We start from the raw sequence: 112,349 nt of genomic DNA, 5'->3' as shown, positions 1-112,349 counted from the left end.
CAAAGAACCCCAAAGACCCCCACCCCACCCAACAGAAGACCCCCGCGAAACGCACGAATCGCGGGGGTCCCCAAGAACGAACAACTACTGCTCCTCCGGAGCCTCAAACCCCTTCACATCGTTCCGGTCGTCCGAGCTGGGCACGTCCCCGGGCAGCTGCAGCGTCTTCGTGAGCGGACCGGGCGTCCAGTTGCCCCAGTGGGTCTCCGTGTGGACGTCCATGGCGGTTTGGGCTGGGACGGCGTCCTGGTCGTACGGGTCGACCGCGTAGATCGAGCCCCAGTCCCGGTGGATGTTGTTCTTCATGTAGGTCGGCAGCTCGCGCATGCTCGTGGCGACGTTGAGCCAGCCGAACGGGCCGCCGGCGTCGGGGGAGGACCAGCCCTGGCCGATGTCGCGGACCTCGGCGCCTGCGGCGACCCGGAACTTCGGGATCTCGGCGACGCCGTGGTGCACGCCCGGCAGTTGCAGGCACGGGTGCACCAGGGCCGCCGTCCACTCGACGAACGTGGGCTGGTCACCGACGAAGTCGGTCATGTTGACCAGCTGCGGGGCGCGCGGGGCGCTGACCGCGACCCACCCGTTCGGGCCGAGGGCGTTGTCGACGGCGACGACGCGCATCTTGGTGGCGCCTTCGGACTTGCCGCCGAGCGTGTAGCGGAAGTCCCGCCAGCCGGGGCTGCCTTCCGGCTGCACCACGTACTTGCGCTCGGTGATCAGGAAGCCGTTCGGGGTGTCGTGCCCGAACTCCAGCGCCACCGAGTTCGCCCCGAGCTCGGCGCCCGCCAGCGACAGCACGACCGGGACCTCGCCCTTCTGCGCGCGCTCGGGCAGGTCGTACCACTGGGTGCGCAGCTCCCCGGTGCCCACGGCGGCCGAGTCGTAGCTGCCCCAGACCGGGGCGTTGTCGTTGCCGAACTGGTGCGGGGGCTTCCAGTTCGGTTCCTGCGGGTCGGTGCCGTCGCCCGGCGGCAGGCCGGGGCGGTTGAAGCCCTGCAGCTTGGCCTTCATGTACTGCTGGGCGTCCTCCTTGTCCTGGAGGCGCTTGGGCGGGACCCCGATGTCCTTGTCCTCGGACGGGGCCGCCACCGACGGCTGGTCGGAGGAGACCCGCAGCATCCCGGACTGGGGGTTGGTCTCGACGTAGATGTAGTCGGAGAGGCCGCAGCTGCTGCCCACGATCTGCTTGATGTTGTCCGCGCCGAGGCTGTAGCTGCCCCACTGCTTCTGGATCACCTTGCCGAAGTTCGCGAGCTCGAACAGCACCAGCAGCGCGCAGATGATCGACAGCGGGGCCGTGCCCATCCGCAGCGCCCGGCTGCGGCCCTCCTCGCGGTTGAACCGCTCGTCGACGACCTTCGGGTTGTGCTCATCGATGCGCAGGTGCTCGATGAACGCCACGACCAGGGCGATGAACGCGATGATCAGCAGCACCGTGCTCAGGTGCTTGCCCTTGAGCTGCGGCGGCATGTTGTACCAGGGCACGCCCCAGCCCGAGACGTACCACCAGGCGTTCGGGCCGGTCGCCGCGAACGCGAGGATCACCATCAGGCCGGCGAAGAACGCCGCCCGGTTCCGCTTCGACCGCAGCACCGTGCTGCTCGTCGCCAGCGCCGTCAGCGCGGCCAGCGCGCCGCCGACGGCGGCGAAGATGCCGAAGTGGTGCGACCACTTGGTGGGGGTCAGCACGAGCACGCCGAACGACATGGCGCTGATCGCCAGCAGGCGGCGGCTCGGGCCCAGCGCCGCACCCCGGATCCGGCCGCGGCGCAGCAGCACCACCGCGCACGTCGCCAGGCACAGGATCACCAGCAGCACCGGGAAGCGCCGCGTCATCGACCCGTCCGGGGTGGGGCTGAACAGCAGGTTGTAGCGGCTCAGCTCCTCGTACCAGCTCTGGCTGGGGCCGACGTCGGTGCGCAGCTCGGTCGCGTCCATCACCGACTGCCAGGTCTGGTCGGCGAACACCAGCGCCAGGATCACGAACCCGGAGGAGGCGATCGGTGCCAGCACCGGCAGCCAGCCGAACTCCATCGCGCGCTTGCGGACCAGCCGGAACAGCGGCTTCAGCGCCGCCACGAACGGCAGCACCGACACCATGCCGTGCGGGTTCGCGCCCACCGACAGCGCCGCCACGACCAGGCCCAGCGCCGCGGGCATCAGCCGGTCGGTGGCCACCGCGCGCTCCACCGCGCACAGCGCCAGCAGCGAGAACAGCACCACGACCGGCTCGGGCCGCAGACCGTTGTCGTAGGGCAGCCAGAACGCCAGGAACACGGCGGCGGCGGCCCAGCCGGCGGCGTTGGAGCGCCGCACCTGCTGGCCGAGTCGCGGCAGCACCTCGCGGGAGATCAGCAGCCAGCTGACGATGCCCATCAGCAGGGCGGGCAACCGCACCCACGGCGTCGCCGTGGAGATCTGCACCCACACCGAGTACAGCTCGTAGAACCAGCCGAACGGCGCCTCCGGGGCACCGAACCAGCGGTAGTAGTTGCTGACGTAGCCGAAGCTCTCGCGCGCCCGCGCGATGTTGAGGATGTAGCCGTCGTCCGAGGTCATCGCCCCGATGACCCACCACACCAGCAGCGATCCGATGACCGCGACGTCGCGGAACGTCGGCTTCCACCAGCCGACCGCCAGCCACTTCGGGGGACGGCGGCCCGCGCGCACGTCCAGGCGCCGCAGGCACACCACCGAGCCGATGAACGTCAGCACCGCCAGCGCCATCGCCGCCAGCTTCAGCGGCGTCGCCTGGCTCTCGTAGCGGGTGTCGACCCGGGCCTCGAACGACAGGCCGTTCACGTCGTCGCGCTGGTCGTCGATGCTGGAGTAGATGCCGGTCAGCTGCGGGCGCTGGTCACCGCGCATGTTCGCGATGGACTGGTCGCCGACGCTCGCGGTGCTGCCGTTGCCGTCGGAGTGCAGCGAGATCGAGCAGTCGCCCGCGGGCATCGGGGCCGTGCCCACCTGCTGGCCCTTGGTCAGCAGCGTCAGCTGGCCGTTGTCGACCTGCAGCGTCAGGCCGGTCAGCTTGCCGTAGTCCGACGACGGCGGGTTGGTGCTCAGCAGCACGGCCGGGCCGGTGGTGCGCGCGTCCAGGCTGCGCGCCGAGGCGCACGGCACCTCGGCGTTGAGCCACAGAGGCGAGTAGGCCACCAGCGGGGCCGACACCGACTTCGTCCCCTCCGACGTCGGCCATTTCAGGGTCGTGACGTCGTAGTTGACGGGGAGGAACGGAATCGCCAGCGCGAGGACCGTGCCCAGCAGGCCCAGAACGGAGGCGAAGAGCTTCAACCGCTTGGCCGACGGTCGAGCGCGGTCGGTCCCGTTGTCTGCCGAAGGGTCGTCCGTTCGGCGGCTGTCATCCTGGCCACTGAGCACGAAGGGAGAATAGTAGTTGCTGGTCCGAGCGCTTTCGCGGCATTCCGGCGGTGTGCGAATCGACACCAGGGGTAACGCCGTGAGCTGCGAACTCAGTTCGATCTCAGGCGCGTCTCAGCGTCCCGTGATCTTCCGGTTATCGAGTCCGGTGTGAAGTCCGCGTAAAAAGCGAGCGGCCGTCGTGCGCGACGACGACCGCTCGGTGCGCTGATCGGATCAGCGGCGGAAGAACCGCTCCTTGCGTCCCTGGATCACCAGCCGCAGCCACTCGCGGAACGCCTTCGGGTCCTTGCGCTGCACCACGAAGTACAGGCCGAACCGCACCACCTCGAGGGCGCCGATCTTGCGCATCCCCGGCTGCGAGAGCAGGTAACCGCGGTTGCGGTAGGTGTAGTAGCGCTTGTTGTCGTCCGACGGGTCCTGGGCGTGGAACCGGCCGCCCAGCATCGGCTTGAACTCCGCCGACCCGTCCGGGTGCAGGAACTTCGTGCGGAACGTGGTGCCGAACGGCAGGCCCGAGCGCACCAGGCGGCGGTGGATCTCCACCTCGTCGCCGCGGAAGAACAGCCGGTAGTCCGGAACGCCCACCACGTCCAGCGTGCTCGCCCGGAACAGCGCGCCGTTGAACAGCGAGGCGATGCCCGGCAGGAACTCCTCCGGCAGCTCGCTGACCTTGCGCTTCCAGGTCAGGCCGCGACGCAGCGGGAACGCCAGCGTGTCCGGGGTGTCGATGTTGACCACCACCGGCGACACCGCGGCCAAGCGGCGCTTCTCGGCGACCTCCAGCAGCGTCGACAGCGCGTGCTCGTCGGCCGGGCGGCCGTCGTCATCGCCCAGCCACACCCACTCCGCGCCCAGCGACAGCGCCGTCAGCATGCCCAGCGCGAAACCACCGGCACCGCCGAGGTTGCGCTGCGAGGCGATGTAGGTGGAGGGCACCGGGCAGTCGTCGACCACGTCCGAGGCCGACTGGTCCGGGCCGTTGTCGACCACGACCAGGTGGTCCGGCAGCCGCGTCTGGCTCGCGATGACCTTCAGGGACTCGGCCAGCAGCTCGCGACGGTGCCTGGTGACGATGACCGCGACTACGGATCCGGCCGGCAGCTGCTGCGCGGAGTCGGTGCTCATGAGCCTTCTTTGCTCCCGATCGTGGCCCGGGATTCGCCGATCCGGGCCAGGGTTTCCTCACTCAGGTTGTTGAAGGGGTCGTACCCCTTGTAGTGCGTCAAGACCTCGCGCAGCGAGCCCTCTTCGCGAATACCGCCCTTGTCCATCCAGATCGCGGTGCTGCACAGCTCGACGAGGAATTCGTCGGAGTGCGAGGCGAAGACAAGCATGCCGGATCGCTTGACGAGATCGTTGAGGCGGTCCCGCGCCTTCTCCAGGAACTCCGCGTCGACCGCGCCGATGCCCTCGTCCAGGATCAGGATCTCGGGGTCGATCGAGGTCACCACGCCCAGCGCGAGCCGGACCCGCATGCCGGTGGAGTAGGTGCGCAGCGGCATCGCCAGGTAGTCGCCCAGCTCGGTGAACTCGGCGATGTCGTCGATCCGCTTCTCCATCTCCTTGCGGGACATGCCCAGGAAGAGGCCGCGGATGATGATGTTCTCGTAGCCGGAGATCTCCGGGTCCATGCCCACGCCGAGGTCGAAGACCGGCGCGACCTTGCCGACCACGCGGGCGCTGCCCCGGGTCGGCTCGTAGATGCCCGACAGCAGCCGCAGCAGCGTGGACTTGCCCGCGCCGTTGTGGCCGACCAGCGCGACCCGGTCCCCTTCGCGCAGCGACATGTTGATGTCGTGCAGCGCCTCGATCACCGGCACCCGGCTGTCGGTGCCGATCTTGCCGCCGGCGCGGCCGAGCACGGCCTTCTTCAGCGAGCGGGACTTCGCGTCGAAGATCGGGAAGTCGACCGCCGCGTTCCATACGTCGATGCTGACCATGGTGTATTCGGCCTCACTCAGACCCAGTAGGAGACACGGGCACGGTAGTTGCGCAGCACGATCAGCGCCAAGGCCCAGCCGACGACGGTGATCGCGCCGCACACCAGCCAGTGGTGCCAGGCGATGGGGCTGCCGAGCATGGGCTGCCGGATGATCTCCAGGAAGTGCATGAACGGGTTGATCTCGGCGAGCTTCGCGCGCTCGGCGATCGCCGGGTTCGGGTTCGACTTGAACTGGTCGTAGTTCCACACGATCGGGGTCATGAAGAACATCAGCTGCACGATGCTCTGGGTCACCGGCGGGATGTCGCGGAACCGGGTGGAGATGGTGCCGACCACCAGGATCACCCAGGCGCCGTTGACCGCGATGAGCGCGAACGCCGGGATCGCCAGCAGCACCGTCCAGCTCAGCGGGTGCGGGAAGACGAACAGCAGCACGAAGTAGACGACGAGGTTGTGCGCGAAGAACAGCACCTGCCGCCACAGCAGCCGCAGCACGTGGATGCTCACGGGCGCGGGGAGCTGCTTGATCAGGCCCTCGTTGGAGATGAAGACCTCGGAGCCGTCGTTGACGCAGTTGCCGATGAAGCCCCACACGATGAAGCCCACGGCCAGGTAGGGCAGGTGCTCGGCCAGCGGCTGCCCGAACAGCTGCGAGTACAGCAGACCGAGTGCGGTGACCGTGACGGCCATGCTGATGGTGATCCACAGCGGGCCGATGACGGAGCGCCGATAGCGCTGCTTGATGTCCTGCCAGCCCAGATGCGCCCACAGCTGTCGCTGGCCGAGGGCGTCACGGATGTCCTTGAACGCTTTTCGCCAGGACCGCGGCGAGATCTCAGACGGCGCCGGAGGTCGGTCTAGCGTGCTCGTAGCATGCACGAGCGAAAGAGTACCGACCACGGCTGCGCACACTCGGCCTGGGCATCACTCGAAGGGGTAGCGCCCGCTTGACGTCGGGCGCTACCTACCGTTACCCCGTGAGCGGTTAGAGGTACTGCCCAGTGCCCTTCAGCGGACCCATGTCCGCTTCGCCGGATCCCGCGGGCAGGCCGCGCCGCATCTGCTCCAGCTGGGCCCGCGCGGCCATCTGCTGGGCGAACAGGGCCGTCTGCAGGCCGTGGAACAGGCCCTCCAGCCAGCCCACCAGCTGGGCCTGGGCGATCCGCAGCTCGGCGTCCGACGGCGTGCTCTCCTGCGCGAACGGCAGCGACAGCCGCTCCAGCTCCTCGATGAGCTCCGGCGCCAGACCCTGCTCCAGCTCCCGGATCGAGGACTGGTGGATCTCCTTGAGCCTGCTGCGGCTGGCCTCGTCCAGCGGGGCCTGGCGGACCTCCTCCAGCAGCTGCTTGATCATCGTGCCGATGCGCATCACCTTGGCCGGCTGCTCGACCATGCCGTTGATGTCCTCGCCCTGCTCCGGGGCCTCGTCGCCCGCCTCGGCGGCGGCGTCGGACGAGGCGGCGCCGACGGGGTTGCCGTCCTCGCCGACCACGAACACCTGCGGGCGCTGTTGTTCGTTCATGCCTCCCATGCTTCCAGTCTGCCGCGCCCGCGCGCGGCCGGTCGCCCCGACTCGCCCGCAGCGCTGGGGAAACGGATCACGAGTGATGCGGTAATGGACACCCGGAGGCGGAAACGCGGCCCGCGCTTGCGTAATGTCTTCGACCATGGCGTTCGACGTCGCGGCGGTTCGCGGACTCTTCCCCGCGCTCGGCGACGGGTGGGTGCACCTGGACGCCCCGGCGGGCATGCAGGTTCCCGAGCAGGTGGCCACGGCGGCGTCGACGGCGCTGCGGGCCCCGGTGTCCGGGCCTGGCGGGAACTTCCCCGCGTCGCAGCGCGCCGAGGCGATCGTGGAGGCCGCCCGTCGTGCGATCGCGGATCTCGTAGGTGCCAAGCCGTCCGGGGTGGTGCTCGGGCCGAACTCGGCCGTGCTCCTCGGGCGGCTCGCCGACGCGCTCGGCGACGGCTGGATGATCGGCGACGACGTCGTGGTGTCCCGCCTCGACTCGCCCGCCAACGTCGACCCGTGGCAGCGCGCCGCCCAGCGCTCCGGCTCCACCGTGCGCTGGGCGGAGATCGACATCGAGACCTGCGAGCTGCCGACCTGGCAGTACGGTGAGCTGGTCACCCCGCGCACCAAGGTCGTGGCGGTCACCGCCGCCTCCGGCGCGGTCGGCACCCGGCCGGACCTGCGCCCGGTCGCCGAAGCCGCCGAGGAGCACGACGCGCTGCTGGTCGTCGACGCCTCCGCGGCGGCCCCGTTCGTGCCGCTGGACATCACCGAGCTCGGCGCCGACGTCGTCGCCGTCAACGCCTCCGCGTGGGGCGGTCCGCAGGTGGGCGCGCTGGCGTTCCGCGACCCGGCGATGCTCGACCACCTGCCGTCGGTGGCGCTGGACCACAGCGCCCGCGGCCCGGAGCGGCTGGAGATGGGCCCGCACGCGCTGCCGCTGCTGGCGGGCCTGGTCGCCTCGGTGGACTACCTCGCCGGGCTCGACGACGCCGCCGTCGGCCCCCGCCGCGAGCGGCTGCTGACCTCGCTGCGCGCGGTGAAGTCCTACCAGGCCGGGCTGCTGAGCTCCCTCACCAGCGGGCTGCGCAGGATCGACGACGTGGTGCTCATCGGCGACTCGATGCGGCGCATCCCGGCGGTGGCCTTCACCGTCAACGGAGTGAAGGCCGAGGACGCGGTCGCGCACCTCGCCGACCAGGGCATCTGCGCCTTCGCCGACCCCGGCAGCCACGGCGTGTTCGCGGCCCTGGGCGCGGCCGAGGTGGGCGGGGCCGTGCGCGTGGGCCTGGCCCACTACACCAGCACCGCGGAGATCGACCTGCTCCTCCAGGCGGTCTCGACCCTCACCTGAGCGGGCGGGAATGCCGCGCGGGGCCGGACCCGCGCGCGACATCCGCGTCCTCAGCGCACCAGGAGGATCTTGCCCCGGACGTCGCCTGCTTCGAGGGTGGCGTGGGCGCGGGAGGCCTCGGCCATCGGGACGCGGGCGTGCACCGGCATCCGGACCTTCCCCGCTTCGACCAGCGGCCAGAGGCGCTCGCGCACGTCGGCGACGATCCGGGCCTTGCCGTTCGGGCCCTCGACGGGACGGCCGCGCAGCCCGAGCATCGACATCCGCAGCCGCTTCATCAGCATCTTGCCCATGTTCAGCTCGGCCTTGGCGCCGCCCTGCATGCCGATCACCGCCAGGAACCCGTCGGGCGCCAGCGCCGAGAGGTTGCGGTCCAAGTAGGACGCTCCCATGTTGTCCAGGATGACGTTCGCGCCGCCGAGCTCCTTGACGACCTCGACGAAGTCCTCGTCGCGGTAGGAGATCACCGGGTCCGCGCCCAGCTCCGCGCACAGCGCCCGGCTCTCCGCCGATCCCGCGGTCGCCGCGACCCGCGCGCCCAGCGCCTTGGCGACCTGGATGGCGCAGGTGCCGATGCCGCCCGCGCCGCCGTGCACCAGGAACAGGTGCCCCTCGCGGAGACCGGCCTCCATCACCACGTTCGACCAGACCGTGCAGGCGACCTCGGGGATGCCCGCCGCCTCCACCAGGTCCACGCCGTCGGGCTTGGGCAGCACCTGCGCGGCCGGGACCGCGACCCGCTCGGCGTAGCCGCCGCCCGCGAGCAGCGCGCACACCTCGTCGCCGACGTTCCAGCCGGTGACGCCGTCACCGATCTCGGCGATGGTGCCGGAACACTCCAGTCCGGGGATGTCGCTTGCGCCCTTCGGCGGCGGGTAGTTGCCTTGGCGCTGAGCGAGATCGGCGCGGTTGACGGCACCGGCGGCGATGTCGATGACGACCTCGCCGGGGCCGGGTTCGGGGTCCGGGTGCTCCGTCCACACCAGAACGTCGGGGCCGCCCGGCTCGCTGATTGAAATCCCATGCATGCCCGTGACGGTAGTCAGCCTCGGGCGGAGCGAAAACCGAGAACCCGGGACCGGGCGGGAAAAACGGGAAACATTCCCACTTCTGAACTCGTTCGGGTTTCGCTTGACTGGGAGCCTCATTCACCCATTCCACTCAAAACGGGGGAGCAGGATGAGTTCGCGAACCATCACACCCAGACGCACCGCGGCGGCGCTGGCCGCCACCTGCGCGGCCGCGCTGGTCGCCATCGCCCCGGCCTCGGCCGCCCCCGCGGGACTCGGTGACCGGGTCACCGGCGACGCGGTGAACCGACACCTGGTCGCGTTGCAGCGCATCGCCGACCTCAACGACGGCAACCGCGCCTCCGGGCTGCCCGGCTACGAGGCGAGCGTCGACTACGTGGCGGGCAAGCTGCGCGGCGCGGGTTTCGACGTGACCACGCCGGAGTTCACCTACGACGCCTTCTACCTGGACTCCTTCAGCCTCGCGGTCGCCGGTCAGCCCACCGAGGGCGACGCGCTGGAGTACTCCCCGGCCACCCCGCAGGGCGGCATCACCGCGCCGCTGTCGGTCGCCGCCGTCGACGACACGCCGGGCTGCGAGGCCACCGACTTCGGTCCCGACGTGGCGGGCTCGGTCGCGCTGATCCAGCGCGGCTCCTGCACCTTCGCCGAGAAGCAGCAGGTCGCGGCCGACGCGGGCGCCGTGGGTGTGATCATCTACAACAACGTCGAGGGCCCGCTCAACGGCACGCTCGGCGACCCCGCCGATGCGCGCATCCCCAGCGCCGGCACGTCCATGCAGGTCGGGCAGGCCCTGGCCGGGCAGGCGGGCGCCGAGGTGAAGCTGGACGTCCAGTCGCGGCTGGAGACCGTCACCACCCGCAACGTCGTCGCCCAGACCCGCACCGGCCGCCCGGACAACGTCGTGATGGCCGGCGCGCACCTCGACAGCGTGCCGGAGGGACCGGGCATCAACGACAACGGCAGCGGCAGCGCCGGGCTGCTGGAGACCGCGCTGCGCATGGGCGGCAGCCCGCAGTCGGAGAACGCGGTCCGCTTCGCCTGGTGGGGCGCGGAGGAGTCCGGCCTGGTCGGCTCCACGAAGTACGTGCAGAGCCTGACCTTCGAGCAGCAGCTCGACATCGCCCTGTACCTGAACTTCGACATGATCGGTTCGCCGAACGCCGCCTACCTCGCCTACGACGGCGACGACTCCGACGGCGTCGGCTCGGGACCGGGACCGCAGGGCTCGGGGCAGATCGAGCAGGACCTGACCGCGGCGATGGCCGCGCAGGGCGTGGAGCTGGAGGGCACCGACTTCGACGGGCGCTCCGACTACGGCGAGTTCATCGCCAACGGCATCCCGGCGGGCGGCCTGTTCACCGGCGCCGAGGAGGTCAAGACCGAGGCCCAGGCGGCCAAGTGGGGCGGCACCGCGGGCGTCGCGTTCGACCCGAACTACCACCAGCCCGGCGATCACCTCGGCAACATCGACCACGTCGCGCTGGAGCGCAACGCCAAGGGCCTGGCCAACGTGATCGAGGCGTACTCGCACAGCACCGAGGCCGTCAACGGGATGCAGACCCGCGAGCAGCGGGCGGCGCTGCGCCAGTCCCAGCTGAGCACGTTCGCCGAGCACGCTCGGGGAACGGCCGTTCCGCACGGCCACAACGCGATCTGACGGGGGCAGGTGCGAAGCGGGGTGCGGATCCGTCCGCGCCCCGCTTCCGCTGTTCCGCGCGGGCGGAGGAGCCTCGCCGCGTCCTGATGTCGGCGAGACCGCACCCGGCGGGGGTGCTCAGGCGCCGACGGTCTCCGCGTCGGCGCGCTCGCCCGCCAGCAGCGCCACCCGGTAGTGGGCCAGCGACTTGTTGAGGCGGTCGCGGGCCAGCTTCGCCTGTTCGTCGTCGACCCCGATCCCGAGGTGCGCGCACACGGCGGCGCCGGTGGGCTTCGGCCGGGCCTTCACGTCCTGTGTCTCATCCACGGACACCATGCTCGCAGCCCCGGGCCGACATCGTTCCCCGAGGCCGCCGTCCAGCCGGTGAACCCACCGCGACCAGCGGGTTCACGCCTGGACGACGACGCCCATGGCTTCGAGGAACCGGAGCGCCAGCGGCTTGGCCGGGACGATCCGGTGGGCCTCGAAGCGCGCCACGTCGGACTCGGCGACGCCGGCCGACGCGGCGAGCCTCGCGTGGTCCCAGCCCAGCTCCTGGCGCGTGAGGAGCACCAGCCGGACCAGGTCTTCGGTGTCGTGGGGGTGTTCTTGCTCGGTTCCACTCACGCGCCGACCCTAACCACCCAAGATCACCGGTCCGTCACCCTGACGTCAGGCTCACAGATCGAGCGCCGGCGCGAGCTCGCGCAAGGCGGGCAGCGGGTCGTCGGCGGGACCGTCCCCGAGAACCTGGATGACCACGTGATCGGCACCGGCGTCGAAGTGCCGCCGCACGTGCGCGGCGATCGACTCGGCGTCGCCGATGGCCACCAGGTGCTCGGCGAGCTTGTCCGAACCGCCGATGACGAGGTCGGACTCGTCGAAGCCCTGCCGCAGCCAGGAGTTCCGGTAGTTCGGCAGCTGCGAGTACATGTGCAGGTGCTGGTGGGCCCGCCGCAGCCCGACCTCCCGGTCGGTGGTCAGCGCGACGGCCTGCTCGCTGACGACCCACTTGTCCGGGCCGAGCAGCTCGCGGGTGCTCGCGGTCTGCTCCGGGGTGATCAGGTAGGGGTGCGCGCCGTCGGCGACGGTGCCCGACAGCTCGATCATCTTGGGGCCGAGGGCGGCCAGCAGCCGGGTGGGCCGCGGCGCCCCGGGCTCGATCTCGGCGGGCAGCTCGTCCATCCGCCGCAGGTAGTCGCGCATGGTCGCCAGCGGCTTGCGGTAGGTCCCCGCGTTCCCCTCGACCAGGGGGCCGTGGCTGACGCCGAGCCCGAGCACGAACCGGCCGGGGTGCAGCGCGCTGAGCGTGCGCCCGCCGGACTCGGCGGCCGTCGCGTCACGCGCGTGGATGTTGGCGATGCCGGTGCCGACCACGAGCCGCTCGGTGGCGCCCAGCAGCGCCGAGGCCTGCGTCAGCGAGTCCTTGCCGAACGCTTCTCCGTAGAACAGCGACCCGTACCGGAGCGATTCCAACTCCTTCGCCCGGGCCTGCACGTCTTGGATCGGCCAGGCGTCGCTGGTCCACCACACACCTACACGGGACTGGAAATCGATCTGAGCCATGTCCCGACGCTATACCCGCGAGACGCGCTTCGCGGGTTGCTGAGAAGGGGCTGAAATCTTCGGCGTTCGGGGTCCGCGCGCGACGCGTGGGCGCGAGACTGGGGCGCATGTTCAAGAAGCTTTTGGCGGCGGTCGGCGTGGGCGGCGCCGACGTGGAGACCGAGCTGCACACCCCGGGCGTCCAGCCGGGAGGTCAAGTGCAGGGCGTCGTCCGGCTGCGCGGCGGCGAGGTCCCGCAGCGGCTGGACGGCGTGTCGGTCGAGTTCGTGACCCGCGTGGAGCGCGAGACCGACGACGGCGAGACCGAGTCCAAGCGCGCGTTCGGGCAGCAGCGGGTCGGCGAGGGCGTCGAGCTGCAGCCCGGTCAGGTCGTGGAGCTGCCGTTCCAGGCGGTCGTGCCGCTGGAAACGCCGATCACCTTCTACGCCGGCCGCCACCTGCCGGGCGGCGAGGTCGCGGTCCGCACCCGCCTGGAGATCAGCGGCGCCGTGGACGCCACCGACACCGATCCGATCGGCGTGGGCGCGCTCCCGGCCCAGCACGTACTGCTGGAGGCGGTCGAGCGGCTCGGCTTCCACCTGCACCGCGTCGACTGCGAGGCCGGGCACCTGCGCGGAACCCGCCAGACGCTGCCGTTCTACCAGGAGATCGAGTTCCACGGCTCCCCGAACTACCCGCGCCTCAAGCAGCTGGAGGTCACCTTCATCGCGGGCCACGACGGCCTCGACGCGGTCATCGAGGGCGACAAGAAGGCGGGCCTGCTCACCAGCGGCCGCGACCTCACCAACGTCCTCAACATCGACTACGCCGCCATCGACCAGGTCGACTGGCAGGCGGAACTCCACAACCACCTCACCCGAATGAACACCGGCTGGCTCTGACCCGGCCCCACGGGACGTCCGACGGTGGCGCAGTTTTCATGAAAACCGCCCCCAAACCAACTCCCCCACAAGGACAAACCCGAGGTCACCCCTGAGGAGAGGGGACAGTTCTCATGAAAACTGTCCCCTCCCCACGAACAAGACGTGACCCCCGGAAGCGGAGACGTCCCCCTGGCAGGTGCGTCGGCAGAGTCGGACTCGAACGTCACCAGGGGACAGTTTTAGCCATAACTATCCGGACATTTCGGGGTCGGAGGGCGACAGTTATGACTAAGGATACGTTTCAAAAGGAACGTGACCAAGGCGACCCAATCTTTAGTAGAGGTGACCCGCTACGGGTACGTTTCGATAGGCCGTGGCAATTTCTTCTGAAATTGGCAGACCCCACAACGCGAGAAAACCCCAAGACGAAGCCAATTTCTGGAGAAATTGCCACTCCGCACGCAAGCAGCTCGACCCCGCGAAGCGCTCCCGAGGAACCCCGTGGGGGTGGTGACAGTTTTCATGAAAACTGTCCAACCCCACTGGGGCCCTCTGTGGGGAGAACTTCCAACCCTCGAGGCGTCTGAGCTGGGGTTTTGGGGTTCCGTCGTGTGGGTGGAGTGACAGTTTTCATGAAAACTGTCCCGACCTCCACGGGGTCGTCTTGGGAGCGCTCCGCGGGGTACTTCGGGTGCGTACGGAGGGGCAATTTCGTCCGAAATTGGCTTCGTTTCGTGGTTTCCTCGCGTTGTGCGGTCTGCCAATTTCAAACGAAATTTCCCCTGCCTTTCGAAACGTATCCGTAGTGGGGCGCGTCTACCAAAGCTTGGGTCGCCTCGGTCGCGTTCGTTTCGAAACGTACCCGTAGTGGGTCGCCTCTACTGAAGCTTGGGTCGTCTTGGTCGCGTTCCTCTTGAAACGTCTGTGCCGGTACTGGTGCCCAGTCATGAAACTGCGATCACGCAGTGACCGTGCGGATCTAACCCCCGAGCCGCTCGCGGACTCTCCGGCGGAGGAGCTCGTACTCCGCGTCCGTGCGGGTCTTGCCCGTGGGGCGGGGGACCTGGGCGCCTTCGCCGACGAGTTCGTCGGGGGCGAACTGCTCGCGGGTCAGGTCCACTTCCAGGCCGTCGCCGAAGCGGTTCCACCAGTGGTAGTCGACGTGCTCGCCGTCGCGGTGGACGGGCCCGCACATGAGTTCCCCGCCGAAGAAGTCGTGCAGCACGAGCGCCGTGGTGCCGCACTGGCCGCGAGCGGGGTTGCCGGGATGCCAGTCCGGAACGTCCTCCGGCGCGCAGGTGTCCGCACCCCACGAATCCCGAATCGCCCGTTCCACGTCGAGCAGTGACCAGAAGATCATGCCCGGCACCTTGCCAAGCCCCACCGACATCCCGGTCAGGCCGTCACCGAGGAGGCCGGTGCGTCCTCCAGCGGGAGGTCTCGGGTGTGGCGCAGCGGTGAGGTGAGCAGCCAGGCGGAGGACAGCAGGACGCCGATGGCCGCGATCCACAGGGTCGTGCGCATCCCGAGGTGGGTGCCGCTGATGCCGCCGAGCAGGGCGCCGAACGGGGCGGTGGCGCGGAGCATGAACCGCATCGTGGCGTTCATCCGGCCCAGCAGGTGGTCGGGGCACAGCATCTGGCGGAAGCTGACCTCCACGACGTTCAGCGAGATGAGGCAGAACCCGCTGATCACGCCGCCGATCGCGTACCACGCGACCTGCACGCCGGGTCCGGTCAGCGGCACCAGCAGCATCCCGGCACCGAGCCCGACGATCGCCACGAGCATCAACCGCGCCTGCCCGATCCGACGCGCCAGGGCGTTCGTGGTCAGCGCCGCCGCCACCGCCCCGAGCGGGCCGATGCTGGCGAGCAGTCCCACTTCCCCGGGCGACAGGCCGATTTCCAGCGACAGGAACGCGATCGCGATCGCGATGCTCATCGACTGGAAGAACACGACGCACGCCCCGCTGCACGCGACCGCCCGCAGGATCGGATGCCCGAAGACGAACCGCAGCCCCTCCCGGATCTCGGGCACCAGCCGGGTCCGGCTTCGCTCCCGTGGAGGTTCGGAGGTCTTGATCGAGCGCAGCCACCCGGCCGACCACAGGAAGCTCAGCGCGTTCACGACGATCGCCACCGGCGCGGTCAGGAACTGCACCAGGAACCCGCCGGCGGCAGGCCCGGTCACCTCGGCGACCGACATGTTCGCCTGCAGCTTCGCGTTGCCCTCCACCAGCTGGGACCGGTCGATCAGGCGCGGCAGGTAGGACTGGTGCGCGACGTCGAAGAACACGGTCAGCACCCCGGCCACCGCCACGACCAGGTACAGCTGCCACAACGTGAGCACCCCGAACCAGGCCGCCACCGGTAGCGACCCGAGCGCCACCGCCCGCCCCACGTCGGCGACGAGCAGCACGGGCCGGTTCCGCCACCCGTCGCACCAGGCCCCGACGGGCAACCCGACGACCAGGAACGCGGCCGTCTCCAGCACGGCCAGCAGCGACACCTGGAACGGCGAAGCCCCGAGCTCGCTGATCGCCAGCAGCGGCAACACCACGAACCCGACCCGAGACCCGATCTGACTGAGCCCATCAGCAACCCAAAGCCGCCGAAAGTCAGCACCCAGCAGGGGCTTCCGGGGCGCGAGGTCGTCGGTTCGCTTCGACAAGCCGGTCACGGGCGCTACTGCTCGGTGACGAAGGTGCCGCGTCCGTGCACCACGGTGATCGTGCCGGACTCGACCAGGGAGCTCAGCGCGCGCCGAACGGTCCCGCGCGCGACTCCGTAGAGCTCGGAGAGCTCGGCCTCGCTGGGCAGCCGGGAACCCCGCGGCAGCGCGCCCGACTCGATGTCGGCGGTGACGTCGTCGGCGACCTGCTGCCAGATGGTCTTCGCCGCGCCGTGGTCGATACGGCCGGACCGGTCTTCCCAGGACATGACACCCAGCCTGAGTACCCATGACCTGTAAGGATGAACCTCTACGTCTGTGAATGTACGTAGACGTACATAGTCGTCTATATCTGTAAGAGTGATTCGAGGCCGACTGATGGGGGTGAGACGTGGAGCTGAAATCGCGGTTCAGCTCTCGCCCTGCTGGGCTCGCAGCTGTTTGAGCACGTCTTCCCAGGTCCACCTGTGGTGGCCGCTGGGAAGGGTCAGGGACGGATTCAGCTTCCCTTCGCGGACATAGCGCGCGAGCGTGCTCGGGTTGATCCCGAGGCGCTTCGCCACTTGTCCCGAGGTCAGCAACTCGTCTGCCACGAATCCGACCGTATGTGCCCCTTCGAGTGAACACACGGCTTCTGCATCGATCGACGTGATCAAGAGCTACAATCGCGTTCAACTCGTTCACCACGATTGTCCGATTTATGAGAGTGGGGGAGATGGAGCTGGAGGTCGTGATCGTCGACGACCGGGAGTGGTTCGCCTGTCCGGTGGGCGGTCCTCACTGCGGCCGGAGCCTCGTCGACAGCGGCCGAATGGGCCTGGACGCCCTGGACTGGCACGTCCGCATCACCCACAACCTCGTCCTCCCCATCGACCAGGTCTCGGCCGGCCCCAAGCCCGCGACCCCGAAACCCGTTCCGACGCAGGAGAAGAAGGCGAGCTAGGCCCCTACCGACCGCAGGAGAAACGACGCACTGAGACGAGAACTGAGACCGAGGTGCAAACCGGCCCGGTGGGGAAGTTCCCTACCGGGCCGTGTTTGTGCTGGTCAGCGAAGCGGAAGCGGCGGGATTCGAACCCGCGGTCGGTCTCCCGACGCTCGCTTTCAAGGCGAGTGCATTCGGCCGCTCTGCCACGCTTCCACGCCGCAGCGTAGCCAACCGCGGATGATCGGCATACAGCCGGTCCGGGGTTCAGTCGAGGCTGCGGAGGTGGTCGGTGAGGCGGGTGAAGACGGCGGTGAGGGTCTTCTTCTCGTCGTCGTCGAGCAGGTCGATGATGTGCTCGCGGACGCCCTTGACGTGGGACGGGGCGGCTTCGCGGAGCTTGGCGAGGCCGTCCTCGGTGAGGACCGCGAGGACGCCTCGGCCGTCCTCCGGGCATTCCTGGCGGCGGACCAGACCTTCCTTCTCCAGCCTGCGGATCTGGTGCGACATGCGGCTCTTGGAGTGGGCGATGCCGTTGGCCAGCTCGCTCATCCGCATCTGCATGTCCGGGGCCTCCGACAGCGAGATCATGATCTCGTAGTCGGCGATCGACAGGCCGTGGGTGAGCTGCAGCTCTCTGTTGAGCCGGTGCTCCAGCAGCGCGCTGCCCACGATGTAGGCGCGCCAGGCCGTCATCTCGGTGTCGCCCAGCCACGGGGTCAGCTGCTCGGTCGCCTCGCTCACCCGTACAGGTTACCGAGGTCGGAAGCCCGGCGGGCCGAGTAGGAAACCTCCCGCCAAAAATGCGTTGCCACCCCTCCGCTCGGCGCGACTAGCATCGAGTGCCGAGCCAGGGGGGCGATGTGACGGTCGCGGTCGAGGTCCACGAGCTGGTCAAGCGGTATCCCAAGAGCCGGTCCAACGCGGTCGACGGGCTGTCCTTCCAGGTGCGCGCCGGCGAGGTCTTCGGGCTGCTCGGGCCCAACGGCGCGGGCAAGACCACCACCGTGGGCATCCTCACCACCCGCGTCGAGCCGACCGGCGGGAAGGCGGTGGTCGCCGGGGTGGACGTGGCCGCCGACCCGGTCGCCGCGCGCCGCAAGGTCGCCGTCGTGCCGCAGCGGGTCAACCTGGACCGGTCGCTGAACTCGCGGCAGAACCTCATCTGGCACGCCACCTACCACGGTGTCGCCCGCGCCGAGCGGCGTCGGCTCGCCGACGAGCTGCTGGAGCGGATGGGCCTCACCGACAAGGCCAAGGCGCGCGTCGACGACCTCTCCGGCGGTCAGGCGCAGCGGTTGATGATCGCCCGCGCGCTCATCCACAAGCCCGAGGTGCTGTTCCTCGACGAGCCCTCCACCGGGCTCGACCCGCAGGCGCGGCTGTTCGTGCACGACCGCATCGACGACCTCCGCTCTGAGGGCGTCACGGTGGTGCTGACCACCCACGACATGGACGAGGCCGAGAAGCTCTCGGACCGCGTCGGCGTCGTCGACCACGGCAGGCTGCTCACCCTGGACACCCCGGACGCGCTCATCCGCTCGCTGCCCGGCAGCGGCACCGTCGACGCCACGCTGCGCGCCGACGGCTACGAGCCGGACAAGATCTCCGGGCTGCTGTCCGAGATCCGCGGCGTCGAGCAGGTCGAGCGGATCAGCCCCGACGGCGCCGACGAGCTGCGGCTGCGGCTCTACGTCGCCTCCGAACCCGCCGGGCTGCTCGGGCCGATCGCCCAGGCCCTGCACGAGCAGCGGATCCCGGTCAACGACCTGTCGCTGGGCTCGGCGACGCTGGAGGACGTCTTCATCGACCTGACCGGCCGGGAGTTGCGATGATCTCGATCCGCGCGTTCCTCGCCGTCCTCGGCCGCGACGTGTTCGTCACCGGCCGCGAGCTGCCGAGCTTCCTGGCTCAGGTGCTGGTGCAGCCGGTGGCGCTGCTGTTCATCTTCGGCAAGGTCCTCGGCGAGCTCGGCTACACCCAGCCCGGCTACGCGCAGGTGCTGCTGCCGGGGATGATCGCGCTCAACGCGTTCCTGGTGTCGCTGCAGAACACCTCGTTCCCGCTGGTCCTGGACTTCTCCTACTCGCGGGAGATCGAGGACCGGCTGCTGGCGCCGTTGCCGATCAGCTGGGTGGCGGTGGAGAAGATGCTGTTCGGCGCGCTGCGCGGGCTGTTCGCGGCGGTGCTGATGGTGCCGCTGGGCGTGTGGATGCTCGGCCGCATCGACTGGGATCTCGGCGGCCTGCCGTTCGCGCTGCTGTGCATGGTGCTCGGGTCGGCGTCGGGTGCCGCGGTCGGCATGACGGTGGGGGCGGCGGTGCCGCCGCGGCGGATCAACATCATGTTCGCGGTGATCCTGGCGCCGCTGATGTTCACCGGCGCCACCCAGTTCCCGTGGGCGCAGCTGGATCACCTGCGCTGGTTCCAGGTGCTGTGCGCGATCAACCCGCTGACCTACGTCAGCGAGGGGATGCGGGGAGCGCTGCTGCCGGGCATCCCGCACATGGCGCCGTGGGTGTGCGTGCTGGCGCTGCTGGTCGCGATGCTGCTGTTCGGCACCTTGGGAATCCGGTTCTTCCTGCGCCGCGCACTGGACTAGCTGTCGCTGGAACGAGGGAAAAGATCCACACGATCAGGTGATCAGGTCTCAGTAACGCGGCTCGGCTGACGATGAAGAAGACCTGTTTTCGCTGATCAGAGCCCGAATGGTGGACCGTCACCCGGTCCGGGCCGCTGCGGTGGTGCGTGCACGCCCGGATAGCTTCCCGTCGGCATGTGATCACTCGGATCAGCTGCCCACCTCCGGGCGCCGCAAGGCGTTTCGGCCCGGAGGCCCACGGAGTCGACGGGCCAGGAGCCGATGATGAGCCTACGTCGCACCGCAGGAGGCACTGCACCTGCGGGCAGGTCCCTCGCGGCCGCCCTCGGCCTGGCGTGCCTCGCGCTGACCGGGTGCGCGGCCGCCGAACCCGCCGAACGGCCCGCCTACGCGATGGCCAGGGCCGACCTGGGCATGCAGGCCGACGCCACCACCTTCACCGAATTCCCCACGGCCCCGGCCGATCCCGCGCCCGAGGGGGACACCGAGGGAGTGGTGCTGCGGGTCCAGGCCGACACCGCCGTGCACTCCTCGCCCGGCGGACCTGTGTTCGCCAAGCTCCCCGCCAAGCAGCTCGACAACCCGACGTGGGTGCCGGTCATCGCCGAGCGGGGCAAGTGGGCGCAGGTCCTGCTGCCGTCCCGGCCCAACGGCGCCACCGGCTGGGTGCAGGAGGACCAGCGGATCCAGCGCGCCCGCACGCCCTACGTGGTCGACGTCGACATCGACGCGCGGCGGCTCGAGGTGCTCCGCGACGGCGCACCGATCGGGGAGTGGGTGGTCGGCGTCGGAGCGCCGGACTCGCCGACCCCGCGCGGCCGGACCTTCATCATGGCGGCGATCGAGGAGACGGTCACCAAGTTCAGCCCGATCATCCTGCCGCTGGGCACCCACTCCAACACCTTCAGCACGTACGGAGGCGGGCCGGGCACGGTCGCGCTGCACGGCTGGCCGGAACCCTCGGTGTTCGGCCAGGCCAGCAGCGACGGCTGCGTCCGCGTCCCCGACGACGCGCTGCGCCTGCTGGCAACGCTGCCACTGGGCACGCTCGTCCACCTGCGGTGACCCCGCCGATGGTGGAGTTCCCCCGAGAAACGAGGAAGAGGAAGCGATCTATGCGCAAGACGGCTTACATGGCGGGCGCTCTGGCCATGGGCACCGCGAGCATGGTCATCGGCGGTACCCAGGCCTTCGCCGACAGCACCGACAACGACGGCATCAACATCGGCAACGGCAACAACACGAGCGTGCTGCCGATCCAGCTGTGCGGCAACAACATCGCGATCCTCGGCGCGGTCGTGCCGGTCGCCTCCCCGCAGAACGTGGTGTGCGCGGCCAACGCCCCGATCGAGGACCACCCGAGCGAGCCGCCGGCCGAGGAGCCGCCGACCGAGGTCTCCCCGGGCTACGAGCCGCCGGCTTCCGACTCCGACGAGTCGCTGCCCGAGGCCCCGGCGCCCGTCGCTGTGCAGGGCCACCACGCGGTGACCGGCTGATCTTGACCCGGACGGATGGGCCGTCCACCTGAACGGGTGGATCTCCTGTCGGATCTGTAGCGGTGGGCCCGGCCCGCCACTACATTCCGGTGCTGCGTAGATCGCTACGCGTAAAAGGGTGGCCGTTTCGGCTCAAACGGCCACGACGCAGCGGTGGTGGCTGGCGAAGTACTCCCCCTCTCTTCGCCGGTCACCACCGTTGCTCTTCTCTCAAGCGGCAGAACGGCTCTCGTCAGCCGAAGGACTTCGCGGCGGCCAGGAACGCGTCGTTCTCGTCCGGCTGCCCGATCGTCACCCGAGCCCCCTCACCGGCGAAAGCCCGCACCACGACCCGGTTGTCGAGGCAGTGCTCGTTGAACGCCGCGGTGCGCTCACCCAGCGGCAGCCACACGAAGTTGGCCTGCGTCTCCGGAACCTCGTAGCCCATCGCGACCAGCTCGCGGTGCACCCGGACGCGCTCGGCGACCACGTCCGCGCAGCGGCGGCGGAGTTCGTCCTGGGCCTGCAGCGAGGCGATCGCGGCGGTCTGCGCGAGCGCGTTGACGCTGAACGGGATGGTGACCTTGCGCAGCGCCTCGGCGACCTGCACCGGTCCGATCGCGTAACCGACGCGCACGCCCGCCAGGCCGTAGGCCTTGGAGAAGGTGCGCATCGACACGACGTTGTCGCGGACGCGGGTGATCTCCACCCCGTCCGGGGCGTCGGCGTCGTCGACGAACTCGAAGTAGGCCTCGTCGAGCACCACCAGGACGTCCTCGGGCACGCGGTCCAGGAACGCCTCCAGCTCGGCCTTGCGGACCAGCGTGCCGGTGGGGTTGTTCGGCGTGCACACGAACATCAGCCGGGTGGCCGGGGTGATCGCCGCCAGCATCGCCTCGAGGTCCAGGGCGTGCTCGCCGGTCAGCGGCACCTTGACCTGCCGGGCGCCCACGACCTGCGTGATGATCGGGTAGGCCTCGAAGGAGCGCCACGGGAAGACGACCTCGTCGTCGGCGGTGCAGGTGGCCTGCACCAGCTGCTCGCACAGCGCGACCGAGCCGCAGCCGACCGCGATCCGCTCCGGCGCGACGTCGTAGTGCGCGGCCAGCGCCTCGGTCAGCGCGCCCACGCCCATGTCGGGGTAGCGGTGGACCTGGCTCGCGGCCTCGTTGATCGCCGCCACCGCGCTGGGCAGCGGTCCGGCGGAGACCTCGTTGCTGGCCAGCTTGATCGACCCGGGCACGGTTCGGCCGGCCACGTAGGGCGGCAGCTGCTCCAGGTCGGCACGGGTGCGCACGCTCATCGACTTCTCCTACCTCGATCGGACACCCAGGACGTTAACGCGACCCCACCCGCCGCCACACCACCGCTGTCCCCTTCCCGTCCCGCCCCCGATCCCGGTGCGGTGCCGATCCCGGTGCGGTGCTGGGCGGGAGAGGAGGGCTCGATGACGAGGGGTCCGGGAGGGGGACAGTTTTAGCCATAATTGTCCGGGCAAAACGGACTTTGATCATGGGTGATTATGGCTAAAACTGCCCACTGCCAACGCTCATTGTCATCGTGACGGCCCCATCGGCGTCTCTTCGGTCCCGGGTTGGTCCTTATGGATGATGGTGTTGCCCCCTGTTCACATACCTGTGGTTACCTGCCGGGCATGATCCGAACCCGTACCGAGACGATCGCGCTCACCGACGGAACGGCGCTGCGACTCACCGTCGCCGAGCCCGACAACGTGGTGCGCGGAGGCCTCGTCTTCCTGCACGAGGCGCGCGGCATCACGGAGCGGGTCCGCAAGCTCTGCGGCGCGCTGGCCGAGGAGGGCTGGCTCACCGTCGCCCCGCACCTCTACCACCGCGACGGCACCGACGAGCTCGCCGCGGGCCAGAACGAGCACGAGCAGGTCCAGAGGCTCTCCGGCGACTCGATCCTCGCCGACACCGACGCCGCGTTCCTGTGGCTGTCCGACCAGGGCGTCCCCGCCGACCGGCAGGGGATCATGGGCTTCGACATCGGCGGCTCGGCCGCGCTGGTGGTCGCCGCGAGCCGTTCGCTCGGCGCCGCGGTCAGCGTCGGCGGCACCGGCATCCTCGATCCGCTGTCGGCGAAGCTCCCGCCGCTGGTGGAGGTCGCCGGCGAGCTCGCCTGCCCGTGGCTGGGCCTCTACGGCGACGACGTGGAGACCGGCGAGGTCGACAAGCTCCGCGAGGTCACCGACGCGGCCGAGGTGGTCACCGACGTCGTCCGCTACCCGGGCGCCGGGCACCGCTTCGACGTCGACCCGGACGCCGCCGACGAGGCGTGGCGCCGCGCCCGCAACTGGTTCGACCTGCACCTTCGCTGACCTCCCTCGGTCCGGGGTGAGGTTCGCCCTGGCAGGAACGGCATCCGGTGGGTTAGGAAGTAGCCCATGACGACCGCACCGGAGCTGTTGTGGGAACCGACTCCGGAAGGCGTGGCCGCCAGCCGGATGGCCGCCTTCCGCACGTGGCTGCGCGAGCAGCGCGGGCTCGACCTGCCGGACTACCGCGCCCTGTGGGAGTGGTCGGTGGCCGACCTGCCGGGCTTCTGGTCGGCGATCGCGGAGTTCTTCGACGTCGTCTTCCACGACCGCGCCGAGCAGGTGCTGCCCGAGGAGGTCATGCCGGGCGCACGCTGGTTCCCCGGCGCCACGCTGAACTACGCCGAGCACGCGCTCCGCGACGGCGAGGGCAAGTCCGACGAGGACCTGGCGGTGGTCTTCGTCCGCGAGGACGGGCGCAGCGAGGAGATCGGCTACGGCGAGCTGCGGCACCGCGTCGCCGCCGCCCGCTCCGCGCTGGCCGAGCTGGGCGTGGGCGCCGGTGACCGGGTCGCGGCGCTGGCCCCGAACTGCCCGGAGACGCTGGTGGCGTTCCTGGCCGCCGCGAGCCTGGGCGCCACCTGGTCGTCGTGCTCCCCGGATTTCGGCGCCCGCGCGGTCGCGGACCGCTTCGTGCAGATCGAGCCGAAGGTCCTCATCGCCGTCGACGGCTACTGCTACGGCGGCCGGCGCTTCGACGTCCGCGAGACCGTCGACCAGCTGCGCGCGGAGATGCCGGGCCTGGCCGCCACGGTCCTGATCGACTACCTCGGCGAGGAGCACGGCCTGCCGGGCGCGCTGGACTGGCAGGAGCTGCTGGCCCACCACCGGGGCGCGCCGCTGGAGTTCACGCCGGTGCCGTTCGACCACCCGCTGTGGATCCTCTACTCGTCGGGCACGACGGGTCTGCCGAAGGGCATCGTGCACGGCCACGGCGGCATGGTCCTGGAGCACCTCAAGGCCATCGGCCTGCACTGCGATCTCGGCCCGGGGGACCGGTTCTTCTGGTTCACCACGACCGGCTGGATGATGTGGAACTTCCTGATCGGCGGCCTGCTGACCGGCACCACGCTGGTGCTGTTCGACGGCAGCCCGGGGCACCCGTCGCTGTCGGTGCTGTGGGAGCTGGCCGCCCGGTACCGGGTGAACTACTTCGGGACCTCGGCCCCGTTCATCCAGAGCTGCTTGAAGCAGGAGCTGCGCCCGAAGGACGAGTTCGACCTCTCGGCGCTGCGCGCGGTCGGCTCCACCGGGGCTCCGCTGACCACCGACGGCTTCCGCTGGGTGGCCGACGCGGTCGGTGCGGACGTGCAGATCGCCAGCGTCTCCGGCGGCACGGACCTGTGCACGGCGTTCGTGGGCGCGAGCCCGGACGTCCCGGTGTGGCTGGGCGAGATCTCCTGCCCGCTGCTGGGCGCCGCGGCGGCGTCCTTCGACGAGTTCGGCAAGGAGCTGCACGAGGAGGTCGGCGAGCTGGTGCTGACCAAGCCGATGCCGACGATGCCGGTGTTCTTCTGGAACGACCCGGACGGTTCCCGCCTGCGGGAGGCCTACTTCGACGAGTTCCCGGGCGTCTGGCGGCACGGCGACTGGGTCCGGATGACCGACCGGGGCTCGCTGGTGATCTACGGCCGCAGCGACTCGACCCTCAACCGCGGCGGGGTGCGGATGGGCACGGCCGAGTTCTACCGCGTCGTCGAGGGTTTCGAGCGGATCGCCGATTCCCTGGTGATCGACACCTCCGGCGCGGGCGAGACCGACGGCGAACTCCTGTGCTTCCTGGTCCTGACGGAGGGGACCGCGCTGGAGGACGTGCTCGACGACCTCAAGGCGGCCCTGCGGATCGAGCTCTCGCCGCGCCACGTCCCGAACCGCTTCCTCGTCGTCGACGAGGTCCCGCGGACGCTGAACGGCAAGAAGCTGGAGGTGCCGGTGAAGAAGATCCTCGCCGGAACCCCGCCCGAGCGGGCCGTCAGCCGCGACGCGCTGCAGAACCCGGCATCACTGGAACCGTTCGTGCAGCTCAGCGGCACCGCGAAGGAGTGATCGGCGATTAAGGGGACCCCCCGTTCGAGGCCTCCGGAGAGGTGTGTAAAGTTATCTCCGGTGGCCGCGAAGGACGCCGGGAGGCTTCGCCTAGTCTGGTCTATGGCGCCGCACTGCTAATGCGGTTGGGGGTTACGCCCCCTCCCGGGTTCAAATCCCGGAGCCTCCGCAAGGGCCCTACCCTAGGGTGGGACCCGACAATTGAACAAGCGCCCGTAGCTCAACGGATAGAGCATCTGACTACGGATCAGAAGGTTTGGGGTTCGAATCCCTACGGGCGCACGTCTGGTCGAGACAGCAGAAACCCCCTCTTGCAGGGGGTTTCTTGCTTTTCGCCTCGTCCGGCGAGCGGGTGACCGCACTTCCTGGCTTGCTGTGAGGAGTGACACGATCCCCGCGCCGTAGCGGTGGCGTCGCGTAGGGCTGATCGACATCGCACGTCGCCCGTGCGCAGGTCGGCTTTGCGGGTCCTCAGGCGCGTCTGCTCGCTGTGGTGCTCCAGTCGGGCGGCCGCAGTGAGAGCGCGTGGCGGTTCCTGAACATGACGCGGGCAGACGCGCATGTGTCGTGCTGACGTACGTACCGCTGGGTGTTTCCTGCCGCCCGCTTCCGGTGTGCTCGCCGCTCTCAGAGTGGAAATCAGCTCACTCCGACGCGGGATTACCCCCTGTTTTCGTCTAAGAGCGCCACCAAGCGGTCGCTCAGGACCACTTCGTGCGGCAGTCGCTCAAGCTCGGCGATGCTGATGTCGGCGCCCTGCTCTTGGCAACGTCGCTGGACGAACTTCCAATGGCCGGCTTCCATGTCTTCGCGCGACCATTCGCCGAAGGGCTCATCGGGGCCAACCACAGCCCGCGCGGTTTCCCTAATCACCGTCGGTGACTGACTGGACCAAGTCGCCATGCCGGCCCACCCCCGGTCGTCCAACAGCAGTATCAGTCCGCCGTCGTCGAGCTCCATATCGTGCCGAGCGGACATCGCGATCTGTCCAGGTCCGATGTTCCAATCGTCAATATCAACAAAAGTTATGAAACGGACAGGGCGAGCCATCGATCTCTCCTCCATATTCGTCGATAGGTCTACCCCTTCAGGTCGCCGGCTGCGTTTGACGGATTTCCGGGTCGGGCGTGCACTGGGTGATGGGGTGTGTCTTCCCCCGCTGACGTCCTGAACGACCCGAGCTGCCACCGGAGGGACGAAGAACGATGGTCGACCAGAATCGAAAACCCGCGACGACGACCGATGCGGGCATCCCGGTCACCAGCGATGAGCACTCCTTGACCGTCGGGCCCGACGGTCCGATCCTGCTGCAGGACAACTACCTGATCGAGCAGATGGCGCAGTTCAACCGGGAGCGCATCCCGGAGCGCCAGCCGCACGCCAAGGGCAACGGCGCGTTCGGCAAGTTCGTGGTGACCAACGACGTCAGCGCCTACACGAAGGCGGCCGTGTTCCAGCCCGGTGCCGAGACCGACGTGATGATCCGGTTCTCGACCGTGGCGGGCGAGCGCGGCAGCCCCGACACCTGGCGCGACCCGCGCGGCTTCGCGGTGAAGTTCTACACCAGCGAGGGCAACTACGACATGGTCGGCAACAACACGCCGGTCTTCTTCGTGCGGGACCCGATGAAGTTCCAGCACTTCATCCGCTCCCAGAAGCGGCGCGCCGACACCAACTCGCGCGACAAGAACATGCAGTGGGACTTCTGGACGCTCTCGCCGGAGTCGGCGCACCAGGTGACCTGGCTGATGGGTGATCGGGGCATCCCGAAGACCTGGCGGCACATGAACGGCTACTCCAGCCACACCTACATGTGGGTCAACGCCCAGGGCCAGAAGTTCTGGGTGAAGTACCACTTCAAGACCGACCAGGGCGTCGAGTGCCTGACCCAGGAGGAGGCCGACCACCTGGCCGGCGCGGACGGCGACTACCACCAGCGCGACCTCTACGAGTCGATCGAGCGGGGCGAGTACCCCAGCTGGACGCTGAAGATGCAGATCATGCCGTTCGAGGATGCCGAGACCTACCGGTTCAACCCGTTCGACCTGACCAAGGTGTGGCCGCACGGCGACTACCCGCTCATCGAGGTCGGCAAGCTCACGCTCAACCGCAACCCGACCGATCACCACACCGAGATCGAGCAGGCGGCTTTCGAGCCGAACAACCTGGTTCCCGGCATCGGCCCGAGCCCGGACAAGATGCTGCTGGCCCGGCTGTTCTCCTACGCCGACGCGCACCGGGCGCGGCTGGGCGCGAACTACAAGCAGATCCCGGTCAACTCGGCCGCCATCCCGGTGCACAGCTACAGCAAGGACGGCGTGATGCGGGTCAACAAGGTCTCCGACCCGGTGTACGCGCCGAACTCCTACGGCGGGCCGGAAGCCGACACGGCGCGCTACGGCGAGCCCGCGGGCTGGCACACCAGCGGCGAGATGGTGCACGCCGCCTACACGAAGCGCCGCGATGACGACGACTTCGGGCAGGCGGGCACGATGGTCCGCGAGGTGTTCGACGACGACGCCCGCGCCCGGCTGGTGTCCAACGTGGCCGGTCACCTGCTCGACGGCGTCACCGAACCGGTCCTGCAGCGCGCCTTCGAGTACTGGCGCAACATCGACGAGGACATCGGCAAGCGCATCGAGCGCGCCGTCACCAACGGCGGCAGCTGACCCCAACACCGAGAGCCCCTGACAGGTGACACCCGTCAGGGGCTCTCGGCTGCGATGCGGTGGTGGTCAGCCGTCGTCCTGATCCCCGCCGTCGTCCTGCTCGCCGTCCTGCTGCTGGTCGTCTTGCTGCTGGTCGCCGTCCTGCTGCTCCTGCTGGTCCTCCTGCTGCGGGGGCTGGGCGAAGTCGCACCCGGCGGTCGCGCCGAGCGCGAAGACGGCACCGGCGACGGCCGTGACGATCCGAACACTCGAATTCCGCATAACAGGACGATACGGGCGAGTCGGGAGCTCCGTCATCGACTCGCGCGCATCGGCTCCTCGCGAGCGCCCGGGGGCGGATCCACTGAAGGAGAGCGGCGTCAGCACCGCGCGCGATCCCCGGCGAGCTCGCGAGGAGCCGATCCGCGCAAGGTAGCAGGAATCCGCAGCACCAGGACCGCCGCGATCAGGCACAGCGCTCCGGCAGCGGGCCAGAGCGGCGCGTAGCCGCCCGCGACGTCCCGGACGAGGCCGCCGAGGAAGGCGAGAGCTCCGGCGCCGAGCTGGTGGGCGACGTTGATCCAGCCGAAGACGATCGGGCCGTCGGCGCCGTGGAGCCTTCGGCACAGGGCGATGATCGGCGGGACCGTGGCCACGTCGAGCAGGCCGAACACCACCACGAACGCGACCATCCCCGGCCGCACGACCGGTCCGAACAGCCAGGGCAGCAGGGCCAGCGAGACCCCGCGCAGCGCGAAGCACGCGGTCAGCAGCAGCCGCGGGTCGAGCCGGTCGGTGAGCCATCCGGAGCCGACCGTGCCCAGCACGTTGACCACGCCGACGACCGCCAGCAGCGAGGACGCGATGCCGACCGGCATCCCGTGATCGTGGGCGGCCGGGGTGAAGTGGGTCCACATGATGCCGTTCGTCGACGCCCCGCAGATCGCGAAAGCGCTCGCGAGCAGCCAGAAGGAGCCTCGGCGCAGCGGTAGGGCGCGCACCGCGCGGCTCAATGGGGCGGTCGGTGGTCGCGGGACAGGTCGCGTCGCGCCGTAGGGGAGCAGGCCGACGTCGGCGGGACTGTCCCGGAGCACCGCCCAGGCGAGCGGGGCGACCAGCAGCGCGATCCCCACCAGCGCGCCGGTCGCCGCGCGGCGGTCGAAGTCGGTCAGCAGCGCGAACACCGGCAGCAGCGCGAACTGGCCGAAGACCGTGGCGGCGGTGAGCACGCCCGACACCAGACCGCGCCGGGCCGCGAACCAGCGGTCGGCCACCAGCGCGGCGAACGTGGTCGCCAGCGCCCCGCACCCGGTTCCGACCAGCACGCCCCAACCGAGCACGAACTGCCAGGCAGCGGTCATCCACGTGGTGAGCGCGGCGCCGCACGCGATCAGCAGCAGGGCGGCGGTGACCGTCCGGCGCAGGCCGAAGCGGTCCATCGCGGCGGCGCCGAACGGGGCGGTCAGCCCGTACAGCACGAGGTTCACCGAGGCGGCCGCGCTGATCGTGCCGTGCGACCAGCCGAACTCGTGGTGCAGCGGTGTCACCAGCAGTCCCGCGGTCGTCGCGCAGGCACCGGCGCCGATGATGATCAGGGCGGTCACCGCGGCGACCCACCAGGCTCGATGGAGAGGCATGACCTCACCCTGCGAGCCGGCGACGCTCGGGAACAGTGGCCCGATGGCCAACATGTGCAAGGATCGGGCCATGTCGACTCGGGTGGCGGTGCTGGTCCGCGACGGCGTGATGCCGATGGAGCTCGGGCTGGTGCACCAGCTGTTCGGCAGCGCCCGCTCGCCTTCCGGCGAACCGCTGTACGAGGTCGTGACCTGTGCCGTCGTGCCCGGCGTGATCCGCACCGACGCGGACTTCCCGATCCACGTCGAACGCGGACCCGAGGCGCTGGACGACGCGCGCACGGTGGTGCTGCCGGCCAGCCACGAGCCGGACGAGACCGAGCTGGAAGGCCGCCTGCCCGTCGACCTGGCCGCCGCGCTCGCCCGCATCCCCGGCGACGCGCGGATCGCGTCGATCTGCACGGGTGCCTTCGTGCTGGCCGCCGCCGGGATGCTCGACGGCCGGAGGGCGACCACACACTGGAAGTCCAGCGAGCACTTCCGGAGGTTGTTCCCACAGGTCGACCTGGATCCGGACGTGCTCTACACCGACGACGGGAACGTGCTGACCTCGGCGGGGGAGGCGTCCGGCATCGACCTGTGCCTGCACCTCATCCGCCGCGACCACGGGGCGGCGGTGGCCAACGACGTCGCGCGCACCACCGTCGTCCCGCCGCACCGGGAGGGCGGTCAGGCCCAGTACATCCGCCGGCCGGTGCCGGAACCGCGGGTGTCGACGACGGGGCGGGTTCGGGAGTGGGCGTTGGAGAACTTGGGGCGGCCGCTGGTGTTGCGGGAGCTCGCGGCGCGGGAGGCGTTGAGCGTGCGGACGTTCACCAGGCGATTCCGGGAAGAAGTCGGAATTTCTCCATTGCAGTGGATTGCTCAGCAACGCGTCGAACGCGCCCGGCAACTATTGGAGGAAACAGACCTTCCGGTTGAGACAATTGCGAGCGAATGCGGATTCGGGACGTCCGCATCGCTGCGTCAGCACTTGCAGTGCGAACTCGGCGTTTCGCCGAGCGCCTACCGCGCGACGTTTCGCGGGAGCGCCGGCCGCTGAGGGGCCGGCGTGAGGTGGGAGCGTGGGTGAGGCCCCGCCGGGTTGCCGGCGGGGCCTCGGTCTGCGGTGGTCAGCCCATGATGCCCGCGTTGATCACAGAGGTGTCGGTGTCGTTGTCCTCGACGTTGGTCCACCAGTGGTTGCAGGCGAAGTGGTGGCAGGTCCCGCCGCGGGGCTGCGTCGCCGTCTCTCCGGCGGAGGCCAGGCCGGCCCCGGCGAAGGCGAGGGGGAGGATGAACGCGCCGACAACGATGGGACGAATCAGCGAGCGCATAATTGCTTTCCTTCCAATTCGGCTTACCCGTTGACATTTCTGGATCAGGCTGACCCGAAATCGGGCAATTCAAGGTGTACCTGGCGTGCCCTGAGGTCGCTGATTCGCGGACGGGGGGTTCACCGGAAAGTGTTTGCCTTGCGAACCGTCGTTTGTAGCAACTTAGTTCGCCTAGCGAATCGCTTGCTTTCGCTCGTTGTCACATTGGGTGTTGAAAACGACTTCGAAAGTGTGGTTTGGGGGTGAGATGCCTTCGCGAAAGCCGGTTCACCTCTCGCACCAGGCGTAGAGGTGTCCCCGGACGGTGACGTTCAGGATTTCCCGATCGCGCAGGCGCCCCAGCGCCCGTGCCGCGCGGACCCGCGATCCGCGCGGCACGGCGGCCGGCGTTCAGGACAGCAGCAGCGGCAGCCTGCTGACCCCGGTCATGTTGGGGCTCGGGAGGAACCGCGGGGCGTCGTCGGGATCGGTGCGCAGCCGCGGGAAGCGGTCCAGCAGGAGGTTCAGCGCGATCCGGCCCTCCAGCCGGGCCAGCGGGGCGCCGAGGCAGAAGTGGATGCCGCGGCCGAAGCCGAGCTGCGGGTTCGGGTCCCGGGTGACGTCGAAGACGTTCGGGTCGGCGAACTGCCGGGGATCGCGGTTGGCGGCGGCCACCCACAGCAGCAGCATCTGATCCGCCGGGATCCGGACACCGCCGAGCTCGGTGTCGGTCTCGGTCACCCGCGACACCGCCGCGAACGGGCTCAGGAACCGCAGCGACTCCTCGATCGCGTGCGGCACCAGCGACCGGTCCGCCCGGACCCGCTCGAACTGGTCCGGGTGCGCGTCCAGGCACAGCAGCGCGTTCCCCAGCAGCATCGTGGTCGTGATGTGCCCGGCGACCAGCAGGACCATGCCGAAGTTGGTGATCTCGGCGTCGCTGAGCCGCACCCCGTCCACCTCGGCCTCGACCAGCTTGGTCAGCAGGTCCTCGCGAGGCCGTTGCCGCCGCTCGCGGACGTGCTCGCCGAGGTAGGCGACGAGTTCGCCGACGAGCTCCATCGCCGAGTTGAAGTACTCCTCGTCCTCCGGCGAGCGCTCCTTGAGCGAGACCTTGTTGGTGGAGTTGAACATTCCGTCCACCCACCGCTTGAACCGGTCGCGGTCGCTCGCCGGCACGCCGAGCAGCTCGGCGATGACGATCACCGGCAGCGGGTAGGCCAGGTCGGCGACCAGCTCGGTCCGCTCTCCCATGCCGTCCATCAGCTCGGTGGTGAGCCCGGCGATGCGGGGTTCGAGGTCGGCCACCACCTTCGGCGTGAAGGCGTGGCTGACCAGCTTCCGCAGCTTCTGGTGGTCCGGCGGGTCCATCTGGACCAGGTTGCCCTCGGAGAACCCAGCGGCTTCCGGGACGAGTCGCTGGGTGTGCGAGGAGAACGTGGCCGGGTCGCTGAGCGCGCGCAGGATCTCCGGGTAGCCGTGGACCTCCCACATGCCGGTGCTCTCGTCGTAGCGGACCTCGCGGTCCGGCCGTTCGCCGCGCAACCAGAACTGCGCCGCGTTGATCCCCCAGGTGTCGGCCAGTGCGGTCATGTCGTACCCCCGATCGCGGCCGGGTGTCAGCCGCTGCGTGGTGGTGTGTAGATCCACTCCCGGAACTGCGCGTTGAGCTCGTCGAAGAGGTCGCCGACCTCGCTCGCCACGGTGGCCAGCGAATCGGGGTCGGGTTCGCCCGCGGGCTCGAAGGCGGCGCGGACGGTGTGCTCTAGCGCGTCCGCCTTGGCCTCGTCGGTGAGGGCGGCGAAGTCCGGGTTGATGGTGTCGGTGAGGTGGAAGCCGGTCGCGGTGGCGGTGAGCGCCAGGTACGCGTCCGGCAGGTCGTCGCGCAGCAGGCGGTGCTTGACGATCAGCTCGCGGTAGCGGTCGCGGAAGCGCTGCGCCTCTCCGTTGCGCGCGAACCGCTTGAAGTTGCCGAGGAGTTCGGTGTCCCCGGTGACCAGGGCTTTCATCAGCGGGTCGCGCACGGTGAGCAGGAAGCTGCGGCGGAAGAAGCGGTGCGGCCGCGCCTCGGCGGGGTCGGCGCGCATCGCTTCCGTCAGGTCGTTGAGCAGGCCGATCGATTCGCGCATGATCAGCGCTTCGAACAGCTCCTCCTTGGTGCGCCAGTGCAGGTAGACGGTGCCCTTGCCGACCTCGGCCCGGCGCGCGATGTCGTCGATGGTGACCTTGCGGAAGCCCATCCGGACCACGAGCTCCGCCGCCGCGTCGAGGATGCGGTCGGCTCGGTCGGTGGGCTGGGGCATGGCGCTCCTCCGTGACTTGGTGACCAGAATTGCCGATCCGGTCACGCGGTCACTTCACGGTAGACCCGCCGCACGACACGCACAAGGACTCACTCGAACAAGTTAACAATGAGGCGTTGCGCCGAGCGGGAAGAGGCGAACGGGCTTAGCTTCGCCGAGAGCGGCCGACAAGGCTTTTCACAAAGCCTGGGAAGGAGCACCATGGGCTTCGGAGACTTCAAGGACAAGCTGCAGAACCTCGGCGAAGAGCACGGCGACAAGGTCGAGCAGGGCATGGACAAGGCCGGCGAGATGGCCAAGGAGAAGTTCGGCCACGAGGAGCAGGTCGACCAGGCCGTCGAGAAGGGCAAGGGCTTCTTCGGAGGCGGAGACCAGGAGCAGCCCCCGCCCGGTCAGTGACGCGCACCGGCAACTGCGCTCCGGCCGAAGCTGGCAGCGGGACCGCGAGGAAGTCCCGACCAGTGGTCGCAGCGCACCATAGAAGAGGTCGCCCCCACGCACAGGGCGACCTCTTCTTTTTGCTTTGTCTACTGGCTGTGGTCGTTTTGCTTGGCGGTGCGGGTAGCGGAACCTGAGCGCTTCCGTGGACTCCGTGCGCCGCTCCTTATGTATGCCAATACACGGCGTCACGGCGTACTCGCCACGAAAGCGCTCAGAACCCGCGGCGGTGCCAGTTGCTTAGGTGGTGAAAGAGGAAGCACCTTCGGTGCTTGCCTGGCGTGGGTTGGTGTTTCTCTTAGCCCACTGGGACTTCGGTGGTTGCTTGGTCTTCGTTGATTCCGGTGACCCTGCCGCCCAGTTCTCCGAGGTCGCGGAGGCGGGGGAGGGCTTCGGGGCGGAGGCGGACCGTCGAGGTCGTGGTGCCCTCGCCCGCGGCGACCGCTTCGAGGCGGTTCCGGGCTTCGTGGCCGGAGTCCAGTGTGGACTTGAGGCCTCCGGTGGAGGCCAGCGAGCCGCGGGCCGCGCCCAGGCGTCCCAGGGCGTCGTCGACCGCGTCGAGCAGGGCGGCCTTGTTGCCCTCGGTCATGGCGCGCACCAGCTCCGGGTTGCTGCCCGCCACCCGGGTCGCGTCCCGGAACGAGCCCGCCGCCAGCGACAGCGCCAGCGGGCCGCCGTCCGCGCCGACCGTCGCCAGGATCGCCGCGAACAGGTGCGGCAGGTGCGAGATCCGGGCCACCGAGTCGTCGTGAGCCGCGGCGCCGGTCGGGACCACGTGGGCGCCGCAGTCCAGCGCCAGCTGCGCGGCCTCGCGCCACGCCTCGATCGTGGTGGCCTCCTCGATCGTCACCGCCCACGCGGCACCCCGGAACAGCTCACCCGATCCGGCGGCGAAACCCGAGGCCGAGGTTCCCGCCATCGGGTGACCACCGGCGTAGCGGGCGTTCGGCGCGAGCTTGCGGACCTCGAAGTCGACCGGGTCCTTCACACTCACCACGTCGGTGAGCCACGCGCCCGGGTGGATCTCGGCGATCGTGCGCAGCACCTCGCGGACCGCCGTCAGCGGCACCGCGATCACCACCAGCGCGTCCTCCTGCTTTGCCCGGCGCAGCGCCGCATCGGTTTCGAGCACCTCGAAACCCTCGTCGCGAGCTGCGGCGGCATCCGCTTCCGACGCGGTCGAGCCCCACGCGGGGCGCCCGGCGCCGGACGCGGCCCGCAGCACGGATCCGCCGATGAGTCCCAGTCCGATCACGCACACGGCACGCATCCGTCCATCCTGCCCGACGACGCCGATTCGCACGCACCCGGTTGAGCGCAATCCGTCCCCGGATGGTTATGACCGCCGCAATAGTGCTTTCGGGTGGCCTTCGTACGCTTTACGGTGTCTCCATGACGGTGCAGGAGCCGGTCGCTGGCTTCGCCGTCGCCGTGGTCCGAGAAGACGGGCGGTGGCGGTGCAGCGCGATGGACAACTCGGTGCTGACCGGCCTCGACGCCTGCATCACGGCGTTGCGCGAGCTGCGTTCCACCGGCGCGGTGTTCGGAATGTGCAATGTGGACGACGAGTTCTTCGTGCTGATCAGGCCGGTGCCAGGCGGGGTGGACCTGCTGGTGTCCGACGCCGCCGCGGCGCTGGACTACGACATCGCCGCCGACGTGCTCGACCTGCTGCGCGTCGATCCTCCCGACGAGGACGACGAGGAGGTCTGGCCGGAGGGCAACCTCGCGGTCCTGTCCGACCTGGGACTTCCCGAGGGCGAGCTGCTGGTCATCATCGAGGAGGTCGACCTCTACCCGGACGAGCAGCTGGAGATGATCGCCCAGCGCTGCGGGTTCGGTGACGACTTCGGGGCGCTGTTGGAGAAGATGGTGCGGTGAACACCACCGAGGTCCGCGCCGGCGACGTCGAGCTGGTGCGGGCCGCGTTGCGGGCGGCGGCCGACGCACCGGCCACCGGGGACGTGCCGATCGGCGCCGTCGTCGCCGACGCCGAAGGCCGGGTGCTCGCCGAGGCCCGCAACCGCCGTGAAGCCGACGGCGACCCCACCGCCCACGCCGAGGTCCTGGCCCTGCGCGCCGCCGCGCGGGCGCACGGCGACGGCTGGCGGCTGGAGGGCTGCACCCTCGCGGTCACCGTCGAGCCCTGCACGATGTGCGCGGGCGCGCTCGTGCTGTCCCGGGTGGCGCGGGTCGTGTTCGGGGTGTGGGAGCCGCGCACCGGCGCGGTCGGCTCCCTCTGGGACGTCGTCCGGGACAACCGGCTCAACCACCGCCCGGAGGTGGTCGGCGGCGTCCTCGCCGACGAGTCCGCAGCCCTCCTCGAGTCCTTCTTCACGCCGCATCGTGGGCGGCCTCCGGGGGCGTGAGCGTCACCAGGGGGCAGTTTTTCCTCGAATCACCCATGATCAATGTCCGTTTTGCCCGGACAGTTTTCACTAAAACTGACCCCCTCCCGGAGTCACGCCCGAGGTGACCTGGGGTGACGACTCCGGGAGCGCTCCGGGCGACCCCCCTTCGCAGGGCGGGAGAGGGGTGCCGGTAGCCTTATCGGCGGTAGCGTGTCCGAGCGGCCTAAGGAGCGCGCCTCGAAAGCGCGTGTGGTTAACAGCCACCGTGGGTTCGAATCCCACCGCTACCGCTCGGCAGAGGGCCGGTCCCATCGGGACCGGCCCTTTTGCATGTCCGGGGGCGTTGATCGAAGTGGTGTCGGCGTCTCCGCGCGTCTCCCCGATCCGGTGAAGATCCACCCAAGGCCTGGAAGTACGTCGCGTACTTGACGTACTTTTCGCAGATGGGCAGAGTGGTGGTGGACCGGGTCGAGGGGGAGTGCGCCATGTCTGCTGTTCACTACGACAGCTACACCGATGCGCGGGTGCATCTGAAGGACCTGCTGGACGCTGCCGAGCGAGGGCAGGTGGCCACGGTGCGGCGGGATTCGGCCACGACGGCCGTCGTCGATGTCGAGCGGCTGCGGCATTTCCTGACTTCGCTGGTGCCTTCGCGCGCTCAGGTCGTGCCGGAGGCCGACGGGTGGTCGGTGTTCATCCCCGGCCTGCCGGTCGCGGCGGACGGTGCGACGTTCGACGAGGCGATCGCGGAGATGGTCGATGCTCTCCGCGAATACGCCGAGGACTGGCAGGAGCGCTTGCTCGACGCCCCCAACCATCGCGAGAACTGGGGCCTTGTCCAGCTGATCGCCTTGAGCGATGACGAGCGGCTGACCGAGTGGCTCGTCGGTTCGACGCGATGAGGTGGCCGCAGCCGACTCGTCAGCGCCACGACACCTTCTGCCGGGTCGAGGAGTGGGTGCGCGTCCGCGATGCTCGGGGCAGGTCGGGGACCCACCACGTGACCTACGAACTCGGGCTCGCCGATGGTCGCGTCCTGCGCACGCGGATCTCGCACCCCGTGGACCGGAGCGCTTACGGCAAGAGCATCTGGGGTCACATCCTGCGCGATCAGCTCGAGGTCGAGGAAGGCGTGTTCTGGAAATGCGTGCAAGACCGGATCAAGCCGGATCGAGGGCAGCCAACACCGCCGCGTGAAGCCCTGCCCGCCGAGCTCGTGCACCTCTTGGTTCGCCGTGTCGGGCTCGACGAGCGGGTGGTGGCCGCCATGTCCAAGGACGAGGCGGTCGATCGGGTGCAGAAGTACTGGATCGAGGGCGTTTGAGTCGGTGGAATTCGGTTGAGGGGTTTGGTGGGTGGGCTTAGGTTGCTGGGGTGTCTCTTCGGGAGCGGTTGCGTCAGGAGCTGAAGGAGGCGATGCGGTCTCGGGACCGCGTCGCGTTGGGCGTGCTGCGTTCCGCCCTCGCCGCGGTGGACAACGCCGAGGCCGTGCCGGCCGATGATCACCAGCTGCGCGGGGTCGCCGTCGAAGAGGCCTCGGTCGGTGCCGGGACGACCGAGGTCGCCCGCCGCGAGCTCGGCGAGGCCGAGGTTGCTGAAGTCGTGCGGCGAGAAGCCGACGAGCGCATCGACGCCGCCTCGCGGCTGACCGCGGAGCACACCGCGCGCGCCGACCAGCTCCGCGCCGAGTCCCAAGTTCTGCTCAACCTGCTCGAACGATGAGAGCCCGGAATGAGAAAGAGCCCCGGACCGCGGGGTCCGGGGCTCTTCGCGAGCGGAGGATACGGGATTCGAACCCGTGAGGGCTATTAACCCAACACGATTTCCAATCGTGCGCCTTAGGCCGCTCGGCCAATCCTCCGTGCGGAAGCCTATCAGGGGACTTCAGAGCATCGGATGGGGGGCCGGAGCGCCGGGGCCGGAGATCGCGGCCCCCGGCTTTCCGGGTCCCGGCGGCGTCTGGGTACACTGTCCGTGGACCTCGTGCGGCGTCCATCCTGTGAACTCCCCCAGGGCCGGAAGGCAGCAAGGGTAAGCGGGCTCTGACGGGTGCACGGGGTCCCCTTACTTTCCGGGGGAAGCTCACCCTCGTCCGAGTTGTCAGTCCGACCGCGTAGGGTTCCGACCGTGGCGCTCGCCCTTTACCGCAAGTACCGTCCGGCGACCTTCGCTGAGGTCGCCGGGCAGGAACACGTCACCGAGCCGTTGCGGACCGCGCTGGCCGCCGGGCGGATCAACCACGCCTACCTGTTCTCCGGGCCTCGCGGCTGCGGCAAGACCTCCAGCGCGCGCATCCTGGCCCGGTCGCTGAACTGCGCCCAGGGCCCGACCGCGGACCCGTGCGGCGAGTGCGACTCGTGCGTGGCGCTCGCGCCCGAGGGCGGCGGCAGCGTCGACGTCGTCGAGCTCGACGCGGCCAGCCACGGTGGTGTGGACGACACCCGCGAGCTGCGGGACCGCGCGTTCTTCGCGCCGGCCCAGTCGCGGTACCGGATCTTCATCATCGACGAGGCCCACATGGTCACCACGCAGGGCTTCAACGCCCTGCTGAAGATCGTGGAGGAGCCGCCCGAGCACCTGATCTTCGTCTTCGCCACCACCGAGCCGGACAAGGTGCTCACCACCATCCGGTCCCGGACCCACCACTACCCGTTCCGGCTGATGCCGCCCGGGGTGATGCGCGAGCTGACCGAGCGCATCTGCGCCGACGAGGGCGTGAAGGTCGAGCCCGCGGTGTACCCGCTGGTCATCCGGGCCGGTGGCGGTTCGGCGCGCGACACGCTGAGCGTGCTCGACCAGCTGCTGGCCGGTGCCGGGGACGAGGGCGTGACCTACGAGCGGGCCGTGGCGCTGCTCGGCGTCACCGACGTCGCGCTCATCGACGACATGGTCGACGCGCTCGCCGCGGGCGACGCCGCGTCGGTCTACGGCACGGTCGAGAAGCTGGTGGAGGCCGGGCACGACCCGCGCCGCTTCGGCTCCGACCTGCTGGACCGGCTGCGCGACCTGGTGCTGCTCAGCTCGGTGCCCGACGCGGGCGAGCGCGGGCTCGTCGAGACCCAGGGCGACGAGCTGGCCCGGATGCAGCAGCAGGCCGAGCAGCTGGGCGCGGCGACGCTGTCCCGGTTCGCCGAGATCGTCCACACCGGACTGTCCGAGATGCGCGGCGCCACGGCACCGCGGCTGCTGCTGGAACTGCTGTGCGCGCGGATGCTGCTGCCCGCCGTGTCCGACTCGGAAACCGCGCTGCTGCAACGACTCGAGCGCGTCGAGCGCCGGATGACCATCGCCCCGGGCGAGGCCCCGGCCGCCGAGGCCGGTGCCCCGGCGCCCGCCGCGTCCGAGGGCGACAAGCCGAAGCGGGTCTTCCAGCGGCCGCACGAGCGCGCCGCCGCCGAGGCCGCCGCGCAGGAGACACCCGCGCCCGCACCGGCGGAAACCCCTGCGCCGCAGCGGAAACCGGCCCCGGAGCCGGAGCGCCCGGCCGCTCAGCCCGCGGCACCTCAGCCCCCGGCCGCTCAGCCCGCCCAGCCAGCCCAGCCCGCTCAGCTGCAGCGTCCGCCGGAACCCGAGCCCGCGCCCGCCGCGGCTCCGGCGGCGTCCGCGCCGAGCGGGTTCGACGCCGCCGCCGTGCGCCGGGTGTGGACCGACGTGCTGCAGGGCGTGGCCAAGCGCAACCGGCCGACGCAGGCGCTGCTGCTCAACGCCACCGTGCAGGACCTCAACGACGGCGCCCTGGTGCTGTCGATGCCGACGTCCGGGCTGGTCAAGCAGCTCGCGCAGGAGCGGCGCCTGAACTTCGTCAAGGAGGCGCTGCGCGAGGTCGTCGGCGGCGACTGGGAGATCCAGTGCGTCGAGGCCGGAGCGGCCCCGCCGGCGCGCCCGGCCGCCCCGCCGAAGCAGCCCCCGCAGCCGCCGCAGCGCCGGGAAGCGCCCGCGCAGCCGCAGCAGTCCCGGCCCGAGCGGCCGCAGCCCGCCGAGCGCCCCGAGCAGCCGGAGGCCAAGCCGTCCGGCAACGGTCAGCAGCGCAACGCCGGTGGTGCGCGCGGTGGTTCGGTGCCGCGCCCGCCGGAGCCCGACGACATCCCGCCCCCGCCGGAACCGCCGGACGAGGAGCCCCCGCCGCCGGACGACGTCCCGCCGCCCCCGGAACCCGAGCGCAAGCCCGAGCCGGAGCCGCAGGACGAGGAGGACGCGGAGTCGATGATGGCCGAGTCCTCGCCGATGGAGCCGGGCGCGCGCATCGGCCCCGACCCGGATGCCAGGGCCGTGGAGATGTTCGAGCGCGTGATGGGCGCCCGCCGGATCGAGGGCTGAGCTCAGCTCAGCGTTCGGCGCAGGAAGTCCAGCGCTCTCGGGTAGGCGTCGAGCCGGTTGGCGCGCTTGGCCAGGCCGTGCCCCTCGTCGGGGTAGACGTGCAGCTCGCACGGAACGCCGTTGGCGCGCACGGCTTCCGCGATCTGCTCGGCCTCGCTCAGCGGCACCCGGGGATCGTTGGCGCCGTGCAGCACGAACAGCGGCGCGGCGATGGCGGAGGCGTGGTCGAGCGGGGACGCGGCGCGCAGGAAGTCGGCGTCGGCGGTGAGGCTGCCGTACTCGCGCTCGCGGTGCGCGCGCCGGTAGGGCGCGGTGTTCTCCAGGAACGTCACCAGCGAGGAGATGCCCACGATGTCCACGCCGGCGGCCCACAGCTCGGGCTGGAACGCGAGCCCCGCCAGCACCATGTAGCCGCCGTAGGACCCGCCCCACAGGGCCGCGCGAGCGGGGTCGAGACCGATCGAGGGAAGCCATCTGTGCAGGTCGGCGAGGTCGTCGACGGCTTCGAGCCGCCGGCGGGCGTCGTCGGCGGAGTACCAGCTCTTGCCGTAGCCGGTGGAGCCGCGGACGTTGGGCACCAGCACGGTGTGGCCGCGGGCGACCATCGCCTGCACCAGCGGGTGGAACGCGCGCACCGACTGGCTCTCGGGCCCGCCGTGGATGAGCAGCACCGCGGAGCCGTCGGGTTCGGCGGGGACGTAGCGGAAGCACGGGATCCGCAGCCCGTCGCGCGCCGGGACCCGGTGCACGTGGGGTTCGGCGAGGCGTTCGCCCGCCAGCTGCGCCGCCGAGAAGGTGAGCGGCTTGCAGGTCCCGGTGGCCGTGTCGACGAGCAGCACGTCACCGGGGGTGGTGGGGGAGCTGAACGACAGGGCGGCGAAGCGGGAGTCCGGTGACCAGACGGGTTCGGGCTGCGGGTAGCCGCACCAGCCCTCGGTCGGCAGCGGCAGGTCCATCAGGTGCTCGCCGGTCCCGGCGTCGTGCAGCGCGAGCCGGTGCGCGCCGTCGTCGGCGGTGCTGACCAGCAGCGTGCGGCCGTTGGGGGAGAGCCTGCCGCTGAGGTCGTGGGTGTCGGAGGTGACCAGCCAGCGGCGTTCGCCGGTGCGCGGGTCCAGGCGCGCGATGCCGGTGCGGTCGCGGTCGGCGTCGGTGGTCACGATCAGCCCGTCGGGGTGCCAGCCGGGGTGCAGGTGCCGGGCGGCGAGGTCGCGGCCGGTGAGCTCGCGCCGCCGGTCGGCGCCGGTCTCGGGCATGGTGTCGGCGAGGATCACCTGGTCCGACAGGGGTTTCGCGGCGGGCACGGTGATCGCGGCGAACCGCGAGTCGGGGGAGACCGAGACCTCGGAGACCATGCCGCCGCCGTCGTGGACCACGTGCTCCTCGCCGGTGACGACGCTGCGGATGATCACGTCGAAGTCGACGCCGTTGCGGCGGTTGGTGGCGTAGACGATGCGGCCGGGCAGGACGTCGAGCAGCCGGTGCACGTGCCGGGGGTCGCGGACCAGCGGTTCCAGTTCGGACAGCGGGGCGGGCCTGCTGCGGCGGTCGTCGAGCCGCAGCAGCGAGAGCTGGCTGCGCTCGTTGCCGTCGCTGTCGTGCTGGACCACCACGGCCCGCTCGCCGGGCAGGTAGCGGCCGGTCACGGCGCCGGGCAGCGCGGTGAGCTCGGTGCGCCGGTCCTCGGCGAGCTCCACGAGCTGCACGGATCCGGACTCGTCGCAGCCGGCGAGCACCCGCCCGTCGTCGGTCACGTCGAACGCGCGCCAGGTGGTCAGTTCCAGCAGCCGCGAGATCTCCAGCGTCACGTGAGCACCTTTTCACGTCCGGTCACGACGACCAAGACACCCGAGCCCCGCCCGGTGGAACCGCCGGGCGAGGTGAGTTCAGAGTGAACGGCCTCGAACCTCTACGCTGGAGTTGTGCCCCTTCCCGGGGGTGTTTGCCCGGCCTACGGAGGAGTCAACGGTGCAGCCAGGTGGCCAGCCGAACATGCAGCAGATCATGGAACAGGCGCAGAAGATGCAGGAGCAGCTGATGTCTGCGCAGCAGGAGCTCGCCGATGCGGAGGTCACCGGGAGCGCGAGCGGTGGGCTGGTGACCGCGACGGTCAGCGGGTCCGGTGAGCTCAAGGGACTGGTGATCGACCCGAAGGCGGTCGACCCGGAGGACACCGAGACGCTGGCGGACCTGGTCGTGGCGGCGGTGCGCGACGCGAACCGGGCCGCGCAGGAGCTGCAGGCGCAGAAGATGGGCCCGCTGACGGGTGGCCTGGGCGGCGGCCTGGGCGACCTGGGCCTGCCGGGCATGTGATCCGGGGCGAGTCGACGTGTACGAGGGTCCGGTACAGGATTTGATCGATGAGCTGGGACGCCTTCCCGGCATCGGTCCGAAGAGCGCGCAGCGCATCGCCTTCCACCTGCTGGCCGCGGAGCCGGCGGACGTGACCCGGCTGCAGGAGGTCCTGCAGCAGGTCAAGGAGGGCGTGGTGTTCTGCGACGTCTGCGGCAACGTCTCCGAGGAGCCGACCTGCCGCATCTGCCGGGACGCCCGGCGGGACAAGACGCTGGTGTGCGTGGTGGAGGAGCCCAAGGACGTGCTCGCGGTGGAGCGCACCCGCGAGTTCAAGGGCCGCTACCACGTGCTGGGCGGTGCGCTGGATCCGCTGTCGGGCGTGGGGCCGGACCAGTTGCGGGTCCGGGAGCTGCTGGCGCGGATCGGGACGGACGAGATCACCGAGGTGATCATCGCGACGGACCCGAACACCGAGGGCGAGGCGACCGCGACGTATCTGGTTCGGATGCTGCGGGACTTCCCGGGGCTGAACGTCACGCGACTCGCTTCCGGACTTCCGATGGGTGGCGACCTGGAGTTCGCGGATGAATTGACGCTCGGCCGGGCGCTGTCCGGTCGTCGTTCGATGTAGTAGTCGCGAGTCCCGGAAACGCGAACAATTCAATACTCGAAAGGGCGGCGCCTTTCCTCTCGGTTTCTCGGGAGGTCAGGCGCCGTCCTGCGTCGCGAGGAAACAAGTCGCCAGAGCCTTGACTGGGCGGATGACTTCCACTATTCGCCCGCGTTTAGCGCAGATCTCGCAGTTCTGGCAAGCGCTTTCCTTTGTCCGGTTGCTGCCCGTTTGGTGAGGATCGCCTAAGTAGCGAGATCGTAACCTCGAATGTTCCATTCCCCTCCTTTCGAGGGTTACTCTCACGGAACTCTGCTGCCTATGGACACAAACGGGTGGGTAAATCCAATGAGTAGAGCTCCATCGACGCGACGCGGCGGAACCCGCGGTTTACGTCGGATCCTCGCGGTCGGCATCGCGTTGACCGCGGCGGCCTCCCTGGCGGGCTGCGCGCAATCCGAGCGCGGCGCCGGCGGTGGCGAAGGCGGCACCCTCACCTTCGGTGCGGCCGGGGCCCCGGACCTGTTCGACCCCTTCTACGCCTCCGACGGGGAGACCTTCCGCGTCACCCGGCAGATGATGGAGGGCCTGGTCAACTTCAAGCCGGGCTCGGTGGAGGTCGAACCGGCGCTGGCCGAGAGCTGGGAGCACTCCCCGGACGGCAAGACCTGGACGTTCAAGCTGCGCAGCGGCGTGAAGTTCCACGACGGCACGGACTTCAACTCCGACGCGGTCTGCAAGAACTTCCAGCGCTGGTACACCCAGACCGGGGCCGGGCAGAACAACGCCCTGTCCTACTACTGGATCGAGAACTTCGGCGGCTTCGCCGACGGCAAGGCCCCCTCGCTGTTCCAGAACTGCGAGAACCCGGACCCGACGACCGCGGTCGTGCACCTGACCCGCGCGACGTCGAAGTTCCCGGACCTGCTGGGGCTGCCGTCGTTCAGCATGCAGTCGCCGACGGCGATGGAGCAGTACAAGGCCAACGACGTCAAGGCGCAGGGCGACAGCTTCGTCTACCCCGAGTACGCCAAGGCCCACCCGACCGGCACCGGCCCGTTCAAGTTCGACTCCTACGACCAGTCCAACGGCACCATCAAGATGGTCCGCAACGACCAGTACTGGGGCGACAAGGCCAAGGTCCAGGAGCTGATCTTCCGGATCATCCCGGACGAGACGGTCCGCAAGCAGGAGCTGGAGTCCGGCTCCATCGACGCCTACGACTTCCCGAACGCCGCCGACCTCAAGGCGCTGCGCGACGCGGGAAACAACGTCGAGGTCCGCGACCCGTTCAACATCATGTACCTGGGCATCACCCAGAAGAACAACCCGGCGCTGCAGAACCTCAAGGTGCGGCAGGCGCTGGCGTACGCGGTGGACCGGGAGACGCTGGTCAAGGCGAACATGCCGGAAGGCGCCTCGGTCGCGACCCAGTTCTACCCGGACAACGTCGACGGCTACGCGCCCGACGTGCAGCAGTACCCGCACGACCCGGCCAAGGCCAAGCAGCTGCTGGCCGAGGCGGGCGCGTCGAACCTGACGCTGAACTTCTACTGGCCGACCGAGGTCACCCGGCCCTACATGCCGGACCCGCAGGGCATCTACAACGCCCTCGCCGAGGACCTGCGCGAAGCCGGCATCACCGTCAACCCGGTGAGCAAGCCGTGGAACGGCGGCTACATCGACGACATCGACAACGCCAAGGCCGACATCTTCCTGCTCGGCTGGACCGGTGACTACAACACGCCGGACAACTTCATCGGCACCTTCTTCGGCACCCCCACCAACCGCTTCTACACGGCGGCGTCGCCGTGGGGCGAGCAGCTGGCGGAGCAGCTGCGGGCGGCCGACTCGGAGCCGGACGAGGCCAAGCGCACCGCGATGTACCAGGACATCAACCGCAAGCTGCTGTCCGAGTACCTGCCCGCGGTGCCGCTGTCGCACTCGCCGCCGGCGATCGTGACCAGCCCGCGCGTGCAGGGCCTGGTGCCCTCGCCGCTGACCGCCGAGGAGTTCGCCTCGGTGAGCGTCTCGGATCAGTGATCCCACCGGCGTCGCGCGCGAGACCCGAGCGGTCTCGCGCGCGACGCCGCGGGTCGCTGACTTGAACACGGGGGTTTTCGCGTGCTCCGCTTCACCATTCGACGGCTGGCGCAGCTGGTGCTGGTCGTCTTCGTCCTGTCGATGCTGCTGTTCGCCTGGCTGCGGATGCTGCCGGGCGGGCCGGTGTCGGCCCTGCTGGGCGACCGCGCCACACCGGCCGCGCGGGCGCAGCTCGAGAAGGACCTCGGGCTGGACCAGCCGATCTTCGTGCAGTACTTCAAGTTCCTGGGCCGCGCCGTCACCGGCGATTTCGGCACGTCGACCGGGGTGCAGCGCGGTGACTCCGCGCTGGAGGTGTTCCTGACCCGCTTCCCGGCGACGCTGGAGCTGTCCGTCCTGGCGCTGATCCTGGCGGTCGCCGTCGGCATCCCGCTGGGCTACCTGGCGGCCCGCAAGCGCGGCGGCTGGCTGGACAACCTGAGCATCACCTGGTCGCTGGTGGGCGTCGCGGTGCCGGTGTTCTTCCTGGCGTTCCTGCTGAAGTTCGTCTTCGCCATCGAGCTCGGCGCGCTGCCCGCGTCCGGGCGGCAGGACTCGGCGATCAACGCCACCCGGGTCACCGGCTTCTACATCCTCGACGGGCTGCTGACCCGCGAGTGGGACGCCTCCTGGAACGCGTTCGTGCACCTCATCCTGCCCGCGATCGCGCTGTCGACGATCCCATTCGCGGTGATCTTCCGGATCACCCGGGCCGCGGTGCTCGACGTGATGGACGAGGACTACGTGCGCACCGCGCGCGCGAAGGGCCTGGGGCAGATGGTGATCCGGCGCAGGCACATCCTGCACAACGCGATGCTGCCGGTGGTCACCACGATCGGTCTGCAGACGGGCGCGCTGCTGGCGGGCGCGGTGCTGACCGAGCGGGTGTTCAACATCGCGGGCATCGGCCAGGCCGTCGCGCTCGGCTTCGAGCGCAAGGACTTCCCGGTGCTGCAGGTGGTGATCCTGGCGTCGGCGATGGTCTACGTGCTGGTCAACCTGGTCGTCGACCTCTCGTACGCGTTGATCGACCCCCGACTGCGGACACGGTGAGGGACGATGGTGCTCAACACGCAGCGCAAGGACAAGCTCGACGCGCTGGCGGACACGGCCTCCGACGCCGGGGTCAGCCTCGCCGCGTCGGCGTGGCGGCGACTGCGCCGCAACCCGGTGTTCATCGTCGGCGGGATCGTCATCGTGGCGTTCGTGCTGTTGGCCCTGCTGGCGCCGGTGCTCGCCCCGCACGACCCGGCGCAGCGCCTGCTGGAATCCCAGGTCTCCCGGGCCGAGAACGCGATTCCGCCCGCGCAGCCCGGTTTTCCGCTCGGCGGTGACCAGTACGGCCGGGACCTGCTGTCGCGGTTGCTGCTCGGATCGCAGCAGACGCTGCTGGTGGCGGTGCTGGCCACGGTCATCGGGCTCGGCGGCGGGCTGGTGCTCGGCCTGCTCGCGGGCGCCTTCGGCGGCTGGGTGGACGCGGTGGTCATGCGCATCGCCGACGTGATGCTGTCGGTGCCGTCGCTGCTGCTGGCGGTGTCGATCGGCGCGCTGTTCGCCGAGCAGACCCAGTTCACCGTGATCCTGGCGGTGGCGATCGTGCAGATCCCCATCTTCGGGCGGTTGTTGCGCGGCACGATGCTGGCCCAGCGGGCCAGCGACCACGTGCTGGCGGCGCGGGCGCTCGGGGTGAAGGAGAGCGCGATCGTGTTCCGGCACATGCTGCCGAACGCGCTGGGCCCGGTGATCGTGCAGGCCACGCTGGTGCTGGCGGTGGCGATCATCGACGCGGCGGCGCTGTCGTTCCTCGGGCTGGGCGCGGCTGACGACTCGGTGCCCGAGTGGGGGCAGATGCTCGGCGGCGCGCAGAACATCATCGACTCGCACCCGCAGCTGGCGTTCTGGCCGGCCGGGTGCATCATCCTGGTCGCTTTCGGGTTCACGCTGGTCGGCGAGTCGCTGCGCGACGCGCTCGACCCGAAGCGGCGCCGGTGAGGGAGAGGGCAATGGCACTGCTGGAAGTTCGCGATCTCTCCGTGGTCTTCGCCCGCAAGGGCGAGCCGCCGGTGACCGCGGTGGACGGGATCTCCTTCGACGTCGAGCCGGGCAGGACGGTCGGCCTGGTCGGCGAGTCCGGCTGCGGCAAGTCGGTGACCTCGCTGGCGATCATGGGCCTGCTGCCGCCGCGCGGCGCGGAGGTGTCGGGGTCGGTGACCTTCGACGGCACGGATCTGCTGTCGCTGCCGAGGAAGGAGCTCGAGGCGCGGCGCGGCAAGGACCTGAGCATGGTGTTCCAGGACCCGCTGACCTCGCTGAACCCGGTGGTGCCCATCGGGTTGCAGGTCTCCGAGGTCATCGAGCGGCACCGGGGCCTGCCCCGCAAGGAGGCGATGCCGGAGGCCGAGGAGCTGCTGCGCAAGGTCGGCATCCCGGACCCGGGGCGGCGGCTGAAGGAGTACCCGCACCAGCTCTCCGGCGGGATGCGGCAGCGGGCGCTGATCGCGATGGCGCTGGCCTGCAAGCCGCGGCTGCTCATCGCCGACGAGCCGACGACGGCGCTGGACGTGACGATCCAGGCGCAGATCCTGCAGCTGCTGTCGGACCTGGTGGCCGAGACCGACACCGCGCTGATCATGATCACGCACGATCTCGGCGTGGTGGCGGGGTTGTGCGACGAGGTGAACGTGCTCTACGGCGGTCGCGTGGTGGAGCGGGCGGCGCGGCACGAGCTGTTCGCCCGTCCCAAGCACCCCTACACGGCCGGCCTGCTGGCCTCGATCCCGCGGTTGGATTCACCTCGCGGGCAACGCCTTTCGCCGATCGCGGGGTCGGTGGCCGACAACATCCCGTGGGACACCGGGTGCGCGTTCTGCCCGCGCTGCCCGAACGCGATCGAGGTGTGCGAGCGGGAGACGCCCGAGGTCAGCGTCGACGCGTCCGGGCGATTCCTGCGCTGCCACAACCCGGTCCGCGAGCCGATCTCGAACAGCATGGAGGCGTCATGAGCGAGGACGTGCTCGTCGACCTCGACGACGTGAAGGTGCACTTCCCCATCAAGAAGGGGGTCGTGCTGGATCGGACCGTGGGGCACGTCTACGCCGTCGACGGCGTCTCGCTGACGATCCACCGCGGTGAGACCTACGGTCTCGTCGGCGAATCCGGGTGCGGGAAGTCGACTCTGGGACGCGCGGTGCTGCGGCTGGAGAAGCCCACCGGCGGGAAGGTCGTCTTCGACGGCACCGACCTGTCCGGCATGAAGGGCGAGAAGCTGCGCCGGATGCGGCAGCGGATGCAGATGGTCTTCCAGGACCCGCTGTCCTCGCTCGACCCGCGCCAGTCGGTGGAATCGCTGCTGGTGGAGGGGATGCGGGCGCACGGCCTCGCCGGTGACAAGCGAGCCACGGACGAGCGGCTGCGGGAGCTGCTCGACGCGGTGGGCCTGCCGGCGACCGCGCTGCGCAAGTACCCGCACGAGTTCTCCGGCGGTCAGCGGCAGCGCATCGGCATCGCCCGCGCGCTGTCGGTCGGCCCGGACCTGGTGGTGGCCGACGAGCCGGTGTCGGCGCTGGACGTGTCGGTGCAGGCGCAGGTGCTCAACCTGCTGGAGGACCTGCAGGAGGAGTTCGGGCTGACCTACCTGGTCATCGCGCACGACCTCGCGGTGGTGCGGCACATCGCCGACCGGGTCGGGGTGATGTACCTGGGCGGCATCGTCGAGGAGTCCACATCGGACTCGTTGTACGCGGAGCCGCTGCACCCGTACTCGAAGGCGCTGCTGTCGGCGGTGCCGGTGCCGGACCCGCAGGTCGAGGACGGCCGCGAGCAGATCCTGCTCACCGGCGACCTGCCCTCGCCCGCGAACCCGCCGACCGGCTGCCGGTTCCACACCCGCTGCCCGTGGCGGCAGGCCGAGCGCTGCGACACCGAACGCCCCCAGCTGCGGGAGCTCGCACCGGGGCACCGGGTGGCCTGCCACTTCGCCGAGCAGATCCGCGACGGCGAGATCCAGCCGCACGCGGTGTCCGCGGAGGAGGCCGTCGCCACGGCTTGAGGACCAGGGGTTTCCCGCGAACCGTTTCCCCCGCGGCCGATGTCCACTTAGGATGCTCCGCTGGGGAAGGGAGGTCGCGTGTTGCGGTACAGCAGTGCGCTCCGCTGTTCGGCCTGCGAGCAGCGGGCGATCCTGGAGCGAGCCGTGGCGGCCAAGCTGGTCGCCGAGTCCCACCGGGCGCTGGTGCTCTTCGACTGCCCGGTCGGCAACGGCGTCCACGTCAAGAACCCCGCCTTCGAGAAGAGCCCCACGGCCTGAGGACTCACACCGGCGCGGGTTCCGGTTCCGGTTGTCGCCGGGTGATCCGCATGCTGCCCAGCAGCACCCCGGCGACGACCACCGCGCCCGCAGCCAGCTCGAACGGGTGCGGCTGCTCGCCGAGGAACAGCCACGCCGTGCTGAACCCGACGACCGGCACGAGCAGCGAGAACGGCGCGACCGTGCTGGCCGGGTAGCGGCCGAGCAGCGTCGTCCACAGCCCCGAGCCGATGACCGTGGCCAGCAGCGAGGTGTAGGCCAGGCCGCTGAGCGCGGCGAGTCCGGTGGGGGAGTCCAGCACTCCGGCGAGCGCGCTCCACCCGGTCGTCGGTCCCTCGAACAGGGCTGAGGCGGCGAACATCGGGACCGGCGGCACGATCGCGATCCACAGCGACAGGTGCAGCGGGTTCGGCGCCTCGGCCTTCCGGCTGCACAGGTTGCCCAGCGCCCAGGAGAACGCGCCGCACAGGGTGATCAGCATCGGCAGCAGCGTCGCGGTCTGCGCGCGGTGGAAGCCGATGGCGATCATGCCCAGCACCGCGGTGGTGATGCCCAGGACCTGCACCGGAGTGAGCTTCTCCCGCAGCAGCAGCGCGCCGAGCAGCACGGTGAACGGCGCCGAGCTCTGCTGCACCAGGGACGCCAGGCCGGTGGGCATGCCGATCTTCATCGCGACGAACAGGAACGCGAACTGCAGGGTCCCGAAGAACAGGCCGTAGCCGATCAGCCAGCGCCACCGGACCTGCGGGAACGGGACGAAGAACAGGATCGGCAGCAGCACCGCGAAGCGCAGTCCGGCGAAGAAGAACGGCGGGAAGTGCCCCAGCCCCTGATCGAGCGCGATGAAGTTGCCGCCCCAGAGGACTGCGACGACCACCGCCAGCAGGCGATCTCGTGCGGTCATACCGATCAGCCTGCGGTCCGCGTTTGTGAAGCACAAGCAACACCATCCGCAAGTACTCTGTAGGATTCCTCTATGGACGTTCGCAGGCTGAGACTCCTGCGGGAGCTGGCCGATCGCGGCACGGTCACCGCGGTCGCCCAGGCGCTGTCCTACACGCCGTCGTCGGTGTCGCAGCAGATCCGGGCGCTGCAGGCCGAGGTCGGGGTGCGGCTGACCGAGCCCGCCGGCCGGGGCCTGCGGCTCACCGACGCCGGGTGGGCGCTGGCCACCCGTGCCGACGAGGTGCTGGCCGCCCTGGACCGGGCGGACGCGGAGCTGGACACCTACCGCTCCACACCGCGCGGGATCGTGCGGCTGGCGATGTTCCCCTCGGCCGCGTTCCTGCTGCTCCCGGGCCTGCTGCGGCGGATCGCCGAGCACCCGAAGGTGCGGTTGGAGGCGCGCGACATCGACATGGTGCCCTCCGAGGTGACCCGGCTGACGGCGGATTTCGATCTCGTCGTCACGCACCGGGACGATCAGGCGGAGCCGCACGACGGCGAGCGGGTGGCGGTCACGCCGCTGCTGCGCGAACCGCTGGACGTGGCGATGCCGCCAGGACATCCGCTGGCCGGACGGGAGCGGGTGGAGCTCACCGAGCTGGTCGGGGAGCCGTGGTTGAGCGTGGACATCGGGTTCCCGGTCGACGACGTGCTGCGCTCGCTGGCGGTGCGCACCGGCGTGCGGCCGCAGGTGGTGCAGCGGATCAACGACTTCCGGGTCACCGAGGCGCTCGTCGCCGCAGGTCACGGCATCGCGCTGCTGCCGCGCTACACGGTCGACAGCGCGCACCTGGTGATGCGCCCGCTGGCCGGGGTCCGCGCGGGCCGCAACATCGAGGTCGTCTCCCGCAAGGGGGCCACCGAACGTCCCGCGGTCCAGGTCGCTCTCGACGCCCTCACCGCGGAGGCGCGTTCTCGGACCGGGGACGGTTTTCATGAAAACTGTCCCGACACCATCACGAGGTGATCGGAGGACCTACCGGTGCGTTCTCCGCGGCCCAGTGGCCTGAGCCTCGGGCAGGGGACAGTTTTAGTGAGAACTGTCCGGACAAAACGGACATGATCATGGGGTGATTCGAGGAAAAACTGTCCCCTGGCGAGGTGCGTTCTCCGCGGCCCAGCGGCAGATCGCGGCCAGCTCCTCGGAGTGCTCGGCGAGGGTGTCGTCGACGACGCCGACGACGGGGACGTGTCCCTCCCGCGCGACGTCGGGTGGCCTGGGGATGAAGCCCTTCTCGTGCACCCCGGTGCTGCCCGGGCCCGGGGTGCCTTCGGCGAGGTGGCCGGTGGTGCGGGCGTAGCGCGTGAGCACGCGGGGTTTGCGCAGGTCGCGGTCGGTGCCGAACCACTGCTGGCTGAGCGGGAACAGGCCGCTGAGCGCGTCCCACCAGCCCTCGGCCGCCAGCACCAGGCCGGGGTGGCGGCGGTGCAGCTCGGCGACCAGCAGCCGGTATCCGTCGAACACGTCGTGCCGCGGATCGTCGAAGTAGTAGCCGAGGGTGTCCAGGAACGCCGCGTCCACCCCGAACTCGTCCACGATCGCCGAGATCGACTCCACCAGGTGCGCGCGGAACCCCGGCTCGCCCGGGTTGAGGAACACCTGGTCGCCCTCGCCGGAGCGGTCGGAGTCCCAGTCGGGCCGGTTGAGCAGTTCCGCGTAGCGGTCGGTGTCGTTGCGCATCACCGCCCGCTCCCAGTCCGGGTACTGGACGACGTTGGCGCCGTGCCCGCCGAACATCGGCATCAACCGGAACCCCAGCTCGCGGGCGGTGCGGACGAGCTCCGCGAACCCCTCGTCGCCGCCGAGGTCGGGTCCGGGCCGGTAGCGCGGGTAGGCGTAGTAGTAGCGGCCCTCCCAGCCGGGCAGGTAGGCCAGCACCCGGTGCGGGTCGATGTGCCGGGAGACGAACCGGAGGGCCTCGCTCATCTGCGAGAACGTGTTGAACACGTACCCGGTCCAGTGCTGGCCGTGCAGCGTGACGACCAGCGCGACGTCGCGCAGCCAGTCCGGCACGTCCTGCCGCGACTCCCACGGCACGAGCCCGTGCGCCTGCTCGGTGAACCGCAGGTGCTCGTCCAGGTCGGCGTCGACGTCGGCGTCCGGCCGGAACCGGATCTCCGGGACGTGGCAGGTCGTCTCCCGCGCCGACGCGGCGGGCACGTGCACCAGCTCCACGATCGGTTCGGGGGAGTGAGGGGGCCGGTTGACGTGCAGGACGTGCCTGCGCACCTGCGGGTCGCGGACGCTGAGCGTCGAGCAGCGCGGCTCCTCGCCGACGGCGACCCACGGCGTCGCCCAGTCCGGGCTCGGGTGCTCCAGCTGGAACCGCTCGTGGTGGAGCTGCGAGCGGCCGGTGTTCGGCGCCCACCAGCCCTCGGCGAGCCGGTCGGCGGGCAGACCCCGCAGCAGCAGCTTGACGGCCTTGATCGGCTCGTCGTGGCGCGCGGTGATCGCCCAGGTCAGGACGCCGTCCTGGGTCCGGACCTCGACGTCGACCTCACCGGCGTCGACGGTCCGCTGCCGGCCGAGCGAGGCGTAGCCGGTGCGCACGCGCACGCGGTCGTCCTCGACGAGCGGGTCGGCGGGGCGGAGGCCGTAGCCGTTGGCGGTGGTGAACACCTGCACCGACCAGCGCAGTCCAGCGGTCGCGGGCGCCGAACCGGGCGCGGGGAAGAGCGGATCGCGGGGATCGAAGGAGAGGTCGGTGTCGATCAGGCTCATCCCGGCACCGCGTAGCCGATCGCCTTGTCCACGAGGTCGGCGAGCCCCTCGGCCTCGGCGGCCGTGAAGATCAGGGTGTCGCCGGGCGGGAGCACGATGCCGACGCGGTCGCCCATGACCAGCACGGTCACGTTCCCCTCGCCGCTCGTCGTGGCGCACTCCAAGCGCCACCGCAGCTTCTCCGTCGGATCTTCGGTCGGCCACATAGCCACATCACTGAACCGCGCAACCCCGGGAACATCAAGTCCCGTACACCGTTCGAGTGAGGGCCCCGAACGTCAGGCAAGCACCGAAGTGGCATACATAAGGAGCGGCGCACGGAGTCCACGGAAGCGCTCAGGTTCCGCTACCCGCACCGCCAAGCAAAGTGACCACGAACCAGAAAGAAAAAGAGAAGCGGCTTCGGGTGCCCCGACGTTGTCCCCCCGTCTTTCTCCCGGAGGCCGCTTCTCCTGATCTCGTTACCCCAGGGGTGACGCCTGATCCCCTGACATCCCCTCGACGTGCTTCCATCGTGCCGGTTCGGAGCGGGTCGCAATACCGACTTTGGTCGAGTGAATACCCCGATTTAGCGGGTGGTGATCGCGTGTTCCGGGTGGTCCGCCCGGCGCAACCGACCCCTAGCCCGTTCGGGGTGGTGCCGGTCCGCTGTGTCCTGTTGCCGCTGTTATGCCCGTGACCGGCGTTTTTCCGCCACCCCGCGCCCGGCGGCACCCGGGTTCGGGTCCGTACCCTTGGCGGCAGCCGAACTGCTCCTGTCCCGACCAGAACGGATGTCCATGATCGAGTGGCTCAACACGATCCCCGCCGGGGTGATCTACCTCATCGTCGCCGGGATCATCGGACTGGAGAGCGTCGGCATCCCGCTACCCGGTGAGATCCTGCTGGTCAGCGCGGGTGTGGCGGCCTCTCACGGGGTGATCAACCCGGTGCTGCTGGGCACCTTCGCGGCGCTCGGGGCGATCGTGGGCGACTCGATCGGCTACGCCATCGGCAAGCGCTTCGGCCGTCGGCTGCTGACCTGGCTGGGCACCAAGCTGCCCAGGCACTTCGGTCCCAAGCCGCTGGCGCAGGCGGAGGGGTTGTTCGAGCGCTGGGGCGCGTGGACGGTCTTCGGCGGCCGGTTCGTGGCGCTGCTGCGGATCCTGGCCGGGCCGCTGGCCGGCAGCCTCGGCATGCCGTACCGGAAGTTCCTGCTGGCCAACGCCGCGGGCGGGATCGCGTGGGCGGGTCTGGTGACGGCTCTGTCGTACGCGTTCGGCCTGGTGGCGGGGCAGTGGTTCCACCGGTTCTCGTGGATCGGCCTGGTCGTGGCGGTCGTGTTCGCCTGGTGGAGCACCCGCGTCATCCAGAAGCGCGTGGAGCGCGCCGAGAAGAACCAGGAAGAACCGGAACCGGCCCAGAGCTGAGACAACAACACCCCCGGCGCCCGAGGGCACCGGGGGTGTCGTGTCTCGTCAGGTTCAGCGGGAGGCGCGGTTGGCGGCCGAGACGACCGCCCGCAGCATCGCCGCGATGGTGGAGGTGTCCACGCCGACGCCCCAGAACACGTTCTCGCCCACCGCGCACTCCAGGTAGGCCGCGGCGCGCGCGTCGTCGCCCGCGGTCAGCGCGTGCTGGTGGTAGTCCAGGACCCGGATGTCGTAGCCGACGGTGGTCAGCGCGTCGACGAACGCCGAGACGGGGCCGTTGCCGCGCCCGGTGATCTGCCGCTCGTCGCCGTCCACCACGACAGTGGCCGTGATCGTCTCGTCGCCGGCCTCACCGGAGGAGCTCTGCCGGACGAGCTTCAGCGGCGCGTCGGCCTCCAGGTACTCGGCGGAGAACGCGGTCCACATCGCGGCCGGGCTGACCTCGCCGCCCTCGTCGTCGGTGTGGGCCTGGACCGCCTTGGAGAACTCGATCTGCAGCTTGCGCGGCAGCTCCAGCTGGTGCTCGGTCTTCATCACGTACGCCACGCCGCCCTTGCCGGACTGCGAGTTGACCCGGATGACGGCCTCGTAGCTGCGGCCCACGTCCTTGGGGTCGATCGGCAGGTACGGGACCTCCCACGGGTGGTCGTCGACGTCGACGCCGGCCTTCTCGGCCTCGGCGCGCACCGCGTTCAGGCCCTTGTTGATGGCGTCCTGGTGGCTGCCGGAGAACGCGGTGTAGACGAGCTCGCCGCCCCACGGGTGCCGCTCGGGGACCGGCAGCTGGTTGCAGTGCTCGACGGTGCGCTTGACGTAGTCGATGTCGGAGAAGTCGATCTGCGGGTCGATGCCCTGGCTGAACAGGTTCATGCCCAGCGCGACCAGGTCGACGTTGCCGGTGCGCTCGCCGTTGCCGAACAGGCAGCCCTCGATGCGGTCGGCGCCGGCCTGGTAGCCCAGCTCGGCGGCGGCGATGCCGGTGCCGCGGTCGTTGTGCGGGTGCAGCGACAGGATCACCGAGTCGCGGCGGGCCAGGTTGCGGTGCATCCACTCGATGGAGTCCGCGTAGACGTTCGGGGTGGCCATCTCGACGGTCGCGGGCAGGTTCAGGATGACCGGCTTGTCCGGGGTGGGCTGCCAGATCTCGGTGACCGCGTCGCAGACCTCGACGGCGTAGGCCAGCTCGGTGCCGGTGTAGGACTCCGGCGAGTACTGGAAGCGGAAGTCGGTGTCCGGGTACTTGCCCGCCAGCTCCAGGGCCAGCTCGGCGCCCATCTTGGCGATCTTCTTGATGCCCTCGCGCTCCTCGCGGAACACCACGCGGCGCTGCAGGATCGACGTCGAGTTGTAGATGTGGACGATGGCCTTCTGGGCGCCTTCGAGGGCCTGGAAGGTGCGCTCGATCAGCTCCGGGCGGCACTGGGTCAGCACCTGGATGCGCACGTCGGAGGGGATGGCGCCGTCCTCGATGATCTCGCGGACGAAGTCGAAGTCGGTCTGGCTGGCGGCCGGGAAGCCGACCTCGATCTCCTTGTAGCCCATCTGCACCAGCAGGTCGAACATGCGGCGCTTGCGCGCGGGCGACATCGGGTCGATCAGCGCCTGGTTGCCGTCGCGCAGGTCGACGGCGCACCACAGCGGGGCCTGGGTGATCCGCTTGTCCGGCCAGGTGCGGTCGGGCAGGGATACGTCCTCGACCAGCTCGTGGAACGGCTTGTAGCGGTGGAACGGCATCGAGCTGCCCTGCTGCGGGTTCCACGACGGCTGTCCGGCGGGCGCGGGCTTGGACGGCTTGCGCACTCGACCGGCGAAGGGGGCCTGCGCGTCGGGGGTGTTGCTGCTCATCAGAGAGGTTCTCCTGGTCGCTTACCGGTTCACGGGCTTGAGGTGAGACCGGCGCGTTCGTACCCCGCGACGAGGGGCCGGTCTAGGAGACCCCGTCGCGGCGGCGAAGCAGGAGAACGCGAGCCACGGGCCCAGGCTAACCGCATCAGGGGCCCGCAGTGCAAGCGGCCGTTCCAGATGCTGGGAGATCGGGGGCGCGGGGAACGTGAACGGCACTCCCGGAACGGGCGGGTCTCGTGCCACACTGATCTCGTGACCGAGGACGTTCGTGCGGGGGCCCGCGAGGGCGGTGTGCGGCGCGCTGACCTGCGACGCGGGTGGGGGCGCTTCGTCGACGTGCTGATCCGGCTGGTCCGCTGGGCCGGCCTGGTGTGCGCGGCGCTGCTGGCGATCCATGTGATCCTCACCATCGGCAGCGCGAATCCGGACAACGGGATCACCCGGTTCGTCTCCGCTGCGGCCGATCCGCTGGCGCTCGGGTTCCAGGACCTGTTCACCCCGGCCGATCCGCAGCTGGCCGTCCTGCTCAACTACGGCATCGCCGCTCTCTTCTGGCTCGTCATCACCTCGATGGCCACCAAGATCCTCGCCGCCCTCCGCTGACCGTGGGAGGGGACAGTTTTCATGAAAACTGTCCCGACCCGTGGTCGTCGAAGTTTTCATGAAAACTTCCCCCACCCCACGGGAGCGGGTCCACGGTGGAGGTTCTCGAGGTGTGTCCTGACCTCGGTCGATCGTTTTCCCGGGTGCAGTTTTCATGAAAACTTCGCGTTCTCGGGGGTGGGGAGGTTTTCATGAAAACTTCCCCACCCTCAGAACCTTCGGGTGTGACGGACACCGTGGTGTGATTCGGGTGGTGGACGCGGGGGTGTGATCGCTCGGGCTGGGAGGATCGGGGTGTACCCCCGGTCGCTCGGCGTGGAGCGCAGGCCCCGGCGACCCGAAGGGATGGCGGTTGAGCACCGGCGCGCTCCCGAGACTCGAAACCCCTCCGTGGCTGCGGCACATGCTGCGCCCGATCAACATCCCGACCGACTGGACCCGCGTGGCCGCGGCCGCCGCAGGCGTCGGCGTCCCGCAGGTCCTCGGCCTGCTCACCGGGGCCGTCGACGAGGCCGTGCTGGCCTCGGTCGGGGCGCTGTGCGCGAGCTTCTCCGACGTCACCGGCTCCTACCGGTTCCGGCTGCGGCGCCTGCTGATCGCCGCGGCGCTCGGCGCGATCGGCTTCGCCGCCGGAGCCGCCGCGCCCGACCCGCTGTGGGCGGTGGTCGCGGTGCTGGCCGTGTCGGTGCCGTCGGTGCTCAGCAGCAGGCTGGGGGAGCTGTGGGCCTCCGGCGGCGCGCACATGCTGACCTTCTGCGTGGTCGCCACCGGCCAGCGCTCGCAGGTGCTGCCGGTGCCCGAGCAGGTCGGGTGGTTCCTCGCCGGAGAGCTGCTGGTCGTGGCGCTGGCGGCGGCGACGTGGCCGCTGCGCGGCACGGCCCCGGCCCGCGACGCCGTCGCCGACGTCTTCACCGCGATCCTGGCGATGCTGGGGCCGGGCGACACGGCGTCCGCGCGGCAGCGGCTCACCCGGTCCCTGAACACCGCGCACGACGTGCTGATCGGCGGCGCGTCGATGTCGCGCAGCCGCGTCCGCGACCGCCTCTACCTCGTGCACCTGCGCGCGACGCCGGTGGTGGAGGCGGCGGTGTCGGTCGCGCACGCCGGGCTGACCCCCTCGACCCGGACCCGCGCGGCCCTGGCCGAGCTGGCCCGCTGCATCCGCACCGGCGACACCCCGCCGCGCTTCGCACCGGGCGAGCACGAGTCCGGGCTGCTCGCGGCGCTGGACGAGGGCATCGCGGATCTCGTCGACGCCCTCCGCGAGGCCAAGCGCCCTTCCGCGCCGGGTGCGCAGCGGCAGCGGCCGAGCATCGGCGCCACGACCTGGCTGCTGGCGCTGCGGATGCTGCTGTGCCTGGCGCTGGCGGAGGTGTTCGGGCTGGTCGCGGGCCTGGACCAGGGGTACTGGATCGCGTTGACGGTCGCGCTGGTGCTGCGCCCCAACTCGGGCTCGGTGTTCGCCCGCACGGTGCTGCGCGCGCTCGGCACGATCCTCGGCGTGCTGGTGGCGTGGGCCCTGCTGGCGCTGCTGCCCGGGGGCTGGCTGCTGGTGCCGTTCATCGTCGTCCTGGCCGCGAAGCTGCCGGTGGCGCTGAGCAGGCACTACGGTCTGTTCAGCGCGGTGGTGACGGCGCTGGTGCTGCTGCAGATGAGCCAGCAGCAGCAGTTCTACCCGGCGGCGCGGCTGCTGGACACCTTGATCGGCTGCGCGATCGTGCTGGTGGTGGGGTTCGCGCTGCGCGGGATGCGCACCGGCCCGTCGCTGCGGGACGGCGTCGCCGACGCCGTCGAGTCGGTCGCCGACTACGTGTCCCGGTCGCTGGCGGGCGCCGAGCACGGCCGGTCCGCGCTGCGCCGCCGCACCTACCGGCAGCTCGCCGACCTGCGCTCGAGGCTGCAGCAGCTGCTGATGAACCCGTCCCACCACGGCGAGGCGGAGGCCTGGTGGCCGACCATCGCCGTCCTGGAGCGGGTCGTCGACGCCGCCACCGAGCAGGCGGTCCGGGCGGGCGAGGCCGACCTGCAGCAGGCGCAGCTGCTGGTCTCGGAGATGCGCACGCTCAACCGCAGGCTCCGCGCCGACCCCGAGGTCGCCCCGCAGGCGCTGCGCGCCGACCTCGACGCGATCCACCAGCACCTCGCCACCGCGGGACGAGGCTGATCAGCGGATCTCGTGCAGGGTGGCGTGCAGGCGCTCCGCCGCGTGCCAGACGTCGACGTAGGACAGCCAGGCCGGGGCGAAGTTGAAGCGCAGCAGGTCCGGCTCGGCGTACTCGACGAGCACGCTGCGGTCCGACAGCAGGTCCGCGATGCGCTGCGCCTGCTCGTGCCGGAGGCACACCTGCGCCCGTCGGCGGGTGTCCGGCGTGCGCACCTCCACCGTGGCGTCGTCGCAGAACTCGCCGACGCGCTCCAGGAACAGCTCGACCAGGCCCGTCGTCTTCGCCGCGAGCGCGCTCCCCGGGACGCCGTCGAGGATGGCCAGCACGTCGCGCAGCTCGGTCGCCGCGAGCGTCGCGGCCGGTCCGGCGAAGCCCTCCGCCAGCGGGTGCCGCAGGCCCCCGGTCGGGGAGAGCTCCAGGTGCCGCTCGGCGACGAAGCCGAACGACGGCGCGGTCGCGCTGCCACCCAGGTACTTGTGCCCGCAGCCGATCGCGAAGTCCGCGTCCCAGCGGTGCAGGTCGACGTCCAGCGCTCCGGCCGAGTGGCTGAGGTCCCACAGGGTCAGCGCGCCGCGGCGGTGGATCTCGGCGGTGATCGATTCAGCGTCGCGGACCGCGCCGGAGCGCAGGTCCACGTGCGAGAGGGCGACCACCGCGACCTGGTCGACGTCCAGCGCGTTCAGGCCGTCGACGCCGTCGATGAGCTGCAGCCGCCCGCCGATGTGATCGGCGGCGGACTGGGCGAGGCAGCGGTCGGTGGCGAAGCAGTCGCGTCCCACGGCCAGGACCGGCCGCCCGGGGCGCAGCTTCGCGGCCGCGACCAGCGCCTTGAACAGGTTGATCGAGGTCGATTCGGCGACGGTGAGCTCGCCGGCGGCCGCGCCGACCAGCGGGGCCAGCGCGTCGGCCGTCAGCCGCGCCTCGCGCCGCCAGTCCGACTCGCCGGAGGTGCGACCGCTGCGCGGTTCCCAGCGGTGCTGGACGAACCGGCGCAGTCGCGCGGGTGACGTGCGCGGCATGGGGCCGCCGCTGTGGCCGTCCACGCGGATGACTCCGGGGACGAGGTCGTAGCGCAGGCGCAGTCCAGCGAGCGCGTCGGCGTCATCAAGCGCTTCCGCGGTCGTTCTGATACTCGTCCACACGAGTGAAGTCATACCGCATCGGGGAACGGCATGTAACCGAACTGGTGATCAATTGCGGAAAATTGCTCCGGCCGTAGTGCTCCTGGGTGAGAGATCTGGTCCGATCACCAGGGCATCGGGCGGCGCGGCCGGGCGGTCCGGGAATTCTGGGAATTCACCGGTCGTTCATTCGGCCTGCGCCGCGCACTCCCGGCACACCTTGGCCGAGTACGCCAGGGCGAAGTGCGCCGCGACGGTGACCGCGGCGAGGAGCAGCAGCAGCGGCCAGTTCTCCGCCGGCGGCAGCGTCGTGGCCAGGCCGATCGAGGCCAGCGGCATCGCGATGCTGGCGGCGGTGCCGGTCCAGCCCAGCACCAGCGGCAGCCTGCCCGGCACCGCGAGACGACGGGTGATGAGCAGCGCCGCGCAGCCCACGATCGCGGCGGTGCCGGCGACGGCGGCGAGCAGCTGCGCGGTCTCCGACGTCGGGGCGCTCTGGTCGCGGCCGATGGTGGCGGCCAGCCGCCAGCCGCCGAGCAGCACCGGCACCGTCACCAGCAGCGCGAACGCGGTGTGCCGGGTCTGGGCCACGGTGAGCTCCCGCTGGCAGCTGGGCGCGACCTCGGCGGGCGTGCCGAACTCGCGCACCGCGTCCTGCACGGCCTGCTCCGGCGGCGAGCCCGCGTCGGTGCGCGCGGCGACGGTGTCGGTGAGGCCGTCGCGGATCTCCTGGACCATGCGGGCCTTGACCCGCGCCGGTCCGCGCAGCTCGGCGGCGAGTTCGGCCGCGTACTCGTCGATGGCGTTCACGCTGGGCTCCTGGGGTTGAGCACTGCGCTGATCGCGGCGGTGAACTCCCGCCAGTCAGCGCGTTCCCCGGCCAGACTGCGCCGTCCGGCGTCGGTGAGCCGGTAGCAACGCCGACGGCGTCGCGCACCGACGGCTTCCCAGCTGCTGGCGAGCAGGCCGAGGCGTTCGAGGCGTTTGAGCGCGGGGTAGATCGTGCCGGTGCGCAGGTCGAGCGCGCCACCGCTGCGGTTGAGCACCGAGGTGATGATCGCGTAGCCGTGCAGCGGGCCGGCTTCGAGCACGGCGAGCAGCAGTCCGTCCAGGTGCCCTCGCACCGCGTCCGCCTTCATGCGGCTCACCATATCGGGTGAGCGGGCGGTCTCGATCGGTCTTGTGACGCCCCTGACCTCGGACGATCCCCCGTGGTCCCGGGGGGTGGGGGGAAGTTTTCATGAAAACTTCCCCCCACCCACGAGACCGTCAGAACAGGGGTGTGCCCCAGGTGTCGGTGAAGACGAGGTCGGCGAGGGGGTGCCGGGCGCGGGGGCGGAGTTCCTTCTCGACCAGGCGGTCCGGCATCCCGTCGAGGTCCCCGAGCTCGCCGACGGCGATCGCGACCAGCGGCTCGAAGTCGTCCGGGATCGCGAACTCGACGCGGGCCGCCTCGCGGTCGAAGCCCGCCATCTGGTGGGCGTGGAAACCTTCCGCGACCGCCTGCAGGACCAGGTTCTCGGTGGCCAGCCCGAGCCCGTACTCGCCGTAGGGCATCGGTTCGCCCTCGTCGTTGACCGACCGCGCGACGCCGATCGCCAGCGCCGCCGCGTCGCCCGCCCAGCTCTTGTTGCCCCGCGACAGGGTGCCGTGGATGCGGTCGAAGGTCGGTTCGCCGCGGCGGGCCGCGATGAACCGCGCCGGCTGGGTGTTGCCCCAGGACGGCGCCCAGCGGGCCGCCTCGAACAGCGCGGTGAACTGCTCGTCGCCGATGGTCGCCGACGGGTTCAGCGCGCGCGGGCTCCAGCGCGTCGCCAGCAGCGGGTGCAGCGGGACGGACGAGTCCGCGGTCTTGTCCAGTTCGGTCACCGAAACCTCCCGAGGGTGCTCAGATGGCGTACTGCCAGGCGGTCAGCGAGTAGGCCCCCAGCCAGGAGCCGAAGAAGACCAGCAGCAGCGCCGTCGTCGCGGCGGTGGCCGGGCGCCGCTTGCTCAGGCCGATCGCGACCGGGATGAGCAGCGGGAACGCCGGCAACATCAACCGCACCTTCGAGTACATCAGGCCGTCCGAGCCCAGGTCCAGCACCAGCACGGCCGCGGCGAACAGCACCAGCGGCCACGGCAGCCGGTGCCACAGGCACAGCGCCATCAGGACCAGCGCGGTCAGGACCACCCAGACGGTGAAGGTCTCGAACACCGACTTGTCCTCGGTGAGCGCTTCGACGACGAACTGCGCGGTCGTCGCGCCACCGTCGAAGGCCGAGCTCCAGCCGCGCGCCTGGAGCTCGAAGTAACCGTTGAGCTTGCCGGTCTGCGCCCCGACCCAGCCGATGTAGACGATCATGCCGAGCGGTGCGAGCAGCATCGCCAGCCACGGCCGCCAGGAGTCCCGGCGCTGCACGATGGAGATCACCGCGGCCAGCCCGATCACCCCGACCAGCGCGGCGGCGGTCGGCCGGATCAGCCCGGCGGCAGCGCAGCACAGCCCGGCCAGCGGCCAGTTGCGCTCGACGACGCCGATGAGCGCCCAGATCGACAGCGCGCAGAACAGCGCTTCGGAGTAGGCCATCGACAGCACCACCGACATCGGCGCCGCCGCGAACAGCACGACCAGCAGCAGCCCCACCCGCCGGGAGCCGCCGAGCCGCTCACCGAGCCGCGCGAGGCCGTAGGCGGCGAAGACGCCGCAGACCAGGCTGGCGGTGATCGCCGCGCCGATGGTCGACACGCCGGGGATCGCCGCGATGGCCATGATGAGCAGCGGATATCCGGGGAAGAACGCGAGCGGAGTCTCCGGGTACCGGTGTCCGAACCCGTCGACCATGCTGGGGTTCACGCCGCCGTAACCGTGGGCGGCGATCTCGGTGTACCACTGCCCGTCCCAGGAGTTCAGGTTGTCCAGCAGCGACTCGTCGTGCACCGCCGACAACCAGGCCAGGACCAGCAGTCCCACCAGCCGGATTGCGAGGTAGACCACAGCCGGGGTCAGCGCGATGATCATCCGGCGTTGCCGCGGTGTGCCGAGCCGTGCTCCGGCGGTCGGGCGGAATGTCCGCTGTTTCCGCTGCGTAGCCGCAGTGTTTCCGGTATCCCCCAGGGGTGGTTCCAGCGCGCCCTGCGTGGTGGACAACCCTACGCTCCGCTCTTGTCGACAATCGCGTCCCACAGAGTAGACGTGACGTTCGTGATTGGGGTTCACCCCCGGTGGTCGGTAGGCTAGTCCGGCAGCGGAGCGACCTGGTAGAAGGCCGTTTCGGCCGGGATCGGCCGACGCTGCCTCCGCCCGGTCGCGGGGCGGAGGACGCACCTGCGAAACCGGGTGCGCCACTGCTCTTCGTCCACCCGGTGTCAGTGCGGGGAAACCCCGTGCCCGGGACGGCCGCAGCGGTCGAGGAGGTTTGTTTCACGTGGCGCTCGTCGTCCAGAAGTACGGCGGTTCCTCACTCGAGAGTGCTGATCGCATCAAACGGGTCGCCGAACGCATCGTCGAGACCCGCAAAGCGGGCAACGACGTCGTGGTCGTCTGCTCCGCGATGGGTGACACCACTGACGAGCTGCTCGACCTCGCCAAACAGGTCAACCCGGCGCCGCCGGAGCGGGAACTCGACATGCTGCTGACCGCGGGAGAGCGGATCTCCAACGCGCTGGTCGCGATGGCCGTCGAGTCGCTCGGCGTGGAAGCCCAGTCGTTCACCGGCTCGCAGGCCGGCATGATCACCACGTCGGCGCACCAGAACGCGCGCATCGTCGACGTCACCCCGGGACGCATCCAGGAGGCCCTGGCCGAGGGCCAGGTGGCGCTCGTCGCCGGGTTCCAGGGCGTCTCGCAGGACACCAAGGACATCACCACGCTCGGACGCGGCGGTTCGGACACCACCGCGGTCGCGGTCGCCGCCGCCATGAACGCCGACGTGTGCGAGATCTACACCGACGTCGACGGCGTCTACACGGCGGATCCGCGCATCGTGCCCGACGCCAAGCACCTCGAGCACATCACCTACGAGGAGATGCTCGAGATGGCCGCCACCGGCGCGAAGGTGCTGCACCTGCGCGCGGTGGAGTACGCCCGCCGCTACGGCGTGCCGCTGCACGTCCGCTCGTCTTACTCGCCCAAGCCCGGCACGACAGTGTCCGGTTCAGTGGAGGACCTTTCCGTGGAACAGGCGATGATCACCGGCGTCTCGCACGACCGGTCGGAGGCCAAGGTCACCGTGCGCGGTGTGCCGGACAACCCGGGCGTCGCGGGCCGCATCTTCCGCGTGGTCGCCGACGCCGAGATCGACATCGACATGGTGCTGCAGAACGTCTCCGGCACCGCGTCCGGCAAGACCGACATCACCTTCACGGTGGCGCGCAGCAACGGCGCGGTGGCCGTGGCCGAGCTGGAGAAGATCTCCGCGGAGGTCGGCTTCGAGGAGGTCGTCTACGACGACCAGGTCGGCAAGGTCTCGCTGGTCGGCGCGGGCATGCGCTCGCACCCGGGCGTGACGGCGACCTTCTGCGAGGCGCTGTTCAACGCCGGCGTCAACATCGACATCATCAACACCTCGGAGATCCGCATCTCGGTGCTGATCCAGGACACCCAGCTCGACACCGCGGTGAGCGCGCTGCACAACGCCTTCGAGCTGGGCGGCGACGAGGAAGCGGTCGTGTACGCGGGGAGTGGTCGCTGATGGCACCCACGCTCGCGATCGTCGGCGCCACCGGCGCCGTCGGAACCGTCATGATCGACATCATCAACAACCGGGACTCGGTGCCGTGGGGCGAGATCCGGCTGATCGCCTCCGCGCGGTCGGCGGGCAAGAAGATCACCGTGCGCGGCGAGGAGCGCACCGTGGTCGCCCTGGCCCCGGAGGCCTTCGACGGCGTGGACATCGCGCTGTTCGACGTGCCGGACGAGATCTCCGCCGAGTGGGCCCCGGTGGCCGCCTCGCGCGGAGCCGTCGCGGTCGACAACTCCGGCGCGTTCCGGATGGACCCCGAGGTGCCGCTGGTGGTGCCCGAGGTCAACCCGGAGAAGGTGCACGAGCGCCCCAAGGGCATCATCGCCAACCCGAACTGCACCACGCTGTCGATGATGGCGGCGCTGGGCGCGCTGCACCGCGAGTTCGGCCTGCGCGAACTGGTCGTCTCCTCCTACCAGGCCGCTTCCGGCGCTGGTCAGGAAGGCATCGACCGGCTCTACGCGGAGCTGGAAGCGGTGGCGGGCAAGCAGGTCGGCGTTCGCGGCGGTGACGTCGCCGAGGCGCTGGCCGCGGCCGGGCTGTCCGCCGAGACGCCGTTCAAGGCACCGCTGGCGCTCAACGTCGTCCCGTGGGCGGGTTCCCGCAAGGACGACGGCTGGACCTCCGAGGAGCTCAAGGTCCGCAACGAGTCCCGCAAGATCCTGGGCATCCCGGAGCTGAAGGTCTCGGCGACCTGCGTCCGCGTGCCGGTGCTGACCACGCACTCGCTGGCGGTGCACGCCACCTTCGAGCGCGAGGTCTCGGTGGAGCAGGCGCACAAGCTCTTCTCCGAGCAGCCGACGATCGTGCTGGACGACGACCACGACAACGGCGTGTTCCCGACCCCGGCGGCCGTCGTCGGCGCCGACCCGACCCACGTCGGTCGCGTCCGCCAGGCGCTGGACTTCCCGAACACGCTGGACTTCTTCGTCTGCGGCGACAACCTCCGCAAGGGCGCGGCCCTCAACACCTACGAGATCGCCGAAACCCTCGCCAAGTGACCTGATCACTTCCGCCGACAAGGGCGCCCGTTCTCCCTGGCCACAGGGGGTGGGCGCCCTTATTGTTGCGGTGCGGTGGATTCAAGAACCACTCGAACGTGCGTTTGTCCTTCGTGGAGCTTGGAGCGCGTGATCGGCGCGGCTATTAGTGGAGGCATGTCCGTGATGACCTGGCCCGACCACCTGATGACCTTGGCGGAGTTCGACGAACTCCCCGAGGACAACTCGCGGCGCTACGAGCTCCAGGAAGGCGTCCTCCAAGTGACCCCGAAAGCCGCTGGCTTCCACCAGTTCGTACTCACCCGACTTTCTGCTGTGCTCGATCGGATTCTGCCCGAGGGCTGGGCGACGGTCAGCGAGCCTGAAGTCGTGATCCAGCAGACCTACCCGCCAACGATCCGGATTCCGGACGTCATCGTGCTGGGCTTGGACCGGGTTCTGGAGAAGCCGGTCAGGTATCACGCGCAGGACGTCGCGCTCGCCGTCGAGGTGCTGTCCCCCGGTTCGAAGCGCGTGGACAATCTCGTCAAGCGCGCCGAGTACGCCGAGGCCGGGATTCCGTTCTACTGGATCCTGGACATCGCCGACCATCCGAGGCTCATCGCTCAACGCTTGGTCGACGGCGTCTACAAGGAGGACTTCAACGGCACGGGGGTGTTCATGACCGGGGAGCCGTTCGACCTGCGGATCGATCTTGATTCGCTGGCGACGCGGATCGTGCCGAAGCGGACGTGATTCCGGGCACCATGCCTGGGCTGAGCTGCTGCGATGGCGGCGGATAGGTTCGTGGCATGAGTTCTGTCCCGGTCGTGCTGGGTGTCGACCTCGGCACCACTGCAACCAAGGTCGTCGCCGCGGGCACCGATGCCCGGGTCCTGCACACCACCGAGCGCGGATACCCGCTGCGCACGGACGAGCCGGGTGAGGCCACCCAGGACGCCGCCCAGGTGCTCGAGGCCGCGATCGGGGCGCTGGCCGAGTGCGCGACGTGGGCCCGGGAGCAGGGCCACGAGGTCGCCGGGCTGTCGTTCAGCAGCGCGATGCACACCCTGGTCGGGCTGGACTCCCGGGGCGTACCGGCGACGCCCGCGTTCAACTGGGCCGACACCCGCGCCGCCGAGGTCGCCGCCCGGTTGCGGGCCGAGCCCGGGACGGCCTCCGCGCTGCACCGCGCGACCGGAACCCCCGTGCACACCCAGTCGGTCATGGTGAAGCTGGCCTGGCTGACCTCGGGCGGGGCCGACATCGGTGCCGTCGAACGCTGGTGCGCGCTCAAGGATTTCGTGGTCACCGCTTTCACCGGCGAGTTCGTCACCGAGCACTCGCTGAGCTCCGGCAGCGGACTGCAGGACATGCGCACGCTGCGCTGGCACGAGCCCGCGCTGGAGGTCGCCGGCATCCGCGCCGAGCAGCTGCCCGAGCTCCGCGAGCCGACCGCGACCGTCCCGCTCGGCTCGCGGGTCGCCGAGGCCGCCGGGCTGCCGGTCGGCCTGCCCGTCGTGCTCGGCGGGGGAGACGGGCCGCTGGCGAACCTGGGCGTGGGCGCGGTGGCGCCGGGGGTGGCGGCGCTGTCGCTGGGAACCAGCGGTGCGCTGCGGGTGACCCGCGACGAGCCCGGCGTGGACGACCGCTGCCGCACCTTCAGCTACGCGCTGGCCGACGGCCTGTGGGTGATCGGCGGCGCGGTCAGCAACGGCGGTGTCGTCGGCCAGTGGGCCGCCGAGACGTTCGGCGTGGACGTCGCCGACCTGCTCGACGAGGCCGCCGCGGTCCCGGCCGGGGCGGACGGGCTGATGGCCCTGCCGTACCTGCTCGGCGAGCGCGCGCCCTGGTGGGAACCGGGCCTGACCGGTGCTTTCCTCGGGTTGCGCCGCTCGCACGGCCGCGCCGAGATGACCCGCGCGGTGATCGAGGGAGTCGCCCAGCAGCTCGCGCTGGTGCGCGACGCCGTCACCGACGCCGGTGCCGAGGTGCGCGCGGTCCGCGCCACCGGCGGCGGCTTCCGCAGCCGGGTCTGGGCCGAGACCATCGCCTCCGCGCTGAACATGGAGCTCGGCCTCGCCGAGGGCAGCGGTGGTTCAGGACTCGGCGCGGTCCTGCTGGCGTGGCGGGCGCTCGGCGAGATCGACTCCCTCGCCCACGCCGCGGAACTCGTCACGATCGACTCCCGTGCCACCCCGGACCCGGCGGCGGCCGACGTCCTCACCCGCCGCCGCCCGCTCGTCGACCAGCTCCACGAAACCCTCCGAGACCTCCCCCTGTAGCCCCCGCAGGAGGTCAGCCTCGGGAGTGGCGGCCTGAGGGGGTGGGGTCGACGTAGTGGCGGGACTCGTCCGGGTCCGGTTTGGCGTGGCTGCCGGTGGGTTGGTTGACGCTGGAGCGGGAGCGGGCCGGGCCCGGGTTCTCGCCCGGTTCCGGGGCTCGGCGCCGGCCGCCCGTGCTGGTGCCGACGTCGCGGAGGGCCCGGCGGCCCGTCGGGTGGTCGTGCTGCTGCAGGAACTGGGTGGCCGGGGTCCGGCTCGGGTCGTCGGCGCTGCGGGACGGCGTCGACCACTCGCCCTGGCGGGCTCGGTCCGCTTCGGCGGCCTGCCTGGCCTGCTCGGCTTCGGCGGCTTGGCGGGCTCGTTCGGCCTCGGCGGCCTGACGGGCTCGTTCGGCTTCCGCCGCTTGCCGGGCCTGCTCGGCCTGACGGGCTTGCTCGGCTTCGGCCGCCTGGCGAGCGCGTTCGGCCTCGGCGGCCTGGCGCGCCTGCTCCGCCTGCCTCGCCTGTTCGGCTTCCGCCGCGCGCCTGGCCTGCTCGGCCTCGGCCTGGGCTTGCGCCTGCGCTTGCTGCTGAGCCTGTTGCTGTGCCTGAGCCTGGGCCGCCTGCTGGGCGCGGTTGGGCTGCTGGGACTGGTTCTGGATCTGGTGCAGGATGACGCGTTCCGCGCTGCGCAGGACGGTGCGGACGGCGTCGCGGTGCGGCCGGTCCAGCAGCGGGTTGACGGTCTGCTCGCGCCAGCGGGACAGGGCCGCGGTGGCCTCGTCGGCGAGGTCGGTGGTCAGGGCGTTCTCGTCCAGGCCGAGCCGGGCGTGCGGCGACTGCCCCGAGGCGCCCAGCAGGCGCTTGGCCTCGGCCTGCAGCGGGCGGGCGAACCGGATCTGCCCCGAGTCCAGCGCGGAGAGCGTGCGCAGCTCGTTCCACTCGTGGGCGTTGCTGAGCACCCGCTCGAACTCGCCGAGCAGCTGCTGCACGCCGGGACGCGGGTTGGCGCGCAGCACCATGTCCACGGCCAGCAGCGCGGACCGGGCGCGCAGCGCGTCCTGGCGGTCCACGAACTGCGAGTGCAGCGTCTCCTGCAGGGTGTTGAGCCCGCTGGTCTCCAGCAGCTCCTTCTGCAGCTGCTGGGCGGTGGACGTGCCGCCGCGCAGCAGGTCCAGCGAGCGGGCGATGCCGTAGTGGCCGAAGCGCTCCAGCAGCCGCTGCCGGATCTCCGACGGGACCGCCTCCAGACCGGCCTTGATGAACCGCTCCGCCGACAGCAGCAGCGTCTCCCGGTCGGTGTCGGACAGCCGCGACAGGTAGGCGAGGATCTTGAAGTCGTCCTCGGTCATCGTCGACGCGGCCTGCCCGAGCAGCCCCACGACCGGGATGAAGTGCTGCGCGAAGGAGCTCAGCGTCGGATCGGTGCGGTAGCGCTCGGCGATCCGCTCGGCCGCGGCCAGCGCGTCGGTGCCGCCGTCGCCGGTCTCGTCGGCGCGGGAGAACGCGACGATGGTGTTGATCGGCACGCTGCGCGCGGTCTGCAGCTCGTTGACCGACTGCAGGAACTGCAGGTCCGTCTGCCGCGGGTAGCGGGTCAGGTAGAGCACGGCGTCGGACTCGGACAGGATCTGCGCGAGCGCGGACCGCCCGGTCTCCTGCACGGCCGCGGAGGCCACGCCCGGTGTCTCGATCAGCGTGATCGCTTCCAGCCCCGGGGTGGGGGATTCGATGACCAGCCGCGAGACCTCGTCCGGGCGCCAGTGCTGCAGGTCCCGGATCGTCGTCGAGTCCAGTGTGGACACGGGAACGTTCTGCACCGCGCCGTGCGGCGTGTGCACCAGGATCTTCGGCTCCGGCCCGTACTGGTAGAAGGTCGTGACCTGGGTGCGCTCCTCGGCGTCGGTCGGCGCCAGGTCGGTGCCGATCAGCGCGTTGATCAGCGTCGACTTGCCCGACTTCACCCGCCCGCTCACCGCGATCCGCAGCGGCTGGTCCAGCCGCTCCAGCCGGTCCCGCAGCCACGTCGAGGTGCGCGGGTCGTCCCGGTAGAAGGTCATCGTGCGCAGCAGCAGGCCCTTGGCCCGCTCCAGGAGTACGTCGGTGCTCATGCGGCGGTGATCCGGTTCTGCGTGAGCTGGGTGACCCGGCGGCGCAGCACCGTGATCTCCTCCAGCTTCTGCTTGATCTCCCGGGCGCGCTGGTCGCGGTCGACCGCGCTGCGCTCGGCGGAGCGCTTGATCGCCTGGATGGACTGGCTGATCTCCATCTGGGCGTCCTCGGTGATCCGGGTGAAGTGCCTGTGCAGCGCCTTGTGGATCGCGCGGATGGTGTCCTTCGAGTCCTTGTTGACCTGGAAGATCACCTGCTCGATGTGCCGCTGCACGTTGCTCTTGGCCTCGGTCTGGCGGCGGCGCAGCCGCATGTCCTTCTCTTCCTTGAGGCTCTTGGTGCCCAGCAGCACGCCCGCCGAGATCGACACGACGTTCATCAGCGGCAGCCCGGTCATCGAGGTGATGAGCCCGAACATGAGCACACCGCCGTAGGAACCGCGCAGACCCGTGAGGACCTGGTCGAAGTTCTTGTAGTCCGCGCCGGTCGGCAGCTTCGGCTGCGGCACCTCGTCGAGCGGGTCGGGCGCGTTCACCGGGTTGAGCTCGGGCGGCCGGCTCATCTGCTGCGGGGGCATCTGCTGGGCGACCATCTCGGCGAGCCGCTGCTGGCGCTGGTCCAGCCAGCCGAAGGTCTCGGTGATGGCGTCGGTGAGCCGCGCCTGCAGCCAGCGGGTGAAGTCGTCCCAGATCGGCACCGGGTCGGCGACCTCGAAGATCTCGTTGACCTCGTGCAGCACGGCCCAGGTGCGCTCGCGGAAGTCGTACTCGATGTCGGTGAACAGCTCGGAGATGCCGTCGTTGAGGGTCTTCTGCCAGTGCCCCGACATCCGCCGCAGGTCCTCGGCCCGGCGCTGCGCGGTCTCCAGCTCGACCAGCGTCTCGGCCGCGGTGCGCGGGTTCTGCGCGGCGAGCTCGGCGCGCAGCGAGTCGTTGATCTGGGTGAGCGCCTCGGAGACGTTGTGCGCCACCAGCCGTCGGGTGAACTGCTCGTGCTGACCGGCGAGCTCGGTCTGCAGGAACTCCAGCAGCTGCGGGAACCCGGACTCGGCGTTGAGGTTGGTGTTGCGGGCCTGCATGGCGCGCATCCGGATGTCGGCCGAGACCGGGAACAGCTTCGCGGAGATGCCCGCGTTGCTGAGGTGCTTGCGGTTGACCTCCAGGACCTTCCGCCAGTGCGGGGTCCGGTCGATCTTGGGCATGACGAGCGCGATGTTCGGGCACAGCGCGGTGGCCTGCTTGAGGAACGCGAGCTCGTTGGTCGTCAGCTCCTGCGTCGAATCGGACACCATGAGGAGCGCGTCGGCCTCGGCGACTACGGAGAGTGTCGTCGAGGTGAGGAACGATGAGACGCTCCCCACGCCCGGCGTGTCCATCAGCGCGAGACCGTTCTGGAGCACCGCTCGGGGGATGCCGATCTCGCCTCGCGTCACCGGACGGCCGTTCGCGGCGGCGCGCTCCATGTGCTCGCGGACCTGGTCGATCGGCACCGGCGTGCGGTCCAGGGCGATCGGGCCGTGCGCGGGCTCCTGCTCGATGAGCAGCGCGGTCGGCTCGTCCGCGTAGCGCACGAGCGTCGGCACGGTCGTGGTCACGTCGTCGCCCGACGGGCACACGGGGGCGTTCACGATGGCGTTGACCAGCGCTGACTTGCCCTGCTTGGACTCGCCGACGACCAGCACGAGCTGGGTCGGGTCGAGAACCCTGGTTCTGATCTGGCGCAGGCGTCCATGCAGATCGGCGCGCTGCTGCTCGGCGCACTCGGCAGTAGCGCGATCGATCAGTTCCACCAACGCCGTCTCGATCACGGCGGCCATTGTGTCGTGCCGCGGCTAAGAGAGAAACCCAATAGGTTGAACTCGCATCGTTATCGAGCACTCGGCGTGTTGCAAGAGCTCATGAATTTGCCGGAATGTGAAAAATGCCGGACTCCGCTCGGTGAGCGGAGCCCGGCATTTTCAGGGCTCAGTCGCGGAGAGCGATCAGAGCAGGCCGTCCAGCGGCAGCGCGTCGGTGGCGGTGTGCACCACGTCCTCGACCGGCTCGCCGACGATCGGGCCCGCGACCGGCAGGTCGCTCGGGGCCGGCAGGTGCGAGACCACGTCGCCGACCGGGGCCAGCGGAGCGGCGTCGCCCAGCGGCAGGGCCGAGGTGACGTCGTCGACCGGCAGGGCGTCGGTGGGCAGCGCCGAGGTCAGGTCGTCGACCGGCAGAGCGCTGACGTCGCCACCGGCGACCGTGTCGGTCACGGTGCTGGCCAGGTCACCGGCCACCGGGACGTCCGCGACGGTGTCGGTCACGGTGCCGACGACGTCGCCGAAGGCCTCGGAGCCGACCGGGACGTTGTTGATCAGGTCGCCGCCCGCGGCACCCGCGGCCACGTCGCCCACGACCGGGACGCCGCCCAGGGCGCCGGTGGCGGTGTCGGCGACCTCGCCCACGACCGGGACGTTGGACACGGCGCCAGCCACGTCGCCCGAGGCCACGTCGCCCAGCGCGTCGCCGACCAGCGGCACGTTGGCGCCGGCGTCGGACAGGGTGCCGGCAACGCCGGCGATGTCACCGGAGGTCACGTCGTTGACGGCGTCGCCGACGACCGGGACCGAACCGACGGTGTTGGTGGCGGTGGAGAGCACGTCGCCCACGACCGGGACGCCGGCCACGATGCCCAGCGGGTCGCCGGACGCGGCGGCACCGGTCAGGCCACCGGCCAGGTCGCCCACGACCGGGACGTTGGAGACGGCACCGGTGAGGTCACCGGCGATGCCCGCGGCGTCGCCGCCGGCAACCGAGCCGGCCAGGTCGCCCACGACCGGGACGTCGCCCAGGGCGCCGGTGGCGGTGGCGGCCACGTCGCCCACGACGGGGGCCTCGGAGATGGTGTTGGTGAGGTCGCCGGCGATGCCGGAGACGTCGCCCGAGGTCACGTTGCCGACCAGGTCGCCGACGACCGGGGCCTCGGAGACGGTGTTGGTCAGGTCGCCGGCGATGCCGGTCACGTCGCCCGAGGTCACGTTGCCGACCACGTCACCGACGACCGGGGCGTCGCCCACGGCCTGGGTCACGTTGGCGGCCACGTCGCCCACGATCGGGGCGTTCGCGACGGTGTTGGTCAGGTCGCCGGCAACGCCGGTGACGTCGCCCGAGGTGACGTTGGAGACCACGTCGCCCACGACCGGGGCGTTGGAGACCACGTCGGCCACGTTGCCCGAGGCCACGTCGCCGACCACGTTGGTGACGTCGCCGTGGATCAGCGAGCCGGTGCCGGAAACGACGTCCAGCGAGCCGTCGAACACGTGGGTGGCCGTGCTGGTGACCGAGCCGACGGTCGAGGACAGGTCGAGGCTGTCGCCACCGATGTTCACGGTGTTGCCCGAGAGCACGTTGTTGTCGTGCACGTTGAACACGTTGTGCGAGTCGGTGTCGTTGTGCTCGATGTCGACGTCGCCGTGAGCCGGAGCGGGGGCCGGGGTCGGCAGCTGGGCGTCGACGTCGCCGCCCTTGCCGAAGTCGTCAGAGGGGGTGTTCTTCAGCATGCTGAGTTCTTCCTGCTCGTGTGGATGTGCGGGATGCAGTTCACTGATCGCGACATGCTGGTTGCTCGCGGCGAATTGCTCGACGCTGCTCGTGAGCGAGCGGTCGTACGCGTTGACCACCTCGACCGGCGCGTAGTCGAGGACCAGCGACGTTGCTTGCAGAACGTCCGTCGCGCTCATTTCCCCGAGTCCGACCTGATCCAGCGTGGCTTGCGGATCAGCGTCGAAGGCCGACCGCGCGGCCGGATCGCTGACGAGGCGCGTGAGGAACTCGTGCAGCGTCGGTTCCGCGGGCAGGCCGGAGTTGGCGTGCGTCCCGGGGTCGGAGATGGGGGACTCGGCCTGACCGGAGGGGTGCTGAGGGTTCGCCATCGTCGGACCTCCCGATGCTCAGCGGTACTCGGCTGGATGGACCGAGTGAGGTCGTGCCGTCCCTCACTCCTGTGTTGATCACCGTAGGGATGACCCGCCCCCCAGCCATCGGGTACGACTCCTAGTCATCGGAATCTCTATTAGGGGGTCGGTTGGGTGGGCCATTGGGGGCTGACTGAGGGAGTCCGAAGCCGCTCCGTAACCGGATGCCGCTAAATTGTGTGCACCCCAGCCGGAGCGAGGTCCCTCGATCGGGGACCCTGGCACTTGCTCGAGTCGGTGACACGAAGGGATGGCATGCCTTACGTCCTGGGCGTTCACCTGGGTGCGACGGTGACGACCGCCGCCACGGCCAGGCGCAACGGTGGCCGCTGGACGGCCGCGGTTCCGGTGCCCCTGGCGGGCAACGGCCCGGCGGTGCCGACGGTGCTGTGCCGGGTCCAGGACGGGTCGTTCGTCGCCGGGGAGGCCGCCGCCCGCCAGGAGCTCAGCCACCACGAGTGGGTCGCGCGCGGCTTCACCAGCAGGCTCGGCGACGACCTGCCGCTGGTGGTCGGCAGCGAGTTCGTCCCGGCCCAGCGCCTGGTCGCGGCCATGATCGAGTGGGTCTCCGACGCCGCGACCCAGCGGCAGGGCTACCCGCCCGAGCACATCGCGATCGCGCACAGCGCCGCCTGGGGACCGCACCGCATCCACCTCGTGCAGCAGGCGCTGTCCCAGCTCGGGATCACCGACGTGACGATGATCCCCGAACCGACCGCCGTCGCCCTCGACTACGCGAGCAAGCAGCGGGTGGACGACCAGCACCCGCTCGTGGTCGCCAACGTCGGCGGCAGCGGCTTCGACGCGACCGTGCTGCGCCGCCGTCAGCCGACCTTCGACGTCGTCGGCTCGCCGCTGGACACCGACCACCCCTCCGGCCAGGACCTCGACGACGCGCTGTTCGAGCTGATCCGCGAGCAGTTCGGCTCGCACCTGGCCGCCCTGGACACCTCCGACGTCAACCACCGCGCGGCGCTGGCCGGGCTGCGCGCCGAGTGCGTGCGCGCCAAGGAAGCCCTCTCGCACCAGCCCGGGGTGTCGATGTGGGTGGACCTGCCGGGCGTGCGCACCGAGTTCGGCATCTCGCGGGCCCGCTACGAGCAGCTGGCCCGGCCGCACCTGGAACGCGTGCCCGAGCTGATCTCGCAGGCCGTGCAGTCGGCCTCGCTGCGCCCGGACGACGTCGAGACCGTGCTGCTGGCGGGCGGTGTCGCGCGCACACCGCTGCTCAAGCAGCTGGTCGCCGAGCGGCTGGGCACCCCGCCGCTGGTCGACGTCGCACCCGAGCTGACCGCGGCGAGCGGTGCCGCGCTGGCCGCGCAGCAGGTCCTGACCACCCACACCGACCGGGGTTCGGTGGCCGAGACCAGCGTGCTCATGGCGGTGGAGGGCGTCGACCCGCTCGACGACATCGATGACGAACCCGAACCTGTCGAACGCCCGCCGATCGAGGTCGAGCCGATGCCGATCGAGCCGCCCGACGAATCGCGGGCCAAGCGGATGAAGATCATCAAGCTGGTGGTCGCGGTGGTGCTCATCGCCATCGGCATCGTGATCACCTTCATGACCAAGGACCACTCGATCACCGGCGTGCTGGACCTGATCAAGTAGTTCCGGCGTCCCGCGCAGCTCCGGCGGCGCTCTTTCGTTAACGGAACGGCATACCGCGCAACGTGATCGCACCCCGGCTCCGTCAGCCAACTGATCACCCGACCGGAAGACGAGGAAGGCAGGCGTGAATCACTCGACGACCTCCCGCGCCGCCCTGGTCCCGGACGGGCACGCGAGCGGCCTGCGCTCGGCCATCGAGTCCTCCCCGGGCTCGCCGATCACGGCAGGCATCCAGGGCGCGGGCGGGTTCGGCAAGACCGCGCTGCTCGAGGCGATCGCCGCCGTCTACCGCGAAGCGGGCGTGCCGGTGCTCGGGGTGCGCGACCTCGACCGGGCCGACGAGGGCGCGGTGCTGGTCGACGACGCCCACCGGCTCGACGACGAACTGCTGCTGCGGCTGGCCGACCTGGCCCGCCGCCCCGGGACGCGGCTGCTGGTCGCCTACCGGCCGGGTCCGCGCAGCGCCGCGCTGGGCGAGCTGATCGACGAGCTCGGGGCCCCGGTGCTGCTCGCCGCGCTGGGCGTGGAGGAGATCGCCGAGCGGGTCGAGGGCAGCGCCCAGGACGGGACGCAGGACTGGGCGCTGGACTGGGTCGGCTGGGTGCAGACCCAGACCGGTGGCGTCCCGCGCTACGTCGCCCGGCTGCTCGCCGAGGCCGAACCCGGCCGCGCCGCGTACCCCGCCCGGACCCTGGACCACTTCCAGCACGACCTGGACCAGCTCGGCGAGACCGGCTGGGAGTGCGCGACGGCGATGGCCGTCGGCGCCACCCCGCACCCGGACCTGCTCGCGGTCGTCGCGGGCACCGACAGCACCGCGACCGCCGCCGTGCTCGCGGCGATGCGCTCCGGCGCGATGCTCGGCGCCGAGGACGCGCTGCTGCCGATCGTGCGCGCCGCCGTGCTGCGGCTGACGTCGTGGGAACGGCGGCTGCGCGTCACGCGAAGGCTGGTGGAACTCCAGATGTCCCGCGGCGGACCGGTGCTGCCGCTGGTCGCGCCGCTGCTGGAGGCGCCGATGGCGCTGCTGCCCGAGGCGACGCTGGCGAAGGCCTTCGAGCGCGCCGGGGACGAGGCCGTGCAGGTCGCCCCGCACCTGGCCGGGAAGCTGCTCGCCGCGGCGGTGTCCGCCGGCGTGGACGCCGGATCGGTGGTGGCGCGGCAGGCCCGCGCGGCCGCCGTCGCGGGCGATCTCGACGAGGCGCTGCGGCTGGCCGACCGGGTGATCGTCGACGAGAGCGCCCCGGACCGGGAGCTGGGCGTGCAGGTCGCGGCGGGCGTGCTGGCGCACCGGGGTCTGCTGGAGCGCTCGGCGGAGCTGTGCCGCTGGTCGTCGACCTCGCTGCGCTGGCCCGGGGACAGGGCGTTCGCGGCGGTCGGTCTCATCGGCGCGGGCCGGTTGGGCGAGGCCGAGGAGCTGCTCCGGTCCGGCGACGACGCGGGCCCGCCGACCTCGATGACCGGCGCCGCCACCCAGATGGCGGTGGGCGTGCACGAATCCGTCGTCGGGTCGGCGACCACGGCGCTGTCCACCCTGGTGCGCGCGGCCTCGCTGGCCGAACCGCTGGGGCGCGGCGTGCTGGTGCCCGACACGCCCGCGGCGGTGGCCGCGCTGGTGGCGCTGCACTGCGGCGAGCTCGACGTCGCGCAGTCCACGTTGGACAGAGCGGTGGAGACCGGCACCGGCGGCGTGCTGCTGCACAACCGGCACCGGCTGCTGGCGGCCTGGCTCCCGCTGGTCAAGGGCGACACCGTCACCGCTCGCGCGAAGCTGCCCGACGCCTCCGAGATGGCCGCCCGGGACCGGCTGATGGCCACCGCGATCGAGGCCGGGATCGCCAGCCGGGACAACGACATGACGGCCCTCGCGAACGCCCGCGCCCAGGCCAGGCAGGTCGCCGCCGAGCACTCGGTGGACCTGTTCTCGCTGCTGCCGCTGGGCGAGCTGGTGGTGGCCGCGGCCCGGCTGCGCGACCAGGAGTGGATCACCCCGTACCTGGACGAGGCCGGTGCCCTGCTGGACCGGCTCGGCAACCCGCCGCTGTGGACGGCGATGCTGCTGTGGAAGCGGTTGCAGGCGGCCATCGTGCTGGAGGAGACCGGTTCCGCCGAGGGCTTCGCCGACCGGATCGGCGCGCTGGCGCACCACAACGCGCTGGCGGGCGCGATGGCCGAGGCCGCGCGGATGTGGCTGCGGGTCCTGGGCGGCGAGGTCGACCAGGACGAGGTCGAGCGCATCGCCCGCGGCCTGCACGGCGCGGGCCTGGCCTGGGACGGCGCTCGTCTGGCCGGGCAGGCGGCGCTGCGCACCCACGACCGCCGCGCGATGCTCGCGCTGCTGGAGTGCGCCCGCGCGCTGCAGGGCAAGCCGCCGCGCCCGCGCGCGGTCAAGAGCAGCGGCGTGGACTCCGAGCTGCTCTCCGAGCGGGAGAAGGAGGTCGCGGAGCTGGTGGTCGCCGGGCTGACCTACAAGCAGGTCGGCAAGCGGCTGTTCATCTCGGCGAAGACCGTCGAGCACCACATCAGCCGGATCAAGCAGCGTCTCGGCTCGACGAGCCGCGAAGAGCTCCTCACCCGCCTCCGCGAACTCCTCGCCACCCCCGAGTGACCGACCGCCCGAGCCGAATCCGGCACGATTTCAAGGGAAGTCGGGTCCCCGATCTCCCTTGAAATCGTGCCGATCGGGTCAGGACTTGCGCAGGTCGAGGACCGCGCGCACGTTGCCGACGACCTCGAAGAGGGCTTCTTCGAAGCGGTGGCCGACCGGGCGGATGCTGGCGAACCCGTGGATCAGGTCCGGGAACCGCCGCGCCACCACCGGAACGCCCGCGTCCGTCAGGGTCTGGGCGTAGGCCTCGCCCTCGTCGCGCAGCGGGTCGAAACCGCAGGTCACGACGATCGCCGTGGGCAGGTCGGTGTGGTCGTCGGCCAGCAGCACCGACAGCCGCGGGTCGGTCAGCGTGGACTCGTCGGGCGAGTACTGCTCCATGAACCAGGTCATGTCGTGGTCGGTGAGCAGGAACCCGTCGCCGAACAGCTCCCGGGAGCGGCGCCGCCGGGTCGCGTCCACCGCCGGGTACAGCAGCAGCTGCAGCAGCGGCTTCTGCGCACCCGATCGGGTCGTCTGCAGCGCGACGGCGGCGGCGAGGTTGCCGCCCGCCGAGTCGCCGCCGACCGCGATCGCGTCGCTGGAGGACCCCAGCTCGGCGGCGTTGTCCACGGCGTAGCTGTAGGCGGTCAGCGCGTCGTCGAGCGCGGCCGGGAACGGGTACTCCGGGGCCAGCCGGTAGTCCACCGACAGCACCCGGATGCCGGCGTTCTTGGCGAGGAACCGGCACAGGTCGTCGTAGCTGTCGAGATCGCCGATCACCCAGCCGCCGCCGTGGTAGAAGACCAGCAGCGGGCCGGTCTCGGTGAGGTCCTTGGGCCGGTAGAGCCGCGCGGCCAGGTCGCCGTTCGGGCTCGGGATGGTGCGCTCGGCGACCACCACGCCGGACAGCGGAGCGCCCGAGGTGATCTTCGTCGCGTGCGCCATGCCCGCGCGTGCCTGCTCCGCGGTCGGGGCGGACAGGCCGGTCTGGCCGGTGATCTTCTGCAGCTTGAGCAGCAGCTGCGCGTCGAGTGCGAGTTCCTGGTCGTCCAGCCGGACGGGCGGGCCCGCGATGAGCCTGCGCAGGGGCTGGGGAAGTGCGTACACGGCGCGCATGGCCGCGCCTTCCAGTGCGGGCTGCAGCGCTTCGACGACGTTGGGCATGAGCCTGGCCTTCCCGGGAAGGTGATGGTGGTGTCGTATGTTACCCGCAAGTAGCCAAGTGTCCCGTTGACCTTGACCTCCAGCGGACTCGAGGTCCTAGCGTGACCCCGCACAGCACAACGGGGGCGACAGATCCCAGGTTCGGGTGAAAGGATCGGCACATGACGGTGACCGTGGTGGGGATCGGTGGCTCGGTCCGCCCCGACTCGCAGTCCGAGCGCGTGCTGCACGCCGCGCTGGAGGGAGCTCGCGAGGCGGGGGCGAAAGTCCGGGCGATCACCGGCTCCGACCTGGACCTGCCGTTCTACGACCCGCACGTGACCGAGCGCTCCGCCAACGCCGCCGAGCTCGTCGAGGCGCTGCGCACCGCCGACGGCGTGCTGATCGCCTCGCCCGGCTACCACGGCACGGTGTCCGGCCTGGTCAAGAACGCCCTCGACTACGTCGAGGACCTGCGCGGCGACGCCCGCCCGTACCTCGACGGCCGCGCCGTCGGCTGCATCGGCACCGCCTACGGCTGGCAGGCCACCGTCACCACGCTGCAGGCGCTGCGCTCCGTCGTGCACGCGCTGCGCGGCTGGCCGACCCCGCTGGGCGGCGCGGTGAACTCCGCCGAGACGCGCTTCGACGCCGACGGCACCTGCGAGGACGAGAAGGTCACCGCCACGTTGCGCACCATCGGGCGACAGGTCGTGGAGTTCGCCGAACGGCGGGTGTGAACGCCCGACGTGCGCGGGTACCTCCTGGGCAGCACCCTGAACCGGGTCTGCACGTTCTCGAGGAGGTTGTGCGAGCCCATGGCCCAGAAGAGTGACTCCAAGACCCCGAAGAAGAGCTCGGCGAAGAAGAGCGCGTCCAAGAGCAGCGGCCCGATCACCAGCCCGCTCGGCGACGCCGACCGCGAGATCACCGGCGAGGTCCTGCAGGACACCCTGCTCGACCTGATCGACCTGCACCTGGTCGCCAAGCAGGCGCACTGGAACGTCGTGGGCCGGTTCTTCCGCGACGTGCACCTGCAGCTCGACGAGCTGGTCACCGCGGCCCGGGGCTACGCCGACGACGTCGCCGAGCGCGCCGTGGCCATCGGCGTCTCCCCGGACGGCCGCGCCGCCACCGTCGCCAAGGGCTCCGGCCTGCCGGAGTTCCCGGCGGACTGGCGCACCGACAAGCAGGTCATCGAGGCGATCGTCGATTCCCTCGGCGAGGTCATCACCCGACTCCGCAAGCGCATCGACGAGACCGACAAGACCGACCTGGTCACCCAGGACCTCCTGATCGCCATCTCCAGCGACCTCGAGAAGTCCCGCTGGATGTGGCAGGCCCAACTCGCCTGACACCCGCCCCGCCGTCGAAAACCCCGGTTTTCATCGCGTCAAAAACCCCGGTTTTCGCGCGATGAAAACCGGGGTTTTCGATCGGGTGTCAGCTCATCGGGCGCGTTCGTACTGGACGGGCCAGAGGGTGTCGGCGCGGAGGCGGTCGGCGGCGTGCAGCGGCCAGTGCGGGTCGCGCAGCAGCTCGCGGGCGAGCAGCACCGCGTCCGCCGAACCCGACGCCACGATCTCCTCGGCCTGCTCCGGTGCGGTGATCAGGCCGACCGAACCGGTGGGCACCTCGGCCTCGAGCTTGATCTGCCGCGCGAACGGGACCTGGTAGCCGGAGCGCACCGGGATCTGGGCGTCCGGGATCGCGCCACCGGTGGAGGCGTCGATGAGGTCGACGCCGCGCTCGGCCAGCAGCCGGGACAGCCGCACCGAGTCGTCGCCGGTCCAGCCGCCCTCGGCCCAGTCGGTCGCCGACAGGCGGGCGAACAGCGGCTTGCCCTCCGGCCACACCGCGCGCACCGCGTCGGTGATCTCCAGCAGCACCCGCACGCGGTTCTCGAAGCTGCCGCCGTAGGCGTCGGTCCGGTCGTTGACCAGCGGCGAGTAGAACTGGTGCGCCAGGTAGCCGTGCGCGAAGTGCAGCTCGACGACGTCGAAGTCGGCCTCGTCGGCGCGGCGCGCGGCGGCGGCGAAGTGCTCCGGCAGCTCGGCGATCTCCTCGGCGGTCAGCGCGCGCGGGGCGGCCAGGTCGCCGAAGGCCTTGTCGGTGGAGCTGACGGTCTGCCAGCCGCCCTCGGAGGCGTCGACGGTGGTGTCGCCGTTCCACGGCTGGCTGGTGGAGGCCTTGCGGCCGGCGTGCGCGAGCTGGATGCCGGTCGCGGCGCCCTGGGCGTGCACGAAGTCGTTGATCCGGCGCCAGGCGGTGACCTGCTCGTCGTTGTAGATGCCGGTGTCGTGCGGGGTGATGCGGCCTTCCGGCACGACGCCCGAGGCCTCGGCGATGACCAGACCGGCGCCGCCGATGGCGAACTGGCCCAGGTGGACCAGGTGCCAGTCGTTGGGCACGCCGTCGGTGGCCGAGTACTGGCACATGGGCGAGACCCACACGCGGTTGCGCACGGTCAGATCACGCAGCTTGATCGGTTCAAACAGATGGCTCACACCCACCATGACGACCGCGCGGAACGAGATATTCCGGCCCCCCGGAGGGGCGTCGCTCACAGCCCCGCCCCCGGGAGCTGGGAGCCCGGTGGGGTGAAAGCGCGCCTTCGCCCGAAAAGTCCGCCCGCGCGTTCAGCGAACGTCCAGCCGATTCTGCGGCTCTTCACGTCGAATTCCCCCTGGCGCGCTCATTAAGTTGAACGGTGTCCGCTGGAAATCGGCGGAGAAATGCAGAACCGATCGATGGAGGAAAAAGAAATGGGTTTCCCGATTCCCTTCCCCGGTAACGGCCACCCGCGTCCGCACTTCCCGGAGCGCCCGCAGCAGCCGCAGCCCGCTCCGGCCCCGCGCCGCTGACGACGCGGGCTTCGGGGCCGGCGGTGGACCCCTCCGCCGCCGGCCCCGCTCCCGGGAGGACGAGATGACGACGGGTGAGCTCTTCCGCCGGTTCTGGCCCTACCTGCGGCAGGAACGCGCAGGTCTGGCCGGTTCCGCAGTGCTGCTGGTGCTCGCAGCGGTCGCCGACACCGCGGCGATCCGGATGTTCATGGTCCTCACCGACGAGGCCCTGGCGACCGGCGACATCACCGCGTTCTGGGCGCCTGCCGCGTCCTGGTTGGGCATCGCGGCGCTCGGTGCGGTGGCGACGTTCTGCGGCGGATACCTGGCCTCCGGAATCGCGGAGAGATTCCTCCTCCGATTGCGCGGAGCGCTGTACGAGCACGTGCAGGAATTGCCGCCGCACTTCTTCGCGAGAAGAGCGGGAGGAGATCTCGTCGCGCGTTTTTCCGGCGATGTGGAAGCGGTGGAAAGACTCGTCGCGTCCGGTGTTCTGGAAACCGCGACCGCCGTGGTCGGGGTCGTTCTCTACGCGGGCGCGGCGCTGTACCTGCGCTGGGACCTGGCGCTGCTGTCGTTCGCCCTGGCGCCCGCGTTCTGGCTGGTCGCCCGCCGGTTCTCGGCCCGGATCCGGACGGTGTCGACCGAGGAGCGCGCGGCCAACGGCGCGATCAGCACCGCGGTCGCCGAAGGGCTCGCCCACGTCGAGCTCGTGCAGGCGTACAACCAGCAGGAACGGCGGTCGCAGAAGCTCCACGAGCAGTCCTACCGGTGGTTCCGCGCGAAGCTCGCCCAGGCGCGGCTGACCGCGCTGTACCCACCGCTGGTCACCGTCGTCGAGACGGTGTGCGTCCTGCTGGTGATCGGCGTCGGGATCTGGGAGATCTCCGCGCAGCGCATCAGCATCGGCGGCCTGCTGGCCTTCGCCGCCTACATCGGCTACCTCTACCCGCCGCTGCAGAACCTCGGTCAGATCACCATGACCGTCACCGCCGCCCGGGCCGCGGGGGAGCGGCTGGTGGAGCTGTTCGACGAGCGCCCGTCGGTCACCGACGCCGGCCGGGGCCGGTTGGTGCCCGGGCGCCGCCGGGGAATCCGGTTCGAGCGCGTCGGTTTCGCCTACCCCGGTGCCGATCGGCCCGCGCTGACCGGCCTGGACCTGGAGATCCGGCCGGGCGAGTTCACGATGGTCACCGGGCCCAGCGGCGCGGGCAAGTCCACGCTGGCCAAGCTGCTGCTGCGGTTCTACGACCCGACGGCCGGTCGCATCGCGCTCGACGGCGTGGACCTGTCCGATCTGAGCGTGCGGACGCTGCGCGACGAGATCGCCCTGGTGCCGCAGGAAGCGGCGGTCTTCCACGGCACGGTCGCCGACAACATCGCCTTCGGCGCGCCCTCGGCCACCCGCGCGGAGATCGTCGCGGCCGCCCGCGAGGCCGACGCGGACGAGTTCGTCCGCGCCCTGCCCGACGGCTACGACACCGAGCTGGGGGAGCGCGGCGCGCTGCTCTCCGGCGGTCAGCGGCGCCGGATCACCCTCGCCCGCGCCATCCTGCGCGGCGCGTCGGTGCTGGTCCTCGACGAACCCACCAACGGCCTCGACGCGGCCTCCGCCCGGCGCGTCCTGGAACCGCTGCGCCGCCTGGCCCGGACCCGCACGACCTTGCTGATCAGCCACGACCTCGACCTGGCCGCCGAAGCCGACCGCGTCGTGGTCGTCGACGGCGGCCGCGTCGTCGACCAAGGCCCGCCCGCGCACCTACCGCCCGCGCACCTGCCGCCCGCGCACCTACCGCCCGGAGGCGGCGTTGACGCCGACCTCCGGGGGCCGAGCGCCGAGAGCCCGCCGCCCCGCCGCCTCTCCGGGCAGCTGTTCGCCCCCGACGACACCCCGACGGTCCGCCTCCCGGCGTTCCCCCTGATCTTTCGTCGCTAGGGCTCGGCGAGGTCGCCAGGGGGCAGTTTTAGTCCAAACTGTCCCGACATTTCGGGCATCGACCCCGGGTGATTTGGACTAAAACTGTCCCCGGCCGCTCACCCCAGCCCGACGGCCCGCCGGGCGAAGTGGATCTCCGTCGCGACCTGGCGCAGCGTCTCGGCGACCACCAGCGAGCCGTGACCGGCGTCGTAGCGGTAGAACTCGAACGGGATCTCCCGCTCACCGAGCCGGTCCAGGTAGTTGAGGATCTGCTGGATCGGGCAGCGCGGATCGTTGTCCCCGGCCAGCACCAGCACCGGCGCGCGCACCTGGTCGATGTAGGTGATCGGCGAGGCCTTCTCGTAGACCGCCGGGATCTCCTCCGGCGACCCGCCGAACAGCGCGCGGTCGTAGGCGCGCAGCGGCTCCATCTCGTCGGCGAACGCCGAGACGTAGTCGGCCACCGGCACCCCGGCGACACCGCCCGCCCACCGCTCCGGCTGGGTGCCCAGCGCCAGCAGCGTCAGGTAGCCGCCCCAGGAGGCGCCCGCGACGACGCTCAGCGCGGGCGTGGTCAGCCCGGTCTCGATCGCCCAGTCGTGCACCCGGGCGACGTCCTCCAGCTCGGTCGTGCCGGGCCTGCCCTCGATGGCGTCCCGCCAGGCCGAGCCGTAGCCGGTCGAACCCCGGTAGTTGATCTCGACCACGGCGAACCCGGCGTCCAGCCAGGCCGCCCGGTAGGCCGAGAACCGGTCCTCGTCGGCCGCGTGCGGACCGCCGTGGAGGCTGAACACCGTCGGCACCGGGCCCTCGCCGGCGCCCTCGGGCCGCGCGACCAGCGCGTGCACGGTGTCGTTCGGGCCGTAGGGGATCTCCACGAACACGTCGCTGACCGGCTGCGATTCCGGCGGGCGCTCGCCGGGCGGGGTCAGCAGCACCTGGTCGTCGCCGTCGGCGGACACGGTCCGCACCAGCGACGGCGTCGCCGCCGACGACCACACGTACTCCACCGCGTGGTCCGGGCGCACGGCCGCCCCGGCCACGGTGCCCGGGGGAGTGGCGAGCTCGGTGAGCTCGCCGGAGTCCAGGTCGTAGCGGTGCATGGTGGTGCGCGCGTGCTGGGTGTGGGCGATCAGCAGCGCCTTGCCGTCCGGGAACCAGTCGGCGGAGACCTCGCCCGGCAGGTCCAGCTCGATCTCGGTCTCGGTGTCGGCGAGGACGTCCCAGACCAGCAGTTCCTCCTTGCCGCGCCGCTCGTGCAGCACCAGCAGCCGCGGGTCGCCGGTGACCGGCGCGAACGCGAGCGCGTCCAGCGACTTGCCGGGGCCGTCCCACTTCTCGGCGACCTCGGAGCCGTCGACGCGCAGCACCCGCAGCGCCGGGTGGCGGGAGTCGCCGTGCTCGGAGTGCGAGAGGACCAGCATCGTCTCGTCCCAGGACATCGCGGACAGCCCGCCGTCCTGCTCGTGCTGGTAGAGCACCTCGGGCTTGCCGCCGTCGCGCACGACCCACACGGTGACGCCGTCGTCGGTGGACATGCCCAGCCCGGTCACCGAACTGCCCAGCTCCAGCCCGGCCGGGTAGCCGGGGTGGGTGCCGGGGACGGCGGGAGCGGCGTCACCGGTCTCGAACGGCTGGACCATCCAGCTGCCGAACTCGTCGCCGTCGGTGTCGTCGAACCACCAGATCTGCTCGCCGTCGACCGACAGCGTCCCGTGGAAAGTCCCCTGTGGACGGTCGGTGACCTGGCGGTGCTCGTCGGTGTCGCGGTCCCAGGCGTAGATCTCCCAGGTGCCGCTGAAGTTCGACACGTACAGGCTGCGCTGCGGCGCGTCCCGCGCCCAGTCGGGCAGCGACACGCGCGGTGCGGTGAACCGCGCTCGCCACCGGCTCTCGCGCTCCGGGTCCTCGAACAGGGCAGTGGGGATCTTCGCCTCGGGATAGGTGCTCACGCCCCCGATACTGCCCGATCACCCCGCGAGCTGCGCGCACCCGGTCTCACCGGTTCTTCCGCGCCCGGTAGGCGGCGACGGCGTTGCGGTTGGCGCAGGCCGTGGAGCAGAACCGGCGCGACCGGTTGCGAGTGAGGTCGAGGACCACGCCCCGGCAGTTCTCGTCCGCGCACAGCGACAGCCGCGACATCTCGTCGAGCCGGACGACGTCGACCATCGCCATCGCGACCTCGACGATCACGCGCCGGGCCAGGGGCGCGTCGGTGCCGATGGCGTGCAGGTGCCAGTCCTCGTCGCCGTGCCGCACCAACTGGGGGAGGGCGCCCGCCTCGGCGAGCATGTCGTTGACCAGGCCCGCCGCGCGGTCGCGGTCGGTGGTGAACAGGTCGCGCAGCACGGGCCGCAGGGCGCGGAGCTCCTCCAGCTCCCGCTCGTCGCGATCGCGGCGACCGGTGTAGCGGTGCTCGGCGTACCAGGCGTCGACGGCCTGGACGGTCGTCAGCGCGTCCGGGTCGCCGTCGCTGTTGACCAGGGCGACGGCGGCCTGCAGCGCCGCCTCCGTGTCATGCCCAAAAATCACGTTGACATATTACATGGCTGCTCCATAGTGTCATTTGCCATGGTGCGGTTAGCAGATGACAGCGCAGGTGGAGGCGTCCCGCCCGCGTCTGATGCGCGCGTTCCGTCGAGGATCGGCGGCGGCCTGTTGCTCGCGCTGCTCTCGGCGGCCTCGTTCGGCATGGCGGGTGCGCTGGCGCGCGGTCTGCTCGAAGCCGGCTGGAGCCCGGGCGCGGTGGTGCTGGTCCGGCTCAGCGTCGGCGCGCTGACCCTGGCCCCGTTCGCGCTGATCGCGCTGCGCGGCCGCTGGTCGCAGCTGCGCAGCCAGGCCCGCCCGGTGCTGATCTACGGCGCGCTCGGCATGGTCGGCACGCAGTTCTGCTACTTCTCGGCGGTGAGCACGATGGACGTGGCTCCCGCGCTGCTCATCGAGTTCACCGCCCCGGTGGCGATCGTCGGCTGGCTGTGGCTGCGGAAGGGGCAGCGCCCCCGTCGCCTCACGCTGGTGGGCGCGGCGTCGGCGATCGCCGGCCTGGTGTTCGCCCTGGACCTGATCTCGGGCGCGGACGTGGCGTGGGTGGGAGCGGCGTGGGCGTACGCGGCGATGATCGGCAACGCCGCGTACTTCCTGATCTCGGGCGAGACGGAGGGCGCGCTGCCCCCGATCGTCCTGGCGGGCGCCGGCCTGGTCCTCTCGGCGGCCATCCTCGCGGTCCTGGGCGCGACCGGAATCCTGCCCATGCACGCCACTTTCACGGCGGCGACCTACGCGATCGGCGAAACCCCTTGGTGGGCACCGCTGATCGCCCTCGGTGTCCTCTCCGCCGCCGTCGCCTACGGGACGGGCACGGCCGCCACCCGCCGCCTCGGCTCCCGCCTCGCGTCCTTCGTCGCCCTCACCGAAGTCCTCGCCAGCGCCCTGTTCGCCTGGGCCCTCCTCGACCAACGACCGGGCCCAGCGGTCGTCCTCGGCGGCCTCCTCATCATCACCGGAGTAATCCTCGTCCGCCTCGGCGACCACCCCTGATCACCGGCGTCGGACCTCGAAAAGGAAGCACCCGAACTCGACCGCCCGGACGTGCACGACCGCCACCTCGGGGTCCATCAGCAGGTCTGACGCGGTCCGCTCGGCGAGCTCGGTGTTCCCGTCCAGCAGGCAGCCGCCCAGAATCCGGCCTTCGGCGGAGTAGGCGCGCAGCACCCGCCGCGATCCCCGGATCTCCTCCGGCCAGCCCGCGTCGTCCGGGCCGCCGCAGGCGTCCGCGTGGATGAACACCGGTCCGACCTCGTCGTAAGCGCCCGGCGCGGCACCGGTCTCGGCGGCCCACCGCCGCACCGGCGCGTAGCTCACCAGCGCGACCCGCTCGCCGGGCCGGACCTTCCGCAGGCAGCACCGCAACGGGGCGCCACCGACTTCGTCGACGAACGGTTCCCGCTGCCGGCCCGCGTCGTCGGTCTGGCGAAGCTCGGCCAGGACCTCAGTCCGAATGGGAAGTACTCGCAAGTCCATACGACGATGGTCGTCGCCGGGAGCACGTCGTTCCGGCGGAAATCGGCCGTGACGGTCGACGATCTCCGCTTCCTGATCACCGGGTGGTCTCGTGGGGTGGGGGAAGTTTTCATGAAAACTTCCCCCACCACGGACGTCATCGGTTGCGGCGTGCGATCGCCGTGGACAGGGCGGTGGCGAAGGCGCACCACGCGACGTAGGGAGCCAGGGCCGCGCCCGCGCGCGGATCCGCTCGACGCGTCCGCGCCAGCAGATCGGCCGAGCTCGCGGTCAGCACCGCGGCTTCGACGGCCGCCCACGAGGGCCGTCGAGCACCCCAGAACACCCAGGTCCACCCGGCGTTGAGCACCAGGTTCCCGGCGAGCGCCGGAACGTACCCGGCGGGCGCGGGCGACCGCGACAGCGCCACCGCCGACGCGACCGCGATGTCGGCGTACAACGCACTCCACACCGGCCCGAACACCTGAGGAGGCGGTTGCCAGCGGGGCTTCCGCAGCTCCCGGAACCACGTCCCCCCGGCGTCCACCGCCAACGACCCCACGACCGCGGTCGCCACGACAGCGGCCCCGGTCCCGGCCAACGTCCCCCAACGCATGCCCCGATCCTCGCCCACCCGGAGCAAGAACGCTCCCCGCGAGCACCTGGCCGGACGCGCTGTCGGGCTCAGGTGGTGACCGGGTCGTCGCGGCGCGGGGCTCGTGTCGGATCATCACCCGCGAGGACCTCGCTGAGCGAGTTCGGCTCAGCCCGTCGCGCGCCGCGGTTCTGCGGCGAGGAGGGGAGGAGGGCATCGTGCCCGCACAAGCACGGCAGATCAGCGGATGGTTATCCCTGGGCGTGGTCGTCTACTTCGTCGTGACCGCGCCCGTCCAGGCCGCCCAGTTCATCCGCGATCTCCTCTGCCGACTCGCCGACCTGGCCCACAACGGCATCGTCTTCCTGACCAACCTCACCACCTGAAGCACCGTCCCGGTCTCGGCGCCGTCCCGTCGGTGGACGGAATACGGCGGTAATCGGGAACCCGATTACGGCGGTAATCCGTCAGCGGAACACCGCCGTATTCCGTGTGTGCCGTTGCTAGCGTCGCCGCATGCCACCTGCTGTCATCGTTGACATCTCGTGGGGTGGGGGAAGTTTTCATGAAAACTTCCCCCACCACGGAACGCACCACCCGGAGAAAGAGCACCCCGCACGAGCAACGGCCGCAGAACCGGCCTGCTCGGAACTCACGTCCCGCGTCGCGGTCAGATCTTCTTCACGAGGACGTGGTCCGGGACCAGCATCTCGAGATCGCCGGTGTCCGAGGTGAACACGGTGACCTGACCTTGTTGTTGCGAGGCGACCACGGCGAGCACGGCATCGATCGCGTACTTGTGCCCGTGCAGTCCGGCCTCGGACAAGAGCTTCCGCGCCAGACGAGCTTGTTCCTTGCCGATGTCCGCCACCGTGAGCCGGGACAGGATCCAGTCCCATCGCCGACTGGTGATCCGGCCGTCGTGCGCTTCGATCAAGGTCATCGGTGACGTCACCACCGAGGCCTCGCCGCGCGCCGCCACATCCAGCCACGCGATCATCCGGCTGTCACCGCGCACTGCCTGGGAGAGCGCCTCGGAGTCGAGGACGAAGACGCGCGGAGGACGCTGAGCACGTCCTCTGGACTTCGGGCTCATGCCGCTTCGCCGGGTTTGTGGCCGCGGCGGCGTTCGTGCTCGGCGTCGAGCTCGTCAAGCTCGGCCAGCACCGCGTTGCGGTCATCGTCAGAAACCGGCCCGTGCTCCTCCTGCAGCCAGTCGACCAGCTCCAGCATTCGGTCGCGGTCGCGCTTGAACCGCAATGCCTCGGCGACGTACGCGGAAAGTCCGCGCTCACCGGACTCAACCCGGATCTCCTCGAGGAGATCCTCGGGAATCGTTACCGTCACCTTCTTCGACGCCATACTTAAGACCATACTCCCCGTATCGGCACGCTGACAGTGTCTCTTGAGGGGCAGTGGGACGCGACGAGCTGCTGGCTTGGCCGGTTTGTCGATGGCGCGTTCGCTCTGCTGGTTTCGGCCGTCGAAGGGAAGGTAGCTGGGGATCGTCTTCCCGTTTTCTCCCGGCGGCCCGTCCGAGCATAGGAAAAGGCCTGGTCTGAACTCCTTGTGGAGTCCTGACCAGGCCCTTTGCCTTGTCGGGGTGGCGGGATTTGAACCCACGACCTCTTCGACCCGAACGAAGCGCGCTCCCAAGCTGCGCCACACCCCGATCTCCAGCTCTGAGGCATCTCGGGTGCTCGCCTCAGCGCTGGATATAGCTTAGCGGATGCCTTCTCCGGCTCCCCAAGGGGTCCTGCTTTCGGCGTTTACGCTGGTGGAGGACGGTTTTTCGGCCCGAGGCAGCAAGGTCAGCAAGGTGGCCTCCGGTGGGCACGCGAAGCGGACCGGGGCGTAGGGCGAGGTGCCCAGGCCGGCCGAGACGTGCAGGTGCATCCGCTCGCCCCAGGTGGAGGCGCCGCGGGCGCGGGAGCGGTCCAGGTCGCAGTTCGTCGTCAGGGCGCCGTAGCCCGGGACTCGGAGCTGTCCGCCGTGGGTGTGGCCCGCCATCACCAGGTCGTAGCCGTCCTCGGCGAAGCAGTCCAGCACGCGCGGCTCCGGGGAGTGCGTGACGCCGAGCTTGAGGCCCGCGTCCGCCGGGGGACGACCGGCGATCTCCTCGTAGCGGTCCAGGTGCAGGTGCGGGTCGTCCAGGCCCGCGACGTGGATCTTCGTGCCCTTGACGTCGATGTCGTGGTGCCGGTGGGTGGCGTCGAGCCAGCCGCGCTCGGTCATCGCCGCGCGCAGGTCCCGCCACGGCAGCGGCTCGCCGTGGATGCGCTTGGTCTTCGCCGACGGCAGCAGGTAGCGGGCCGGGTTCTTCGGCTTCGGGCCGTAGTAGTCGTTGCTGCCGAAGATGAACACGCCCGGCTTGTCCAGCAGCGACCCCATCGCGCGCAGCGCCGCCGGGACCGCCTGCGGGTGCGCCAGGTTGTCGCCGGTGTTGACCACGAAATCCGGGTCGAGGTCGGCGAGCTCGGCGACCCAGCGCTGCTTCGACCGCTGGTTCGGCGTCATGTGCAGGTCGGAGATGTGCAGCACCCGGATCGGGGGTGCGCCCTCGGCCAGGACCGGAACCGTCGCCTGCCGCAACGTCCAGTGCCGTCGTTCGATGGCCGCCGAGTAGGTGAGCGTCGCGGCGCCGATCGCGCCCGCGCTGAGCAGAATCCGCCCGAACTTGTTCACCCTCGCAAGCCTACGTCTCGGGCGGGGTCGGTGGCCCGGCGCCCGCGTGCCTGGCGCGATAATCGGCGTATGGCCGAGCTCAAGGAAAAGCTGCGGGCGGACCTGTCCGCCGCGATGAAGCAACGCGACACCGCCGTCACCGGAGTCCTGCGCATGGCGCTGGCCGCCGTCGGCAAGGAGGAGGTGTCCGGCAAGCAGCAGCGCGAGCTCTCCGACGAGGAGGTGCTCAAGGTGCTGGGCAAGGAGGCCAAGAAGCGCGACGAGGCCGCCGAGGCGTTCCGCGCCGCCGGACGCGACGAGCAGGCGGCATCCGAGGCCTCCGAGGCCGAGATCCTGCGCCGCTACCTGCCGAAGCAGCTGTCCGACGACGAGCTGTCCGCGCTGGTCACCGAGGCCATCGCCGAGGTCGAGGCCGAGCTGGGCGAGCGCCCCGGCATGAAGCAGATGGGCCAGGTCATGAAGGCCGCCAACGCCAAGGCCGCGGGTCGCGCCGACGGCGGCAAGGTCGCGGGCCAGGTCAAGGCCCAGCTCCAGGGCTGACCCGGCTCAGCCCTCCGGCGCGTCCCGGCGCCAGTAAGCGAGGGCGTAGAGGTGGCGGCGGTCCAGGCCGAGCTCGCGCTGGCAGTGCTCGCGCAGCCGGTGGACCGCGTCCGCCTCGGCCCCGATCCACACGTGCGGATCGGGCCCGAGCTCGGCGTCGCGCAGCGCCTCCAGCAGCAGGTCGCTGTGACCGGCCGGGACGCCGTCGCGGTGCAACCAGTGCCAGGTGACCTGCGCGGCGGAGTCGATCTCCAGCCGCTCATCGGCGTCGGCGACCTCCGCGAAGACCGTCACCCGGGCCTGCTGCGGCAGCTCCTCGAGGATCGCGGCGATCGCGGGCAGCGCCGTCTCGTCGCCGATCAGCACCAGCGGGTCGGCGGCGGGCGGCGGTTGGTAGGCCGGGCTGGGGCCCACGGTGACGATCTGATCGCCGGGAGCGGCCTCCGCGGCCCACGTGCTGCCCGGGCCGTCGTGGTCGTGGACCACGAAGTCGATCGCCAGCTCGCGGCGCCGCGCGTCGAACCAGCGGACCGTGTAGGTGCGCTGCCTCGGCTGCTCGTCGCGCGGGAGGGCGAAGACCTCCTCGCGGGTGCGGCCCAGCGGCATCGGCTTGCCCGGCTGCGGCAGGCACAGCTTGATCCGCTGGTCGCTGCCGTTGCTGACGAAGTCCGCGAACTCGTCGCCGCCGAGGACGATCCGCACCACGCGCGGCGTGATCCGCTCGGTCGACCGCACCTCCACCAGGCGGTAGCGGGACCGGGCACGTCGGGTGCTCGCCTGCGCTCTCGTCACGCAGGCGAGTCTAGGAAGCACCCGAACGAGCCGGTCACCGACCCGGCGGACCACCCGGCTGCTGGCCCGGCGGAGCGGGCGGCGCGGGCGGCGCCGGTGGTGGTTCCGCGGCGGGCGGCGGTGCCGTCGGCGTGGGCCGCTGCGTGGACGGCGTGGGCACGTACCCGGTGCTCACCGACAGCGTCACCGTCTCGCCGGGCAGCGCGAAGCCGCGCGGCGTCTGGCTGGTGACCGTGCCGCGCTTGCGCTGGCTGTTCACCGAGCGCTCGTTGACCTGGTAGCCGGCCTTCTCCAGCGTCTCCTTGGCCTTGTCGTCGGTCAGGCCGACGACGTTGGGCACCTGGAACTCGTCGCCGCCGTTCTCGTACCGGTCGGTCGTGCCCGGCAGCGGCGCCACCGGCAGGCCCTCGTGGATCACCTTCATCGCGTCGAACCAGGTCCGCGCGGGGACCTTGCCGCCGTAGATGTTGCCGCCGTTGGCCCCGCACAGCCGGGGTGGATCGGTGTCGCAGATGCCCTGCGGCGAGGTGCCGTCGCTGAAGGTCAGGACCGCGCCGGCGAACTGCGGAGTCGCGCCGAGGAAACCGGCCGACTGGTGGGCCTCGGTGGTACCGGTCTTGGACGACACCGGGCGGTTCCAGCCCGCTCCGCTGGCCGCTCCGGCCGCCGTGCCGCCGGGCTGGTCGTCCTTGCTCATGCCGACGGCCATCGCGTTGGCCAGCGGCTCGTCCACGGCCTGCTCGCACGGGTCCTCGGTGATCGTCACCGGGTTGCCGTTGCGGTCCTGGATCTGCTCGATCGGCGTCGGCGGGCACCAGACGCCGCCGCTCATGATCGTCGCGCCGACGTTGCTGATCTCCAGCGGGCTCGTCGGCGCGAAGCCGAGCGTGAACGCGCCGATGTTCTTCTGCTTCACGAAGTCCGCCTGCGACGGACCGCCCGAGCCGTTGGGCGTGACCGGATCACCGGAGGCGGTGTTGTGCAGCAGCGTCTGCCGCATGCCCAGCCGCACCGCCATGTCCACCGCCTGGTTCAGCCCGACGCGCTCCTCCAGCGCGACGAACGCGGTGTTAGGCGAGGTCGCCAGGGCCATCTGCAGCGAGCGGGGCCCGGCCGCGACGCCTTCGGCGTTGCCGACCGTGTAGGGCCGGGAACCGTTGCGGTAGACCTGCGAGGTGTAGGAGCCGGGCGACTGGATCGTGTTGTAGATCCCCATGCCCTTCTCCAGTGCCGCCGCGGCGGTGAACACCTTGTAGATCGACCCGGCGCCGAACTTCACGATCCCGCTGGGCAGCGCGTAGGACGTCTGCCCCTTGGAGGCGTCGATGCCGAAGTCGCGGTTGGCGACCAGCGCGCGCACTCGGTGCTTGTCCTTGCCCGGCTCGACGACGCTCATCACGTTCGCGATGCCCTTGGTCGTCTTCGGCACGCCGCGCTCGGCCGCTTCCTTGGCGGCGTCGGTGGCGCGCTTGTCCATCGAGGTGCGGATCGTGTAGCCGCCGGTCTTGAGCTGCTCCTCGGTGAACCCGGCGCGCTCCAGGTAGTCGATGACGTAGCGGCAGAAGAAGCCGTCCGCGGGGCCGGCGCCGACGCAGCCGTTGGGGATGTTCTGCAGCGGCGTGACCAGCCCGAGCGGCGCGTTGCGCGCTTCGTCCGCGGCCTCCGGGGTGATCCGGCGCTGGTCCTCCATCGCCTTGATCACCAGGTTGCGGCGGTCCAGCGCCTCCTGCGGGTTGCTCTCCGGGTTGAGCGCGCTGGGGCTGTTGACCATGCCCGCCAGCAGCGCGGCCTGGGCGATGGTGAGCTTGTCCGGCGTGGTGCCGAAGTAGGTGCGCGCGGCCGCGCCGATGCCGTACGCCTGGTTCCCGTAGGGCACGACGTTGAGGTAGCGGGTGAGGATCTGCTCCTTGCTGAGCTGCTTCTCCACCTGCAGCGCGATGCGGATCTCCCGCAGCTTGCGGCCCGGGGTCTGCTCGATCGCCTTGGCCTGCTTGACCGGGTCGTCGGCGGCGACGACGTGCACCAGGTAGTTCTTCACGTACTGCTGGGTGAGGGTGGAACCGCCCTGCGCGATCTCGCCGGACATCTGGTTGGTCACGGCGGCGCGCATGGTCCCGGCCCAGTCGACGCCCTGGTGGTCGAAGAACCGCCGGTCCTCGATCGCCACGATCGCCGCCTTCATGGTGTCGGCGATCTGATCGGGAGCCGCGGGAGTCCGGTCCTGGTTGAACAGGTAGGCGATCGGCCTCCCATCCTTGTCTGTGACCGTAGTCACAAGCGGCGGTTCCTTGGTCATCATGTCCGTGGAAATGCTGTTGACCGCGTCTCCGGCGCGGTTGGAGACCACTCCGAGTGACCCCGCAACCGGGAAGAGCAATCCCGCGACCAGCACGCCGGCCAGCACACACAGACCGAAAAGCTTCAACAAGCCGTCTCGGGCACGCACTCTGCCAGAGTAAAACGTGCACGCGTCGTGACGGAGTGTCACGGCTCAAGTCCGCCCGATGTAGTGAGTGTGAAAGATAACGGGACGACAACCGTCGGTTGGTTGTGGAACCGCTGGGCTCTACAGTCCGTCTACGTCCAGCGACAGCACTGTTGCGGTTCGGCTCCCGACAACCCGAACCGCGGCATCCGGTGCCGGGGGGCTCCGGACGAAATACGGTCGCCGACGATCCAGTGAGGAGCTGGGGGAACTCTATGTTCGAGCAGGGGGACTGGCGGGTTAACGCCGCATGTCGAGACCAGAACCCGGATCAATTGTTCGTCCGCGGGGCTGAGCAGCGCAAAGCGCGAATGGTTTGTTTTGGCTGCCCAGTGCGGACGGAGTGCCTCAGCGAGGCGCTCGACAACAAGATCGAATTCGGTGTCTGGGGTGGAATGACCGAACGCGAACGGCGGGCGCTGCTTCGGCGCAGGCCGGATGTTCGTAACTGGCGCGAATTGCTTGAGGCGGCGCGTCAGGATTACACCGATATCACCGAGTTCCAGGTGAGCTGATCCCCGAGAAATGATCAGGCCGGGCATGAACGTGAAAACGTTTATGCCCGGCCTGATTCATCTGATCATTCCCCGGCGAGTCGCCTGCCGATCTCCCGCAACCCGGACAGATCGTGCACATCCGACGGCAGTGCCGCCACACCGACGAGTGACACCTCCGGGTGCGCTCGGGTGAACCGTGCGAGCATCCGCTTCTCCCGCTCGGCGATCGCGACCCGATCCGAGTGCACCCGCAGCACCGCCGCCGCCAGCGGGCTCGATCCCGACTCCTCGAGCTCCTCGGCCACGGCCGCGGCCCGCGTGCCCGGGAGGTCCGCGACGACCGGGTGGGTCCGGTTGGCGACCAGACCGACCAGCGGCATCGACTCCCCGGCCAGCCGTTCCACGAAGTAGGAGGCCTCCCGCAGCGCGTCCGGTTCGGGCGCGGCGACCACTAGGAACGCCGTCCCGGGCGAGCGCAGCAGCCGGTAGGTCTGCTCGGCGCGCTGCCGGAACCCGCCGAAGGTCGAGTCGAAGGCCTGCACGAAGCGCGCCGCGTCGTTGAGCAGCTGGCCGCCGATGATCGTGGACACGGCCTTGGCGAACATCCCGAACGAGGCGCCGACGATCTTGCGGATCCCGCGCCCGCCCGCGCGCGCGGGAGAGGACAGCATCTTGATCAGCCGCCCGTCCAGCACGGTCGACAGCCGCTGCGGGGCGTCGAGGAAGTCCAGCGCGGAACGGCTCGGCGGGGTGTCGACGACGATGAGGTCCCACTCGCCGGAGGCCGCCAGCTGCCCCAGCTTCTCCATGGCCATGTACTCCTGCGTTCCGGAGAACGAGGTCGAGATGGTCTGGTAGAAGGGGTTGTTCAGGATCTGCTCGGCCCGTTCCGGACCGGCGTGCATCTGCACCATGTCGTCGAAGGTGCGGCGCATGTCCAGCATCATCGCGTTGAGGTCGCCGGCGGGCTCGAAGCCCTCCAGCCGCACCTGCTTGGGCGTGTTGCCGAGTTCCCGCAGGCCCAGGGCCTGGGCGAGGCGCCGGGCGGGGTCGATGGTGAGCACGACGGTCTTGCGCCCGCGCTCGGCGGCGCGCAGGGCGAGCGCGGCGGCGGTCGTGGTCTTGCCGACGCCGCCGGAGCCGCAGCAGACGACGATGCGCGTCTCGGGGTCGTCCAGCAGCGCGTCGACGTCGACCTGCGCGGGCCGCTGCGGTTCGCTCATCGGGTGCTCCGGATGCCGTGTTCGGTGAAGATCTCGGCAAGCTCGTAGAGCTCGGCGACGTCGATGCCCGCGGTGAGGTCGGGCAGCGACACCGTCGGCAGGTCGGTGGCGGCCAGCTGGTCGCGGGCGGCGTCCTCGGCCCGGTGCCGGATGGCGTGCTCGACGGTCTCGTGGAGGAGCCCGTCGAGGGTCGCCTCGTCGACGGTCAGGCCTGCGGATTCGAGGCCGGTGCGCACCCGGCCGGCGTCGACGCGGCCGTCGGCGGCGGAGGCGACCGAGCGCGCGGGCAGCCGTCCCGGCCGGACGCGGTTGAGCACGACGGCCCCGGGGCGCAGGTCAGCGGCGTCGAGCTCCTCGACGGCTTCGAGGGTCTCCCGGACCGGGAGCTCCTCGAGGAGCGTGACGAGGTGGACGACGGTGTCGCTGGAGTGCACCAGCCGCACGACGCCGTCGCTGTGATCGCGGATCGGCCCCACCTTGGCGAGGTCGGCCATCGCGCGGGTGACGTCGAGGAACTTCACGACCCGGCCGGTGGGCGGGGCGTCGACGACGACGGCGTCGTAGACGTAGCGGCCGCGCTCGTCGGTGCGGCCGACGCACTCCTTGATCTTGCCGGTGAACAGCACGTCCCGGAGCCCGGGCGCGAGCGTGGTGGCGAACTCGATCGCCCCCATCTTGCGCAGCGTTCGCCCGGCGAAGCCGAGGTTGTAGAACATCGACAGGTATTCGAGCAGCGCGGGTTCGGCGTCGATGGCCAGCGCCCGCAGCTCACCGCCGCCGGGCGCCGCGGCGATCCACTCCTCGGAGTAGGGCAGCGGTGCGCTGTCGAAGAGCTGGGCGATGCCCTGACGCCCTTCGACCTCGATGAGCAGCACCTTCTTGCCGCCGGTGGCCAGCGCCAGCGCCAGCGCCGCGGCGACGGTGGTCTTGCCCGTCCCGCCCTTGCCGCTGACGACGTGCAGCCGCGCCTGGTTCAGCTCCCCATCCCATGAGCTCACGCGATCAGCGTAAGTCCCCGTTTCCCAAAATGTCCCAACACCAGTGACACCAACGACACCAACCAAGAGCAACAACCACAACCAAAACCACAACCGTCAGGCAAGCACCGAAGGTGCTTTCTCAGTACCCCGAGCAAGCAACCGGCACCGCCGCGGGTTCTGAGCGGCGCTGTGGCGAGGACGCCGCGACGCCGTGTATTGGCATACATCAGGAGTGGCGCCCGGAGACCACAGCGCCGCTCAGGTTCCGCTACCCGCACCGCCAAGCAGGGTGACCACGGAGTCTTGTCACTAGAACGAGACCATTTCAGCAGCTGCCACATCATCCGCCGGGCAAGACCACCGGAGACCACACCAATTAGGCTCCCGACCATGCAGAAATGGGAGTACGCCACCGTGCCGTTGTTGAGCCACGCGACCAAGCAAATCCTCGACCAGTGGGGCGAGGACGGCTGGGAGCTCGTCACCGTGCTGCCGGGCCCGACCGGTGAGCAGATGGTGGCCTACATGAAGCGGCCGAAGGAGGCCTGACATGGGTCGGTGGACGGATCGCCTGGCGGAGCTGGGCATCCCGCTGCCCGAGGTGGTCACTCCGGTGGCGGCCTACGTCCCCGCGGTGCGCACGGGCTCGCTCGTGTTCACGGCGGGCCAGATCCCGATGGTGTCGGGCTCGCCCGCCGGCCTGGGCAAGGTCGGTGCTGAGGTGAGCGCCGAGGAGGCGCAGCGGTGCGCGCGGATCTGCGCGCTGAACGCGCTGGCCGCGGTGGACTCGCTGGTCGGCCTGGACTCGATCGTCCGGGTGGTGAAGGTCGTCGGCTTCGTGGCGTCGGCCGAGGGCTTCACCGGTCAGCCCGGTGTGGTCAACGGTGCGTCGGAGCTGCTCGGCGAGGTCTTCGGCGAGGCGGGGCAGCACGCTCGCTCGGCCGTGGGTGTCGCGGAGCTGCCGCTCGGTGTGCCGGTCGAGGTGGAGCTGGTCGTCGAGGTGGAGTGATCTCGGCATTTCGGACCTGAGGCGCGGCGTCTCCCCACGCGGGGTGACGCCGCGTTCTCGTTTCGTGAGCGCAGCGTGGTCATCGGGGAAGAAGTGGTGATTTTTTCGGCGGTGGGGCTCCCATGGTCAACTGCGGCAAGTACGCTGCGATCATCCTCGGTCTGGCTACACCTGATCTGGCGTACCTCGGACGGAGGATGTTGATTCCAACGCGTTGCGTTTGGGTCGTTCAGGGGCTTGTTCGACCCGGTCAGTAGCACCAAAGTTCACCTGGAAGGGTGCAGCTGCGTCGGGGGAGCGACGGGCTGGATCCGGAACGCGGAGTACTACGCATGGAGGGGCGCCGTGGCAGTGCGTGAAACCGATCTGCTGTGCCACGAACTGTTGCTTCGGTTGGCCGGCAGGTTGCCCGATCGGCACCTGTGGCGGTATCGCGACTGGCTGGCCGGTGGTGCGGCCGAGGTCGTCGCCAGACTGCTGCCCGGCACGCTGGTGCGGGAGCACATCGCGCTCGACGACGACGAGCACCGGCTGCTCGCGGACGCGCTGCTGCCGCTGGGCGCCGACCCGGCGATGGTCAACGCGGTCCTGCCCGCGGTCGTCGACACCACCCCGCACTACTCGTTCACCACGGAATCGCCCGCCGAGAACATCGGCGACTCGGCGGTGCTGGTGCTCGGCGCGACGCTGCGCGGTCGCCCGGGCGTGCGCGAGGTGCGCAACACGTGGCGGCGTCGCGACGCGGGCCCGGCGAAGCTCGTGGTGCTGGTGTCGGCGTCGAGCGACCAGGTCGAGCTGACCGGGGAGATCCAGCGCGTGCTGCGCGCGCTGGGCGACTCCGCTCCGTGCGTCGAGGTCGTCCCCAAGGACCTGGAACCCACCCCGTACCACCGGATGGCGATCGAGGAATCGGCGCTGGTGTGCGCGGGAGCTGAAGAATTCGCCGGTCGCCGCGGCTGAGCGGTCGGCAGCTGAAGGAGGCATTCGTGGTGGACGTTGCAGAGGCCGCCGGACCGGTTGACCGGCTGCACAGCTTCTTGCTGGCCATGACCGGGCGGGTCGATGACGACGGCATCGACGGCGCTCGCGAGCTGCTGGGCATCGGGCAGCCCGATGCCGGCGCCGAGTACCTCGCCGGGTGCCTGCTGGCCGGGCGGATCGAGGTGACCGCCGCCGAGCAGTACCACCTGCGCCGGGTGCTGGAGGAGACGCGCTCCCAGCCGCAGCTGGCGGACCGGCTGGCGGTGGTCGAGTCGCTGCTGCCGGAGCACCACAAGTTCAACGCCCCCGACTCCGACGACTCGGACCTGGAGCTGGCGCTGAAGCAGATCGGCGGGCGCCTCGCGGGCCTGCGCGGCCTGTGGATCACCCAGCGCACCACGCCCGCCGGCACCAGCTACGGCGCGGTGCCGCAGGGCGTGCTGCTGGCCGAGGTCGGCCCGGACGGGTCCGGTCCGGCGGTGGCCTACCAGCTGATCTCGGCGTTGCGCCGTGCCGGGCTGCGCTACGCGGTGGACGTCTTCGCCACCGGAGCGGACCTGCCCGAGTACCACCGCGACGCGCTGTCGACGGCCCGGCGGGTGCGGTTAGACGTCGCGCCCGCGGAGAGGACGGCTCCCCCTGTAGTGCCTCGGCCGGAGCAGGTCGTCGAACCGAGACAGGTGGCGGAGCCCCGGCCGGACATCAGGCAAGAGCCCAGGCAGGAACCCCGGCAGGTGGCCGAGCACCGCCAGCCCGAGGAGCCCCAGTCCCCGCCGCAGGCCCCGCCTGCCCCGGTGGAGGAGTCCCGGCCGGAGGGGGTGTCGCACGCTGTGGCCGAGCCGCAGCACGAGTTTCCCGGTGAGTCCCCCGATGACGCCCAACCCGAGGCAAGTGGACCCGAGGCAGCCGAACCCGAGACAGCGGCCGAGCAGACGGGTGTGATGATGCGCGTCCCGGCGGCGGTCGACGCGAAGCTGACCGACCGGGAGCGCAACCTGCTGCGCAAGCTGCACGAGGAGCTCGCGCACCGCGAGCAGGACGGTCCCGCCAAGCGCCAGGGCGAGGACGGCCGAACGTCGACGATGCCGGGCGGCACCGGCGGTTTCCCGCCGATCGCGGCCAACCAGCAGCAGGCCTACGCCCCGCAGCAGCAGCGCTGATCGTTTCGGGCGCTGATCGCTCAGGCGGTGTTCCCGGGCCGATCGCCGACATAGGGTGGCGGGATGGATCGTTCGCTGCCAGCGGGATTCGTGCCCGAGGACCGGCCGGACAAGCCCGTGCGCCCGAAGGACGCGGCCACGGTGATGCTGCTGCGCGACGGTCCCGCGGGACCCGAGGTGTTCCTGCAGCGCAGGGTGAAGAGCATGGCCTTCGCCGGGGGCATGACGGTGTTCCCCGGCGGCGGCGTCGACCCGCGCGACGCGGACGCCTCGATCGCCTGGAGCGGACCGGGTCCCGAGTGGTGGGCGCAGCGGTTCGGCTGCACCCCGGAGGTGGCTCGCGCGCTGGTGTGCGCGGCGGTCCGGGAGACTTTCGAGGAGTCCGGCGTGCTGCTGGCCGGGCCGGACTCGACGACCGTCGTCGAGGACACCGGCGGCTACTCCGACGCCCGAAGGGCCTTGGTGACCAGGGAAATCTCGCTCGCGGGCTTCCTCGCTGAAGAGGGTCTGGTGCTGCGCGCGGACCTGCTGCGGCCGTGGGCGAACTGGCTGACCCCGGAGCAGGAGCCGCGCCGCTACGACACCCGGTTCTTCCTGGCCGCGATGCCGGCGGGGCAGCGCGCCGACGCGGTCACCACGGAGGCCGCCGAGGCCTACTGGGCGACCCCGGAGCAGGCGCTGACCGATTTCCGCGAGGGCCGTTGCCACCTGCTGCCGCCGACCGAGGTGACGCTGACCGAGCTCGCCGGGTTCGACGCCCTGGACGCCGCGCTGACGGCGGAGCGGACGCTCACCAAGATCATGCCGAAGCTGATCGAGCGCGACGGCCGCTGGCACGCGGTGCTGCCGGGTGAGCCGGGATTCGAGGAGGCCTGATGCAGCACCCCGCCTACGGCGAGCTCCGCCCGGTGACCTCGTACGCGTCGGTGCTGCTGGCCCGCAACCCGAACCCGATGACGCTGGACGGCACCAACACGTGGGTGCTGCGCGATCCGGACTCCCGCGAGTGCGTGATCATCGACCCGGGCCCGGACGACGTCGAGCACCTGGGCCTGGTCGCCGAGCACGGTCCGGTCGGGCTGGTGCTGCTCACCCACCACCACGAGGACCACACGGCGGGCGTGGCGGAGTTCGTGCAGCGCACCGGGGCTCCGGTCCGCGCGCTGGACCCGGCGCTGTGCCGGGACGCGAAGCCGCTCGCCGACGGCGAGCCGATCACCGCGGCCGGCCTGGAGCTGCGGGTGATGACCACGGCGGGCCACACGGCCGACTCGGTCTGCTTCGTCGCCGAGCACGACGAGCCTGCGGTGTTCACCGGCGACAGCATCCTCGGCCGCGGCACCACGGTCGTCGCCCACCCGGACGGCAACCTGGGCTCGTACCTGGACTCGCTGCGCAAGATCGCGGACCTGCCGCCGGGCGTCCGGGCCCTGCCCGGCCACGGCCCGGAGCTCGACGACGCCCGCTCCGCCGCCGAGTTCTACCTGGACCACCGCTCGCAACGGCTCGCCCAGGTCCGCGAAGCCCTCAGCACCCTGGGCCGCGACGCCACCCCGCGCCAGGTCGTCGAACTCGTCTACGCCGACGTCGACCCCGCCGTCTGGCCCGCAGCGGACCTCACGGTCCAAGCCCAACTCACCTACCTCCGGGAACGCGGAGAACTGTGAGCGGATCCCTCACCAGGGGACAGTTTTAGCCATAACTGTCGGCTATCGGTGCCCGAAATGTCCGGACAGTTTGGACTAAAACTGCCCCCTCGCGAGCCGCGCGACCCGCGCGTCAGGTCCCGGCGAGGGAGAGGTTCGTGCGGTGGGGGAGCAGGGTGCCTCGGCGGAGGTAGAGGAGCGCGGCGAGGGCCGCGCCCACCGCTCCGGCGACGAGGAAGGCCGTGGGCGGGCCCGCGAGCTCGACGAGCTGGCCGCTGGTGGACTGGCCGATGGCCGAGCCCAGGGTCACCGAGGTGACCACCCAGCCGAAGGCCTCCGCGGCCGTGCCGGGCGGGGCCGCGAACTCGACCGCCACCGAGTGGGCAGTCGACTGCGGGGTGATCAGGCAGCCCGCGACCAGCAGCATCAGCGCCAGGCCCAGCAGCGTCGTCGGCAGCGCGAGCAGCGCGACCAGGCCCGCGAAGCCCAGCAGCAGCGCGGGCAGCCGCAGGTACATCGGCCGGGGCCACGGGTGCACGCCGTAGACCACGCCGACCGCGACCGAGCTGACCGAGGCCAGGCTCATCAGCAGGCCGCCCATCGTCGGCCGGCCCGCCTCGACCGCGGCGGCCGGGACCGCGACCTCGATGAACCCGATCACCACGCCGAAGCCCAGTGCCGCCAGCGCCACCGTGCGCATCCCCGGGGCCGCGATCGCGCCCAGCAGCGCCCCGGCGTGCTCGGACGGTTCGGGGCGCTGGGTGCGGGCGGCGCGGGTCGCGGCGAAGCCGACGCTGCCCAGCACCATGCAGACCGCGCCGACCACCACGCCGGTGCCCGCCCACGGCATCGCCACCAGCAGGCCCGCCAGGCCCGGGCCGAGGATGAAGAAGACCTCCAGGCTGATCGCCTCGTAGGAGAACGCCGCCTCGCGCACCCGGCCCGGCGGCAGCAGGTGCCCCCACAGAGCGCGCGAGGCCGAACCGATGTTCGGCTGCAGCAGTCCCATCCCGAACGCGCCGGCCACCACCAGCGGCGTCGGGGCGTCCAGCTCGATCGCCAGCAGCGTCGCCACCACGGCCCCGGTGAACAGGGCGGACGTGATGTACAGCGGCTTCGACGGGCCCGTGCGGTCCACGATCCGGCCCTGCACGACCGAGCCCATCGCGACACCGATCAGCTCGGCGGCCGACACCGCGCCCGCGATCGCGAACGACGAGCTCTCCCGCTGCACGTACAGCAGGAGCGCCATGCCGATCATCGCGATCGGCAATCTGCCCAGCAGCGAGGTGACGACGGGGGCGCGAGCGCCGGGAGTGGTCAGAGCCGTGCGGTAGTCGTTCAGCGACATGGATTGGGACACGCGTTCCAGTATGCCGATACTGGTACGCCGGTACCAACCCGTTTTCCGAGACGGGCGGCGTGAGTGAGCTCGCTTACTCAGAACGGGTGATGTGTGCAACCGAGCCCTCGGTGCGCACGTCTTGGTTGGTGAAAGGGGGTTGCTGGACAGCGAGGACTTCCAGCATCTTCGAGGTGAGGCAACTCAACACAGCCGCCTCCGGTGCCCAGGAATTCGGGGCCGAAGCACCGGAGGGCCGGGGGAGCGTGGTTAGTCGTCGGGGGACGAACCACGCACAGGTGAAGGGACTGGAGCGCCACGTCGGGGGTGGCGCCCAGTCCCTTCGCAATTCCGCTGCGGCGTGGCGCTGATCAGCAGCCCCCGCCGCCTCCGCCGTCGCCGCCCCCGCAGCCACCGCCGTCGCTCCCGCCGAAGCCGCCGTCGCTGAAACCGCTGTCGTTGCTGCCCGAGGTGCCCACGAAGGCGCCGCTCGACGCCTTCCGCCGACGGTCGTCGATGCGGTTGGAGTTCGCCATCGCCGTGCGCACGGTCGTCACGAACAGCACGACCAGGGCGATCGCCACCACGGCGATCATGAGGTTGGAATCCATCCGGAGACCCCTTTCGTCTGCGTCTCGTGATGTGACGCAGACGACTCGGCCTCGGTTGCGTGTTCGAACCGAAAGGGTTTTCCCGGAATCCGCAGAGGTGGCGCAGACACGAAGAGACGCGCGTCGGCTGAAGAACCCGGGAAGGAGCCCCGGACTCTTCGGCCGACGCGCGTCACGTTCGCCGTGTGCGCGCCGCGCCGTCGCTCAGCGAGCGCGGCGGGCCAAGCGCTCCGGATCCAGGATCAGGACGCTCTTGCCTTCGAGGCGCAGCCAACCGCGGTGCGCGAAGTCCGCGAGCGCCTTGTTCACGGTCTCCCGCGAGGCGCCGACGTACTGTGCGATCTCCTCCTGCGTCAGGTCGTGGGTGACCCGCAGCAGGCCCGCTTCCTGGCTGCCGAAGCGCTGCGCGAGCTGCAGCAACGCCTTGGCGACGCGCCCCGGAACGTCGGTGAAGATCAGGTCCGCGAGCATGCCGTTGGTGCGGCGCAGGCGGCGGGCCACCACGCGCAGCAGCTGTTCGGCGATCTCCGGACGCGTGGCGATCCACTGCCGCAGAGCGCCGCGATCCATGCTCAGCGCACGCACCTCGGTGACCGTCGTCGCGGTCGAGGTCCGGGGACCCGGGTCGAAGATGGACAGCTCGCCGAACATGTCCGACGGCCCCATGATCGCCAGCAGGTTCTCCCTGCCGTCCGGGGATTTGCGCCCGAGCTTCACCTTGCCGGACTGAATGATGTAGAGCCGGTCGCCCGGCTCGCCCTCGGCGAAGATCACGTGTCCGCGCGGGAACTCGATCGGTTCCAGCGACTGGGCCAGTGCCTCCGCCGCAGCCGGCTCAACGCCTTGGAAGATGCCGGCCCGGGCCAGGGTCTCGTCCACCTCGTCCCTCCATGTTGAGACGCGGCGGCTGTCTGTGGTGCCGGACCCGCGTCAGCGCGTCTGGCGGTGTGCCGCCGATCACTACCAGTGATTCTAAGACTGGTCGCGCGAACGGCGAGTACGGAGCCTACCGGCGCGTCCCACCCTGCGTAGCTGGAAAAGCTCCAGCGCACGTCCAATACCTTGCCGGAACAGCGCTCGCACCTCGTCGGGCCGAGCGTTCTCCAGCAACTCCTCCACCTCGTTCTCCTGCACCGCCACATGCCGCAGGCGGGCTTCCACGCGCTCCATGAAGAGCGTGAAGAACATGATCACGAGCGGTACGACGATGACGAACCAGGCAGCCATCATGGTGTGAATCCTCGCTCATACCTTCGACGCCGGTTCAACCGGGGGTCGGTTCTCGGGGGTCGGTGACGGTGCCGCCACCGTCCGTGTCGGGGCTCCTCCGTAGTCTGGTGGGGTGCCGGAGCCTGCTCGAAACACCCGCGCCAAGTCCGCTGGAACCCCTCCTGAACAGGGCAAGACCCGATCTCGGAAGGGCGAGGAGACCCGACTGGGACTCGTCCGGCGAGCGAGGCGGATGCTGCGCGCCTTGGACGAAGCCTATCCGGACGCGCATTGCGAACTGGACTTCACCACCCCGTTGGAGCTCGCCGTCGCGACGATCCTGTCGGCGCAGTGCACGGACAAGCGGGTCAACGAGGTCACGCCCGCGCTGTTCCGCCGCTACCCGACCGCCGCGGACTACGCCGGGGCCGACCGGACCGAGCTGGAGGAGATGATCCGGTCCACCGGCTTTTACCGGAACAAGGCCTCCTCGCTGATGGGGCTGGGCTCCGCGCTCGTCGACAAGCACGGCGGCGAGGTCCCCGCCAAGCTCGACGAGCTGGTGAAGCTCCCCGGCATCGGGCGCAAGACCGCCAACGTGATCCTCGGCAACGCCTTCGACGTCCCGGGCATCACGGTGGACACCCACTTCGGACGGCTGGTCCGCCGGTGGGGCTGGACCGAGCTGGAGGACCCGGTGAAGGTCGAGCACGCCATCGGCGAGCTGATTCCCCGGAAGGAGTGGACGATGCTCTCCCATCGGGTGATCTTCCACGGGCGTCGGGTCTGCCACTCCCGCAAACCCGCCTGCGGCGCCTGCCTGCTCGCCAAGGACTGCCCGTCCTACGGCGCCGGGCCCACCGACCACGTCGAGGCCGCGAAGCTGGTCAGGGGCCCGGAGACGCCGCGGCTGCTGGAGCTCGCGGGCATCGTCGACGAGGTGCCGGAGAAGACGGTGGAGAAGCAGGCCGCCAAGGAGCCGGTGGCGTGAACCTGCGTGCCTACCGGTCCGAGATCCAGTGGACCGTCGTCGTCGTGGTGCTCGCCGTGCTGGCCGCGGTCGCGCTGTGGCCGCGCGACCACGAGCAGCGGTCCGGCTCGGCGGACCCGGCCGCCGCGCCGCCGCCCGCGGAGCGGATCGATCCGCAGCAGCGCGCGGCCGCCGCGCTCCAGCCCTGCCCGGCCGGAACCGGTGGCCCCGCCGAGCTCGCGGGCACCAGCGTCGAGTGCCTGGCCGACGGCAAGCCCGCCGACCTGGCCGGAGTCGTCTCCGGCGAGCCGACGCTGATCAACGTCTGGGCCACCTGGTGCCTGCCGTGCCGGAGCGAGCTGCCCGCGCTGCAGGCCTACAGCACCGAGCCCGGCGCGATCCGGGTGCTGGGCGTGCAGGTCGACAGCGGCGCCGGTGACGGTCTTGACCTACTGCGCGAGCTCGGCGTTCACTTCCCCAACGTGCATGACGGCGACAACCGGGCCCGGGCCGCGCTGCGGGCCCCCAACGTGCTGCCGGTCAGCTACGTGGTGACCGGATCCGGCGAGGTCCGGCGCATCGACCCACCGGTCGCGTTCGAATCTCCCGCCGAGGTTCGAGCCGCCGTCGAACGAACCCTGGGGGGCCAGTGAGCGAGAACGGACCGCTGGTCGATCCCGACGACGTGCCCGAGTGGATGCGGACGCTGGTCAAGCGCACCGCCGACCTCGACCCCGGGCACTTCGGCTGGCCGAACCACCCGCCGCCCACCTCGGCCCGTCCCGCCGCCGTGCTGATCCTGCTGGGCGAGGGCGAGCAGGGGCCCGAGGTGCTGCTGCTGCGCCGCGCCGACGGCCTCAACTCGCACCCCGGTCAGGTCGCCTTCCCCGGCGGCTCGCTCGACGACGTCGATCGCGGTCCGGTGGACGCCGCGCTGCGCGAGGCCGTCGAGGAGGTGGGGGTGCGCACCGACGGCATCCGCCCGGTCGCCACCCTGCCGGAACTGCACGTTCCGCACAGCGGGTTCCGGGTGACGCCGGTGCTGGCGCACTGGACCGAGCCCTCGCACGTCGCGCCGGTCGACCCGGGCGAGACCGCCGCCGTGGCGAGCGTGCCGATCTCCTGGCTCACCGACCCCGAGAACCGGGTGCGGGTGCGGCTGAGCAGCGGCGTGGCCGGGCCGGCTTTCCTCGTACCGGGGATGCTCGTGTGGGGCTTCACCGGCGGGCTGCTGGCCGGACTGCTGGAGCTGGCGGGCTGGTCGCGCAGCTGGAACCGCGCTGACGTGCGAGAACTCGACGAGGCGTGGCGAGCCGCGGAGGAGGCCGACGACCTCGGCTTCGGGCGCTCCTGAGCGCGTTCCGGGAGGTGGCGAACGCCTCCCGGTCAGACCGGCGTAGCCGTTCCGTTGTCCGACCATGAGACGGTGGTGCGACTGATCGTCCAGTGCGAGGGGTGAGTGGGTGAACTGGGTCGACCTGCTGGTGGTGCTGCTGGCACTGCTCGCCGCGGTCTCCGGGGCTCGGAGCGGTCTGGTCACCGCGCTGCTGTCCTTCGTGGGCGTGTTCGTCGGGGCGGTGGTGGGCCTCAAGGTCGCGCCGATGCTGCTGGACACCCTGGACAGCCCGGTCGCCCGGCTGGCCTTCGGCGTGGGCATCGTGGTCCTGCTGGTCGCCTTCGGCGAGACCTTCGGGATGTGGGCGGGCCGCGAGCTGCGGGACCGGATCACCTCACCGCGCCTCGCCGGGGTCGACAACGCGCTCGGGGCGGTGCTGCAGTTCCTCGCGGTGCTGGTGGTGGCCTGGCTGGTGGCGCTGCCGTTCACCTCGGCCACGGCGCTGCCCGGGCTGGCGGCGGCGCTGAGCCGCTCGCAGGTGCTCAGCACGGTCAACTCGGTGATGCCGCCGCAGGCCAGGGCGCTGCCCGACGACCTGCGCCGGATGCTCGGCATGTCCGGGTTCCCGGAGGCCCTGGAGCCGTTCTCGGAAACCCCGGTCGCCGAGATCGCGCCGCCCGATCCGGCGCTGGCCGGCAGCGAGGTGGTGCGCAACGCGCAGACCAGCGTCGTCAAGATCCGCGGCCGCGCGACCTCGTGCGCCCGCGCGCTGGAGGGCACCGGTTTCGTCGTCGCCCCGCACAAGGTCATGACCAACGCGCACGTGGTGGCGGGGACCGACCGGGTGGCCATCGAGATCGGTCGCGGTGACTTCGACGCCGAGGTCGTGATGTACAAGCCGGACGTGGACCTGGCGATCCTCGACGTCCCGGACCTGGACGCCGAGGCGATGACGTTCGCGTCGAGCTCGGCGCACCCCGGCGACGACACGATCGCGCTCGGCTACCCGCTGGACGGCCCGTACACGGCCTCGGCGGGACGGGTCCGCGAGCGCATCCGGCTGCGCGGGCCGGACATCTACGACTCGTCGACCGTGGTGCGCGACGTCTACACGGTGCGCGGCCGGGTACAGAGCGGGAACTCCGGCGGGCCGCTGATCAGCCCTGACGGGAAGGTCGTGGGCGTCGTCTTCGGCGCCGCGGTCGACGACCCGGAGACGGGCTTCGCGCTCACCGCGGACGAGGTCGCCGACGAGGTCGCGGCGGCGCCGCACCTCACCACCCCGGTCCCGACCGGCAACTGCACGAACTGAGCGCCCGGAGCTCCGGAGCGGGGGCAGTTTTAGCCAGAACCGCCCATGATCGATGTCCGTTTCGTCCGGACAGTTATGGCTAAAACTGCCCGCTGGTGACGTTTCCGCCGGACTGGACCTCGCGCCGAGATGCGAAAACCGCGGCGGACCTGGGGTCCGCCGCGGTTTCGAGTGGGTGTGAGCGCCCTGGTGAGGTGGCCGTGCAGCCGGGCTGGGGGAGCCCGGTCGGGCCGTCCGGTCAGGCTGCCGGGGGTTCCTCGGTCTTGTGGCGCTTGGTGATGTTCTTGGTCTCCTTGAGGGTCGCCATCGTGCGCTTCGGGGCGCTGATCTTGCGGACCTTGCGGTAGCCCAGCAGCGCGAACAGGCCTGCGACCAGCAGCATCGCCAGGAAGACGATGCCGAAGGAGGCCCAGCGCCACAGGCCGAGCGCGTGCAGCCCCTCGGCGGCGGTGAAGAACAGGAAGAACAGGCTGAAGCCCAGCACGCACAGCGCCAGGATGAAGTAGACGCTGCCGCGCAGCGCCTTCTTGACCTCACCGGCGATCTCGGACTTGGCGAGCTCCACTTCGGAGCGGACCAGAGTGGACAGGTGCGTGGTGGCGTCTTTGACCAACGCGCCGATGGACTGCCCGTCGGGAGCAGTGCCCTCCTCGGACAACGGGATGGAGTTCACCGCACTCCACTCCGCACCCTCACGGCTGCCGTTGGTGCTCTTCTGGGCGCTGTTCACGGCCACCATCGTGCCACGCGAGATCAGCCACGTGCCCATCGACTCGCGATGCGTTACCCGTGAGTGACATTCCCGCCCTGCTCATCAGCACCGTTGCCGTTGCCGTTGAACTTGCGGCCGCGCCGCAGCAGCGTCGCCGCCGCGAGCAGCGAGGCCAGGGCCGAGGCGATCAGCACCGCCGCCTTGGCGCGCTCGGCCGCGGCGCCCTCCAGGGCAAGCTCGGTGATGAGCAGGCTGACGGTGAACCCGACGCCGCCGAGCATCGCCAGCGCCCCCATGTCCAGCCAGGACACCGAGGACGGCTTGTTGCCGATGCGCAGCTTCACGGCGATGAACGAGCTGCCGAAGATGCCGACGAACTTGCCGACGACCAGGCCGATGATCACGCCGACCGCCACCCGGTCCTCGAACATCGAGACCAGCGCGTCGCCGTCGACCGGAACACCGGCGGCGAAGAACGCGAACACCGGCACGACCAGGCCGGCCGACCAGGGCTGCAGCCGGTGCTCCAGCCGCATCGCCGGGGAGGCGTCCTCGTCGGGGTCGGTGCGGACGCGGGTCAGCAGGCCCAGCGCGACACCGGCGATGGTGGCGTGGATGCCGCAGCTGTGCACCGCGATCCAGACGGCGATCGCCAGCGGCACGTAGATCCACGGCGAGCGGATGCGCTTGTGCTGCAGGAACCAGTACAGCGCGCACAGCACGACGGCGGCCAGCAGCCACAGCAGGTCGAGACCGGAGGTGAACACGATCGCGATCACCAGGATGCCGCCGAGGTCGTCGACCACGGCGAGGCTGAGCAGGAACACCCGGGCCGCGGTCGGCATCCAGGAGCCGGTCAGCGCGAGCACGCCGAGCGCGAAGGCGATGTCGGTGGCCACCGGGATCGCCCACGCGGTCTCGTGCCCGGGCGCGCCGACGCTGATCGCGAAGGCCAGGGCCGCGGGCACGATCATGCCGCCGATCGCGGCGATGACCGGCAGCAGCGCGCTGCGGACGTTGGACAGCTCGCCGATCACGAGCTCGCGCTTGAGCTCCAGGCCGGCGACGAAGAAGAAGATCGCGAGCAGGCCGTCCTTGGCCCACTCGCCGATGCTGAGGTCGAGGTGCAGCAGGTGCGGGCCGACCTCGAAGTCGCGGACGGCGGCGTAGATCGCGTTCGCGGGGGAGTTGGCGAGCAGCAGGGCGACGGCCGCGGCGGCGAGCAGGACCATGCCGCCGACGGTCTCGGTGCGCAGGTAGGACCCGAAGTCAACAGTGCGTGCGCGCTTGGGTGCGTCGGACAAGGCGGCTCCGTTCTTGGACAGCACGATGCGTTCGCCGACCAGACTTCCCGGCACACCTGTAGTCGACCCTAACATCCGTCCGGCGGACAACTTGCCGGTTCAACCACTCCGCCGACTCATTTTCCCAGGTCACAAGGGTTCTCGCAAAAATGAGAGGGCGTCCTCACGGGGAGGACGCCCTCTCGGGAACAGCTGGGGACGATCAGTCGTCGCCGGACTTCAGCCCCTGGGAGATGAGGTCCATGACCGAGGAGTCGGCCAGCGTGGTGACGTCGCCGACCTCGCGGTTCTCGGCGACGTCGCGGAGCAGGCGGCGCATGATCTTGCCGGAGCGGGTCTTGGGCAGCTCCGGGACGACCATGATCTGCCGGGGCTTGGCGATCGG

Annotated in this window: 109 protein-coding genes, 6 tRNA genes and 1 other RNA gene; 58 read left to right on the top strand and 58 right to left on the bottom strand. The window is 70.6% G+C overall.

The window, feature by feature from the left end; all coding sequences use genetic code 11:
* Positions 1–84 precede the first annotated feature (84 nt).
* The 5 genes from BM424_RS25620 to BM424_RS25600 form a co-directional block, all read right to left on the bottom strand.
* Positions 85–3,381: an arabinosyltransferase domain-containing protein gene (locus BM424_RS25620; RefSeq protein WP_093423061.1), complete on the bottom strand. Its 3,297-nt coding sequence runs from the start codon at positions 3,379–3,381 to the stop codon at positions 85–87.
* A gap of 216 nt (positions 3,382–3,597) precedes the next feature.
* Entirely contained in the window at positions 3,598–4,509 is a 912-nt protein-coding gene (glfT1, locus tag BM424_RS25615; RefSeq protein ID WP_093423058.1) for a galactofuranosyltransferase GlfT1, read from the bottom strand.
* Complete coding sequence (gene wzt / locus BM424_RS25610; protein WP_093423056.1) at positions 4,506–5,324, bottom strand: galactan export ABC transporter ATP-binding subunit Wzt/RfbE; 819 nt, start codon at positions 5,322–5,324, stop codon at positions 4,506–4,508. The genes glfT1 and wzt overlap by 4 nt, the downstream gene beginning before the upstream one ends.
* 17 nt (positions 5,325–5,341) lie before the next feature.
* Positions 5,342–6,205 carry a galactan export ABC transporter permease subunit Wzm/RfbD gene (wzm, locus tag BM424_RS25605; protein WP_175548265.1) on the bottom strand — a complete coding sequence of 288 codons (864 nt, stop codon included), beginning with the start codon at positions 6,203–6,205 and terminating at the stop codon, positions 5,342–5,344.
* 106 nt (positions 6,206–6,311) lie between these two features.
* Positions 6,312–6,848, bottom strand: a complete 537-nt coding sequence (locus BM424_RS25600) for a bacterial proteasome activator family protein (RefSeq protein ID WP_245776125.1) — start codon at positions 6,846–6,848, stop codon at positions 6,312–6,314.
* Positions 6,849–6,993: 145 nt separating this feature from the next.
* Between BM424_RS25600 and BM424_RS25595 the strand changes: the two genes are divergently transcribed.
* Positions 6,994–8,193 (top strand): cysteine desulfurase-like protein, encoded by a 1,200-nt coding sequence (locus BM424_RS25595; RefSeq protein ID WP_093423050.1) that lies wholly within the window; start codon positions 6,994–6,996, stop codon positions 8,191–8,193.
* Between the two features lie 50 nt (positions 8,194–8,243).
* On the opposite strand, the gene BM424_RS25590 is transcribed toward BM424_RS25595, so the two are convergent.
* A complete protein-coding gene (locus BM424_RS25590) occupies positions 8,244–9,221 on the bottom strand; it encodes an NAD(P)H-quinone oxidoreductase (RefSeq protein ID WP_093423048.1) in 978 nt (325 codons plus the stop codon).
* 151 nt (positions 9,222–9,372) lie between these two features.
* Here BM424_RS25590 and BM424_RS25585 point away from each other — a divergent pair, with 151 nt between their 5' ends.
* Positions 9,373–10,884 carry a M28 family metallopeptidase gene (locus tag BM424_RS25585; RefSeq protein WP_093423045.1) on the top strand — a complete coding sequence of 504 codons (1,512 nt, stop codon included), beginning with the start codon at positions 9,373–9,375 and terminating at the stop codon, positions 10,882–10,884.
* Positions 10,885–11,001: 117 nt separating this feature from the next.
* On the opposite strand, the gene BM424_RS28580 is transcribed toward BM424_RS25585, so the two are convergent.
* From BM424_RS28580 to BM424_RS25575, 3 genes are all read right to left on the bottom strand, one after another.
* Positions 11,002–11,190, bottom strand: a complete 189-nt coding sequence (locus BM424_RS28580; protein WP_139274162.1) for a hypothetical protein — start codon at positions 11,188–11,190, stop codon at positions 11,002–11,004.
* Positions 11,191–11,271: 81 nt separating this feature from the next.
* Positions 11,272–11,490 carry a helix-turn-helix domain-containing protein gene (locus tag BM424_RS25580; protein WP_093423043.1) on the bottom strand — a complete coding sequence of 73 codons (219 nt, stop codon included), beginning with the start codon at positions 11,488–11,490 and terminating at the stop codon, positions 11,272–11,274.
* 51 nt (positions 11,491–11,541) lie between these two features.
* Positions 11,542–12,429 (bottom strand): LLM class F420-dependent oxidoreductase, encoded by an 888-nt coding sequence (locus tag BM424_RS25575; protein ID WP_093423041.1) that lies wholly within the window; start codon positions 12,427–12,429, stop codon positions 11,542–11,544.
* A gap of 107 nt (positions 12,430–12,536) precedes the next feature.
* Here BM424_RS25575 and BM424_RS25570 point away from each other — a divergent pair, with 107 nt between their 5' ends.
* Complete coding sequence (locus tag BM424_RS25570; RefSeq protein ID WP_093423038.1) at positions 12,537–13,310, top strand: sporulation protein; 774 nt, start codon at positions 12,537–12,539, stop codon at positions 13,308–13,310.
* Positions 13,311–14,271: 961 nt separating this feature from the next.
* Here BM424_RS25570 and BM424_RS25565 read toward each other — a convergent pair.
* From BM424_RS25565 to BM424_RS25550, 4 genes are all read right to left on the bottom strand, one after another.
* Positions 14,272–14,652: a YunG family protein gene (locus tag BM424_RS25565; protein ID WP_093423035.1), complete on the bottom strand. Its 381-nt coding sequence runs from the start codon at positions 14,650–14,652 to the stop codon at positions 14,272–14,274.
* Between the two features lie 35 nt (positions 14,653–14,687).
* Positions 14,688–15,971, bottom strand: a complete 1,284-nt coding sequence (locus BM424_RS25560) for an MFS transporter (protein ID WP_245776124.1) — start codon at positions 15,969–15,971, stop codon at positions 14,688–14,690.
* A gap of 5 nt (positions 15,972–15,976) precedes the next feature.
* Positions 15,977–16,231: a GntR family transcriptional regulator gene (locus BM424_RS25555; protein ID WP_093423033.1), complete on the bottom strand. Its 255-nt coding sequence runs from the start codon at positions 16,229–16,231 to the stop codon at positions 15,977–15,979.
* Between the two features lie 141 nt (positions 16,232–16,372).
* Complete coding sequence (locus BM424_RS25550) at positions 16,373–16,555, bottom strand: MerR family DNA-binding transcriptional regulator (protein WP_093423030.1); 183 nt, start codon at positions 16,553–16,555, stop codon at positions 16,373–16,375.
* 122 nt (positions 16,556–16,677) lie between these two features.
* Between BM424_RS25550 and BM424_RS25545 the strand changes: the two genes are divergently transcribed.
* The gene (locus BM424_RS25545) at positions 16,678–16,905 is read left to right on the top strand and encodes a hypothetical protein (protein WP_093423028.1); all 228 of its coding nucleotides are present in this window, start codon (positions 16,678–16,680) and stop codon (positions 16,903–16,905) included.
* A gap of 113 nt (positions 16,906–17,018) precedes the next feature.
* Here the strand turns inward: BM424_RS25545 and BM424_RS25540 are convergent.
* Both BM424_RS25540 and BM424_RS25535 read right to left on the bottom strand, forming a co-directional pair.
* A tRNA-Ser gene (locus tag BM424_RS25540) sits at positions 17,019–17,103 on the bottom strand.
* A gap of 51 nt (positions 17,104–17,154) precedes the next feature.
* A complete protein-coding gene (locus BM424_RS25535) occupies positions 17,155–17,583 on the bottom strand; it encodes a MarR family winged helix-turn-helix transcriptional regulator (RefSeq protein WP_093423182.1) in 429 nt (142 codons plus the stop codon).
* A gap of 167 nt (positions 17,584–17,750) precedes the next feature.
* Between BM424_RS25535 and BM424_RS25530 the strand changes: the two genes are divergently transcribed.
* From BM424_RS25530 to BM424_RS25515, 4 genes are all read left to right on the top strand, one after another.
* Positions 17,751–18,722, top strand: a complete 972-nt coding sequence (locus BM424_RS25530; protein WP_093423025.1) for an ABC transporter ATP-binding protein — start codon at positions 17,751–17,753, stop codon at positions 18,720–18,722.
* Positions 18,719–19,489, top strand: coding sequence for an ABC transporter permease (locus BM424_RS25525; protein WP_093423023.1), 771 nt, complete (start codon positions 18,719–18,721; stop codon positions 19,487–19,489). The genes BM424_RS25530 and BM424_RS25525 overlap by 4 nt, the downstream gene beginning before the upstream one ends.
* 264 nt (positions 19,490–19,753) lie before the next feature.
* Complete coding sequence (locus BM424_RS25520; protein WP_093423020.1) at positions 19,754–20,554, top strand: L,D-transpeptidase family protein; 801 nt, start codon at positions 19,754–19,756, stop codon at positions 20,552–20,554.
* Positions 20,555–20,604: 50 nt separating this feature from the next.
* On the top strand, positions 20,605–20,985 hold the full coding sequence (locus BM424_RS25515) for a hypothetical protein (protein ID WP_139274161.1): 381 nt from the start codon (positions 20,605–20,607) through the stop codon (positions 20,983–20,985).
* Positions 20,986–21,217: 232 nt separating this feature from the next.
* On the opposite strand, the gene hisC is transcribed toward BM424_RS25515, so the two are convergent.
* Positions 21,218–22,267: a histidinol-phosphate transaminase gene (gene hisC / locus BM424_RS25510; protein WP_093423018.1), complete on the bottom strand. Its 1,050-nt coding sequence runs from the start codon at positions 22,265–22,267 to the stop codon at positions 21,218–21,220.
* Positions 22,268–22,618: 351 nt separating this feature from the next.
* Between hisC and BM424_RS25505 the strand changes: the two genes are divergently transcribed.
* From BM424_RS25505 to BM424_RS25490, 4 genes are all read left to right on the top strand, one after another.
* The gene (locus BM424_RS25505) at positions 22,619–23,305 is read left to right on the top strand and encodes a dienelactone hydrolase family protein (protein ID WP_093423015.1); all 687 of its coding nucleotides are present in this window, start codon (positions 22,619–22,621) and stop codon (positions 23,303–23,305) included.
* Between the two features lie 66 nt (positions 23,306–23,371).
* A complete protein-coding gene (locus BM424_RS25500; RefSeq protein WP_093423013.1) occupies positions 23,372–25,348 on the top strand; it encodes an acetoacetate--CoA ligase in 1,977 nt (658 codons plus the stop codon).
* A 79-nt stretch (positions 25,349–25,427) separates the two neighbouring features.
* A tRNA-Ser gene (locus BM424_RS25495) sits at positions 25,428–25,517 on the top strand.
* Positions 25,518–25,557: 40 nt separating this feature from the next.
* Positions 25,558–25,630: transfer RNA gene (locus tag BM424_RS25490), tRNA-Arg, on the top strand.
* Positions 25,631–26,008: 378 nt separating this feature from the next.
* Here BM424_RS25490 and BM424_RS25485 read toward each other — a convergent pair.
* On the bottom strand, positions 26,009–26,398 hold the full coding sequence (locus BM424_RS25485) for a hypothetical protein (protein WP_245776123.1): 390 nt from the start codon (positions 26,396–26,398) through the stop codon (positions 26,009–26,011).
* 155 nt (positions 26,399–26,553) lie between these two features.
* Here BM424_RS25485 and BM424_RS25480 point away from each other — a divergent pair, with 155 nt between their 5' ends.
* Positions 26,554–28,017, top strand: a complete 1,464-nt coding sequence (locus BM424_RS25480; protein ID WP_093423008.1) for a catalase — start codon at positions 26,554–26,556, stop codon at positions 28,015–28,017.
* A gap of 66 nt (positions 28,018–28,083) precedes the next feature.
* Here BM424_RS25480 and BM424_RS25475 read toward each other — a convergent pair whose 3' ends face one another.
* A complete protein-coding gene (locus tag BM424_RS25475; protein ID WP_245776122.1) occupies positions 28,084–28,278 on the bottom strand; it encodes a hypothetical protein in 195 nt (64 codons plus the stop codon).
* 98 nt (positions 28,279–28,376) lie between these two features.
* Positions 28,377–29,633: an MFS transporter gene (locus BM424_RS25470; protein WP_093423002.1), complete on the bottom strand. Its 1,257-nt coding sequence runs from the start codon at positions 29,631–29,633 to the stop codon at positions 28,377–28,379.
* 43 nt (positions 29,634–29,676) lie between these two features.
* On the opposite strand from BM424_RS25470, the gene BM424_RS25465 reads away from it, so the two are divergent.
* A complete protein-coding gene (locus BM424_RS25465) occupies positions 29,677–30,675 on the top strand; it encodes a GlxA family transcriptional regulator (protein WP_093422999.1) in 999 nt (332 codons plus the stop codon).
* 70 nt (positions 30,676–30,745) lie between these two features.
* Here BM424_RS25465 and BM424_RS25460 read toward each other — a convergent pair whose 3' ends face one another.
* The 3 genes from BM424_RS25460 to BM424_RS25450 form a co-directional block, all read right to left on the bottom strand.
* Positions 30,746–30,949, bottom strand: coding sequence for a hypothetical protein (locus tag BM424_RS25460; protein WP_093422997.1), 204 nt, complete (start codon positions 30,947–30,949; stop codon positions 30,746–30,748).
* A gap of 390 nt (positions 30,950–31,339) precedes the next feature.
* Complete coding sequence (locus BM424_RS25455; RefSeq protein ID WP_093422994.1) at positions 31,340–32,521, bottom strand: cytochrome P450; 1,182 nt, start codon at positions 32,519–32,521, stop codon at positions 31,340–31,342.
* Between the two features lie 26 nt (positions 32,522–32,547).
* The gene (locus BM424_RS25450) at positions 32,548–33,231 is read right to left on the bottom strand and encodes a TetR/AcrR family transcriptional regulator (RefSeq protein ID WP_093422991.1); all 684 of its coding nucleotides are present in this window, start codon (positions 33,229–33,231) and stop codon (positions 32,548–32,550) included.
* Between the two features lie 201 nt (positions 33,232–33,432).
* Here BM424_RS25450 and BM424_RS25445 point away from each other — a divergent pair, with 201 nt between their 5' ends.
* Complete coding sequence (locus BM424_RS25445) at positions 33,433–33,630, top strand: antitoxin (protein WP_093422989.1); 198 nt, start codon at positions 33,433–33,435, stop codon at positions 33,628–33,630.
* A 337-nt stretch (positions 33,631–33,967) separates the two neighbouring features.
* On the opposite strand, the gene BM424_RS25440 is transcribed toward BM424_RS25445, so the two are convergent.
* A complete protein-coding gene (locus tag BM424_RS25440; RefSeq protein WP_093422986.1) occupies positions 33,968–34,939 on the bottom strand; it encodes a prephenate dehydrogenase in 972 nt (323 codons plus the stop codon).
* A 122-nt stretch (positions 34,940–35,061) separates the two neighbouring features.
* Between BM424_RS25440 and BM424_RS25435 the strand changes: the two genes are divergently transcribed.
* From BM424_RS25435 to BM424_RS25410, 6 genes are all read left to right on the top strand, one after another.
* The gene (locus tag BM424_RS25435; RefSeq protein WP_093422983.1) at positions 35,062–35,550 is read left to right on the top strand and encodes a tRNA adenosine deaminase-associated protein; all 489 of its coding nucleotides are present in this window, start codon (positions 35,062–35,064) and stop codon (positions 35,548–35,550) included.
* Entirely contained in the window at positions 35,547–36,038 is a 492-nt protein-coding gene (locus BM424_RS25430; protein ID WP_093422980.1) for a nucleoside deaminase, read from the top strand. Before BM424_RS25435 ends, BM424_RS25430 begins: the two co-directional genes overlap by 4 nt.
* 186 nt (positions 36,039–36,224) lie before the next feature.
* Positions 36,225–36,310 (top strand) — tRNA-Ser (locus BM424_RS25425).
* A gap of 153 nt (positions 36,311–36,463) precedes the next feature.
* Positions 36,464–36,922 carry a prevent-host-death protein gene (locus BM424_RS25420; RefSeq protein WP_245776121.1) on the top strand — a complete coding sequence of 153 codons (459 nt, stop codon included), beginning with the start codon at positions 36,464–36,466 and terminating at the stop codon, positions 36,920–36,922.
* Between the two features lie 98 nt (positions 36,923–37,020).
* Positions 37,021–37,344 carry a cytotoxic translational repressor of toxin-antitoxin stability system gene (locus BM424_RS25415; RefSeq protein ID WP_245776120.1) on the top strand — a complete coding sequence of 108 codons (324 nt, stop codon included), beginning with the start codon at positions 37,021–37,023 and terminating at the stop codon, positions 37,342–37,344.
* A 92-nt stretch (positions 37,345–37,436) separates the two neighbouring features.
* The gene (locus BM424_RS25410; RefSeq protein ID WP_093423170.1) at positions 37,437–37,742 is read left to right on the top strand and encodes a hypothetical protein; all 306 of its coding nucleotides are present in this window, start codon (positions 37,437–37,439) and stop codon (positions 37,740–37,742) included.
* A 53-nt stretch (positions 37,743–37,795) separates the two neighbouring features.
* On the opposite strand, the gene BM424_RS25405 is transcribed toward BM424_RS25410, so the two are convergent.
* Positions 37,796–37,881 (bottom strand) — tRNA-Ser (locus tag BM424_RS25405).
* Between the two features lie 112 nt (positions 37,882–37,993).
* Between BM424_RS25405 and ffs the strand changes: the two genes are divergently transcribed.
* Together ffs and BM424_RS25395 are read left to right on the top strand one after the other, a co-directional pair.
* Positions 37,994–38,088, top strand: an RNA gene (ffs, locus tag BM424_RS25400) — signal recognition particle sRNA small type.
* 59 nt (positions 38,089–38,147) lie between these two features.
* Positions 38,148–40,337: a DNA polymerase III subunit gamma and tau gene (locus tag BM424_RS25395; protein WP_093422977.1), complete on the top strand. Its 2,190-nt coding sequence runs from the start codon at positions 38,148–38,150 to the stop codon at positions 40,335–40,337.
* A 2-nt stretch (positions 40,338–40,339) separates the two neighbouring features.
* Here BM424_RS25395 and BM424_RS25390 read toward each other — a convergent pair whose 3' ends face one another.
* A complete protein-coding gene (locus BM424_RS25390; RefSeq protein WP_093422974.1) occupies positions 40,340–42,142 on the bottom strand; it encodes a S9 family peptidase in 1,803 nt (600 codons plus the stop codon).
* Positions 42,143–42,326: 184 nt separating this feature from the next.
* Between BM424_RS25390 and BM424_RS25385 the strand changes: the two genes are divergently transcribed.
* From BM424_RS25385 to BM424_RS28575, 8 genes are all read left to right on the top strand, one after another.
* Positions 42,327–42,647, top strand: a complete 321-nt coding sequence (locus BM424_RS25385; RefSeq protein WP_217649836.1) for a YbaB/EbfC family nucleoid-associated protein — start codon at positions 42,327–42,329, stop codon at positions 42,645–42,647.
* Positions 42,648–42,663: 16 nt separating this feature from the next.
* Positions 42,664–43,260, top strand: coding sequence for a recombination mediator RecR (gene recR, locus BM424_RS25380; protein ID WP_093422968.1), 597 nt, complete (start codon positions 42,664–42,666; stop codon positions 43,258–43,260).
* A 327-nt stretch (positions 43,261–43,587) separates the two neighbouring features.
* Entirely contained in the window at positions 43,588–45,282 is a 1,695-nt protein-coding gene (locus BM424_RS25375) for an ABC transporter substrate-binding protein (RefSeq protein WP_093422965.1), read from the top strand.
* A gap of 81 nt (positions 45,283–45,363) precedes the next feature.
* Positions 45,364–46,374, top strand: a complete 1,011-nt coding sequence (locus BM424_RS25370) for an ABC transporter permease (RefSeq protein WP_093422963.1) — start codon at positions 45,364–45,366, stop codon at positions 46,372–46,374.
* Between the two features lie 6 nt (positions 46,375–46,380).
* Complete coding sequence (locus BM424_RS25365) at positions 46,381–47,313, top strand: ABC transporter permease (RefSeq protein WP_093422960.1); 933 nt, start codon at positions 46,381–46,383, stop codon at positions 47,311–47,313.
* Positions 47,314–47,324: 11 nt separating this feature from the next.
* The gene (locus BM424_RS25360) at positions 47,325–48,323 is read left to right on the top strand and encodes an ABC transporter ATP-binding protein (RefSeq protein ID WP_093422957.1); all 999 of its coding nucleotides are present in this window, start codon (positions 47,325–47,327) and stop codon (positions 48,321–48,323) included.
* Complete coding sequence (locus BM424_RS25355) at positions 48,320–49,369, top strand: ABC transporter ATP-binding protein (RefSeq protein WP_093422954.1); 1,050 nt, start codon at positions 48,320–48,322, stop codon at positions 49,367–49,369. The genes BM424_RS25360 and BM424_RS25355 overlap by 4 nt, the downstream gene beginning before the upstream one ends.
* Before the next feature lie 78 nt (positions 49,370–49,447).
* The gene (locus BM424_RS28575; protein WP_139274159.1) at positions 49,448–49,627 is read left to right on the top strand and encodes a hypothetical protein; all 180 of its coding nucleotides are present in this window, start codon (positions 49,448–49,450) and stop codon (positions 49,625–49,627) included.
* A 4-nt stretch (positions 49,628–49,631) separates the two neighbouring features.
* Here BM424_RS28575 and BM424_RS25350 read toward each other — a convergent pair whose 3' ends face one another.
* The gene (locus BM424_RS25350) at positions 49,632–50,531 is read right to left on the bottom strand and encodes an EamA family transporter (protein WP_093422952.1); all 900 of its coding nucleotides are present in this window, start codon (positions 50,529–50,531) and stop codon (positions 49,632–49,634) included.
* A gap of 72 nt (positions 50,532–50,603) precedes the next feature.
* On the opposite strand from BM424_RS25350, the gene BM424_RS25345 reads away from it, so the two are divergent.
* Positions 50,604–51,539 (top strand): LysR family transcriptional regulator, encoded by a 936-nt coding sequence (locus BM424_RS25345; protein WP_093422949.1) that lies wholly within the window; start codon positions 50,604–50,606, stop codon positions 51,537–51,539.
* 96 nt (positions 51,540–51,635) lie between these two features.
* Here the strand turns inward: BM424_RS25345 and BM424_RS25340 are convergent, their stop codons facing one another.
* Entirely contained in the window at positions 51,636–53,294 is a 1,659-nt protein-coding gene (locus BM424_RS25340) for an alpha-amylase family protein (RefSeq protein ID WP_093422946.1), read from the bottom strand.
* A complete protein-coding gene (locus BM424_RS25335; protein WP_245776119.1) occupies positions 53,291–53,500 on the bottom strand; it encodes a hypothetical protein in 210 nt (69 codons plus the stop codon). Before BM424_RS25335 ends, BM424_RS25340 begins: the two co-directional genes overlap by 4 nt.
* Positions 53,501–54,067: 567 nt before the next feature.
* Here BM424_RS25335 and BM424_RS25330 point away from each other — a divergent pair.
* Positions 54,068–54,703, top strand: a complete 636-nt coding sequence (locus tag BM424_RS25330) for a DedA family protein (RefSeq protein WP_093422941.1) — start codon at positions 54,068–54,070, stop codon at positions 54,701–54,703.
* Between the two features lie 54 nt (positions 54,704–54,757).
* Here the strand turns inward: BM424_RS25330 and leuA are convergent, their stop codons facing one another.
* The gene (leuA, locus tag BM424_RS25325; protein ID WP_093422939.1) at positions 54,758–56,551 is read right to left on the bottom strand and encodes a 2-isopropylmalate synthase; all 1,794 of its coding nucleotides are present in this window, start codon (positions 56,549–56,551) and stop codon (positions 54,758–54,760) included.
* A gap of 252 nt (positions 56,552–56,803) precedes the next feature.
* Between leuA and BM424_RS25320 the strand changes: the two genes are divergently transcribed.
* Together BM424_RS25320 and BM424_RS25315 are read left to right on the top strand one after the other, a co-directional pair.
* Positions 56,804–57,154 (top strand): hypothetical protein, encoded by a 351-nt coding sequence (locus BM424_RS25320; protein ID WP_093422936.1) that lies wholly within the window; start codon positions 56,804–56,806, stop codon positions 57,152–57,154.
* 352 nt (positions 57,155–57,506) lie between these two features.
* Positions 57,507–59,318: an FUSC family protein gene (locus BM424_RS25315; RefSeq protein ID WP_093422933.1), complete on the top strand. Its 1,812-nt coding sequence runs from the start codon at positions 57,507–57,509 to the stop codon at positions 59,316–59,318.
* On the opposite strand, the gene BM424_RS25310 is transcribed toward BM424_RS25315, so the two are convergent.
* From BM424_RS25310 to BM424_RS25290, 5 genes are all read right to left on the bottom strand, one after another.
* Complete coding sequence (locus BM424_RS25310) at positions 59,319–60,461, bottom strand: aminotransferase class V-fold PLP-dependent enzyme (RefSeq protein ID WP_093422931.1); 1,143 nt, start codon at positions 60,459–60,461, stop codon at positions 59,319–59,321. It lies immediately after the preceding gene.
* A gap of 165 nt (positions 60,462–60,626) precedes the next feature.
* Positions 60,627–61,250, bottom strand: a complete 624-nt coding sequence (locus tag BM424_RS25305; RefSeq protein ID WP_093422928.1) for a permease prefix domain 1-containing protein — start codon at positions 61,248–61,250, stop codon at positions 60,627–60,629.
* Complete coding sequence (locus tag BM424_RS25300) at positions 61,247–61,579, bottom strand: PadR family transcriptional regulator (protein ID WP_093423167.1); 333 nt, start codon at positions 61,577–61,579, stop codon at positions 61,247–61,249. Before BM424_RS25300 ends, BM424_RS25305 begins: the two co-directional genes overlap by 4 nt.
* Positions 61,580–61,709: 130 nt before the next feature.
* Positions 61,710–62,300 (bottom strand): nitroreductase family protein, encoded by a 591-nt coding sequence (locus BM424_RS25295; protein ID WP_093423165.1) that lies wholly within the window; start codon positions 62,298–62,300, stop codon positions 61,710–61,712.
* 28 nt (positions 62,301–62,328) lie between these two features.
* On the bottom strand, positions 62,329–63,441 hold the full coding sequence (locus BM424_RS25290) for a mannosyltransferase family protein (protein WP_139274158.1): 1,113 nt from the start codon (positions 63,439–63,441) through the stop codon (positions 62,329–62,331).
* A gap of 406 nt (positions 63,442–63,847) precedes the next feature.
* Between BM424_RS25290 and BM424_RS25285 the strand changes: the two genes are divergently transcribed.
* The 4 genes from BM424_RS25285 (at position 63,848) to BM424_RS25270 (ending at position 68,429) form a co-directional block, all read left to right on the top strand.
* Positions 63,848–65,113 carry an aspartate kinase gene (locus BM424_RS25285; protein ID WP_093422923.1) on the top strand — a complete coding sequence of 422 codons (1,266 nt, stop codon included), beginning with the start codon at positions 63,848–63,850 and terminating at the stop codon, positions 65,111–65,113.
* Positions 65,113–66,165, top strand: coding sequence for an aspartate-semialdehyde dehydrogenase (locus BM424_RS25280; protein ID WP_093422921.1), 1,053 nt, complete (start codon positions 65,113–65,115; stop codon positions 66,163–66,165). The genes BM424_RS25285 and BM424_RS25280 overlap by 1 nt, the downstream gene beginning before the upstream one ends.
* Positions 66,166–66,321: 156 nt before the next feature.
* On the top strand, positions 66,322–66,900 hold the full coding sequence (locus BM424_RS25275; RefSeq protein ID WP_093422918.1) for a Uma2 family endonuclease: 579 nt from the start codon (positions 66,322–66,324) through the stop codon (positions 66,898–66,900).
* Positions 66,901–66,956: 56 nt separating this feature from the next.
* The gene (locus tag BM424_RS25270; protein WP_093422916.1) at positions 66,957–68,429 is read left to right on the top strand and encodes a gluconokinase; all 1,473 of its coding nucleotides are present in this window, start codon (positions 66,957–66,959) and stop codon (positions 68,427–68,429) included.
* A gap of 13 nt (positions 68,430–68,442) precedes the next feature.
* Here the strand turns inward: BM424_RS25270 and BM424_RS25265 are convergent, their stop codons facing one another.
* The 3 genes from BM424_RS25265 to BM424_RS25255 all read right to left on the bottom strand — a co-directional run bounded on the left by BM424_RS25265 (position 68,443) and on the right by BM424_RS25255 (position 74,426).
* On the bottom strand, positions 68,443–70,518 hold the full coding sequence (locus tag BM424_RS25265; RefSeq protein ID WP_093422914.1) for a dynamin family protein: 2,076 nt from the start codon (positions 70,516–70,518) through the stop codon (positions 68,443–68,445).
* Entirely contained in the window at positions 70,515–72,335 is a 1,821-nt protein-coding gene (locus BM424_RS25260; protein WP_245776118.1) for a dynamin family protein, read from the bottom strand. The genes BM424_RS25265 and BM424_RS25260 overlap by 4 nt, the downstream gene beginning before the upstream one ends.
* A 165-nt stretch (positions 72,336–72,500) precedes the next feature.
* Complete coding sequence (locus BM424_RS25255) at positions 72,501–74,426, bottom strand: IniB N-terminal domain-containing protein (protein ID WP_093422911.1); 1,926 nt, start codon at positions 74,424–74,426, stop codon at positions 72,501–72,503.
* Positions 74,427–74,723: 297 nt separating this feature from the next.
* Here BM424_RS25255 and BM424_RS25250 point away from each other — a divergent pair, with 297 nt between their 5' ends.
* Positions 74,724–76,079: an Hsp70 family protein gene (locus BM424_RS25250; protein ID WP_093422909.1), complete on the top strand. Its 1,356-nt coding sequence runs from the start codon at positions 74,724–74,726 to the stop codon at positions 76,077–76,079.
* 124 nt (positions 76,080–76,203) lie between these two features.
* Positions 76,204–78,687, top strand: coding sequence for a helix-turn-helix transcriptional regulator (locus BM424_RS25245; protein WP_217649834.1), 2,484 nt, complete (start codon positions 76,204–76,206; stop codon positions 78,685–78,687).
* A 78-nt stretch (positions 78,688–78,765) separates the two neighbouring features.
* On the opposite strand, the gene BM424_RS25240 is transcribed toward BM424_RS25245, so the two are convergent.
* Positions 78,766–79,833, bottom strand: coding sequence for an alpha/beta hydrolase (locus BM424_RS25240; RefSeq protein WP_093422906.1), 1,068 nt, complete (start codon positions 79,831–79,833; stop codon positions 78,766–78,768).
* Between the two features lie 161 nt (positions 79,834–79,994).
* Here BM424_RS25240 and BM424_RS25235 point away from each other — a divergent pair, with 161 nt between their 5' ends.
* Complete coding sequence (locus BM424_RS25235) at positions 79,995–80,552, top strand: NADPH-dependent FMN reductase (RefSeq protein ID WP_093422904.1); 558 nt, start codon at positions 79,995–79,997, stop codon at positions 80,550–80,552.
* A gap of 78 nt (positions 80,553–80,630) precedes the next feature.
* Positions 80,631–81,167, top strand: a complete 537-nt coding sequence (locus BM424_RS25230; RefSeq protein ID WP_093422901.1) for a Dps family protein — start codon at positions 80,631–80,633, stop codon at positions 81,165–81,167.
* A gap of 93 nt (positions 81,168–81,260) precedes the next feature.
* Here the strand turns inward: BM424_RS25230 and BM424_RS25225 are convergent, their stop codons facing one another.
* Positions 81,261–82,328 carry an NADH:flavin oxidoreductase/NADH oxidase gene (locus tag BM424_RS25225; RefSeq protein WP_093422898.1) on the bottom strand — a complete coding sequence of 356 codons (1,068 nt, stop codon included), beginning with the start codon at positions 82,326–82,328 and terminating at the stop codon, positions 81,261–81,263.
* A 412-nt stretch (positions 82,329–82,740) separates the two neighbouring features.
* Here BM424_RS25225 and BM424_RS25220 point away from each other — a divergent pair, with 412 nt between their 5' ends.
* The gene (locus tag BM424_RS25220) at positions 82,741–84,594 is read left to right on the top strand and encodes an ABC transporter ATP-binding protein (RefSeq protein WP_093422896.1); all 1,854 of its coding nucleotides are present in this window, start codon (positions 82,741–82,743) and stop codon (positions 84,592–84,594) included.
* Positions 84,595–84,692: 98 nt separating this feature from the next.
* On the opposite strand, the gene BM424_RS25215 is transcribed toward BM424_RS25220, so the two are convergent.
* On the bottom strand, positions 84,693–86,528 hold the full coding sequence (locus BM424_RS25215) for a S9 family peptidase (RefSeq protein ID WP_093422893.1): 1,836 nt from the start codon (positions 86,526–86,528) through the stop codon (positions 84,693–84,695).
* Between the two features lie 46 nt (positions 86,529–86,574).
* Positions 86,575–87,108 carry a CGNR zinc finger domain-containing protein gene (locus BM424_RS25210; protein ID WP_093422891.1) on the bottom strand — a complete coding sequence of 178 codons (534 nt, stop codon included), beginning with the start codon at positions 87,106–87,108 and terminating at the stop codon, positions 86,575–86,577.
* Between the two features lie 126 nt (positions 87,109–87,234).
* Here BM424_RS25210 and BM424_RS25205 point away from each other — a divergent pair, with 126 nt between their 5' ends.
* A complete protein-coding gene (locus tag BM424_RS25205) occupies positions 87,235–88,113 on the top strand; it encodes an EamA family transporter (protein ID WP_217649833.1) in 879 nt (292 codons plus the stop codon).
* On the opposite strand, the gene BM424_RS25200 is transcribed toward BM424_RS25205, so the two are convergent.
* Together BM424_RS25200 and BM424_RS25195 are read right to left on the bottom strand one after the other, a co-directional pair.
* Positions 88,114–88,596 carry a DUF1203 domain-containing protein gene (locus BM424_RS25200; protein WP_093422886.1) on the bottom strand — a complete coding sequence of 161 codons (483 nt, stop codon included), beginning with the start codon at positions 88,594–88,596 and terminating at the stop codon, positions 88,114–88,116. It abuts the gene before it with no gap.
* A gap of 136 nt (positions 88,597–88,732) precedes the next feature.
* Positions 88,733–89,191, bottom strand: coding sequence for a TspO/MBR family protein (locus BM424_RS25195; protein ID WP_093422883.1), 459 nt, complete (start codon positions 89,189–89,191; stop codon positions 88,733–88,735).
* Between the two features lie 197 nt (positions 89,192–89,388).
* Between BM424_RS25195 and BM424_RS29010 the strand changes: the two genes are divergently transcribed.
* The gene (locus BM424_RS29010; protein WP_175548263.1) at positions 89,389–89,556 is read left to right on the top strand and encodes a hypothetical protein; all 168 of its coding nucleotides are present in this window, start codon (positions 89,389–89,391) and stop codon (positions 89,554–89,556) included.
* A gap of 284 nt (positions 89,557–89,840) precedes the next feature.
* On the opposite strand, the gene BM424_RS25190 is transcribed toward BM424_RS29010, so the two are convergent.
* From BM424_RS25190 to BM424_RS25175, 4 genes are all read right to left on the bottom strand, one after another.
* Positions 89,841–90,266 (bottom strand): PIN domain-containing protein, encoded by a 426-nt coding sequence (locus BM424_RS25190; protein ID WP_093422881.1) that lies wholly within the window; start codon positions 90,264–90,266, stop codon positions 89,841–89,843.
* Entirely contained in the window at positions 90,263–90,532 is a 270-nt protein-coding gene (locus BM424_RS25185; RefSeq protein WP_093422878.1) for a CopG family transcriptional regulator, read from the bottom strand. Before BM424_RS25185 ends, BM424_RS25190 begins: the two co-directional genes overlap by 4 nt.
* A 236-nt stretch (positions 90,533–90,768) precedes the next feature.
* Positions 90,769–90,842: transfer RNA gene (locus BM424_RS25180), tRNA-Pro, on the bottom strand.
* A gap of 50 nt (positions 90,843–90,892) precedes the next feature.
* Complete coding sequence (locus tag BM424_RS25175; protein WP_093422876.1) at positions 90,893–91,855, bottom strand: metallophosphoesterase; 963 nt, start codon at positions 91,853–91,855, stop codon at positions 90,893–90,895.
* A 69-nt stretch (positions 91,856–91,924) separates the two neighbouring features.
* On the opposite strand from BM424_RS25175, the gene BM424_RS25170 reads away from it, so the two are divergent.
* Positions 91,925–92,395: a GatB/YqeY domain-containing protein gene (locus BM424_RS25170; RefSeq protein WP_093422873.1), complete on the top strand. Its 471-nt coding sequence runs from the start codon at positions 91,925–91,927 to the stop codon at positions 92,393–92,395.
* Positions 92,396–92,401: 6 nt separating this feature from the next.
* Here the strand turns inward: BM424_RS25170 and BM424_RS25165 are convergent, their stop codons facing one another.
* Together BM424_RS25165 and BM424_RS25160 are read right to left on the bottom strand one after the other, a co-directional pair.
* Positions 92,402–93,187, bottom strand: coding sequence for a siderophore-interacting protein (locus BM424_RS25165; RefSeq protein WP_093422871.1), 786 nt, complete (start codon positions 93,185–93,187; stop codon positions 92,402–92,404).
* Between the two features lie 34 nt (positions 93,188–93,221).
* Positions 93,222–95,462, bottom strand: a complete 2,241-nt coding sequence (locus BM424_RS25160) for a transglycosylase domain-containing protein (protein ID WP_425442068.1) — start codon at positions 95,460–95,462, stop codon at positions 93,222–93,224.
* Positions 95,463–95,887: 425 nt separating this feature from the next.
* On the opposite strand from BM424_RS25160, the gene BM424_RS25155 reads away from it, so the two are divergent.
* Positions 95,888–96,187: a WhiB family transcriptional regulator gene (locus BM424_RS25155; protein ID WP_093422866.1), complete on the top strand. Its 300-nt coding sequence runs from the start codon at positions 95,888–95,890 to the stop codon at positions 96,185–96,187.
* A 65-nt stretch (positions 96,188–96,252) separates the two neighbouring features.
* On the opposite strand, the gene bagB is transcribed toward BM424_RS25155, so the two are convergent.
* Together bagB and bagA are read right to left on the bottom strand one after the other, a co-directional pair.
* Entirely contained in the window at positions 96,253–97,392 is a 1,140-nt protein-coding gene (bagB, locus tag BM424_RS25150) for an ATPase BagB (protein ID WP_093422863.1), read from the bottom strand.
* Entirely contained in the window at positions 97,389–98,390 is a 1,002-nt protein-coding gene (gene bagA / locus BM424_RS25145) for an ATPase BagA (protein ID WP_093422861.1), read from the bottom strand. Before bagA ends, bagB begins: the two co-directional genes overlap by 4 nt.
* A gap of 372 nt (positions 98,391–98,762) precedes the next feature.
* Here bagA and sp36 point away from each other — a divergent pair, with 372 nt between their 5' ends.
* The 6 genes from sp36 to BM424_RS25115 all read left to right on the top strand — a co-directional run bounded on the left by sp36 (position 98,763) and on the right by BM424_RS25115 (position 103,189).
* Complete coding sequence (gene sp36 / locus BM424_RS25140) at positions 98,763–98,921, top strand: Sp36 family protein (RefSeq protein WP_093422858.1); 159 nt, start codon at positions 98,763–98,765, stop codon at positions 98,919–98,921.
* Position 98,922: 1 nt separating this feature from the next.
* The gene (locus BM424_RS25135; protein WP_093422855.1) at positions 98,923–99,381 is read left to right on the top strand and encodes a RidA family protein; all 459 of its coding nucleotides are present in this window, start codon (positions 98,923–98,925) and stop codon (positions 99,379–99,381) included.
* Positions 99,382–99,726: 345 nt separating this feature from the next.
* Positions 99,727–100,341, top strand: coding sequence for a hypothetical protein (locus BM424_RS25130; RefSeq protein ID WP_093422854.1), 615 nt, complete (start codon positions 99,727–99,729; stop codon positions 100,339–100,341).
* 26 nt (positions 100,342–100,367) lie between these two features.
* Complete coding sequence (locus BM424_RS25125) at positions 100,368–101,522, top strand: hypothetical protein (protein ID WP_245776117.1); 1,155 nt, start codon at positions 100,368–100,370, stop codon at positions 101,520–101,522.
* A gap of 63 nt (positions 101,523–101,585) precedes the next feature.
* Positions 101,586–102,398 (top strand): NUDIX hydrolase, encoded by an 813-nt coding sequence (locus BM424_RS25120; protein ID WP_093422851.1) that lies wholly within the window; start codon positions 101,586–101,588, stop codon positions 102,396–102,398.
* Positions 102,398–103,189 (top strand): MBL fold metallo-hydrolase, encoded by a 792-nt coding sequence (locus BM424_RS25115; protein ID WP_093422849.1) that lies wholly within the window; start codon positions 102,398–102,400, stop codon positions 103,187–103,189. Before BM424_RS25120 ends, BM424_RS25115 begins: the two co-directional genes overlap by 1 nt.
* A gap of 112 nt (positions 103,190–103,301) precedes the next feature.
* Here BM424_RS25115 and BM424_RS25110 read toward each other — a convergent pair whose 3' ends face one another.
* From BM424_RS25110 to BM424_RS25095, 4 genes are all read right to left on the bottom strand, one after another.
* A complete protein-coding gene (locus tag BM424_RS25110) occupies positions 103,302–104,519 on the bottom strand; it encodes an MFS transporter (protein WP_175548268.1) in 1,218 nt (405 codons plus the stop codon).
* 362 nt (positions 104,520–104,881) lie between these two features.
* Complete coding sequence (locus tag BM424_RS25105; RefSeq protein ID WP_093422844.1) at positions 104,882–105,121, bottom strand: hypothetical protein; 240 nt, start codon at positions 105,119–105,121, stop codon at positions 104,882–104,884.
* A gap of 204 nt (positions 105,122–105,325) precedes the next feature.
* Positions 105,326–106,000: a Crp/Fnr family transcriptional regulator gene (locus BM424_RS25100; RefSeq protein WP_093422841.1), complete on the bottom strand. Its 675-nt coding sequence runs from the start codon at positions 105,998–106,000 to the stop codon at positions 105,326–105,328.
* A gap of 93 nt (positions 106,001–106,093) precedes the next feature.
* Positions 106,094–106,348: a hypothetical protein gene (locus tag BM424_RS25095; protein WP_029535541.1), complete on the bottom strand. Its 255-nt coding sequence runs from the start codon at positions 106,346–106,348 to the stop codon at positions 106,094–106,096.
* A gap of 235 nt (positions 106,349–106,583) precedes the next feature.
* On the opposite strand from BM424_RS25095, the gene nth reads away from it, so the two are divergent.
* The 4 genes from nth (at position 106,584) to BM424_RS25075 (ending at position 109,948) form a co-directional block, all read left to right on the top strand.
* Entirely contained in the window at positions 106,584–107,321 is a 738-nt protein-coding gene (gene nth, locus BM424_RS25090) for an endonuclease III (protein WP_093422839.1), read from the top strand.
* The gene (locus BM424_RS25085) at positions 107,318–107,953 is read left to right on the top strand and encodes a TlpA family protein disulfide reductase (RefSeq protein ID WP_093422836.1); all 636 of its coding nucleotides are present in this window, start codon (positions 107,318–107,320) and stop codon (positions 107,951–107,953) included. Before nth ends, BM424_RS25085 begins: the two co-directional genes overlap by 4 nt.
* Positions 107,954–107,997: 44 nt before the next feature.
* Positions 107,998–108,654, top strand: coding sequence for an NUDIX hydrolase (locus BM424_RS25080; protein WP_093423156.1), 657 nt, complete (start codon positions 107,998–108,000; stop codon positions 108,652–108,654).
* A gap of 109 nt (positions 108,655–108,763) precedes the next feature.
* Positions 108,764–109,948 (top strand): MarP family serine protease, encoded by a 1,185-nt coding sequence (locus BM424_RS25075; protein ID WP_093422833.1) that lies wholly within the window; start codon positions 108,764–108,766, stop codon positions 109,946–109,948.
* Between the two features lie 238 nt (positions 109,949–110,186).
* Here BM424_RS25075 and BM424_RS25070 read toward each other — a convergent pair whose 3' ends face one another.
* The 3 genes from BM424_RS25070 to BM424_RS25060 form a co-directional block, all read right to left on the bottom strand.
* A complete protein-coding gene (locus tag BM424_RS25070) occupies positions 110,187–110,717 on the bottom strand; it encodes a phage holin family protein (RefSeq protein ID WP_425442066.1) in 531 nt (176 codons plus the stop codon).
* 14 nt (positions 110,718–110,731) lie between these two features.
* Complete coding sequence (nhaA, locus tag BM424_RS25065; protein WP_425442071.1) at positions 110,732–111,988, bottom strand: Na+/H+ antiporter NhaA; 1,257 nt, start codon at positions 111,986–111,988, stop codon at positions 110,732–110,734.
* A 178-nt stretch (positions 111,989–112,166) separates the two neighbouring features.
* Positions 112,167–112,349: hypothetical protein (locus tag BM424_RS25060; protein WP_139274157.1), on the bottom strand; the 183-nt coding region annotated here is incomplete at its 5' end.

The sequence above is a fragment of the Saccharopolyspora flava genome, assembly GCF_900116135.1.
Lineage (GTDB): Bacteria > Actinomycetota > Actinomycetes > Mycobacteriales > Pseudonocardiaceae > Saccharopolyspora > Saccharopolyspora flava.
The sequence above is the reverse complement of the archived record's forward strand: the minus strand, read 5'-3'. Positions and strand labels throughout refer to the sequence as shown.

Coding starts and splice junctions, on each gene's coding strand:
- glfT1 (WP_093423058.1), bottom strand. CDS start 4,509: ATGAGCACCGACTCCGCGCAGCAGCTGCCGGCCGGATCCGTAGTCGCG.
- wzt (WP_093423056.1), bottom strand. CDS start 5,324: ATGGTCAGCATCGACGTATGGAACGCGGCGGTCGACTTCCCGATCTTC.
- BM424_RS25600 (WP_245776125.1), bottom strand. CDS start 6,848: ATGAACGAACAACAGCGCCCGCAGGTGTTCGTGGTCGGCGAGGACGGC.
- BM424_RS25595 (WP_093423050.1), top strand. CDS start 6,994: ATGGCGTTCGACGTCGCGGCGGTTCGCGGACTCTTCCCCGCGCTCGGC.
- BM424_RS25590 (WP_093423048.1), bottom strand. CDS start 9,221: ATGCATGGGATTTCAATCAGCGAGCCGGGCGGCCCCGACGTTCTGGTG.
- BM424_RS25585 (WP_093423045.1), top strand. CDS start 9,373: ATGAGTTCGCGAACCATCACACCCAGACGCACCGCGGCGGCGCTGGCC.
- BM424_RS25575 (WP_093423041.1), bottom strand. CDS start 12,429: ATGGCTCAGATCGATTTCCAGTCCCGTGTAGGTGTGTGGTGGACCAGC.
- BM424_RS25570 (WP_093423038.1), top strand. CDS start 12,537: ATGTTCAAGAAGCTTTTGGCGGCGGTCGGCGTGGGCGGCGCCGACGTG.
- BM424_RS25565 (WP_093423035.1), bottom strand. CDS start 14,652: ATGATCTTCTGGTCACTGCTCGACGTGGAACGGGCGATTCGGGATTCG.
- BM424_RS25555 (WP_093423033.1), bottom strand. CDS start 16,231: ATGTCCTGGGAAGACCGGTCCGGCCGTATCGACCACGGCGCGGCGAAG.
- BM424_RS25545 (WP_093423028.1), top strand. CDS start 16,678: ATGGAGCTGGAGGTCGTGATCGTCGACGACCGGGAGTGGTTCGCCTGT.
- BM424_RS25535 (WP_093423182.1), bottom strand. CDS start 17,583: ATGACGGCCTGGCGCGCCTACATCGTGGGCAGCGCGCTGCTGGAGCAC.
- BM424_RS25525 (WP_093423023.1), top strand. CDS start 18,719: ATGATCTCGATCCGCGCGTTCCTCGCCGTCCTCGGCCGCGACGTGTTC.
- BM424_RS25520 (WP_093423020.1), top strand. CDS start 19,754: ATGAGCCTACGTCGCACCGCAGGAGGCACTGCACCTGCGGGCAGGTCC.
- BM424_RS25515 (WP_139274161.1), top strand. CDS start 20,605: ATGCGCAAGACGGCTTACATGGCGGGCGCTCTGGCCATGGGCACCGCG.
- hisC (WP_093423018.1), bottom strand. CDS start 22,267: ATGAGCGTGCGCACCCGTGCCGACCTGGAGCAGCTGCCGCCCTACGTG.
- BM424_RS25505 (WP_093423015.1), top strand. CDS start 22,619: ATGATCCGAACCCGTACCGAGACGATCGCGCTCACCGACGGAACGGCG.
- BM424_RS25500 (WP_093423013.1), top strand. CDS start 23,372: ATGACGACCGCACCGGAGCTGTTGTGGGAACCGACTCCGGAAGGCGTG.
- BM424_RS25485 (WP_245776123.1), bottom strand. CDS start 26,398: ATGGCTCGCCCTGTCCGTTTCATAACTTTTGTTGATATTGACGATTGG.
- BM424_RS25480 (WP_093423008.1), top strand. CDS start 26,554: ATGGTCGACCAGAATCGAAAACCCGCGACGACGACCGATGCGGGCATC.
- BM424_RS25475 (WP_245776122.1), bottom strand. CDS start 28,278: ATGCGGAATTCGAGTGTTCGGATCGTCACGGCCGTCGCCGGTGCCGTC.
- BM424_RS25470 (WP_093423002.1), bottom strand. CDS start 29,633: ATGCCTCTCCATCGAGCCTGGTGGGTCGCCGCGGTGACCGCCCTGATC.
- BM424_RS25465 (WP_093422999.1), top strand. CDS start 29,677: ATGGCCAACATGTGCAAGGATCGGGCCATGTCGACTCGGGTGGCGGTG.
- BM424_RS25460 (WP_093422997.1), bottom strand. CDS start 30,949: ATGCGCTCGCTGATTCGTCCCATCGTTGTCGGCGCGTTCATCCTCCCC.
- BM424_RS25455 (WP_093422994.1), bottom strand. CDS start 32,521: ATGACCGCACTGGCCGACACCTGGGGGATCAACGCGGCGCAGTTCTGG.
- BM424_RS25450 (WP_093422991.1), bottom strand. CDS start 33,231: ATGCCCCAGCCCACCGACCGAGCCGACCGCATCCTCGACGCGGCGGCG.
- BM424_RS25445 (WP_093422989.1), top strand. CDS start 33,433: ATGGGCTTCGGAGACTTCAAGGACAAGCTGCAGAACCTCGGCGAAGAG.
- BM424_RS25440 (WP_093422986.1), bottom strand. CDS start 34,939: ATGCGTGCCGTGTGCGTGATCGGACTGGGACTCATCGGCGGATCCGTG.
- BM424_RS25435 (WP_093422983.1), top strand. CDS start 35,062: ATGACGGTGCAGGAGCCGGTCGCTGGCTTCGCCGTCGCCGTGGTCCGA.
- BM424_RS25420 (WP_245776121.1), top strand. CDS start 36,464: ATGGGCAGAGTGGTGGTGGACCGGGTCGAGGGGGAGTGCGCCATGTCT.
- BM424_RS25410 (WP_093423170.1), top strand. CDS start 37,437: ATGCGGTCTCGGGACCGCGTCGCGTTGGGCGTGCTGCGTTCCGCCCTC.
- BM424_RS25385 (WP_217649836.1), top strand. CDS start 42,327: ATGCAGCAGATCATGGAACAGGCGCAGAAGATGCAGGAGCAGCTGATG.
- BM424_RS25375 (WP_093422965.1), top strand. CDS start 43,588: ATGAGTAGAGCTCCATCGACGCGACGCGGCGGAACCCGCGGTTTACGT.
- BM424_RS25365 (WP_093422960.1), top strand. CDS start 46,381: ATGGTGCTCAACACGCAGCGCAAGGACAAGCTCGACGCGCTGGCGGAC.
- BM424_RS25360 (WP_093422957.1), top strand. CDS start 47,325: ATGGCACTGCTGGAAGTTCGCGATCTCTCCGTGGTCTTCGCCCGCAAG.
- BM424_RS25355 (WP_093422954.1), top strand. CDS start 48,320: ATGAGCGAGGACGTGCTCGTCGACCTCGACGACGTGAAGGTGCACTTC.
- BM424_RS25350 (WP_093422952.1), bottom strand. CDS start 50,531: ATGACCGCACGAGATCGCCTGCTGGCGGTGGTCGTCGCAGTCCTCTGG.
- BM424_RS25345 (WP_093422949.1), top strand. CDS start 50,604: ATGGACGTTCGCAGGCTGAGACTCCTGCGGGAGCTGGCCGATCGCGGC.
- BM424_RS25340 (WP_093422946.1), bottom strand. CDS start 53,294: ATGAGCCTGATCGACACCGACCTCTCCTTCGATCCCCGCGATCCGCTC.
- BM424_RS25335 (WP_245776119.1), bottom strand. CDS start 53,500: ATGTGGCCGACCGAAGATCCGACGGAGAAGCTGCGGTGGCGCTTGGAG.
- BM424_RS25330 (WP_093422941.1), top strand. CDS start 54,068: ATGTCCATGATCGAGTGGCTCAACACGATCCCCGCCGGGGTGATCTAC.
- leuA (WP_093422939.1), bottom strand. CDS start 56,551: ATGAGCAGCAACACCCCCGACGCGCAGGCCCCCTTCGCCGGTCGAGTG.
- BM424_RS25300 (WP_093423167.1), bottom strand. CDS start 61,579: ATGAAGGCGGACGCGGTGCGAGGGCACCTGGACGGACTGCTGCTCGCC.
- BM424_RS25290 (WP_139274158.1), bottom strand. CDS start 63,441: ATGATCATCGCGCTGACCCCGGCTGTGGTCTACCTCGCAATCCGGCTG.
- BM424_RS25280 (WP_093422921.1), top strand. CDS start 65,113: ATGGCACCCACGCTCGCGATCGTCGGCGCCACCGGCGCCGTCGGAACC.
- BM424_RS25275 (WP_093422918.1), top strand. CDS start 66,322: ATGTCCGTGATGACCTGGCCCGACCACCTGATGACCTTGGCGGAGTTC.
- BM424_RS25270 (WP_093422916.1), top strand. CDS start 66,957: ATGAGTTCTGTCCCGGTCGTGCTGGGTGTCGACCTCGGCACCACTGCA.
- BM424_RS25265 (WP_093422914.1), bottom strand. CDS start 70,518: ATGAGCACCGACGTACTCCTGGAGCGGGCCAAGGGCCTGCTGCTGCGC.
- BM424_RS25260 (WP_245776118.1), bottom strand. CDS start 72,335: ATGGCCGCCGTGATCGAGACGGCGTTGGTGGAACTGATCGATCGCGCT.
- BM424_RS25255 (WP_093422911.1), bottom strand. CDS start 74,426: ATGGCGAACCCTCAGCACCCCTCCGGTCAGGCCGAGTCCCCCATCTCC.
- BM424_RS25250 (WP_093422909.1), top strand. CDS start 74,724: ATGCCTTACGTCCTGGGCGTTCACCTGGGTGCGACGGTGACGACCGCC.
- BM424_RS25240 (WP_093422906.1), bottom strand. CDS start 79,833: ATGCCCAACGTCGTCGAAGCGCTGCAGCCCGCACTGGAAGGCGCGGCC.
- BM424_RS25235 (WP_093422904.1), top strand. CDS start 79,995: ATGACGGTGACCGTGGTGGGGATCGGTGGCTCGGTCCGCCCCGACTCG.
- BM424_RS25230 (WP_093422901.1), top strand. CDS start 80,631: ATGGCCCAGAAGAGTGACTCCAAGACCCCGAAGAAGAGCTCGGCGAAG.
- BM424_RS25225 (WP_093422898.1), bottom strand. CDS start 82,328: ATGGTGGGTGTGAGCCATCTGTTTGAACCGATCAAGCTGCGTGATCTG.
- BM424_RS25220 (WP_093422896.1), top strand. CDS start 82,741: ATGACGACGGGTGAGCTCTTCCGCCGGTTCTGGCCCTACCTGCGGCAG.
- BM424_RS25200 (WP_093422886.1), bottom strand. CDS start 88,596: ATGGACTTGCGAGTACTTCCCATTCGGACTGAGGTCCTGGCCGAGCTT.
- BM424_RS25195 (WP_093422883.1), bottom strand. CDS start 89,191: ATGCGTTGGGGGACGTTGGCCGGGACCGGGGCCGCTGTCGTGGCGACC.
- BM424_RS25190 (WP_093422881.1), bottom strand. CDS start 90,266: ATGAGCCCGAAGTCCAGAGGACGTGCTCAGCGTCCTCCGCGCGTCTTC.
- BM424_RS25185 (WP_093422878.1), bottom strand. CDS start 90,532: ATGGCGTCGAAGAAGGTGACGGTAACGATTCCCGAGGATCTCCTCGAG.
- BM424_RS25170 (WP_093422873.1), top strand. CDS start 91,925: ATGGCCGAGCTCAAGGAAAAGCTGCGGGCGGACCTGTCCGCCGCGATG.
- BM424_RS25155 (WP_093422866.1), top strand. CDS start 95,888: ATGTTCGAGCAGGGGGACTGGCGGGTTAACGCCGCATGTCGAGACCAG.
- bagB (WP_093422863.1), bottom strand. CDS start 97,392: ATGAGCGAACCGCAGCGGCCCGCGCAGGTCGACGTCGACGCGCTGCTG.
- sp36 (WP_093422858.1), top strand. CDS start 98,763: ATGCAGAAATGGGAGTACGCCACCGTGCCGTTGTTGAGCCACGCGACC.
- BM424_RS25135 (WP_093422855.1), top strand. CDS start 98,923: ATGGGTCGGTGGACGGATCGCCTGGCGGAGCTGGGCATCCCGCTGCCC.
- BM424_RS25120 (WP_093422851.1), top strand. CDS start 101,586: ATGGATCGTTCGCTGCCAGCGGGATTCGTGCCCGAGGACCGGCCGGAC.
- BM424_RS25115 (WP_093422849.1), top strand. CDS start 102,398: ATGCAGCACCCCGCCTACGGCGAGCTCCGCCCGGTGACCTCGTACGCG.
- BM424_RS25110 (WP_175548268.1), bottom strand. CDS start 104,519: ATGTCGCTGAACGACTACCGCACGGCTCTGACCACTCCCGGCGCTCGC.
- BM424_RS25105 (WP_093422844.1), bottom strand. CDS start 105,121: ATGGATTCCAACCTCATGATCGCCGTGGTGGCGATCGCCCTGGTCGTG.
- BM424_RS25095 (WP_029535541.1), bottom strand. CDS start 106,348: ATGGCTGCCTGGTTCGTCATCGTCGTACCGCTCGTGATCATGTTCTTC.
- nth (WP_093422839.1), top strand. CDS start 106,584: ATGCTGCGCGCCTTGGACGAAGCCTATCCGGACGCGCATTGCGAACTG.
- BM424_RS25080 (WP_093423156.1), top strand. CDS start 107,998: ATGCGGACGCTGGTCAAGCGCACCGCCGACCTCGACCCCGGGCACTTC.
- BM424_RS25070 (WP_425442066.1), bottom strand. CDS start 110,717: ATGGGCACGTGGCTGATCTCGCGTGGCACGATGGTGGCCGTGAACAGC.